This window comes from Brachybacterium halotolerans subsp. kimchii, assembly GCF_020792675.1.
Lineage (GTDB): Bacteria > Actinomycetota > Actinomycetes > Actinomycetales > Dermabacteraceae > Brachybacterium > Brachybacterium halotolerans.
Map to the genome: position 1 here is coordinate 1753538 of NZ_CP086254.1, position 113187 is coordinate 1866724.

General features: G+C 72.0%; 98 protein-coding genes and 1 riboswitch (1 of these 99 running past the window's edge). Of the genes, 45 read left to right on the forward strand and 53 right to left on the reverse strand.

The annotated features are described in order from the left end of the window. Positions 1-108 precede the first annotated feature (108 nt). From Bra3105_RS08075 to Bra3105_RS08085, 3 genes are all read right to left on the reverse strand, one after another. Complete coding sequence (locus tag Bra3105_RS08075; protein ID WP_228359369.1) at positions 109-1968, reverse strand: RICIN domain-containing protein; 1860 nt, start codon at positions 1966-1968, stop codon at positions 109-111. A gap of 400 nt (positions 1969-2368) precedes the next feature. Beyond that, the gene (locus Bra3105_RS08080) at positions 2369-5647 is read right to left on the reverse strand and encodes an AAA family ATPase (RefSeq protein ID WP_228359370.1); all 3279 of its coding nucleotides are present in this window, start codon (positions 5645-5647) and stop codon (positions 2369-2371) included. Then, positions 5644-6804, reverse strand: coding sequence for an exonuclease SbcCD subunit D (locus tag Bra3105_RS08085; protein ID WP_228359371.1), 1161 nt, complete (start codon positions 6802-6804; stop codon positions 5644-5646). Before Bra3105_RS08085 ends, Bra3105_RS08080 begins: the two co-directional genes overlap by 4 nt. 197 nt (positions 6805-7001) lie before the next feature. Here Bra3105_RS08085 and Bra3105_RS08090 point away from each other — a divergent pair, with 197 nt between their 5' ends. Both Bra3105_RS08090 and Bra3105_RS08095 read left to right on the forward strand, forming a co-directional pair. After that, positions 7002-8012 carry a serine hydrolase gene (locus Bra3105_RS08090; protein ID WP_228359372.1) on the forward strand — a complete coding sequence of 337 codons (1011 nt, stop codon included), beginning with the start codon at positions 7002-7004 and terminating at the stop codon, positions 8010-8012. 79 nt (positions 8013-8091) lie between these two features. Beyond that, entirely contained in the window at positions 8092-8883 is a 792-nt protein-coding gene (locus Bra3105_RS08095; protein WP_228359373.1) for a maleylpyruvate isomerase N-terminal domain-containing protein, read from the forward strand. A gap of 60 nt (positions 8884-8943) precedes the next feature. On the opposite strand, the gene Bra3105_RS08100 is transcribed toward Bra3105_RS08095, so the two are convergent. The 5 genes from Bra3105_RS08100 to Bra3105_RS08120 form a co-directional block, all read right to left on the reverse strand. Beyond that, positions 8944-10515: a sulfatase family protein gene (locus Bra3105_RS08100; RefSeq protein ID WP_228359374.1), complete on the reverse strand. Its 1572-nt coding sequence runs from the start codon at positions 10513-10515 to the stop codon at positions 8944-8946. Positions 10516-10735: 220 nt separating this feature from the next. After that, positions 10736-12304, reverse strand: a complete 1569-nt coding sequence (locus Bra3105_RS08105; protein ID WP_228359375.1) for a sugar porter family MFS transporter — start codon at positions 12302-12304, stop codon at positions 10736-10738. Positions 12305-12469: 165 nt separating this feature from the next. Further along, positions 12470-13663 (reverse strand): ROK family transcriptional regulator, encoded by a 1194-nt coding sequence (locus tag Bra3105_RS08110; RefSeq protein ID WP_228359376.1) that lies wholly within the window; start codon positions 13661-13663, stop codon positions 12470-12472. Positions 13664-13869: 206 nt separating this feature from the next. Continuing rightward, a complete protein-coding gene (locus Bra3105_RS08115) occupies positions 13870-15165 on the reverse strand; it encodes an MFS transporter (protein WP_228359377.1) in 1296 nt (431 codons plus the stop codon). 194 nt (positions 15166-15359) lie between these two features. Next, entirely contained in the window at positions 15360-16016 is a 657-nt protein-coding gene (locus Bra3105_RS08120) for a GntR family transcriptional regulator (RefSeq protein WP_228359378.1), read from the reverse strand. A 101-nt stretch (positions 16017-16117) separates the two neighbouring features. On the opposite strand from Bra3105_RS08120, the gene Bra3105_RS08125 reads away from it, so the two are divergent. Continuing rightward, positions 16118-17758 (forward strand): dihydrolipoyl dehydrogenase family protein, encoded by a 1641-nt coding sequence (locus Bra3105_RS08125; RefSeq protein WP_228359379.1) that lies wholly within the window; start codon positions 16118-16120, stop codon positions 17756-17758. Positions 17759-17816: 58 nt separating this feature from the next. Here Bra3105_RS08125 and Bra3105_RS08130 read toward each other — a convergent pair whose 3' ends face one another. Beyond that, on the reverse strand, positions 17817-18065 hold the full coding sequence (locus Bra3105_RS08130; protein ID WP_228359380.1) for a nucleotidyltransferase family protein: 249 nt from the start codon (positions 18063-18065) through the stop codon (positions 17817-17819). A gap of 384 nt (positions 18066-18449) precedes the next feature. Between Bra3105_RS08130 and Bra3105_RS08135 the strand changes: the two genes are divergently transcribed. After that, positions 18450-19169 (forward strand): phosphotransferase family protein, encoded by a 720-nt coding sequence (locus tag Bra3105_RS08135; protein WP_228359381.1) that lies wholly within the window; start codon positions 18450-18452, stop codon positions 19167-19169. An 18-nt stretch (positions 19170-19187) separates the two neighbouring features. Here Bra3105_RS08135 and Bra3105_RS08140 read toward each other — a convergent pair whose 3' ends face one another. Then, positions 19188-19697 carry a DinB family protein gene (locus Bra3105_RS08140; protein WP_228359382.1) on the reverse strand — a complete coding sequence of 170 codons (510 nt, stop codon included), beginning with the start codon at positions 19695-19697 and terminating at the stop codon, positions 19188-19190. A gap of 82 nt (positions 19698-19779) precedes the next feature. On the opposite strand from Bra3105_RS08140, the gene Bra3105_RS08145 reads away from it, so the two are divergent. Continuing rightward, positions 19780-20289 (forward strand): GNAT family N-acetyltransferase, encoded by a 510-nt coding sequence (locus tag Bra3105_RS08145; RefSeq protein WP_228359383.1) that lies wholly within the window; start codon positions 19780-19782, stop codon positions 20287-20289. A 32-nt stretch (positions 20290-20321) separates the two neighbouring features. Here Bra3105_RS08145 and Bra3105_RS08150 read toward each other — a convergent pair whose 3' ends face one another. Continuing rightward, entirely contained in the window at positions 20322-20912 is a 591-nt protein-coding gene (locus tag Bra3105_RS08150; protein WP_228359384.1) for a GNAT family N-acetyltransferase, read from the reverse strand. 15 nt (positions 20913-20927) lie between these two features. On the opposite strand from Bra3105_RS08150, the gene Bra3105_RS08155 reads away from it, so the two are divergent. Genes Bra3105_RS08155 through Bra3105_RS08165 form a run of 3 tightly spaced genes read left to right on the forward strand, consistent with a single transcriptional unit; the run spans position 20928 to position 23038 of the window. Beyond that, positions 20928-21350 carry a PadR family transcriptional regulator gene (locus Bra3105_RS08155; RefSeq protein WP_228359385.1) on the forward strand — a complete coding sequence of 141 codons (423 nt, stop codon included), beginning with the start codon at positions 20928-20930 and terminating at the stop codon, positions 21348-21350. A 22-nt stretch (positions 21351-21372) separates the two neighbouring features. Next, positions 21373-22530 carry a DUF1129 domain-containing protein gene (locus Bra3105_RS08160; protein WP_228359386.1) on the forward strand — a complete coding sequence of 386 codons (1158 nt, stop codon included), beginning with the start codon at positions 21373-21375 and terminating at the stop codon, positions 22528-22530. A 22-nt stretch (positions 22531-22552) separates the two neighbouring features. Then, a complete protein-coding gene (locus tag Bra3105_RS08165; RefSeq protein WP_228359387.1) occupies positions 22553-23038 on the forward strand; it encodes a P-loop nucleotide/nucleoside kinase family protein in 486 nt (161 codons plus the stop codon). Between the two features lie 103 nt (positions 23039-23141). Here Bra3105_RS08165 and Bra3105_RS08170 read toward each other — a convergent pair whose 3' ends face one another. Next, a complete protein-coding gene (locus Bra3105_RS08170) occupies positions 23142-24023 on the reverse strand; it encodes an aldo/keto reductase (RefSeq protein ID WP_228359388.1) in 882 nt (293 codons plus the stop codon). A 94-nt stretch (positions 24024-24117) separates the two neighbouring features. On the opposite strand from Bra3105_RS08170, the gene Bra3105_RS08175 reads away from it, so the two are divergent. After that, the gene (locus Bra3105_RS08175; RefSeq protein WP_228359389.1) at positions 24118-24429 is read left to right on the forward strand and encodes a putative quinol monooxygenase; all 312 of its coding nucleotides are present in this window, start codon (positions 24118-24120) and stop codon (positions 24427-24429) included. 39 nt (positions 24430-24468) lie between these two features. Here the strand turns inward: Bra3105_RS08175 and Bra3105_RS08180 are convergent, their stop codons facing one another. Beyond that, entirely contained in the window at positions 24469-25605 is a 1137-nt protein-coding gene (locus tag Bra3105_RS08180; RefSeq protein WP_228359390.1) for an FUSC family protein, read from the reverse strand. 190 nt (positions 25606-25795) lie between these two features. On the opposite strand from Bra3105_RS08180, the gene Bra3105_RS08185 reads away from it, so the two are divergent. Genes Bra3105_RS08185 through Bra3105_RS08195 form a run of 3 tightly spaced genes read left to right on the forward strand, consistent with a single transcriptional unit; the run spans position 25796 to position 28167 of the window. Further along, a complete protein-coding gene (locus tag Bra3105_RS08185) occupies positions 25796-26338 on the forward strand; it encodes a DUF1697 domain-containing protein (RefSeq protein WP_228359391.1) in 543 nt (180 codons plus the stop codon). Between the two features lie 10 nt (positions 26339-26348). Continuing rightward, positions 26349-27221, forward strand: a complete 873-nt coding sequence (locus tag Bra3105_RS08190) for a phosphotransferase (RefSeq protein WP_228359392.1) — start codon at positions 26349-26351, stop codon at positions 27219-27221. A 40-nt stretch (positions 27222-27261) separates the two neighbouring features. After that, positions 27262-28167, forward strand: coding sequence for a GNAT family N-acetyltransferase (locus Bra3105_RS08195; RefSeq protein WP_228359393.1), 906 nt, complete (start codon positions 27262-27264; stop codon positions 28165-28167). Here Bra3105_RS08195 and Bra3105_RS08200 read toward each other — a convergent pair. Continuing rightward, the gene (locus tag Bra3105_RS08200; protein WP_228359394.1) at positions 28158-28805 is read right to left on the reverse strand and encodes a TetR/AcrR family transcriptional regulator; all 648 of its coding nucleotides are present in this window, start codon (positions 28803-28805) and stop codon (positions 28158-28160) included. The two genes, Bra3105_RS08195 and Bra3105_RS08200, sit on opposite strands and share 10 nt — an antisense overlap. 140 nt (positions 28806-28945) lie before the next feature. On the opposite strand from Bra3105_RS08200, the gene Bra3105_RS08205 reads away from it, so the two are divergent. Both Bra3105_RS08205 and Bra3105_RS08210 read left to right on the forward strand, forming a co-directional pair. Further along, complete coding sequence (locus Bra3105_RS08205) at positions 28946-29692, forward strand: SRPBCC family protein (protein WP_228359395.1); 747 nt, start codon at positions 28946-28948, stop codon at positions 29690-29692. Continuing rightward, complete coding sequence (locus Bra3105_RS08210) at positions 29689-30084, forward strand: hypothetical protein (RefSeq protein WP_228359396.1); 396 nt, start codon at positions 29689-29691, stop codon at positions 30082-30084. The genes Bra3105_RS08205 and Bra3105_RS08210 overlap by 4 nt, the downstream gene beginning before the upstream one ends. 30 nt (positions 30085-30114) lie before the next feature. On the opposite strand, the gene Bra3105_RS08215 is transcribed toward Bra3105_RS08210, so the two are convergent. The 9 genes from Bra3105_RS08215 to Bra3105_RS08255 all read right to left on the reverse strand — a co-directional run bounded on the left by Bra3105_RS08215 (position 30115) and on the right by Bra3105_RS08255 (position 42261). Further along, positions 30115-32715: a family 78 glycoside hydrolase catalytic domain gene (locus Bra3105_RS08215; RefSeq protein WP_228359397.1), complete on the reverse strand. Its 2601-nt coding sequence runs from the start codon at positions 32713-32715 to the stop codon at positions 30115-30117. A gap of 106 nt (positions 32716-32821) precedes the next feature. Further along, positions 32822-33910 (reverse strand): glycine betaine ABC transporter substrate-binding protein, encoded by a 1089-nt coding sequence (locus Bra3105_RS08220; protein WP_228359398.1) that lies wholly within the window; start codon positions 33908-33910, stop codon positions 32822-32824. Between the two features lie 2 nt (positions 33911-33912). Next, positions 33913-34707 carry an ABC transporter permease gene (locus tag Bra3105_RS08225; protein ID WP_407650917.1) on the reverse strand — a complete coding sequence of 265 codons (795 nt, stop codon included), beginning with the start codon at positions 34705-34707 and terminating at the stop codon, positions 33913-33915. A gap of 46 nt (positions 34708-34753) precedes the next feature. Next, positions 34754-36046 (reverse strand): ABC transporter ATP-binding protein, encoded by a 1293-nt coding sequence (locus Bra3105_RS08230; protein ID WP_228359399.1) that lies wholly within the window; start codon positions 36044-36046, stop codon positions 34754-34756. Continuing rightward, on the reverse strand, positions 36043-36687 hold the full coding sequence (locus Bra3105_RS08235) for an ABC transporter permease (protein ID WP_228359400.1): 645 nt from the start codon (positions 36685-36687) through the stop codon (positions 36043-36045). The genes Bra3105_RS08230 and Bra3105_RS08235 overlap by 4 nt, the downstream gene beginning before the upstream one ends. A gap of 348 nt (positions 36688-37035) precedes the next feature. Next, positions 37036-38694, reverse strand: coding sequence for a nickel ABC transporter ATP-binding protein NikE (nikE, locus tag Bra3105_RS08240; RefSeq protein WP_228359401.1), 1659 nt, complete (start codon positions 38692-38694; stop codon positions 37036-37038). Then, on the reverse strand, positions 38691-39629 hold the full coding sequence (locus Bra3105_RS08245) for an ABC transporter permease (RefSeq protein ID WP_228359402.1): 939 nt from the start codon (positions 39627-39629) through the stop codon (positions 38691-38693). The genes nikE and Bra3105_RS08245 overlap by 4 nt, the downstream gene beginning before the upstream one ends. Then, a complete protein-coding gene (locus tag Bra3105_RS08250; protein ID WP_228359403.1) occupies positions 39626-40591 on the reverse strand; it encodes an ABC transporter permease in 966 nt (321 codons plus the stop codon). The genes Bra3105_RS08245 and Bra3105_RS08250 overlap by 4 nt, the downstream gene beginning before the upstream one ends. Positions 40592-40596: 5 nt before the next feature. Then, the gene (locus tag Bra3105_RS08255) at positions 40597-42261 is read right to left on the reverse strand and encodes an ABC transporter substrate-binding protein (protein WP_228359404.1); all 1665 of its coding nucleotides are present in this window, start codon (positions 42259-42261) and stop codon (positions 40597-40599) included. Positions 42262-42403: 142 nt separating this feature from the next. Here Bra3105_RS08255 and Bra3105_RS08260 point away from each other — a divergent pair, with 142 nt between their 5' ends. Next, a complete protein-coding gene (locus Bra3105_RS08260; protein WP_228359405.1) occupies positions 42404-44647 on the forward strand; it encodes a S9 family peptidase in 2244 nt (747 codons plus the stop codon). Positions 44648-44656: 9 nt separating this feature from the next. Here Bra3105_RS08260 and Bra3105_RS08265 read toward each other — a convergent pair whose 3' ends face one another. Further along, positions 44657-45865 carry a M20 metallopeptidase family protein gene (locus Bra3105_RS08265; protein WP_228359406.1) on the reverse strand — a complete coding sequence of 403 codons (1209 nt, stop codon included), beginning with the start codon at positions 45863-45865 and terminating at the stop codon, positions 44657-44659. Positions 45866-46172: 307 nt separating this feature from the next. On the opposite strand from Bra3105_RS08265, the gene Bra3105_RS08270 reads away from it, so the two are divergent. Continuing rightward, positions 46173-47564, forward strand: coding sequence for an NAD(P)/FAD-dependent oxidoreductase (locus Bra3105_RS08270; protein ID WP_228359407.1), 1392 nt, complete (start codon positions 46173-46175; stop codon positions 47562-47564). A 349-nt stretch (positions 47565-47913) separates the two neighbouring features. On the opposite strand, the gene Bra3105_RS08275 is transcribed toward Bra3105_RS08270, so the two are convergent. From Bra3105_RS08275 to Bra3105_RS08305, 7 genes are all read right to left on the reverse strand, one after another. After that, complete coding sequence (locus tag Bra3105_RS08275) at positions 47914-48756, reverse strand: endonuclease domain-containing protein (RefSeq protein ID WP_228359408.1); 843 nt, start codon at positions 48754-48756, stop codon at positions 47914-47916. 350 nt (positions 48757-49106) lie between these two features. Next, positions 49107-49658 carry a 6,7-dimethyl-8-ribityllumazine synthase gene (gene ribH / locus Bra3105_RS08280; RefSeq protein ID WP_200501512.1) on the reverse strand — a complete coding sequence of 184 codons (552 nt, stop codon included), beginning with the start codon at positions 49656-49658 and terminating at the stop codon, positions 49107-49109. Further along, positions 49655-51178, reverse strand: coding sequence for a 3,4-dihydroxy-2-butanone-4-phosphate synthase (ribB, locus tag Bra3105_RS08285; RefSeq protein ID WP_228359409.1), 1524 nt, complete (start codon positions 51176-51178; stop codon positions 49655-49657). Before ribB ends, ribH begins: the two co-directional genes overlap by 4 nt. A gap of 56 nt (positions 51179-51234) precedes the next feature. Beyond that, a complete protein-coding gene (locus Bra3105_RS08290; protein ID WP_228359410.1) occupies positions 51235-51924 on the reverse strand; it encodes a riboflavin synthase in 690 nt (229 codons plus the stop codon). 134 nt (positions 51925-52058) lie between these two features. After that, positions 52059-53291, reverse strand: coding sequence for a bifunctional diaminohydroxyphosphoribosylaminopyrimidine deaminase/5-amino-6-(5-phosphoribosylamino)uracil reductase RibD (locus Bra3105_RS08295; RefSeq protein WP_228359411.1), 1233 nt, complete (start codon positions 53289-53291; stop codon positions 52059-52061). 96 nt (positions 53292-53387) lie between these two features. Further along, positions 53388-53515: riboswitch (FMN riboswitch) on the reverse strand. A gap of 77 nt (positions 53516-53592) precedes the next feature. Further along, the gene (locus tag Bra3105_RS08300) at positions 53593-54972 is read right to left on the reverse strand and encodes a cytochrome P450 (protein WP_228359412.1); all 1380 of its coding nucleotides are present in this window, start codon (positions 54970-54972) and stop codon (positions 53593-53595) included. Continuing rightward, the gene (locus tag Bra3105_RS08305; protein WP_228359413.1) at positions 54969-56237 is read right to left on the reverse strand and encodes a polyprenyl synthetase family protein; all 1269 of its coding nucleotides are present in this window, start codon (positions 56235-56237) and stop codon (positions 54969-54971) included. Before Bra3105_RS08305 ends, Bra3105_RS08300 begins: the two co-directional genes overlap by 4 nt. A 149-nt stretch (positions 56238-56386) precedes the next feature. Here Bra3105_RS08305 and Bra3105_RS08310 point away from each other — a divergent pair, with 149 nt between their 5' ends. From Bra3105_RS08310 to Bra3105_RS08325, 4 genes are read left to right on the forward strand one after another with little or no spacing between them, the layout of a single operon-like run. Beyond that, complete coding sequence (locus Bra3105_RS08310; RefSeq protein WP_228359414.1) at positions 56387-57022, forward strand: MarR family winged helix-turn-helix transcriptional regulator; 636 nt, start codon at positions 56387-56389, stop codon at positions 57020-57022. Next, positions 57012-57383 (forward strand): lycopene cyclase domain-containing protein, encoded by a 372-nt coding sequence (locus Bra3105_RS08315; protein WP_228359415.1) that lies wholly within the window; start codon positions 57012-57014, stop codon positions 57381-57383. Before Bra3105_RS08310 ends, Bra3105_RS08315 begins: the two co-directional genes overlap by 11 nt. Then, positions 57376-57801 carry a lycopene cyclase domain-containing protein gene (locus Bra3105_RS08320; RefSeq protein ID WP_323188855.1) on the forward strand — a complete coding sequence of 142 codons (426 nt, stop codon included), beginning with the start codon at positions 57376-57378 and terminating at the stop codon, positions 57799-57801. Before Bra3105_RS08315 ends, Bra3105_RS08320 begins: the two co-directional genes overlap by 8 nt. After that, the gene (locus Bra3105_RS08325; protein WP_228359416.1) at positions 57798-59375 is read left to right on the forward strand and encodes an FAD-dependent oxidoreductase; all 1578 of its coding nucleotides are present in this window, start codon (positions 57798-57800) and stop codon (positions 59373-59375) included. Before Bra3105_RS08320 ends, Bra3105_RS08325 begins: the two co-directional genes overlap by 4 nt. A gap of 32 nt (positions 59376-59407) precedes the next feature. Here the strand turns inward: Bra3105_RS08325 and crtI are convergent, their stop codons facing one another. Together crtI and Bra3105_RS08340 are read right to left on the reverse strand one after the other, a co-directional pair. Beyond that, positions 59408-61966 carry a phytoene desaturase family protein gene (gene crtI / locus Bra3105_RS18550; RefSeq protein ID WP_323188856.1) on the reverse strand — a complete coding sequence of 853 codons (2559 nt, stop codon included), beginning with the start codon at positions 61964-61966 and terminating at the stop codon, positions 59408-59410. 34 nt (positions 61967-62000) lie between these two features. Next, entirely contained in the window at positions 62001-62489 is a 489-nt protein-coding gene (locus tag Bra3105_RS08340) for a MarR family winged helix-turn-helix transcriptional regulator (RefSeq protein ID WP_228359417.1), read from the reverse strand. 127 nt (positions 62490-62616) lie between these two features. Between Bra3105_RS08340 and Bra3105_RS08345 the strand changes: the two genes are divergently transcribed. Both Bra3105_RS08345 and Bra3105_RS08350 read left to right on the forward strand, forming a co-directional pair. Continuing rightward, on the forward strand, positions 62617-63897 hold the full coding sequence (locus tag Bra3105_RS08345) for a ferrochelatase (protein ID WP_407650904.1): 1281 nt from the start codon (positions 62617-62619) through the stop codon (positions 63895-63897). Beyond that, entirely contained in the window at positions 63894-65558 is a 1665-nt protein-coding gene (locus Bra3105_RS08350) for an SDR family oxidoreductase (RefSeq protein ID WP_228359418.1), read from the forward strand. The genes Bra3105_RS08345 and Bra3105_RS08350 overlap by 4 nt, the downstream gene beginning before the upstream one ends. Here the strand turns inward: Bra3105_RS08350 and Bra3105_RS08355 are convergent. The 3 genes from Bra3105_RS08355 to Bra3105_RS08365 are packed head-to-tail and all read right to left on the reverse strand — an operon-like array spanning position 65506 to position 67411. Then, positions 65506-65952 carry a DUF202 domain-containing protein gene (locus tag Bra3105_RS08355; protein WP_228359419.1) on the reverse strand — a complete coding sequence of 149 codons (447 nt, stop codon included), beginning with the start codon at positions 65950-65952 and terminating at the stop codon, positions 65506-65508. The genes Bra3105_RS08350 and Bra3105_RS08355 overlap by 53 nt on opposite strands. Beyond that, positions 65949-66311 carry a YidH family protein gene (locus Bra3105_RS08360; RefSeq protein ID WP_152352452.1) on the reverse strand — a complete coding sequence of 121 codons (363 nt, stop codon included), beginning with the start codon at positions 66309-66311 and terminating at the stop codon, positions 65949-65951. Before Bra3105_RS08360 ends, Bra3105_RS08355 begins: the two co-directional genes overlap by 4 nt. After that, the gene (locus tag Bra3105_RS08365) at positions 66308-67411 is read right to left on the reverse strand and encodes a formylglycine-generating enzyme family protein (RefSeq protein ID WP_456151307.1); all 1104 of its coding nucleotides are present in this window, start codon (positions 67409-67411) and stop codon (positions 66308-66310) included. The genes Bra3105_RS08360 and Bra3105_RS08365 overlap by 4 nt, the downstream gene beginning before the upstream one ends. A 354-nt stretch (positions 67412-67765) precedes the next feature. On the opposite strand from Bra3105_RS08365, the gene Bra3105_RS08370 reads away from it, so the two are divergent. The 3 genes from Bra3105_RS08370 (at position 67766) to Bra3105_RS08380 (ending at position 71847) form a co-directional block, all read left to right on the forward strand. After that, positions 67766-69196, forward strand: a complete 1431-nt coding sequence (locus Bra3105_RS08370; RefSeq protein WP_228359421.1) for an MFS transporter — start codon at positions 67766-67768, stop codon at positions 69194-69196. After that, positions 69196-70233 carry a LacI family DNA-binding transcriptional regulator gene (locus Bra3105_RS08375; protein ID WP_228359422.1) on the forward strand — a complete coding sequence of 346 codons (1038 nt, stop codon included), beginning with the start codon at positions 69196-69198 and terminating at the stop codon, positions 70231-70233. Before Bra3105_RS08370 ends, Bra3105_RS08375 begins: the two co-directional genes overlap by 1 nt. A 102-nt stretch (positions 70234-70335) precedes the next feature. Next, positions 70336-71847, forward strand: a complete 1512-nt coding sequence (locus Bra3105_RS08380; protein ID WP_228359423.1) for a sulfatase family protein — start codon at positions 70336-70338, stop codon at positions 71845-71847. A 108-nt stretch (positions 71848-71955) separates the two neighbouring features. On the opposite strand, the gene Bra3105_RS08385 is transcribed toward Bra3105_RS08380, so the two are convergent. After that, positions 71956-73698, reverse strand: coding sequence for a sulfatase (locus Bra3105_RS08385; RefSeq protein ID WP_228359424.1), 1743 nt, complete (start codon positions 73696-73698; stop codon positions 71956-71958). Further along, positions 73695-74318 (reverse strand): PadR family transcriptional regulator, encoded by a 624-nt coding sequence (locus Bra3105_RS08390; protein ID WP_228359425.1) that lies wholly within the window; start codon positions 74316-74318, stop codon positions 73695-73697. Before Bra3105_RS08390 ends, Bra3105_RS08385 begins: the two co-directional genes overlap by 4 nt. A 233-nt stretch (positions 74319-74551) precedes the next feature. Between Bra3105_RS08390 and Bra3105_RS08395 the strand changes: the two genes are divergently transcribed. After that, positions 74552-75907, forward strand: coding sequence for an MFS transporter (locus Bra3105_RS08395; RefSeq protein WP_228359426.1), 1356 nt, complete (start codon positions 74552-74554; stop codon positions 75905-75907). A gap of 11 nt (positions 75908-75918) precedes the next feature. Next, on the forward strand, positions 75919-77631 hold the full coding sequence (locus tag Bra3105_RS08400) for a sulfatase family protein (protein WP_228359427.1): 1713 nt from the start codon (positions 75919-75921) through the stop codon (positions 77629-77631). 69 nt (positions 77632-77700) lie between these two features. Here Bra3105_RS08400 and Bra3105_RS08405 read toward each other — a convergent pair whose 3' ends face one another. After that, the gene (locus tag Bra3105_RS08405) at positions 77701-78159 is read right to left on the reverse strand and encodes a MarR family winged helix-turn-helix transcriptional regulator (protein ID WP_228359428.1); all 459 of its coding nucleotides are present in this window, start codon (positions 78157-78159) and stop codon (positions 77701-77703) included. A gap of 53 nt (positions 78160-78212) precedes the next feature. Between Bra3105_RS08405 and Bra3105_RS08410 the strand changes: the two genes are divergently transcribed. Both Bra3105_RS08410 and Bra3105_RS08415 read left to right on the forward strand, forming a co-directional pair. Beyond that, positions 78213-78941, forward strand: coding sequence for a hypothetical protein (locus Bra3105_RS08410; RefSeq protein WP_228359429.1), 729 nt, complete (start codon positions 78213-78215; stop codon positions 78939-78941). Then, the gene (locus tag Bra3105_RS08415) at positions 78938-79327 is read left to right on the forward strand and encodes a nuclear transport factor 2 family protein (protein WP_152352461.1); all 390 of its coding nucleotides are present in this window, start codon (positions 78938-78940) and stop codon (positions 79325-79327) included. The genes Bra3105_RS08410 and Bra3105_RS08415 overlap by 4 nt, the downstream gene beginning before the upstream one ends. A 29-nt stretch (positions 79328-79356) precedes the next feature. Here Bra3105_RS08415 and Bra3105_RS08420 read toward each other — a convergent pair whose 3' ends face one another. The 3 genes from Bra3105_RS08420 to Bra3105_RS08430 are packed head-to-tail and all read right to left on the reverse strand — an operon-like array spanning position 79357 to position 84447. Then, positions 79357-81990, reverse strand: coding sequence for a transglutaminase TgpA family protein (locus tag Bra3105_RS08420; protein WP_228359430.1), 2634 nt, complete (start codon positions 81988-81990; stop codon positions 79357-79359). Beyond that, positions 81987-83327 (reverse strand): DUF58 domain-containing protein, encoded by a 1341-nt coding sequence (locus tag Bra3105_RS08425; protein WP_228359431.1) that lies wholly within the window; start codon positions 83325-83327, stop codon positions 81987-81989. The genes Bra3105_RS08420 and Bra3105_RS08425 overlap by 4 nt, the downstream gene beginning before the upstream one ends. A gap of 13 nt (positions 83328-83340) precedes the next feature. After that, positions 83341-84447, reverse strand: a complete 1107-nt coding sequence (locus Bra3105_RS08430) for an AAA family ATPase (RefSeq protein ID WP_228359432.1) — start codon at positions 84445-84447, stop codon at positions 83341-83343. A gap of 431 nt (positions 84448-84878) precedes the next feature. On the opposite strand from Bra3105_RS08430, the gene Bra3105_RS08435 reads away from it, so the two are divergent. After that, a complete protein-coding gene (locus tag Bra3105_RS08435; protein WP_228359433.1) occupies positions 84879-86297 on the forward strand; it encodes an MSCRAMM family adhesin SdrC in 1419 nt (472 codons plus the stop codon). A gap of 400 nt (positions 86298-86697) precedes the next feature. On the opposite strand, the gene Bra3105_RS08440 is transcribed toward Bra3105_RS08435, so the two are convergent. The 3 genes from Bra3105_RS08440 to Bra3105_RS08450 are packed head-to-tail and all read right to left on the reverse strand — an operon-like array spanning position 86698 to position 88317. Beyond that, positions 86698-87129 (reverse strand): hypothetical protein, encoded by a 432-nt coding sequence (locus tag Bra3105_RS08440; protein WP_228359434.1) that lies wholly within the window; start codon positions 87127-87129, stop codon positions 86698-86700. Continuing rightward, positions 87119-87697: an Asp23/Gls24 family envelope stress response protein gene (locus Bra3105_RS08445; RefSeq protein WP_228359435.1), complete on the reverse strand. Its 579-nt coding sequence runs from the start codon at positions 87695-87697 to the stop codon at positions 87119-87121. Before Bra3105_RS08445 ends, Bra3105_RS08440 begins: the two co-directional genes overlap by 11 nt. Continuing rightward, entirely contained in the window at positions 87694-88317 is a 624-nt protein-coding gene (locus Bra3105_RS08450) for an RNA polymerase sigma factor (protein WP_228359436.1), read from the reverse strand. Before Bra3105_RS08450 ends, Bra3105_RS08445 begins: the two co-directional genes overlap by 4 nt. A 336-nt stretch (positions 88318-88653) precedes the next feature. On the opposite strand from Bra3105_RS08450, the gene Bra3105_RS08455 reads away from it, so the two are divergent. Next, positions 88654-90009 carry a UDP-glucose dehydrogenase family protein gene (locus Bra3105_RS08455; RefSeq protein ID WP_228359437.1) on the forward strand — a complete coding sequence of 452 codons (1356 nt, stop codon included), beginning with the start codon at positions 88654-88656 and terminating at the stop codon, positions 90007-90009. Between the two features lie 23 nt (positions 90010-90032). On the opposite strand, the gene Bra3105_RS08460 is transcribed toward Bra3105_RS08455, so the two are convergent. Next, positions 90033-91358 carry an arginine deiminase gene (locus tag Bra3105_RS08460; protein WP_228359438.1) on the reverse strand — a complete coding sequence of 442 codons (1326 nt, stop codon included), beginning with the start codon at positions 91356-91358 and terminating at the stop codon, positions 90033-90035. Positions 91359-91639: 281 nt separating this feature from the next. Between Bra3105_RS08460 and Bra3105_RS08465 the strand changes: the two genes are divergently transcribed. Beyond that, positions 91640-92713, forward strand: a complete 1074-nt coding sequence (locus tag Bra3105_RS08465; protein WP_228359439.1) for an adenosine deaminase — start codon at positions 91640-91642, stop codon at positions 92711-92713. 55 nt (positions 92714-92768) lie between these two features. Here Bra3105_RS08465 and Bra3105_RS08470 read toward each other — a convergent pair whose 3' ends face one another. Then, positions 92769-93365: a TetR/AcrR family transcriptional regulator gene (locus Bra3105_RS08470; RefSeq protein WP_228359440.1), complete on the reverse strand. Its 597-nt coding sequence runs from the start codon at positions 93363-93365 to the stop codon at positions 92769-92771. Positions 93366-93422: 57 nt separating this feature from the next. Between Bra3105_RS08470 and Bra3105_RS08475 the strand changes: the two genes are divergently transcribed. Beyond that, a complete protein-coding gene (locus tag Bra3105_RS08475) occupies positions 93423-94475 on the forward strand; it encodes a hypothetical protein (protein ID WP_228359441.1) in 1053 nt (350 codons plus the stop codon). 221 nt (positions 94476-94696) lie between these two features. Next, positions 94697-95410: a pentapeptide repeat-containing protein gene (locus Bra3105_RS08480; protein ID WP_228359442.1), complete on the forward strand. Its 714-nt coding sequence runs from the start codon at positions 94697-94699 to the stop codon at positions 95408-95410. Positions 95411-95485: 75 nt separating this feature from the next. Here the strand turns inward: Bra3105_RS08480 and Bra3105_RS08485 are convergent, their stop codons facing one another. Then, positions 95486-96601, reverse strand: a complete 1116-nt coding sequence (locus Bra3105_RS08485) for an aspartate-semialdehyde dehydrogenase (RefSeq protein ID WP_228359443.1) — start codon at positions 96599-96601, stop codon at positions 95486-95488. Beyond that, the gene (locus Bra3105_RS08490; protein WP_228359444.1) at positions 96598-97962 is read right to left on the reverse strand and encodes an aspartate kinase; all 1365 of its coding nucleotides are present in this window, start codon (positions 97960-97962) and stop codon (positions 96598-96600) included. Before Bra3105_RS08490 ends, Bra3105_RS08485 begins: the two co-directional genes overlap by 4 nt. A 782-nt stretch (positions 97963-98744) precedes the next feature. Here Bra3105_RS08490 and Bra3105_RS08495 point away from each other — a divergent pair. The 5 genes from Bra3105_RS08495 (at position 98745) to Bra3105_RS08515 (ending at position 103971) form a co-directional block, all read left to right on the forward strand. Next, positions 98745-99680 (forward strand): acyltransferase domain-containing protein, encoded by a 936-nt coding sequence (locus Bra3105_RS08495; protein ID WP_267062416.1) that lies wholly within the window; start codon positions 98745-98747, stop codon positions 99678-99680. A gap of 278 nt (positions 99681-99958) precedes the next feature. Then, a complete protein-coding gene (locus Bra3105_RS08500) occupies positions 99959-100792 on the forward strand; it encodes a hypothetical protein (protein WP_228359445.1) in 834 nt (277 codons plus the stop codon). Positions 100793-100930: 138 nt separating this feature from the next. Next, the gene (locus Bra3105_RS08505; RefSeq protein ID WP_228359446.1) at positions 100931-101704 is read left to right on the forward strand and encodes a class I SAM-dependent methyltransferase; all 774 of its coding nucleotides are present in this window, start codon (positions 100931-100933) and stop codon (positions 101702-101704) included. 360 nt (positions 101705-102064) lie between these two features. Beyond that, positions 102065-102604, forward strand: coding sequence for an AAA family ATPase (locus Bra3105_RS08510; protein ID WP_228359447.1), 540 nt, complete (start codon positions 102065-102067; stop codon positions 102602-102604). 317 nt (positions 102605-102921) lie between these two features. Next, entirely contained in the window at positions 102922-103971 is a 1050-nt protein-coding gene (locus Bra3105_RS08515; RefSeq protein WP_228359448.1) for an erythromycin esterase family protein, read from the forward strand. A 32-nt stretch (positions 103972-104003) separates the two neighbouring features. Here Bra3105_RS08515 and Bra3105_RS08520 read toward each other — a convergent pair whose 3' ends face one another. Beyond that, positions 104004-104456, reverse strand: coding sequence for a GNAT family N-acetyltransferase (locus Bra3105_RS08520; protein ID WP_228359449.1), 453 nt, complete (start codon positions 104454-104456; stop codon positions 104004-104006). Between the two features lie 367 nt (positions 104457-104823). On the opposite strand from Bra3105_RS08520, the gene Bra3105_RS08525 reads away from it, so the two are divergent. Then, positions 104824-106088 (forward strand): IS3 family transposase gene (locus Bra3105_RS08525; RefSeq protein ID WP_407650884.1). Its coding sequence is split into 2 segments (ribosomal slippage): positions 104824-105166 and positions 105166-106088, totalling 1266 coding nucleotides; the frame shifts between segments, so codons are not numbered across the junction. A 69-nt stretch (positions 106089-106157) separates the two neighbouring features. On the opposite strand, the gene Bra3105_RS08530 is transcribed toward Bra3105_RS08525, so the two are convergent. The 3 genes from Bra3105_RS08530 to Bra3105_RS08540 form a co-directional block, all read right to left on the reverse strand. Next, positions 106158-106691: a transglutaminase-like domain-containing protein gene (locus tag Bra3105_RS08530; RefSeq protein WP_228359450.1), complete on the reverse strand. Its 534-nt coding sequence runs from the start codon at positions 106689-106691 to the stop codon at positions 106158-106160. Between the two features lie 299 nt (positions 106692-106990). Beyond that, positions 106991-107434 carry a hypothetical protein gene (locus Bra3105_RS08535; protein WP_228359451.1) on the reverse strand — a complete coding sequence of 148 codons (444 nt, stop codon included), beginning with the start codon at positions 107432-107434 and terminating at the stop codon, positions 106991-106993. Beyond that, a complete protein-coding gene (locus tag Bra3105_RS08540; protein ID WP_228359452.1) occupies positions 107431-108318 on the reverse strand; it encodes an SDR family NAD(P)-dependent oxidoreductase in 888 nt (295 codons plus the stop codon). Before Bra3105_RS08540 ends, Bra3105_RS08535 begins: the two co-directional genes overlap by 4 nt. 40 nt (positions 108319-108358) lie before the next feature. Here Bra3105_RS08540 and Bra3105_RS08545 point away from each other — a divergent pair, with 40 nt between their 5' ends. The 5 genes from Bra3105_RS08545 to Bra3105_RS08565 all read left to right on the forward strand — a co-directional run. Then, a complete protein-coding gene (locus Bra3105_RS08545; RefSeq protein WP_228359453.1) occupies positions 108359-108964 on the forward strand; it encodes a TetR/AcrR family transcriptional regulator in 606 nt (201 codons plus the stop codon). Between the two features lie 216 nt (positions 108965-109180). Continuing rightward, a complete protein-coding gene (locus tag Bra3105_RS08550; protein WP_228359454.1) occupies positions 109181-110092 on the forward strand; it encodes a CPBP family intramembrane glutamic endopeptidase in 912 nt (303 codons plus the stop codon). Further along, positions 110089-111375 (forward strand): sensor histidine kinase, encoded by a 1287-nt coding sequence (locus Bra3105_RS08555; protein WP_228359455.1) that lies wholly within the window; start codon positions 110089-110091, stop codon positions 111373-111375. Before Bra3105_RS08550 ends, Bra3105_RS08555 begins: the two co-directional genes overlap by 4 nt. After that, complete coding sequence (locus tag Bra3105_RS08560; RefSeq protein ID WP_228359456.1) at positions 111372-112034, forward strand: response regulator; 663 nt, start codon at positions 111372-111374, stop codon at positions 112032-112034. Before Bra3105_RS08555 ends, Bra3105_RS08560 begins: the two co-directional genes overlap by 4 nt. 321 nt (positions 112035-112355) lie before the next feature. Next, on the forward strand, positions 112356-113187 hold the 5' portion of the coding sequence (locus tag Bra3105_RS08565) for a low temperature requirement protein A (protein ID WP_228359457.1). The gene runs 344 nt beyond the window's last position; the window shows 832 of its 1176 coding nt (coding positions 1-832); the start codon lies at positions 112356-112358; its stop codon lies off the right edge, out of view.

Sequence of the window (113187 nt, forward strand, 5' to 3'; positions counted from 1 at the left end):
CTTCTCGCGGACCCAGGACGGGCGCGGCCCCGGCCCCTTTCGACGATCAGCCCCTCGCGTTCGACGATCAGTCCCTCGCATTCGCCGCTCAGCCCCTCACGGGGCCGCTCAGCCGTTCGCGACGGCGATCTTCAGGGACTGCCCTTCGTCGGCCGTCGAGGCGCTGCCGTGGAAGTCGGCGGCGTCCGTGGTCGCGGAGGTCACGCTGCCCTCGAGGTCGAGGACGAGGCCGGAGTAGCGGTTCACCAGGTGATAGGTGCCCGTGCGCTCACCGGTGGTCGGGTCGGTGTCGCGCACGACCCACCACTGCTGACCCACGGACGGGTCGGTGCGCTTGCCGTGCTGCTCCCCCGCCGCCTTCGTGGCCTTCACCTTCGTGCCCCAGGCGCGCTGCGTCGTCGTCGTGGAGTCCACTCCGAGCAGTGCGCCGCTGCGCGTGTTGGCGATCGTGTACGCGCCGTCGCCCGTCGGGGCGATCTTCCAGGACGCGCCGGCGTCGGTCCGCTGCGCCGTGCCGACGACCTTCGCCTTCCCCTTCTTCTGCTGGGCCAGCGCGGTGCGCTTCCCGGTGGAGAGGGTGTACGCCTTCTTCGTCGAGAAGAGGTTCTGGGCCTCGGTCGCGGCCTCGTCCTCACTGTCGATCGAGACGTCGAAGTACTCGCCGTCGGACTCGCCGGTGCAGGAGATCGAGCAGTAGGAGCGGAAGTCCTTGCCGATGATGTTGCCGCTCGTCAGGGACTTGGAGTCCACCATCCACCGGTACCAGGACGACCAGTCCTGGTCGTCGCCGGTGCCGATGAGGTGCCACTTCTGGCTCGTGAGGTCGTCCGTGGCGTAGTACTCCTGCGGGCCGGGGCGCGTCGCGCCCTCGGGCTGGCCGATGTAGAGCCCCAGGTGCGCGTCGTAGCTGATGTTCATGACGAACAGCGGCGAGGTGCCGGGCAGCTCGCCCGCCTTCACCTGGGCGTCGGTGTTGCCCTTGGTGGTGGGGTCGTAGTCGTCCTCGGGGGCCGTGTACCCGGTGGCGTCGCGGTCGGTGACCGGGGTCAGGTTGGACTCCTTGCCGCCCAGGCCCTTCTGGGAGAACGAGCCGTCGAAGAACTTGGTCCACGAGCCCGGCGCCATCTTCTTCGAGATCGGCGCGCGGGCCACATGGGAGAGGTTCACGTTCTCCCCGCCCTTGCCCTGCTTCCCGATCACGCGGGAGCCGTAGTAGACGTAGAAGTACCCGGAGGCCGTGTCGACGAACAGGCGCGGATCGCCGTCGCCGTAGTTGTAGGTGTCCTCGGGGAACTGCTTCTCGTCGCCGCGCTTCGTGGAGTACGGCGAGGTGATGATGTGGTCCTTGATGTCCCACGTCTTCCCGTGGTCCGTGGAGACGGCGTAGTCCAGGGAGTCGTAGTGCAGGCTGTCGCCGAAGGGGCGCCCGGTGAACTCGTTGTGCACGATGCCGATCCAGTCCCCGGAGTCGGGGTCGACCCATACGCCCACGAGGTCGCAGAAGTTCTTCTGGCTGTAGGAGCCGGTGGGGTCCTTGCTGGCCTCCTTGCCGGTGGGGCTCTGGTTGCAGCGCACCGTGGTGTCGTCGTTGCGGTGCTTCGGGTTGTCCGGATCCGCGGCGGTGTTGAGCTCCTTGTCCGCGGTCATGTCCTCGATGGTCGTGCCCTTGTAGAACAGCCACTCGCGCGGGTCGTCCTTCGCGTAGAGGGCGTGGGCCGACTGCGCGTGGAAGCTGCCGTCGGCGTCGATGAACATCGCGGCCGGGGTGTCGTCGGGGAAGGCGTAGTCGTGGCGCGCACCGACGCTGATATCGGCCGACGAGGATGCGGACTGCGAGGTGTCCGAGCCGTCGGCGGCGACGGGGGCTCCGGGCGCCATCGGTGCGGCCGAGGCGAGGGACGGGGTGGCGATCACGAGCCCGGCGACAGCGGCGGACAGGATCGATGCAGCACGAGACCTGCTGGTCATGGGGATGTCCTGGGGGTGGGGGATGAAGAGGTCGAGATCATGCCGAGGCCCCGAGAGGTGACCCCGGTCACGGCACGACCGTACAGCAAACCGATTGACATCCGACGTCCTGTGCGCCGTTTCGGCTGAAGGTGCTGCGATTCGCGCAGCGTTGGGTCCGCTCGCGCTGCCCGACGAGAAGTATGAAACCGCGCCGCCCGACGAGAAGTACGAAACGGTTGCCATGAGCGTCCATGGCAACCGCTTCGTACTTCTCGAGCGCAGGGACACGGCCGATCTCCCGCGTCGGCCGCCGCCTCCGCCTGCTGCGCTCCCCCGGTTGGCCGTCCCGTCGGCCGCCACCGCGGTCGGCCGCCGCCTCCGCCTGCTGCCCGCGTCGGCCCACGCCCCCGTCGGCCGCTCAGGCGGTGATGGTCGCGGTCGAGGAGCCCGACGGGCCGCGGCGCACGTGGATCTGCTCGGCGATCTGGGTCTTGAGGTCGCCGACGTGGCTGACGATGCCGATGGTGCGGCCGTGCTGGGAGAGGTGCCCGATCTCGGCGACGACGGTCTCGAGGGTCTGCGGGTCGAGCGAGCCGAAGCCCTCGTCGATGAACAGGGTCTCCATGCGCACGCCGCCGGCCTCGCCGGTGACGATGTCGGCCAGTCCCAGGGCGAGGGCGAGCGAGACGAAGAAGGTCTCGCCGCCGGAGAGGGTCTCGGGCACGCGCGCCTGGTCGGTGCGCCGGTCCATGACCAGCAGGTCCAGGCCGGTCTTACGGGCGCCGCGGGCGCCGTCGTCGCGCAGCAGCTCGAGGTCGGTGCCGGAGAAGCGGGCGAGCCGCGCGTTGGCGGCATCCACGACGTCCTCGAAGCGCCGCATGAGCACGAAGGTCGACAGCGGGATGCGGCGGCCGTCGGCGGAGCGGGCGGTGGCGAGGTCGGCGACGCGCACGACCACGCCGGCGCGCTCGCTGACGCCCGTGACCTCGTGCATCGCCCGCTCGAGCGCCTCGAGGGCGGAGGCCGAGCGCTCGGCGACGGCGCCAAGGCGGGCCGCGACGGCGGAGGCCTCGCGCAGGGCGCTCTGCGCCGCGACGAGCTGTTCGCCGGCGGTGGAGGCGGCGACGCGGGCGGCCTCGAGCGCCTCGTCGCTGGGGTCGGCATCGGAGACGCCGTCCTCGGCGAGGCCGTCGGCATGGCGCGACTCCTCGACGGCGCGCTGCTGGAGGGAGGCGGTGAGGGTGCGGCGCTCCGCCTCCGGGAGCACGGCCTCGCGCACGGCGGCGTCATCGGCGAGGGCTTCGTCGTCGGCCCCCTCCTGCGCTGTCGGAGCAGACGCTGCGGGTTCGGACGCCGCCGATCCGGACGCCGCTTCAGACCCCGTCGGTTCGGACGCTGCAGGTTCCGCCTGCTCGCGCAGCGCCGCCCGCGCGGTCTCGCGGGCGGTCTCGGTCTCCTGGCTGAGGCTCGCGGCGCGCGCGGCCTCCTCGGTCGAGGCGCGCAGGGCCTCGCGCAGGGCGGTCGCGGCGCGGGCGCGGGCCGCGTGGTGGCTGCGGCGCACGGCGATCGACTCCGCCTCGCCGCGGGCGTCGGCCACGCGGGCGCGATCCTTCTCGAGGGCGGCCGACGCCTCCTGCTGCGCGGTCCTCTCCCGTTCGAGCGCGAGGGCCTGCCGGGAGCGTTCGGCGGTGAGCTTCGCGGTCGCCTCGTCGTGGGCGGAGATCGCGGTCTCCGCCTCGGCGGCCTCGGTCTGCGCGGCCGTCGCCTGCGCGGCGGCCTCACGGGCGGCCGTGTGCGCGGCCTCGGCGGCGCGGGCGTCGAGGCCGCCGGCGCGCTCGCGCAGGGCCTCGAGCTCGCCCTCGATGACGGCCTTCTTCTGCGCGGCGTCGTGGTAGGCGCGCTCGGCCTGCTGGCGCTGCGCCTCCGCCTGCTCGACCTGCTCGGCGCCGACGGCGTCGTGCGTGGGGGTCGCGGGGTGCGGGTGGTCGGCGGATCCGCAGACGGGGCACGGGGCGTCGTCGCCGAGGTCGACGGCGAGCTCGGCGGCGATGCCCGCGAAGCGACGTCGACGCAGGTCGGACTCGGTCTCGGAGGCGAGGCGGGCGGCCTCGAGGGTGCTCGCCGCGAGGGTCTCGGCCTGGGTCAGCGCGGTCTGCTGCTGCGCGGCGGCGCGGGCGGCCTGGAGGCGTTCGGCGGCGGTCTTCTCGGCGAGGCGCGCATCGGCGAGGCCGGCGGCGCGGGTGCGAGCGTCGTCCCGGGTGGCGAGGAGCTCCTGCTTCGAGGCGGGGCGCGCCTCGATGGTCTCGTCGAGGGCGGCGAGGTCGCGGGCGGCCTGGTCGCTGCGCTCGGCGCGGGCGGCGAGCTGTGCGCCGCGGTTCTCGAGGCCCTCCTCGAGGGAGGCGAGGTCGGCGAGGGCTCCGGCGCGCGCGGTGTCCTCCTCGGCGGAGGCGGCGAGCGCGGCGGGCGCGTCCTCCCCCGCCAGGAGGTCGGCGATCTCGGGATGCTGGGCACGGGTGGTCTCGGCGAGGTCCGCGAGGTCCTTCTCGGCCCGGGAGGCAGTGCTCGCGGCCTGGTCGCGGCGGCGCAGCAGCTCGGCGACGGGGCGGGCGGCCTCGTCGCGGGCGAGGCGGGCGCGGGCCGAGCGGATCTGCGGGGCGGCGGCGTCGAGTCGCGCGCCGAGGGCGTCGAGCTCGCGGCGGCGGTCGATGCGCGTGCGCGCGAGGGCGGTCTGCTCCGCGTGGGCGCGGGCCGAGGCCTCGGAAGCGGCCTGGGCATCCTGGTCCTGCGCGGCGTCGGCCGCGGCCTGCCGGCTCGCCGCGAGGTGCTCGCGGGCGGCGGCGCCGAGCTCCTCCAGGCGCAGCGCCTCGGCATGGCCCTCGAGCGCGTCGAGCGGCTCGCCCTCGACGCCGACGGCCTCGACGAAGCGGGCGAGGGAGCGGCCCAGGGAGCCCTTCGCGGCGTCGACCTCGCGCTTGGCCTCCTTGCGCATCTCCTCGAGCTGCTTCTCGACGTCCTGATAGATCTCGGTGCCGAACACGCGCTGCAGCACCTGCTGACGCTCGCCGGTGCCGGCGCGCAGGAAGCGCGCGAACTCGTTCTGGGGCAGCAGGACGGTCTGCGTGAACTGCTCGCGGCTGAGGCCGACGGCGCGCTGGATCTCGCGGCCCACCTCGTCCAGGCGGGTCGCCAGGGGCTCCGCCGCGCCGGCCGGGGAGGATGCCGCGCCCGCCGTGCCCGCCGCGCTCCCAGTGCCCGCGGTGCGCGCGGCGAAGTCCGCCCCGTCGGCCGCTCCCCCGGCGATCTCCGCGATCACGCCGGGCAGCAGCTCGGGCGAGCCGAGTCGCCACAGCAGCGCCTTGGCCTGCTGCTTCGTGGTCCCCGTGCCGCGCTTCTTGGCGCGCTCGTAGTCGGGCTCGCGGTGGACGCGGAAGATGCCGGCGCTGGTCTCGAACACGAGGTCGACCGCGCTCGGGGAGTCGGAGGCGGCGAACTGGGAGCGGATCCGGTCGCTGCTCGCGCCGCTGCCGGCGACGCTCCCGTAGAGGGCGTAGACGATCGCGTCGAGGATCGTGGACTTGCCGGATCCCGTCGGCCCCTCGAGGAGGAACATGCCGCTCGCGCCGAGCGCGGCGAAGTCGATGTCGACGGCGCCCGCGAAGGGGCCGATTCCGCGCAGGTGCAGGTGGTGGAGCTTCACGAGGCCTCCTGGCCGCGGGAGCGCACGGTCGTGTACGCCTCGTCCATGACCTCGTGCTCGCGCGCGCTCGGCTCGCCGCCCGTGACGTACCCCAGGAACTCGTCCATGACCTCGAGGGGATCGGCCTCGCGCCGCACCTCGGGCGCGGCCTCGCCGGCCTCGCGGCCCTCGGGCTCGTAGGAGGTGAGCAGCAGGTGCGGGAAGGCGGCGCGCAGGCGCTCCTGCAGGTGGGCGGGACGGGCGGTGTCGGTGACGGTCGCCTTGACCCAGTCATCCCCGTGCGCGCCGGACTGCGCGAGCAGCGACTCGAGGTCGCCGCGCAGGGCGGTGAGGCGGCGGGGCACGGGCGTCCCGATGCGCTCGACCTCGACCTCGCCGGGCGCGCCGAGCTCGACGAGGAGCACGCACTTGCGGTGGTCCTTCTCGGAGAAGGAGAAGGCGAGCGGGGAGCCCGAGTAGCGCGCCGGGGAGCCGACGGACCGCGTGAGGTCCTGGCACCCGTGGAGGTGGCCGAGGGCCACGTAGTCGAATCCGGCGAGCACGGGCGCCGGGACGGAGTCGACGCCGCCCACGGCGAGGTCCCGTTCGGACTCGCTGGACTCGCCGCCGCTGACGAAGGTGTGGGCGAGCACCACGGTGCGGGCCCCGGGATGCTCGGCCGCGCGCCCGCGCACCCGGTCCAGCGCGGCGCGGGTGACGGCCTCGTGGCTGCGGCCCAGCGGCTCCTCCCCCTCCGGGACGAGCCGGTGGCGGGCCGTGTCCGGCTCGAGATAGGGCAGGCCGAAGAACAGCACCTCGCCGTGCTCGTCCTCGACGCTCACCGGATGGTCGAGCCCGGGGGTGTCGGTGAGCAGGTGGACGCCCGCGCGCATGAGCTCGCGGCCGAAGCCCAGACGGTCCGCGGAATCGTGGTTGCCGGGAGTGAGCACCACCGTCGCCGTCTCCGCGAGGCGCGAGAGGGTGCGCCCGAGCAGCCGGATCGCGGGGATCGGCGGCACGGCGCGGTCGTACACGTCGCCGGGGATCACGACCACGTCGACCTCGCGCTCGCGCACCAGGTCCACGAGCCAGTCGTGGAAGGCGACCTGGTGTTCGTGCAGGTCCTCGCCGTGCAGAGTGCGCCCCAGGTGCCAGTCCGAGGTGTGCAGGATCTTCATGGTGTCGAGCCTATGCGGGGGCGGGGACATCCGAGGCGCACGGACCGGCTGCGGCCGACGGGAGAACTGGGCGGCCTCGGCCGTCCGGGAACCGACGATGCCGCGGCTTCCCGGCGCGGGTCCGCCCCGCCGGCGCGGATCCTCCCTCCGGCACGGCTCGTCTTGAGGCGCTCGGGCGCGGGCGCGAGGATGGCTGCATGACGATCCCTCGACGCGTCCTGCTCTCCGCCGCCGCGATCACACCGGGCCTCCTCGCAACCTCCGCGGCCCGCGCCGATCCCGCTGCCGACGCCCATGCCGGCGCTAACGCCCACAATGACGCCCACGCCGACGCCGACGCCGACGAGCGCAGAGACGCACGGCGGGAATTCCGGGGCGCCCTCGCGGATCTCGAGACCGCCCATGACGCCCGGATCGGGGTGAGCGCCCGCGTCGTCGGCGACTCCCGCGCTCTCACCCATCGCGGCCGCGAGCGCTTCGCCCTCGCCTCCACCGGCAAGGTCCTCACCTCGGCGCTCGTCCTGCGCGAGGCCTCCGAGGAGCGGCTGCAGCAGATCATCCGCTTCACCGCCGAGGATCTCGAGGAGTACTCCCCCGTCACCGCCGAGCACGTGGACGAGGGCATGCGCCTCATCGACCTCGTCGACGCCGCGCTCACCCGCAGCGACAACACGGCTCAGAACCTGCTGTTCAGGGAGCTCGGCGGGCCGCTCGCGGTGCAGCGCCGGCTCCGGCACCTCGGCGATCCCGTCACCCGGATCGACCGCACCGAGCCCGAGCTGAACACCGCGATCCCTGGCGACGCCCGCGACACGACCACGCCCGTCCAGATGGCAGCCGACCTGGAGCTTGCGACGCTCGGCCACGGCCACGGCCACGGCCACGGCCACGGGCTTGGGCTTGGGCTTGGGCTTGGGCTTGGGCGCAGTGCCCTCGGACGCGACCGCTCGGCGCAGCTGCTCGCGATGATGCGGGCGAACACGACGGGGGACGCGGCGATCCGCGCGGGCGTCCCGTCGTCCTGGACCGTCGCCGACAAGACCGGCGCCGGCGGCTACGGCACCAGCAACGACATCGCCGTGATCACCCGCCCGCACGCGGCGCCCCTCGTGCTCGCCGTCTACACGACGGGCCGCACCGAGGACGCCGAGCTCCCGGCGGACCTGATCGCCCAGGTCACCCGGCACGTGGTGGACGCCCTGGACTGAGCGCCCACCGCGTCGGGCACGACGCCGCCCCGAAGGGCGTGGCACGATCCCTCACAGGGCGCGAGGAGCGAGGTGCGTGATGGGGCGGACAGCAGCACCGGGCAGGGACGCCCGGATCGAGGCCTTCCTCGAGGCGTGGAGCGGTCTGCGGCGCGCCGTCGACGCGCTCCCTGCCGAGGCCTTCGCCCACCCGTCGGGGTGCCGCGGCTGGCTGGTGCGCGACCTCGTCTGCCACCTCGTGATCGACGTGCAGGACGTGCTCATCACGCTCGCGACCCCGGCCGGGACGTGGGCCGGGCCCCGGGGTGCGACCCCGGCCGGGACGAGCGCCGCGACGTCAGCCGGGTCGAGCGGCGCGACGTCGGCCGACGCGGAGCTGCAGCGTCCCGCGGACTCTGCGGGCTACTGGAGCATCGTGGATGCGCCGACGGGCGAGGACCCGCTTGATGCGCTCATCCCCCGCCTCGCCGCGGCTTACGAGGATCCCGCCCTGCTCATCTTCCACCTCGACGACCTGGGGTCCGCCGCCGCGCGAGCAGTGCGGGACGCCGATCCGGACCGACTCGTCGAGACTCAGGGCATGGTGCTGAGCGCGGGGGACTTCGCGGACGCCTACGTGCTCGAGTGGACGCTGCACCACCTGGACCTCGTCGAGGGAACGCCGAGCAGGCCCGGCCCGTCGGCCGCCTCCCTCGCGCGCGCCCGCGGGCTGCTGATCCGGGTCATCACCGGATCGGGCGACGCGCCGCTGATCGATGTCCCCGACGCGGACCTGCTGCGGATCCTCACGGGCCGGCGCGACCCGTCGGCCGAGGAGCTCGCGGCCCTCCCTCCCCGGATCGCGCAGGGCCTCCCCTACCCCGTCGGCTGAGGGAGTCGAGCCGGCGGCGTGCCGAGCCGATGACGCCGGACGGCGACGCCTTCCCGCCCGTCAGCCCCGATAGGTCGACTCGTCGAGTCCCGACATCGTCGGGTCGTGGTCGAGGTGGCCCACGGCGTCCATCGAGCTCATCCAGTGGTAGAAGTTGTCGCCGCGCTCGCGCAGGCGATCGTAGAGCTCGGCGAGCATCGCCCGGCGCGGCTCCTCGAGCAGGGGGTCCTCGAAGCGGTTGGAGAGCTCGTCGGGGTCCGACTCCAGGTCGTAGAACTCGTTGCGCGACTCGGGGTTCACCACGAGCTTGAAGCGGGGCCCGCGCAGCATGCGCTGGGCGATCGGGAAGTGGTGGCCATGGAACTCGCACAGCACGTTCTCATCCCACTCCGGATGCTCTCCCCGCACGATCGGCAGCAGGGAGCGGGAGTCCACCACGGGATCCGTCGGCCGACCGGCGAGGTCCAGGAAGGTCGCGGGCAGGTCGATGAGGCTCACGAACTCCTCCCGCACCTGGGGCGGGCAGCCGGGGACGCGCAGGATGCCGCCCGTGCGGTAGATGTCGTCGTACATCGCCGGGCCCTTGTCGTGCAGGCGGTGGGAGCCGGTGAACTCGCCATGGTCCGAGCTGAACGCGACAGCGGTGGTGTCCGCGAGGCCGAGCTCGTCGAGCGCGGCGAGGATCCGCCCGAACTCGCGGTCGATCATGGTCACGTAGCCCCAGTAGACGGCGATGAGCTTGCGCGACTGCTCCTCGGTCATGGTGTCGAAGGCCCAGTGCCCGGAGTAGTTGCGCTGCACCGGCGGCTTGTCGGCGAAGTCCTCGGCGACCGAGCGGGGCAGCTCGACGTCCGCCGGGTCGTACATGTCGAAGTACTCGTCGGGGATCACGTAGGGCAGATGGGGCCCTGAGAAGCTCGAGACCACGAAGAACGGCGCCTCGCCGCTGCGCGCCCCCTGCGCGTAGCGGGTGAGCATCTCGATGGTGCGGTCGGCCAGGTAGTGCTCGAACGTCGCCTCGACGGGCTGGTGCAGGCGCGCGGCCATGAGGTTGCCGACCTCGCCGTTGGGGAAGGTGCCGCGGATGCGGTCGCTGATCTCGTACGGAGGATGCCCGTTCTCCTCGAGCCATGCCAGGTAGTCGGGGTGGTCCACGGCGTTGTGCCAGCCCGGGTAGTGCTCGGCCTCGAAGCCGAAGTCGGCGGCCGTGCGCTCCTCCCCCACGTGCCACTTGCCGACCAGCCCGCACTCGTAGCCGCTCGCGCGCAGGTCCTCGGGGACCGTCCACTGGTCCTCGGGCAGGTCCTCGATGTAGCCGACGTTGCGCTCGTGGTTCGCCAGCAGCTTGTGCCGGAAGGGGGCCGCGCCCGTGAACAGGGACGCGCGCGCCGGCGTGCAGATCGCCGTGGGCGTGAACCAGTTCTCGAAGCGCGTGCCCTCGGCCGCGAGAGCGTCCAGGTGCGGTGTGCGGCAGATCGGGCTCCCGTAGCAGCCCAGGGTGTCGACCCGGTGCTGGTCCGTCATGAGCATGAGGATGCTCCGACGGGTGGGGGCATCGGGGGCAGCGGTGCCGGTGGCGGAGGGATCAGGCGTGGGGGTGCCGGTGGCGGAGGTGGCGGAGCCGGAGGTCATGATCAGAATCCTTCCATCGAGGACGAGGAACGTGCGGTGGGACGAAGAACGAGGCCGCGAGCCGCCCCGCACCCCGGGCCCGGAGCCCGCTTCGGCCCGGGCCTGGGCCGTGAGAAGTACGAAATCGTTGTGATGGACGCTCTTGGCAACCGTTTCGTACTTCTCACGGCCCGACGGGGTGCGGGGGCACGGCGCCCGGGTGCGAGGGGCGTCAGGTCGGTCAGGTGCGGGCGGCGGCGGGGGCGTCGACGATGTCGTCCATCTGCTCGAGCTCGAGGTTCTTGGTCTCGGGCACGAGCTTGAGGACGAAGAGGATCGAGGCGAGCGCGATGATCGCGTAGACCGCGTACGTGGTCCCGATCGACCAGGCCGCGAGCACAGGGAAGGTGAGGGTGACCGCGAAGTTCGAGGCCCACTCGACGCCGCCCGCGACGGAGGTCGCTGCGCCGCGCATGCGGTTGGGGAACATCTCGCCGATGAGCACCCACATGATCGGGCCCCAGGTCCCCGCATAGGCGCCGACGTACAGGCACAGCGCGACCAGCGCCAGAATGCCGAGCACCGGCGAGGAGGCGAGATCGGGGGCGGTGCCGCCGCCGTCCTGCGCGACCTGCGGCGCGGTCAGCATGATGACGGCGGTGACCACGAGCGCGGCGAACATCGAGATCGACCCCCACAGCAGCAGCGGTCGCCTGCCCACCCGGTCCACGAGCAGCATGCCCAGGATGATCGCGACGACCTTCACGGCGGTGAGCACGAGGGTCTGCTTCAGGGCGTCCTGCTCGCCGAAGCCGATGGTCGCGAAGATCGTGGTGGCGTAGTAGAAGATCGCGTTGATGCCGACCAGCTGCTGCAGCGCCGCCAGACCGATGCCCACCCAGACGATGCGCTGCAGGCGGGACGTGCCGGGGACGAGCAGGGCGCGGAAGCCGCTGCCCCGTCGGCCGGAGCCGTGGCCGGACCCGTGGTCGGTGAGGGAGCGGGTGATCTCCTCGACGCGCTGGTCCACGCCCTCCTCGCCGACGGTGCGGGCGAGCACGGCGCGGGCCTGGTCGGTGCGGCCGTGGGCGATGAGGAAGCGGGGCGACTCGGGGATGAGCAGCGAGGCCACCAGGTAGATCACGCCGCCGAGGGCGACCGAGAGGAAGGCCCACTGCCAGACCTCCAGATGGAGGCCGAGCAGGCCCAGCTGGGACGTCGACAGCGGTGCGTCGCCCTGCGGGGCGGGCGCGGCGGCGAGCATCGCATCGCCCAGCAGCCCGCACACGAACAGGCCGATGATCAGCATGAACTGGCGCAGGGAGACGAGCATGCCGCGCATGGAGGCGGGCGAGGTCTCCGAGACGTAGGCGGGGGCGATGGTCATCGCGGCGCCCATCGCCATCCCGGAGAAGATCCGCCAGAACAGGAACATCGCCATCGAGTCGCCCACGAAGGCGGTGCCCACGGAGGAGACGATGAACAGGATCGCGGCCACGATCATGATCGCCCGTCGGCCGATGCGATCCGAGAGCCGTCCGGCGAGGAACGCGCCGAGCACCGCGGTGAGCACGCCGAAGGCGACGGCGAAGCCCAGCATCCCGGTGCTCGCGCCGGTGTGGAAGGCGAGCGCGTTCTTGATGACGTTCAGGGACATCGCGTCCCAGCCGAACATCAGGCCGGAGATCGAGGCGGCCAGCGCCGCACCGAGGGCGCGGCGCCGCGCGGCGGGCGGGACGACGGGCGTCGCCTCGGGGGCGGGGACGCCCGGACCGGGCCCGGCGGTCGTGGAGGGGTCGGGGTGTGTCATGCGATCAGGTCCTTTCCTGGTCGGCGGGGGCGGTACGGGCTGCGGCGGGATGCGGTCCGTTGGGCACAGCGGGGTGTGAAGCGGGGTGTGTAGCGGAGTGCGAGGCGGGGATTCGGGCGGGCGCGACGACGTGCGCTGCGCCGACGCGCCGGTCGCGGCGGAGGTTCAGGTGCGGGGGTGGAGGACGACGAGGGCGGCACCGGTGGCGCCTGCGAAGGCGTCGAGCCGTCCGCGCTCGAGGGGGATCAGGGGGAACCGCTCCCCCACGCTCTCGCCGACGAGCGGGCGGATCGTCTCGAGGAGGCGGTCGTCGGCGTCGAAGAGGTCGCCGGTGAGGATGACTTCGTCGGGGTCGACGATGGTGGTGGCCAGCACGAGCGCCCGAGCTGTCGCGCGGGCGACGCGATCCAGCACCCCGCGCAGCTGCGGGGCGTCCTCCGCGAGCGCGTCGCGCAGCGCGGACGGCGAGCGCAGCACCACGCCGTGGCTGCGCAGAGCGGCGAGCACCGCCGGCGTCGAGGCGACGGTCTCGAGGCATCCGGAGCGTCCGCAGCGGCAGGCCATGCCGGGGATCTCGACGGGCAGATGGCCGATCTCGCCGGCCATGCCGTCGGCCCCCAGGTCGAGCGCACCGTCGCGCACCACGGCGCCGCCGACGCCCTGGTAGCAGCGCACGTGCAGAGTGATGCGGTGGCCGTCGCCCGCGGCGAGGTGCTCGGCGAAGGCCGCGCAGCGGGTCGTGTTGTCGACGTGGACGGGCACGCCGTAGCGCGCCTCCAGGGCCTCGACGAGCCCGTGCCAGGGCGCGCGCTCGGGACGCGTGAGCGCGGCGGGGCCCGAGATCCCGAGGCCGACGCCGCGCAGCGCGGTCCGGCGGGTGGACCTCCCCGGCTCCACCGGCCCCGCGGGTTCCCCGGAGCCGTCCGCGCCGTCTGCGCCGCCCGCGGCGTCCGCGGCGTCGAGCTCCGCGAGCATGCGCAGCACGAGCTGCCGGCGACGGGCGGCGCCGAGGCCCTCGTCGTGGGTCTGCTCCCGGCTCGCGAGGACTTCGCCGAGGGTGTTCAGGTGGACGATGCGGACCGCGCCGTGGGCGAGGTCGATGCCGATCGCCCGCACGGCGGTCCGGTCGATCGCGACGCGCTCGGTGGGGCGTCCGCGGCCGGGCTGCTCGTCGTGGCCGACGACCTCGACGGCGCCCTCCTCGACCAGACGGGTGAGCACGGCGGAGACGGTCGAGCGGCTCAGGCCCGTCGACTCCGCGATGAGCGCGCGGGTGAGTGTCCCGCCGCCGCGGAAGGCGTTGATGACTTCGGCCTCGCGCGGATGGGCGGGAGTCGGCAGCGACCCCGTCGTGGACATGCCCCCACGCTAGGGGCGGCGAATTCCTCCATCTCGCCGGTGCAGAATCACCAGCGAGATGGGACGCAGGTCACATCGCATCGAGAGGTGAGTTGTTGTCGTCAAAGCATCCTTTTGACGACCACAACTCACCTCTCGACGTCGGGATACGACGACAACTCACCTTTCGATGGTCGAGCGATGCTCGATGCGGCGGGGCGCCGTGATCAGCGATCGGTGGCCGCGACCAGCCTGTCCTCACGCGCACCGGGACCGTCAGCCGGAAGATGGCCCCCGTCTGCCGCGAGATGGCCCCCGTCTGCCGCGAGATGGCGCTCGTCGGCCGGGAGATGGCGTCGGGAGGAGACGAGGATCCCGACCCAGCACACCGCACCCAGGGCCACGATGACGGCGAGCACGACCTGCACGTCGACGAGGTGGGCGACGGCGGCGATCACCGCGGGGGCGAGGAAGCCCGCGTAGGCGGCGGCGTAGAAGACGCCCGTGAGCCCGGCGAGATCGCGCGAACCGGCGATGCGCTGCACCTCGAGCAGGGAGGAGACCAGCGCGATGCCCATGCCCACGCCGATCACGACGTTCGCGCCCAGGCCGATCGCCACCGACTGCGTGCGGATCGCGAGGGCGACGGCGGCGATGCCCAGCAGCATGATCCCCACGGCCGCGACGAGGCCCCGGGCGGACTCGAGCGAGTGCGCCCTCTGGGCGAGCGGCTGGATCGCGCTGGAGACGCCGAGCGCGATCACCGTGGCGGCGGTCGCGCACACCAGGCCCCAGGTGCCGGTCGCGCCGGCCAGCTGCGTGGGCAGGTAGCCGTAGCCGATCGCGGCGGAGCCGAAGATCCATGGCGCCCCCAGCAGCACGACGCGCGTGAACCGGCGGTGCCCGGCGCTCGGCACGCCGAGCTGGCGCCACCAGGGCCCGGGGAGTCCGCCGGGGACGCGCCCCTCGGGCAGGCGCGCGACGATCACCAGGAAGGGGACGGTCAGCGCGAGGTGCACGAGGAAGGGCAGCACCTCGGGCAGCGGGCCCCACTGGGCGACGAGCCCGGCCAGCAGCGCTCCGGCCGCCGAGCCTGTGGTGAAGGCGAGCGACGCACGGCGCGCACCGGAGTCCTCGGCGGCGCCGGGGTCGAAGCGCCCCTGGGACAGCTCCTTGATCCAGGCGTTGCCCACGGCCATCGCGATGCCCACGGAGATGCCGGAGAACAGCCGGCCCAGCGCCAGGAAGAGCGCCCCGGTGGGCCCGAGGGCGAGCAGGATGCTCCCGATCAGCGCCGCGAGCACGCCGACGAGCATGAGCGGACGCCTGCCGTGCCGGTCGGAGAGGGATCCGGCGAGCAGCAGGGCGGGGGCGAGCCCGAGCACGTAGACGCCCAGGAAGATGTTCACCAGGAGCGAGGAGAAGTGCTCCCTGTCCTCGTACATGAGCAGGAGCGGGCTGAACTGGTTGCCCGCCCAGGAGCACACGAAGACCGCGCCCCAGGCGGCGATCCAGGGCTTCACCCCGCCGAGACCTGTGCGGCGCCCCGGAGCCGCCGGTTCCTCCGCTGCCGACGAGACAGCGGGGGCCGTCGTCGTCCCGGTCGCAGACTCGTCGAGCGGCTCCGACCTCGTCCGGACCTCCGTGTCGGTCACCGCTGTCGTCTCCGCTCTGTTCTTGGTCGCTGTCTCGGTCTTCGTCGTCGTCTCCGTGACGCTCACAGGGCACCTCGATGCGAGGCGACGTGCTCGTGCAGGGTGCGGGCATAGGCGGCGGGATCGCCCTCGGCGAGCGCGCGGGCGAGCTCCCGGTGATGCTCGAGCGAGGCGCTCAGCTGTTCGGGGCGCACGCGCATGAGCTGGTGGCGCAGGCGCTGCTGGCGGTCGCGCAGGGTCGCGGTGAACATGACGGCGACGGCGTTGCCCGAGCCGTCGATGACGGCGGAGTGGAAGCGCGAGTCGGCGTCGATGAAGGCCGGGATGTCCTCGGCCTCGATCGCCCGGGACTGCTCGTCCAGCAGGCCCTCGAGTGCGGACGCGAGGTCCCCCGCCGCGCCGTCGGCGATGACGCGGGCCGCTGCGGCGGACTCGATCGCCTCACGCATCTCGAGCACGTCGCGGGCCTCGTGCGGGGACATGGGTCGCACGACGGCGCCGCGTCGGTGCTCGAGGCTCAGCAGGCCCTCGGCGGCCAGTCGCAGGAACGCCTCGTGCATGGGGGTGCGGGAGAGGTCGAGCTCTCGGCGCAACGCGTTCTCGCTGACGCTCTCCCCGCCGGCCAGCTCGCCCCGGATGATGGCGCTCTTGACGTGCTCATAGGCGCGCTCTGCCGCAGCCTGTGCGGGCGATGCGCTCTCGTCGTGCTCGAAGTTCACGGGTCCAGCCTAAAGACTTGCATGCAAGCTTGCACGCAAGCCCGTGGTTTCGCGTGAGCGAGGGAACGCACGAGCAGCCCGACGCGCGTAGCGTGGCTCACATGACGAGCGATCCGCAGACCGCCGGAGCGTCGCGCTCCGCCTCCACTTCTCCTGTTCCCACTTCTTCGTCCGACGCAACTCCGACCTCCGCGTCCGCCCCCTCCCGCGACGTCCTCGAGGTCGACGTGATCGTCCTCGGCGGCGGGCCCGTCGGCGAGAACGTCGCCCAGTACGCGATCGAGGGCACGGGCCTCAGCGCGGCGATCGTCGAGGGCGAGCGCATGGGCGGGGAGTGCTCCTACTGGGCGTGCATGCCCTCGAAGGCGCTGCTGCGCCCGCTCGACGTGCGCGCCGCGGCTGAGCACCTGCCGGGCATCACCACCCCGGAGATCGACGTCGAGGCGCTGCTCGCGCGGCGCGACGACTGGGTCTCCCACTACGACGACACGGGCCAGGTGCAGTGGGCCGAGGGCGCGGGCCTCACCGTGGTGCGCGGCCACGGGGCGCTCAGCGGTGAGCGCGAGGTGACCGTGCGAGCGGCCGACGGGCAGGGCGCCGACGGGACTGCGGCCCACGGGGCAGCGGCCGACGGGACTGTGGCTGACGGGGCGCCGCGCGTCCTGCGCGCCCGTCGTGCGGTCGTGCTCGCGACCGGCAGCGAGCCGGTGATCCCCGCCCCCTATGCGGCGCTCGCGCCCTGGACCTCGCGCGATGCGACCGGGGTGCAGGAGGTGCCGGGACGGCTGCTGATCGTGGGCGGCGGCGTGGTCGCGTGCGAGGCGGCGACGTGGATGCGGGCGCTGGGCAGCGAGGTCACGATGCTGGTGCGCGGGGATCGGCTGCTGGCGTCGGCCGAGCCCGAGGCCTCGGAGCACGTGCGCACGGGTCTCGAGGCGATCGGGGTGCGTGTGCTCACCGGGACATCGGCCGAGGACGCCTCGCGCGACGGCGTCTCGGCGGGGGCCGACGGGGAGAGCGGCATCGGCCGCCTGCACGGCGGCGAGGTGCGGGTCCGCGTGGCGGGCACCGCGGGTGCCGGCGCGGACGGCGAGGTCCTCACGGCCGACGAGATCCTCGTGGCGACCGGCCGTCGGCCGCGGCTTCAGGACGTGGGGCTCGAGGCCGTCGGCCTCTCCCCCGCAGACGTCACGGGCGCGGCGCTGCCGGACTGGCTGTATGCCGTCGGCGATGCGAGCGGCGAGGCGCCGCTGACGCACTGGGGCAAGTACCGGGCGCGCGTGATCGGCGAGGAGATCCGGGATGCCTCGCTCGCGGACGTCGAGCCGACGCCTCCGCCGGAGGCCGTCGCCGAGGGGCGCGCGGTCCCGCAGGTCGTATTCACGGATCCGCAGGTGGCGAGCGTCGGGCTCACCGAGCGGGCGTCGCGGGAGGCGGGCTTCGACGTGGAGATCGCCCAGGTGCCCTTCGAGGGGGCCGCCGGCAGTGCCCTGCTGCGGGACGACGCCTCCGGGGTCGCGAAGATCGTCGTGGACGCGAGGACCCATCGCCTGCTCGGCGCGACCTTCGCGGGCCCGGACGCCGCAGAGATCGTGCATGCAGCGACCGTCGCGATCGTCGGCGAGGTCCCCGTCGACGTGCTGCGCCATGCGGTGCCGAGCTACCCGACCGCCTCCGAGCTGTGGCTGCGCCTGCTCGAGGAGCTGCCGCGCGAGTACCGGCACGCGGCGCCGCGGGGGTGATGCCTGGACGTCGGTTCTTCGCGGTCAGGGTGATGATCCACGCGCCCCTCCCGCCCCATCACAGCGGCACCGCTTCCGCCAGGACGCGTTCGCGGATCGCGTCGCGGAGATCGGTGTCGGGAACGGCCTCGACGGGGTAGCCGACGAGTTCGGTGAGGCGGATATCGAGGTCAGCGAGATCCATCAGATCGATCGGCCGCCTGGGTGTGAACAGCAGATCGATGTCCGACCCGTCCGCATCCGCCCCTCGCGCGACCGAACCGAACACGCGCACGTCGTCGCCCGCACGGCGCATCAGGTCGATCACGTCCCGACGGGCGCTCCTGAGCGCTCGGCCCCTCTCCGTCACGCCGTGGAAGCGTAGGAGCCTGGAGATCTCCGGTTGGCTCCGGCCGGTCTTCCGAGCGATCTCCGACTGGGTGACTCCATGGGCATGCGCGGCCCTGATCGCAGCGACGAGTTCCTGACGCGCCGTCCGTACAGCCGCATCCGATCGGGCGGCCACCGCTTCAAGCGACTCCATATCTCAAGTATAGCAAGTCCTATATTTTGAACACGGGGGCTACTCCCTTCGGGCGCCCGAGCTTCCCCGCCATCAACACGTCGGCCCCTTCGCAGCCGCGTGGCGCGTCGCCGTCGATCGCCGAGGAATGCCATGGCGGCGTCAGGGGCTGGCAGGGACCATGACTTCATGGAGGAATCCCTGGTCGGAGGAAACATGACGCCCGGGGTGGTCCGCGCCGGGGACACCGTGCCTCGACCCCGCGGGCCACGCTCTCTACAGGTGGGAGCGGCGCTGCCCTGGCTCGCATCGCACGGGTTCCAGGCAGCCCCCGGGTACCTGGGGACTGATGAACAGGGGCGGGACGTCTTCGAGTTCATCGAGGGCGCGACGACCGAGCATCCGCTCCAGCGCGACGAACGCGCATACGGAGAAGTAGCCCGGATACTGCATCATCTTCATGCGTTGACGCACGGAAGCGATCTTGTCCCCGTCGGCACGGCCCTCCTCCACGGCGATCCCGGACCGTCCAATGTGATCTGCCGGGATGGCCTGCCCGTCGCCCTCATCGACTGGGACACGATGCACGCGGGCGACCCGCTCGAGGACGTCGGCTATGCGGCATGGACGTGGTGCATCCAGTCGATCGGCGGAGTCCCCGTACAGGACCAGGCACGACGTCTGGCGCAATTCCGAGACGCCTATGACTCCTCACTGAATGGCGACGACATGCCCTCGGCCGTCTTCGAGGCTCAGCAGCGCGTGATCGACGCAGAACAGCAGATCGCCAAGGGTCCCGGCACCACGGAGGATCGACTCGCGCATTCGCTCCGGGCGGTCGAGTGGGCGAGCGCAGAGCGCTCTTTCGCAAAACAGCACCAAGCACCCTTCCTCTCCGCCCTGCGGTGATGCCGACGCACCGCCCCTTCAGTACCCCACGCGGCCGTCGATCGCCTCGCGCACGAGGTCGAGGTGCCCCAGGTGGCGGGCGTACTCCTCGATGAGGTGGGTGAGGATCCAGCGCAGGTTCACCTGCTCCCCACGCCGCAGTCCGCGCACCGGACCGTCGAGGTCCCTCCAGCTCGCCGCGCCCGTGCGCGTCACCTCGATCTCGCGGCGGTAGCGCTCGACGTCGGCGAGCGCGGTGGCGTGGTCGGTGTCGTCGAAGTCCCCGTCGGGGCTGGCCGCCGTGCAGTAGTAGTCGGGGAGCTGCTCGTCGAGCAGCACCTCGCGCAGCCAGTACGCCTCGACCTCGGTGAGGTGGCGGAGGATCCCGACCGGGCTCAGCGCCGAGGGCGGGAGGGGCCTCTCGCACAGCTGCGAGGCATCGAGTCCGTCGATCTTGAGCAGCAGGGTCTCGCGGTAGAAGTCGACCCAGTGATCCAGGGTCTCCCGCTCCCCCGCGACCATGGGCCCGAAGCGTCTCGTGTCGTCCATGGTGGGAAGTCTGGGGCTCAGATCCCTCGGTGGCCAGGGAGTTTCCTTGTCCCGTGCGTGCCGCCGGCCCTATGTTCGCAGCATGGACATCTCACTGCGCCCGCTCCGCCGGGAGGACGCGCACGCGATCGTCGCCGCCGAGGACGACGCGACCGTGCGGTTCCTCAGCGGAGGCCGCAGCACCGTCCAGGGCACGGAGGAGTACGTCGACCGCCTGCATCGCGAAGCGTCGGAGGGCAGGTCGAAGCGCGCCTTCGGCATCTGGGCCGACGGGACCTGCGTGGGCACCGTCGACTACGACCCGCAGGTCACCGACGGCCTCGAACCGGGTGACGTGAACATCGCCTACGGGGTCGCGCCGTGGATCCGCGGGAGGGGTGTCGCGGTGCGCGCCGTCGAGCTGGTCTGCGGGATCATCGCAGAGCGGGGCGTCGGCCGACGCGTCGCGATACGCGCGTCGGCCGAGAATCCCGCCTCCCGGCGCGTGGCGGAGAAGGCCGGATTCGTGTTCTCGCACGAGATGCGCAGCGCGACGGACGTCGACGAGACCGGACAACCGGAGATGTTCAGGGTGTTCGTCCTGAGGCTGTGAAGGCGGCCGGGACGAGTGCTGGGCGCCGCCCTTCAGAGGTCGAGGCGATATATGAGCGTCGGCAGTCCGGACGGGACGAAGTCCTCGCGCTCGAAAGCGAAGCCGAGCTTTCTCGCGAGTCCGATCGAGGCGGCGTTCTCAGGGTGGATGTTCGCAATGAGCCGCTTCGCGATCCCTTGATCTCGCGCCCGACGGATCCATGCCCGACTCCCCTCGCTCGCGAACCCGCGCCCCTGGGCGTCTGCGCGCAGCACGTATCCGAGTTCGACCTCGTTCCAGTGCTCCCAGAAGTGCAGTCCGATCCTTCCGATGAAGCGACCGGTCCCCCTCTCGCGCACGGCGCTCTGCCCATAACCCCGTTCTGCCCACTCGGCAGCGAACGACTCAACCTGCTGGGGGATGATCTGCGGAGTCAGCCTCTCCCCTCCCACGTATCGCGCGACCTCGGGGTCCGAGTAGAGCTCAGCCACGTCTTCCGTGTCCGAGGGGGTCAGCGGAGAAAGCTCGAGCCGTTCCGTGCTGAAGGTGTCATCGTCGCTCACCAGCTCAGTCTGCCCGATCAGAGCACCCTCCCGGTCCGCATTCGATCGAGGGGCGACGGTAAGCGCCACCACTAAGTACATGCAATACTTAGATCCATGTCCGACCATCGGTCCCATGACGCGACTCCACCGCGCTGGCCTGCCACCTGGGTGCGCGCGATCCTGCCACTCGCGATCCTGGTGAGCCTCGAGGAACGTCCGCTGCACGGGTATGCGATCGCGCAGAGCCTGGGCGAGCTCGGCTTCGGCGTGCCCAAGGGCGGCTCGCTCTACCCCGCACTCGCGCGGCTCGAGGAGGCCGGCGAGGTCGAGGCCCAGTGGGTGCCCGGACCCTCGGGCCCCGCCCGCCGCGAGTACACGCTCACCGCCTCGGGCCGCGATCACCTCGCCGTGCAGCGCACCCAGCTCTCGGCCTTGACGGCCGAGCTGACCCGCGCCACCGGGACCAGTTCCCCTGCCGCGGCCCCGATGGCCCAGCACTCGAGCACGATCGGAGGGCCCGACGATGCCTGCCGATGAGAACGCCGCTCCTTGTACGCACGTGACGGAGCGACCTACGGGCCCCGAGCTCGGGCGCGTGGCCGAAGCCTTCCATGCCGCCCGCGGGGTGGAGACCGACGCGGACTGGGCCGAGCTCGCCCTGGTCCGCCTGGTCTTCGGGGACGTGCGCATCGATGTCGTCGAGCAGGTCCTGACCGAGGCCGCGGGGACCGTGCGCGAGGCGCAGGAGAGCCCCGCCGAGCTGTTCGGCGCACCCTCCGAATGGGCTGACCAGCAGGCGGAGCAGCTGCGTGAGGCGGGGCTCGACGTCTTCGAGGATCCGTTGATCATGGGCTGGCGCGAGGGTGTGCTGACCACGCTCGGGCTCGCCTCGGGTCTCAGCGCCCTGTTCTTCCTCAGCCAGCTGCTGGACCTCCTCGTCGGCAGCGAGAGCGGGCCGACGGATGTCACCGCCGGCTTCGCGCTCATGCCGCTGCTGCTCTCGGCGATGCTCGTGGTGGTGATCGCGGTGTACAAGCGGGCGGTCGCCCGCTTCCGCTTTCCGATCGTGGTCGCGCTGTGCGCGGCGGTCGTCGTGCTGGGCGCCGGCGGCGTCGCGAGCATCATCGTGCCGCTGGCCCGGGAGGGGGCCGACGCGCGGCTCGCGTGGGGCTGGAGCATCCTGCTCGTGCCGCTCTACGCCGCTCTGTGCTGGGTCGTCGCGAAGCTGTGGCGCGCGCCCGCCCAAGGTCCCGGGGACAGGGAAGGCCGCGGGGACGCGAAAGGCCGCGAGGACGTGGAGGCGCTCACCCCGCAGCAGATCTTGGACTCCGCGCACCTGGACGACGAGGACTGGGTGCGGCGCGCCCGCGCCGCACTCCGACGTCGGGACGACTTCACCGATCCGCGCATCGACGCCGTGCTCACGGAGGCCCAAGCCCATGCGGCGGAGAGCGGGGCGCCCTTGGTCGAGGAGTTCGGCTCCCCCGAGGGGTATGCGCAGAAGCTCCCGAAGGATCCGCGCACGATCCCGCGGCGCATGACGCTCTTCTACGCCGTGCTCGCGCTGCTGTGGCTCGCCCTCGCGCTGGCCGACGCCGCCGGCGCAGGATGGCACGTCGGCTGGAGCGTCGCGGCGCCGGCGGTCCTCGCCGTAGCTTTCGGCGCTATGGCCGTCGGCCGCGCGAGGGCATGGCACAGGGTCGGCCGCAGCAGCTGATCGGCACCAGTACGCTCTCCCCGTGGCCCACCGCTCCCCCACCCTCACGCTCTTCCACGGCCCGCCGGGCGCGGGGAAGACGACGCTCGCGCGGCAGCTCGAGGCCGACGGCGTCGGCCTGCGGATCTCCACCGACGACTGGCAGGCGGCGCTCGGTGTGGACCTTACGGACTCGGAGTTCCACGAGCGTCTGCAGTCCCGCCTCTACGTCCACGCCCTCGCGCTGCTCGAGCGCGGGGTCGATGTCATCCTCGAGGACGGCCTCTGGATGCGCGCCGAGCGCACGCGCACGTTCGCCGACGCCCGCGCCCGCGGCGCGCGCATCCACTGGCACGTCTTCGACGTCGGGCCCGACGAGCTGGTGCGCCGGCTCGAGGCGCGCGCCGCAGCGGGCACGCCGGGAGCAGTGCCGATCCCGCGCGCGGAGCTCGAGCGGATCCTCACGCTCGTCGAGCCGCCGACGGGCGAGGAACTCGCCGCGGTCGACGCGGTGCGCGTGCATCACTGAGGGCGCTCGGCACGCACCGCACGCGGCGCGCGCTCACCACGGCCCGCCCGATCAGTGATCGGCAGGTACGCGCGGCCCGCGCCCGGCTGGCCGAGCCCCGGGCTCACGCCTCCGGGATCGGCCTGCCGAACTTCTCGAGGGTCATCGAGGCGGGCTCCGGGCCCCCGCGGGTGCCCGTATCCAGGGCGTCGATGCGGGCGAGCTCGTCGTCGGAGAGCTCCACGTCGAACACGTCGAAGTTCTCCGCGATGCGCGCCGGACGCACCGACTTGGGGATCACCTGGCGTCCCTCCTGGAGGTGCCAGGCCAGGATGATCTGCGCGGGCGTCTTCCCGTGCGCCTGCGCGATCTCGGCGATGACGGGGTCCTGAAGGGGGCTCGCATGCTCGGTGGCGTAGTCGAAGACGCCGCCGATCGGCGACCAGGCCTGCGCGAGGGTGCCGCGCTCGGCGCCCTTCGCGATCACGTCGCGCTGCTGGAAGTAGGGGTGCATCTCGATCTGGTTGACCGCTGGGGCCACCGTGGTGGCACCCGCCAGGTGCTCGAGGTCCTCGACCATGAAGTTGCTGACGCCGATCGCGCGCACCTTCGCGTCGGTCAGGAGCTCCTCGAGGGCCGTGTAGGCGCCGATCGTGCGCTCGAACTCCGTGGTCAGCGGCTGGTGCAGGATCAGCAGGTCGAGAGTGTCGAGGCCGAGCTTCCCGGTCGCCTTCTCGAAGGCGTGCAGAGTCTCGTCGTGCCCGTAGTCGGAGATCCAGATCTTCGTCTCCACGAACACCTCGTCGCGCGCGAGCCCCGAGTCGGCGAGCGCCTCGCCGACGCCGCGCTCGTTGCCGTAGGCGGCGGCCGTGTCGATGTGCCGGTATCCGGTCCGCAGCGCCTCGGCGACCGCGGTCCTCGTCTCGTCCGGCGGGGTCTGGTAGACGCCGAAGCCCAGGGCGGGCATGACGACGCCGTTGTTCAGAGAGATGTCCGGTGTGCTCATGGTTCGACGGTATGCCCGTGGCCCAGCACCTGCCAGGTACTCGCAGGGCGCCCGTGCCGACGCCTGCGTCAGGGCACGCGCCTACCCTTGCCCCATGACCTTCGTGAACGCAGGCACCCTCGGCACCGTCGCCGGAGCACGGGACGAGCTCGTCTCCCGGCTGATCCAGCGCAACGACCGTCTCCGCGAGCTCGGCTGCCTCGCCTACGAGGTCGGCACGAACGACGAGGAGCCCGACACCGTCTTCGTCGTGGAGATCTGGGAGAGCGCGCAGGCGCACCGCGAGTCGCTCTCGGACCCGGACGTCTCCGCCGCGATCACCGCGGCGCGCCCATTGCTCAGCGGTGCCTTCGGCGGGTTCCGCTTCGACGTCGCCGGTTCGCCGTTGCGCACCGAGGGCGCCTGAGAGGACTCCTGGGGCCGACGGGCCCGGTCCTCCCCCGCATCACTCCTGCGCGCCGGTCCGTGAGCGCCCGGCCTCGCGCGCCTCGCGTGCGGTCGCGACGTCATCGACCACGACCACGATGTGGCGCAGGCTCGTCAGCAGCGATCCGTAGAGCGGCCAGCTCGTGCTGCGCAGGCCCTCCCTGCCCGTGAGGGCGTCGGCCAGGGCATCGATCCGGTCCAGGATCGGGGCGACGTCCGCGTCCGGGTCTGCGACCGACTGTCCGGTGTCGCCGACCAGATCGGCCCATTCCTCCCGGAACTTCTGGTCCCACGGACGTTCCGCACCACTGGCCTCGCACAGGGTGCGGGCCATGTGCCGCAGGTGGGAGACGCCCTCGTCGATCCTGGCGAGGATCTGCTCGTATCCGCTCCTGTCCTCGGGCGGTACCGCCCCGTCCTCCTCCGGTGAGCGCTGAGAGCGCAGACGGTTTCGCGGATTGGCGCGTCTGCTCTCGTGCGCCGATCGCACCGTGGACCATGCGGATGCGAGGTCGCTGCTCATCGACTCGGTCTCCTCGAGCCATTCCTGAGCGCGATCGGTCTCCCACGACGTGCGGAACTCGTCGGCCATCGAGATGAGCACCTCGCCCATCCGGCGGTTCACGCTGTCCACGTATCGCGCCGCCTGCCGGTCGCGCAGCGGCGGGATCAGCAGCAGGTTCACCGCGATCCCCACCAGCGCGCCCAGCGCGACCTCGAGGATGCGATCGGTCAGCAGGCCCACGTCGCTCGCCGATCCGGCCCCGAGCACGAAGATCACGGTGGTCGCGATCGCGATGCCCTCCTCCCGGATCCATCGGATCCTGGCCAGGGCGAGCGCCACCAGGAGCGCGATCGCGAGGGTCCACACCGAGGTCCCGAGCGCCGCGCCGACCACGAAGGAGAGCGCCACCCCGAGCCATGAGGCCGCCGTGGACTGGGCGCCTCGGCGGAAGGACTCGAAGACCGTCGGATACACCGTGAGCAGCGCGACCCAGGGCGCGAGGAACGGCATCGTGGAATGCAGGACCTCCGCCGCCAGCCACCAGGCGAAACCCGCGGCGAGCACGGACTTCACGATCTGGAGGAGGTCGGTGACGGTCTCGGGGCGCAGCCCCCGGGGTCGAGGCATCTCGCGCGGTCGGAACGGACGCATCCCGAACACGCTACGCACCCCGAGACACACACGCGAGGACTCCTGCTCACGCAAGCCGCCCGCCCCTGACATCCACCGCCGTGCGGGCTCCGCGCAGGACCCCGCAGGGGCCCGCTCCGGCGCCGTCGCCCGCGCGAGCAGCCGCCGTGGGAAGCTTGCGTGCACCGGACGACGCACGAGGAGGTCGACGATGACCAGCTATGCCGTCCTGCTGCGCGCCGTGAACGTCGGCGGCACCGGGAAGCTGCCGATGGCGGAGCTGCGGGAGATGTGCACCGCGCTGGGCTTCGCCGACGTGCGCACCTATATCGCCAGCGGAAACGTCGTGCTGCGCTCGGAGGATGCGGCCGACGCGGTGCGCACCGCGGTCGAGGCGCGGCTCGAGGAGTTTGCCGGACGCCCGGTGGGGGTCGCGGTGCGCACCGCCGAGCAGATGCGCGCGGTCCTCGAGAGGAACCCGTTCCCGGATGCCCCCGGGAACCGTGCGATGGTGCTCTTCCTGGACGCGCCTCCCCCGGCCGACGCCCTCGAGGGGGCGCGCAACGCGGCCGACGAGCAGATGGTGCTCGGCGCGCAGGAGATCTACGTGCACTACCCCTGCGGCATGGGCGCCTCCCGCCTGCGGATCCCCGCCGCCGAGCACGGCACCGCCCGGAACATGAACACGGTCGCGAAGCTCGTGACGATGCTCGACGACCTCGACGACCTCGACGAACTCGACGAACGGGACTAGGCCTCTCCCCATGGATTCCTCCCGACTCTCCCACGCGATCACGGCCGCTCTTGTGATCGCCCGCGCCCAGGGACTCGACGCCCTCGAGGCACGAGTCCTCAGCAACTCGAACAAGGCGGTCCTCCTTCTGCTGCCGAGTGCGGTCGTGGCGCGCGTGGGCCCGGCGGACCAGCCGATCGCGGCGTACGAGCTGGATCTCGCTGTGCGTCTCGTCGACGCGGACGCTCCCGTGGTGGCCCCGGATCCGAGGGTCGAGCCGGTCGCCCGTCTGCGTGACGGCTTCGAGGTCTCCCTGTGGAGCTGGGTGGACCCCGACGCCGATCCCGATCGGGCGCCGGCGGCTCCCGCCGCCCTCGCCGAGGCCCTCGCGCACCTGCACGCGGCGATGCGCGGCATCGATCTTCCGGCGCCGCGCTTCACCGATCGCGTCCGCAGCGCGATCGATCTGCTCGACGACCCCGAGCGCTCCCCACGGCTCCGGGCTCCTGATCGGGCGCTGCTGCGCGGCACGCTCGTGGATCTGCGCGACGCCGTGGGATCGACGGTCCGCGAGCAGCTCCTGCACGGCGAGCCGCATCCGGGCAACATCCTCCACTCGCCGCGCGGTCCGCTGTTCATCGACCTCGAGACCTGCTGCCGCGGACCGGTCGAGTTCGACCTCGCGCACCTCCCGCCCGAGGCTGCGGAGCACTACCAGTCCGCGACGGGCACCGACCCTGGCGGCTTCGGGCTCCCCGACGCGACAGTCCTCGCCCAGTGTCGACGGCTCACGCTGGCCCTCGCCACGACCTGGCGCTTCGACGTCGCGGACGCCTTCCCCGACGGCGAGCGCGTGGGCGAGGAATGGCTCGCGCAGCTGCGGGCGACGGCCTCCCTCGAATAACCGGATGCTGCCTTCATCCTGCAGATGAGAACCTCGGACCATGCATGCCACCGACTCTCCCGAAGACCACGAGACGGCTCTGCGGCTGATCCTCGAGATGCAGAGCAGTGCGTCGACGGCGTGCGCGTATCTCGGCCGCCATGAGGCGGGCATCCGCGAGGATCTCGAGAACCTCGACCAGGACTGGAGGGAGACGCTGCGCGTGAGCCGGGGTGCCGATGGACGGGTCGACGGGGCCGTCCTCATCGAGTGGGACACGGAGCTGGATCGCTCGTGGGTCCACGGACCGTGGACGCGGCAGGGGCGATGGGAGCAGCAGGCGCCGGGACTGCTGGAATCCGTGATCGCCCAGGCCCCCGTCGCCCGTCACGAGATGTACGCCGCGGTGGAGAACGCGCAGATGGCGTGGCTCGCTGAGCGGTGCGGGTGGGCCGCCGGTGAGGCGAACTTCGAGTATGCGAAGGAGCTCGAGGACGGACCGTCGGCCCTGCGCATGGAGGACGACGCCGTCCGGCGGGCGAATCCCGCGGATGTCCCCCGCCTCGCCGAGCTCCACGAAGCGGAGTTTCCCGGCACCTATGCGTCCACGTCGGACCTCGTCGAGCACGGCGGCTCGTACTCGACGTTCGTGCACGCCGAAGGCGGAGGCATGCTGGGATACCTCAGCGGTCAGATGCAGGAGGGCGACACCCTGTACGTCGACTTCCTCGCGGTCGCCCCGGACGCCCGACGGCGCGGCATCGCCCGGGGCCTGCTGGACGCGGCGGCGCATCGCATGGGCGCGCGCACGACCACGCTGACCGTCGACGAGCATCGACCGGGCGCGCAGCGCGCCTACGAGGCACTCGGGTTCTCACGCACCGCGGCGACCCGTCCGTACCGACGAGGCGGCGCGGCTGATCGGGCCGCCTCTCCACGGGACGGTGCCGAGGCGCCTCAGATGTAGGCCATCCTCGCGACGAGGCGGGAGTCGATCCCGGGCGGCCAGGTGAAGGCGGTCGAGACGATCCTCTGGTGCGCGAGCCCGTGCATCGCGACCCACAGCGCGATCGCATCGGCGTCCGGATCCGTGCTCTGCGAGCTGCCGTCGGCGACGCAGGCTGCCAGGAGCTCCTGGAGCAGCTCGAGCGTCGCGATGCCCAGGGCGGCCACCTCATCGCGCGGGACGGCGTCATCGGCCATGTCCTGTGCCGCGTTCCAGACCCCGCCGTACATGACGAGGTACCGGTGGGGACGGGCTCGGGCGAAGTCGAGGTAGCCCTCGCAGAGCGCCAGGAGCCGGTCGCGGCTCTCCGGCCCCGCCGCCTCGACGACCCGGCGCAGCTCGGCGTCGATCTCGGCGAAGGCGCGGGTGAGTGCGGCGAGCAGGATCTGCTGGCGGTTCTCGAAGTGACCGTAGATCGACGGGGCGGAGATGCCGACCCGGCGGGCGACGGCCCGCAGCGTCACCGCGCCCGCATCCCCCGTCTCGTCCAGGAGCGCGAGCGCCGCATCGCTGATCTCGCCCTTGAGGCGCTCCCCTTCGCCGCGCGGATTGCGCCTGCGTGCGGGCGGCGCACCCCCATCAGTCGTCGACGTGCTCATGCCCTGACCTTACATGCGTTCACCGAAGATGTCGGAGGGTCTTGCGCAACTTGAGTAAACGCCCGTAAGGTTACGATCGTTCGGCCACATTCGCCTCGCCGGCTCCCCTCGAGCCGGCCACCGTGGACAGAGGAACCGCCATGACCATCACCCGACGCCCCCTACGCCTCAGCCTCGTCGCTGCTGCCGCCACGACCCTGTTCGCCGTCACCACCGCGTGCGGCTCCCCCTCACCCGACGCTCGTTCGGCCGCCGACGAGGCCGACAGCTCCGCCGCCGAGGCCTCGGACGCCTCGGACGGCTCCGACGCCTCTGATGCCGGCGGATCGACCGGAGCCCCCGCCGACGTCACCACGAGCACCGCCGGCGAGGCCACGTGCGGGGGCGAGGGCATCGACACCTCCGCCTCGGTGACGAGCGCGCACGACCTCCTCGTCGACGCCCCCGCCGACACCGTCTGGAAGACCCTCACCGACGTCGAGACGTGGTCCGACTGGCAGAGCGCCGTCACCAGCATCGAGCGTCTGGACTCCGGTCCGCTCGCGAAGGGCTCGCAGTTCCGCTGGACGACGCCGGTGCCGGAATCCGACATCTCCGCCGCGGACACCCTGCGCATCACCTCGACCGTGCGGCAGATCGACCCCGGTCACTGCGTGCTCTGGGAGGGTCCGGCCGTCGGCGACACTCTCACGATCGACAAGGGAACCCATCTCTGGACGGTCACGGAGACCGACGACGGGACGCTCGTGCACACCGAGGAGTCCTGGGACGCCGAGGTACTGGACTCCCTCGAGGGAGACGATGCCGAGGCCGCCGCGCAGATGCTCGGCGGAGGGCTCGTCAGCTGGCTCGACGACCTGCGCACCACGGCGGAGGCGGCACGATGAACCGCACCGGCCGCACCCTCCCCCGTACCGCCCTCATCTCCGCCGCCGCCAGCGCGGTGCTCGTCGCCGGAGGGTTCGCGATGATCGCGGTGCTCCCCGTCGTCCTCACCGCGCTGAGCGTCCTGCTCGATGCCCGGCTGGGTCCGCTCCGCCTCTGGACCGCCCTGCTCGTCATCGCCTACGGCTCCGGTCTCGCGCTGCACCTGGCCGGATCGGATCCGGCCCCGAGCCTCACGAAGGACCTGCATCCGCTGCACGCGGCCGTGATCGTCCTCGCCGCCCTCGCCGTGGTGGTCCGCGCGCTCCTGATGCGCCGAGCGGCGCGACGCACGGCTCAGGCCGAGGCGCCCGCGGACACGGACGCGGGCAGGGACGCGGGCACGGATGCGTGAGAGCGCGGCCTCGCACCCCTCACGCGCTGCTCACTCGTGCCAGCGCACCCGCACGTCCCCGGCGGTGACGCCGTCGAGGACGATCTCGTCCTCGCTCGTGCCGAGCGCCCACTCCCCCGGCGCCTCGATGTGCGGGTGGCCCCGGATGCCGAGCTCGGCGCGGTCCAGGATGAGCTCGGCGCGCGTGTTCGCGGGGACCTGCACGAGGAGCGCGCCCGCGTCGCGGTCGAGCTCGACGCCGACGGGCCCGCGGATGGTCGGCACGGTCCCTCGGATCCGGGCGAGCGGGCCGGGATGCGGGGCGATGCGCACCCGCGCCGCTCCCGGCTCGATCACCCGGACGCCGAGGACCCAGCGCGCGATGACGTTCACCGGCGCGGTCCCCCAGGCGTGGGAGAAGGTCATGTTGGGCTTGTGCGCGGGGTCCCAGGCCTCGGGCACGATGGTCGCGCCCAGGTCGTCGATTTGGTGCAGCCAGCTCTCGGTGGTCCGCGCCGTCATCAGCGCGATCGCCTCGCGGGAGCGCCCGGCGGTGAACAGCGCGTCGAGCAGGAACTGCGCCCCGTACACGCTCATGCGCATCCCGCCGGAGGAGAGGAACTCGCCGAGGACGGGGAGGTGCTCGTCGGGCGCGAGGCCGAGGGCGACGGGGATCGCGGTCGCGTGCTGGGAGCGGTGCTCGCTGCCCTCCCCGTCGACGTAGGCGGGGCCGTCCCCGAGCATCCGCTCGTTGAGCGCCCTGGTGACGGCCGCGGCCGACTCCGCGAAGCCGTGCGCGACGCGCTCGTCGCCGATCGCCTCGCCGATCCGGGAGAGGGCGCGGAACGCCGCGGCCTGGAAGGCGTTGAGCACCGTGTTGACTTCGGTGAACTCGAAGCCGTCGCGCGAGGTCGCGGGCCAGTCGACGAGGTCGGCGTCCCACTCGCTCGCGCTGCCCGGGTCCTTGCGGACCAGGTCGTCGTCGAGGAGGTGCTGGTATCCGCCCTGCTCGAGGAAGTGGAGGTCCTCGCGCAGGCGCCGGTCATCGCCCGTGGCCAGATAGTCCTCCCATGCCATGAGCGGCGGCATCAGGTGGTACTCGGCGGGCCAGGTGGGGCGGCGGGCGAGGAAGGCCAGCGAGCTGCGGGCGAGCGCGAAGGACGGCTCCACGGCGTACTGCGAGCGCTGGTTGACCAGCGCGTCCCCCTCGTAGGGGAGGCGCTCGCGGGACTGGGTGTCCACGTAGAGGTCCTGGCTGGTCGCCTCGATCGAGTACCGGCACATCTCCCACACGCGGTCCAGGTCGGGGTCCGAGGAGGTGAAGGCTCCGCCGCCCATGGCCGCCGATCGCAGCACCACCGGGCGCAGCGCGCGGGAGAGGTCGAGGCCCGATCCCGCATCGGCCTCGAGCTCGACGTGGCGGAAGGCGCGCAGCCCCCAGTGCTCGATGGTCTGCGGGCCGTCGCGCAGCGTCCACGTCTCCTCGAAGACGTTGCTCGTGCGCAGGCGGGAGCGCACCGCGCCGTCGGCCTCGAGCTCCTCGCCGAGCCGAACCCGGACCCGCGTGCCCGCGCGGCCGACCACCTCGAGGCGGATCCCGCCGACGACCTCACGGCCGAGGTCCGCCCGCCAGATCTCGCCGCCGCCCACCCGGTGCGCCCGCACGGTCTCGCCCAGGTGATGGCGGATGCTGACGGTCGCCGGCGTCGGCGGCGGCAGCTCGACCTCGCTGCGCAGCGCCAGGTCCCACCCGGAGTCGTCGAAGCCGGGGCTCTGCCAGCCGCGCGGCTCGTGCCGCATGTCCCAGTCCTCGCGCGGGGCCCGGAACCAGCCGCCGCCGATGTCCCCGAGCCCCGGCAGCATCATCGCCCCGCTGAACGCCCGCCAGCGGGTGGAGGTCGGCACCTCGAGGCGGGTGCCGTCGGCCAGCACGACCACCAGACGAGCGACGAACGCTCGCCCCTGCTCCGCCCAGCACAGGGCTGCGAGGGCGTTGCGCCCGGGCCGCAGCACGCCGGTGAGGTCATGCGTGTGGTACATCGCCTCCTCGAAGCCCGAGCGCACGCTGCCGTACCCCACGACCTGCGCGTTCGCCCACAGCTTGTACACGTGCTGGCGGCCGCCGCGCGGCCCCTGGGGCGTCGGCCCGCCCTCCGGGGACAGGCCCGCGGCCTCGACGAAGGCGGCGCGGACGGGCTGAGCGGGCAGATCGAACTCGGTGCGCAGCAGCACCCACGGGATGTCCTCCGCGGTCCACTCGTCCATCGCCACCGGACCCCAGATGCCGTCGCCGCCCCAGGCGTCCGCCGCGGTGACGAAGCACTGGGCGCTGGACCAGTCGCCGGGCGCATCGGTGTCCACGGCGACCCGCCACCAGTACGGGGTGGAGGCATCCAGATCGGGCCCCTCGTAGGGCACGGCCACCGAGCGCGGGGAGGTCACCCAGCCGGTGTCCCAGAGCGGGCTGCCGAAGCCGCGCGGCGAGCGGGCGACCTGGATGCGGTGCATCCTCTGCATGGAGTCGCCCAGCTGCGGGACCACCCAGGAGAAGCGCGCTCCGCGCACGGGGACGCCGACGGGCAGGTGCTGGAGGTCGACGCGCAGCTCCTCCGGGCGCGGTCTGGCGCGCGAGGACAGATGACGGGGCGACATGCCGGGAGGACCTCCGCGCGTGGAGTCGGACGCGACCGTCCGATCCTATCGAGCCGGGGCGCCCGTCGGCGGACAGCCGGTTCGCCGGGTCCGCGGCGGGAGCGCCCTACGGCCGGGACACCAGTCCCTGCTCGACCATGAAGTCGAAGGCGACGTCCGCCGGCAGCTCCCCGCCCTCGTCGACCCGCAGGTTCAGCGAGCGCAGGGCGTCATCGGTGAGCTCGGGCGTCACGGTCTCGTAGACGTCCTGGAGCTGCGGGTGCTTCGTCAGCGTCTCGGTGCGCAGGACCGGGGCCACGTTGTACGCCGGGAAGTAGTGGCGGTCGTCCTCGAGGATCTTCAGGTCCAGGCTCTGGATGCGCCCGTCGGTCGTGAAGACCTCGCCGAAGTTGCAGCTGCCCCTGTCCGTCGCGGTGTATACGGCGCCGGTGTCGTAGAGGCTGATGTTGCCCGCGGGGACCCCGTCGTCCTTCCCGCGCGGGATGTCGTAGGCCTTCAGCAGCGGCACGAGGCCGTCGGCCCGGGAGTTGAACTCCGACTCCACGCAGATGGTCCGGTCCTTCACGGGAAGGTCCTCGAGCTGGCTGAGCTTCGTGATGCCGCCCAGCTCCTCGACGGCCTCGCTGCGCACCGCGAGGGCGTAGGTGTTGTTCAGCGGCGCGGGCGGCAGCCAGGTGAGGCCGTTGTCCAGATCCGCGTCGTGCACGGCCTGCCACTGCTTCTTCTTGTCGGGGATGCCCTTGGTCTCGCCCAGGTAGGTCAGCCACGCGGTGCCCGTGTACTCCCAGGTCATGTCGGCCCCGCCGTTGGTCATCAGCTCGCGCACGGGGACGCTGCCGGGGACGTTGGTGAGGTCGTCGACCTCGAAGCCGGCGGCGCGGGCGGCGATCACGCCGATCTTGCCGAGGATCAGCTGCTCGGTGAAGTTCTTCCCGGTGACGGTGATGCGCGCGCCCTGGGCGAGGTCGTCGATGCGCTTGATCTTCCCGGGGGCGACGTCCGGCGTGTACGCGGTCGCGGGGCGCAGCCCGCAGCCGGCGAGCGGGAGCAGGCCGAGCGCCGCGAGGACCCCCAGCCGTCGGCGGCTGAGACGGCGGCCGCCGATCGAGGAGCCGACGGAGCGGCGCGAGGATCCGGCGACCGGACGGTCGGCGGGCCGGCTGCTCGGCCGGCCGGTGGGCGTGGTCTCGTGCATGCTCACAGTCCCTTCGGTCGGGCGACGTGCTCGACGACGCGGCCGGCCCAGTCCACGATCAGGGCGAGCACCGCGACCAGCAGCGCGCCGGAGATCAGGACCTTGAACAGGTACAGGTTGATGCCGGTGGTGATCAGCAGGCCCAGGCCGCCGCCGTTGACGAAGGCGGCGAGCGAGGCCGTGCCCACCAGCAGGACGAGCGCCGTGCGCACGCCGGAGAGCATGACCGGCACCGCGAGCGGCAGCTCGACGCGCAGCAGCACGGCGAAGGCGGTCATGCCCATCCCCCGCCCCGCCTCGACCAGGCGCTGGTCGACGCCGCGCACGCCGATCATCGTGTTCCGCAGCACCGGCAGGATCGCGTAGAGCACCAGGGCGATGATCGAGGCCTGGAACCCGTTGGGCACGAAGGCGGCGAGCACGACGATGAGGCCGACGGCCGGGGCGGCCTGCCCGAAGTTCGCCACGGCCAGCACGGGCTCCGCGATCCTCCGGAAGGGGCCGCGGGTCAGCAGGATCCCCACCGGCACGCCGATCACCAGCACGATCACGGTCGCCACCAGGGTGAGGGCGAGGTGCTGGCCGGTGAGCTCGAGGATCGTCGAGGGGTTCAGGGTGTTGCGCTCGGTGGCCGTGAGCGGCGCGAGCATCAGCCAGGCGCCGTAGACCACGAGGATCGCGAGCAGCACCAGGATCTGCACGATGAGCGGGCGCCACGGGCGCGGAGCGGGCGCGCGGTCCTCATCGGCCGCATCAGGCACGTCGGGCGCGGCTGTCGGGTCGGCCGCGACATCCATCGCGGCATCGTCCGTCGCCTGAGCGGTGGTGTCGGTCGTCGGGCGCTCAGTCATCGCGGGCCGATCCCTGCGGCGAGGTCACGGCGGCGCCCTCGTCGTCGATGACCACGTCGACCGCGCCGGTGTTGGTGCCCACCGGGGCCTCGCTCGAGCGCTCGGCGGCGCTCTGACGGGCCATGGTGATCGCGTCCATGATGGTCTCGACGTCCACGACCCCCTCGAAGACGCCGCCGCGGCCGGTGACCAGGGTGGCGCCGGCGCTCGAGACGAGCATCGTGTCCAGGGCGTCGTTGAGGGTCGCGCCCGAGCCGACGACGGGCAGCGCCGGGTCGAGCTCGGTGGGCAGGCGCGTCATGCGGGAGAGCTCGCGGCGCGAGGGCCAGGAGATGGGGCGTCCGCGCTCGTCGACCACGACCGCGTGGTTGTGGCCCGCCTGCTCGGCGCGGCGCAGGGCCTCCGCGGCGTTGCCGCCGGCGTGCGCGACGACCGCGTCGGCCGCCTCGACCTCCCGCACGCGGCGCAGGCCCAGCTGCTTGAGGGCGGCGCCCGAGCCGATGAAGTTCTCGACGAACTCGTCGGCCGGCTCGGCGAGGATCCGCTCGGGGGTGTCGTACTGGACGATCTGCGCGCCCTCGCGGAAGACCACGATCCAGTCGCCGAGCTTCACGGCCTCGTCGAAGTCGTGGGTGACGATGACCATCGTCTTGCGCACTTCCTGCTGGATGCGGATGAGCTCGTCCTGCAGGCGCTGGCGGGTGATCGGATCGACGGCGCCGAAGGGCTCGTCCATGAGCAGCACGGGCGGGTCCGCGGCGAGCGCCCGGGCGACGCCCACGCGCTGCTGCTGCCCGCCCGAGAGCTCCTTGGGGAACCGCGAGCGGTAGACGTCGGGGTCGAGGCCGACCAGCTCGAGCAGCTCCTCGACGCGCTCGGCGATGCGGGCCTTGTCCCAGCCCAGCATCTTGGGCACGAGCGCGACGTTCTGGGCGACGGTCATGTGCGGGAACAGGCCGCCGGCCTGGATGACGTAGCCGATGCGGCGGCGAAGCTCGTCGCCGTTGATCGTGGTGACGTCCTCGCCGCCCAGCACGATGCGCCCCTCGGTGGGCTCGATGAGGCGGTTGATCATCTTCAGCGTGGTCGTCTTGCCGCAGCCGGAGGGGCCGACGAGCATGACGACCTGGCCCTCGGGGATCTCGAGGGTGACGCCGTCGACGGCCGGGCGCTTCTGCCCGGGGTACCGCTTGGTGACGGCGTCCAGGAAGATCGAGCGGCCCGATGCCTCGCCGGAGGCGGAGTCCGCGGCGGTGGTCTGGGTGCGGGGGTCTGAGTCGGTCACCGGATGCCCTTCGAGGTCGTGAGCCTGCCGAGGCCCAGCAGCAGGAGGTCGAGAATGAGGGCCAGGAGGATGACGCCGACGGTGCCGGTCACCACCGACTCGATCGCCCCGGCACCGCCGAGGCGCGAGAGGCCCTGGAAGATGAAGCCGCCCAGCCCGGGGCCGAGCACGTAGGCGGCGACCGCCGCGACGCCCATGACCATCTGGGCGGAGACGCGCACTCCGCTGAGGATCACGGGCCAGGCCAGCGGCAGCTCGACGCGGAAGAAGATGCCCAGCCGGCTCATGCCCAGGCCCCGCGCCGATTCGACGAGCGCCGGATCCACCCCGGCGAGGCCCACGATGGCGTTGCGCAGGATGGGCAGCGCCGCGAAGAACACGACCACGATGACGGCGGGCTTCACCCCGAAGCCGAAGGGCGCGACCATCAGGCCGATGAGGGCGAAGGACGGGATGGTGAGCCCGACGGCGCTCACCGAGTTGGCGGCGGCGCGGCCGAGGCTCGAGCGGTGCACGAGCGCGGCGATCGCGACCGCGATGACCGTCGCGAGGACGACGGACTGGGCGACGAGGCTGAAGTGCTGGGCGGCGGCGAACAGGATCTCGCTCGAGCGGGAGCTGAGGAATTCGCCGAAGTCCACGGAATCGCCTGCGCTCTCGTCGGGGGTCGGAGTCGGGTCGGAGGTCAGGTCCCGAAGCGCACTGCGGCGGGCCGAGCCGCGCCGTCGCGCCGCTGGGCGCCTCGTCGACCGTAGGGTGCCGCGCACCACAACTCAACTCCGCACCGCCCGCGCACCCGCCGGGCGGCGCGTGGCACCCCGTCCGCGACCCTTCGACCTTCGGCTGCATTCGTGCCGGTCACGGGTTCTTTTCCCGAGAGGTCCGACGCGCCTTGGTCACAATCGCGTCACGGTGTCACCACGATGCGGCCGCGAGGCCGTCCCGGCACCCCGGCGACGGGTCCTGCTCTCCCCAGGGGTGCGGTCCGCTCAGACGAGTGGAGCCTCCTCGGCGGCGCCGGGGATCGCGGCGATCAGCTCACGGGTGTAGTCCGTCTGCGGGTCGGTGAGGACCTCCGCCGTCGCCCCGCGCTCGACGACCTCACCGCGGCGCATGACCAGCACGTCGCGGCAGACCTGACGGAGCACGCCGAGATCGTGGGTGATGAACACGAGGGCCAGCCGGTGCTCGTGCTGCAGGCGCGCGAGCAGCGCGAGGATCTGCGCCTGCACGGTGACGTCCAGGGCGGAGACCGCCTCGTCGCACACGAGCACCTGCGGCTCGACGCTGAGCGCGCGGGCGATCGCCACCCTCTGCAGCTGTCCGCCGGAGAGCTCGTCCGGGCGCCGGGCCGCGAGCATCGGGTCGAGCCCCACGTCGCGGAAGAGTCGGACGAGCAGCTGCTGTCGAGCGGCGCGGGGGCGCGGCGCCAGCGCCCGCACCGGCTCCAGCGCCGACCAGCCGACGGTGCGCGCCGGGTCGAAGGAGGAGTGCGGGTTCTGGAACACGGGCTGGACGACGCGGCGGATCGCCCGGTCACCGCGGGAGACCGCGCGACCGGCGACGCGCACGTCCCCCTCGTCCGGGCGCGTGAGGCCCAGCAGGATGCGCGCGAGCGTGGTCTTGCCCGAGCCGGACTCCCCCACGATCCCGATGCTGTCCCCCGGCCTCACCTCGAGATCGGCGGGAAGGAGGGCGGTGACGGGCTCGCGCCTCGATCCGAAGGTCTTGGCGATGCCGCGGGCGTGCACGAGCGGATCGTCCTCCGGCGAGGACCGCGGCGGCTCGATCGCCTCGAGCGTGCGGGAGCGGCCCGGGATCGCGTCGACGAGAGCACGGGTGTAGGGGTGCTGCGGATCGACCAGGAGGCTGCGGCTGGGGCCCTCGTCGACGACCTTCCCTGCCCGCAGCGCCAGGGTGCGGTCGGTGCGGTCGGCCGCGATCGCGAGATCGTGGGTGATGAGCAGCAGCGAGGTGCCGTGGGAGCTCGTCAGCTCCCCGATCCGATCGAGGATCCTGCGCTGCACGGTGACGTCGAGGGCGCTCGTCGGCTCGTCGGCCACGATGAGCGCGGGCTCGGTGACCATCGCGGCGGCGATCAGCACGCGCTGGCGCTGCCCGCCGGAGAGCTCGTGCGGCCAGCGCCCGGCGAGGGACCGCGGATCCTCGAGCCCCGCGTCACGCAGGGCCTGCAGCGCTCTGTCGCGGTGCTGTCGCGGGTCGCCGATGCGGTGGATGCGCAGAGGCTCAACGACCTGGTCGAGCACCCTCTTCAGAGGATCCAGCGAACCGCCGGGGTCCTGCGGCACGTACCCGATGTCGCGTCCCCGCAGACGGCGCGCGCCGCGCACCCCGAGCTCGAGCAGCTCGTGACCCGCCACCTCCACCGTCCCGTGCACGCGGGCGCGCTGATCGAGCAGCCCCAGCACGGATCTCGCGATCGTCGTCTTCCCCGAGCCCGACTCTCCCACCAGCGCGACGGACTCGCCCGGGCCGACCTGCAGGGAGACCCCGTCGACCGCTGTGGTCCCGCGCCCGCGGCGCACGTACTGCACGGCCAGGTCCTGGATCCGCAGGACCGCGGATGCGGCGCCGTGGGTCGTCTGCGGGACGTCGCGTGCCGAGGACGTCGTGGTGCTCTCGTTCATCGGTCCTTCCTCGTGCCGATGCCGCGGCTGACCCTGTTAACGCTGAGCACGGTCAGTGCCGCCACCAGCGACGGGAACAGGGTCCACCACCAGGCGCTCGCGATGTACGTGCGCCCCTCGTTGATCTGCGAACCCCACTCGGGCTGCGGCGGCACGGCGCCGAAGCCCAGGAAGCTCAGCGACGCGACCGCGAGGATCGCGCCGCCCAGGTCGATCCCGGCGACCACGGCGATCGCGCCCGAGGCGTTCGGGACGACGTGCGTGAGGATCGCGATCACCCGCCTGGTGCCGCTGGTGGCGGCCGCGTCCATGAAGGGCAGTCCGATGATCCGCAGCGTCTCGGCGCGTGCGATCCGCACCATGCCGGGGATGCCGGAGATGCCGACCGCGATGGCGACCTTGTCGACGCCGAAGCCGAGCGCCGAGATGATCGCGAGCGAGAGCAGCAGGCCCGGGATCGAGACCAGCACCTCGACGGCGCGCGAGATCACCGCGTCCAGGATCCCGCCGGCGTACCCCGCGACCATTCCCAGCAGCCCTCCGCACACAAGCGAGATCGCGATCGCGACGAGGCCCGCGAGCAGCGAGGAGCGCGCTCCGTGGACCACACGGCTGTAGACGTCGCGGCCGTTGAGGTCCGTGCCGAACCAGTAGTGCGAGCCCGGTGGGGCGAGCGACGGGCCGACGGCCTCGATCGGGTCCGTGGGGGCGAAGAGGTCGGGCACCAGGATCCATCCCACGAGCAGCAGCAGGAACAGACTCGCGAGGGTGACCCCCGGACGGGCGCCGAGGATGCGCAGGACACGGAGCGGTCCGCGGGACCCGCGGGCCGGACGGGAGCGGCCCCGCGGTGCGTCCTGATGGCTCTGGGGGCCCTGGGCGCGCTCGGGGCGCTGGGCATGCTCAGGGCGCTGGGCCCGCTGGGTGCTCGTCATCGTCGACCTCCTCGATGGGCCGGGGAGACCACGCGCGGATCGATGAACGGATAGCTCAGGTCGACCACGAGCGTGACCAGCACGTACAGGCCGCCGGTGAGGACGATCAGCGCCTGGATCAGCGGGAAGTCGCGCGCGGTGACGGCTTCGACGTAGAGATTGCCGATCCCGGGACGACCGAAGATCGTCTCGATGATCGCCGCGCCGGAGACCACACCGCCCACGAGCATCCCGATGATCGTGTACACCGGCAGGCTCGCATTGCGCAGCACGTGCCCGAGGACGACGCGGACGGGGCCGAGCCCGCGAGCGCGGGCGACCTCCACATACCCCTCCGCGGAGACCTCGCGGATGCTCCGCGAGAACACCTGGCTCAGGGTCCCCGCGCCGAGCAGCGCGATGGTCAGCGCAGGCAGCAGCACGGCGCGCGGGCCGTCGGCCCCGAAGGCGGGGAACCAGCCCAGACGGAAGGAGAAGATCTGCAGCAGCAGGATCGCCATCACGAACGAGGGCACTGCGATCCCGATGACGGTCACGGCCTGGAAGGCGGAGCGCAGAGCCGCCGTGGGCAGCAGCACTCCTCCCAGCGCGAAGACGATGCCGAGGATCACCAGGAACAGCAGGCTCACCAGCCCGAGCTCGAGGGTCGATCCCAGGCTGTCGCCGATCACGGCCGAGACCGCCTGCCGCTGCCGCGAATAGGCCGTGCCCCAGTCGAGGGTGACCACACGGTGCAGATAGCTCAGGTACTGCACGAGCAGCGGCCGGTCCAGCCCCATCTCGTCGCGGATGAGGCCCAGCTGGGCCTCGTCGGCCGCGCCGGCATCCCCCTGCCCGCTGCCCATGACGATCAGGCGGGCCGGGTCCCCCGGGGTCAGCTGGACGATGATGAAGGACAGGGTGATGGCGCCCCAGAGGACGACCACCGCCTGCCCGAGGCGGCGCAGGACGTATCGGAGCACGGCGGTCAGTCCGCGGGCGCGAGATCGGCGAAGGCGGGCTTGTTCTCGGCGTCCAGGGCGATCTTCCGGATCTTCTTCGAGGCCGCGCTCACCGAGATCGCGTCGACGAGGGGGACGGAGTACCCGCCCTCGAGCAGGAGGCGCTGGGCCTTCTCCGATGCCGCCGCCCGCTCGTCGGGATCCGTCGTGCTCTGCAGGGCCAGCAGCGCGTCGTCGATCTCGTCAACGGGGTGGCCGTAGAAGAACGACTGGTTCTCGTAGAAGGAGCTGTAGACCACGCGCAGCACGTCGGGATCCGCGCGGCCCTGCGTCCACGTCGAGAGGTCGTACTTCGCGTCGTAGAGGCCGGTCTCGCTCGCCTGCGCCTCGGTGACGGGCTTGAGCTCGAACTCGATGCCGACCTTCTTCCACTGCGCCTGCAGCAGCTGGAAGAGCTGTTCGTAGACCGTGTTCCCGCTGGTGTACTGGATGGAGACGCTCAGCCGATCGCCGTCGTCGTTGGTGCGGATGCCGTCCTTGCCGACGGTCTTCCAGCCGGCGTCCTCGAGGAGCTTCTCCGCCGCCTCGGGGTCGTGCTCGAGGAACTCCGAGAGGTCGGCCGCACCGGGGGTGGAGGCCGTGAGCAGCCCGGTCGCGGGCTTCACCTGGCCCTGGTAGATGCGCTCGGCGATCTCCGCGCGGTCCGTCGCGGGGTTCAGCGCCCGGCGCACGCCCTCGTCCTCGAAGATCTCCCGGTAGACGAAGGGGATCAGCGGGAAGGAGATGCCGCGCGTCGGATTCTTCGAGACCTGCAGCTGGCCGCCCTCGACCGCCGGGAGGGTCGACGTGTCCAGCAGGAACGCGAAATCGACCTGGCCGGAGGACACCGCGCCCGCGAGCGTCGTGGGATCGGGGATGAACGAGATCTTGATGCTCTCGTAGGCGGCGGCCTTCTGGTTGCTGTAGACCGACGAGCCCCAGGCGTAGTCGTCGCGGCGGGCGAGGGTGATGGACTCGCCGGGCGTGTAGTCCTCGAGGGTGAAGGCGCCGCTGCCGATGACCTTCCCGGCCGCGACCTCCTTCGGGTCGAGCTCGAGGGTCGCATCGGCGAGCATGCTGAGCGTCTGGGTGCTCGCGGCCTGCAGGAACTGGGCGTTCGGGCCGTCGAAGGAGACCTTCGCCGTGCGTTCGTCGACCACCTCCGTCTTCCGGTAGCCGCGCAGGTGGCTCGCACCGATGTAGGCGAGCGCCCCGAGGTCGACGACCCGGTCGAAGTTCTTCTTCACCGATGCGGCGGTGAACGCGGTGCCGTCGGAGAAGGTCACTCCGTCGCGCAGGTGGAAGGTGAACTGCGAGCTGTCCTTGTTCACGTCCCAGGACTCGGCGAGCCAGGGCACGATCTCCCCGGACTCCGGGTCCTGGTCGACGAGGGTGTCCGCGATCTGCCGGGCGACGGCGCGCGAGACCGTGTACGGCGGCTGGTGGGGGTCGTAGTTCTCGCTGTCCTCGGGGAAGCCCACCGTCAGCACGGACGTGTCCGCGGAGCCACCGGATCCGGAGGAGCCGCTGCAGGCGGCCAGCAGGGGCGAGGCGACGGCGGCGAGCGCGGCGGCGCCCGCGAAGGAACGGCGGGAGATGCGGGACGGGGACGACGAAGGAGACGGGGAAGGGGACGAGGAAGGCGAGGACACGAGACCACCTGGGGGTGTGGACGGGGCGTGGATGCGGCGGTCGGCGAGTGGTCGTCGAAGCACCACAGACTATTAGCGTTTATGGGTTCCCTAGCGTCAACTTATGTGAACGGGGCCGCATCGCGTTGGTACTGTCGAGGACGTGCACCCCTCGGACATCCGCCACCTGCTCTCCGTCTCCACCCCGGCCCTCGCTCCCGACGCGAGCTTCGCGATCGTCGCCGTCTCCCATCCGGACGAAGGCGCCGACCGGAGCGTCGGCCAGCTCTGGAGGTTCGAGCTCGACGGCGCCGGCCGCAGGCACGGGGCTCCGCGGCGGGAGAGCGGCGCAGCCCGGCGCCTCACCCGCGAGATCTCCGACTCCGCGCCCCGCCTCTCCCCCGACGGCTCCGTCCTCGCCTTCCTGCGGCCCGACGCGCGCGGCCGCGCGCAGATCCATCTCCTGGACCCCCGCGGGGGCGAGCCGATGCGGGTCACGGACGCCCCGCTGGGCGTCGGCCAGTTCGTCTTCTCGCCCGACGGCTCCCGCCTCGCGTTCCTCGCGCGGATCCCGGAGCCGGGCCGCTACGGCACCGTCGACGGCATCGGCCCCGATGCGGAGCCCGCGCGGCGCGTGGACAGCGTGCGCTGGCATGCCAACGGCGTGGGCTGGAGCATCGACCGACCCCGCCAGGTGCACGTCCTGGACCTGCCGTCCCTGGACGACGAGCCCGAGTACCCGCAGGCGCCGCGGGTCGGGACCGGCAGCGGGTGCGGGACCGGCAGCGAGGGCGGGATCGACGGGGTTCGCGGTCCCGCCGAGTCCGACGGGGCCGAGGACGCCGAAGGCGTCTCCCCTGCTCCCGGCACGGCCGTGCAGCTCACCGAGGGCCCGGACGATCACACGGCGCTCGCCTTCGACACCGACGGCACGCGCGTGCTCGCGGTGCGCGACCGCCTCGAGTCCGACGTGCGCGACCTGCGCTCGGTGCTCGTCGCGATCGATGCCGGGACCCCGTCGTCCGCATCGATCCTGCTGGAGGAGGCCGACGGCCTCTCGATCGACCAGCTCGTCGCGCTCCCCGGCGGCGCTCTCGCCCTGCTCGCCTCCGAGCCGATCGACGGCCGTGACGCGATCGCGCCGGACCGCGCCGTCTGGCTGCTGGACCCGCCGAGCGGCTCCGCGTCCGGCCGTCCGCGCCGGATCACGGATCCTGAGCAGCTCGAGCTGACGTCAGCCGGGCCACTCGAGACGGCGGGCGATCGGGTGCTCGTCCACGCGCTGACGCGCGGGCGGATCCACCTGCACCTGGTCTCCCGCGACGGCACCACGCAGGAGGTGCTCGGCGGCGACCTCGAGGCGCACGGCGCCGCGGCCGTCTCCCCGCTCGGACAGGCCGGCGAGGTCGTGGTCCTCGCCGCTGCCTCGACCCCCACCAGCGCGGGCGAGCTCGTGCAGGTGCAGGTCCCGGCGCCGGGCGAGGACGCGGACGCTCGTGGGCACGTCGGGGCAGGCGGCGCCGGCGAGGTCGGCGGGCCCGACGAGGACGCGGCGCGGGCCCTGCCGTCGGCCCCTCGCGTGCTCACCGACCTCGGAGCCGACCTGCGCGCCTGCGGGCTCGTCGCCCCGCGCGAGCTCGAGGTGACCGGCCGCGATGGTCACCCGGTCCACGGCTGGCTCGCGGTGCCCGAGGGCGAGGGCCCCTTCCCCGTGATCCTCATGATCCATGGCGGCCCCTTCGCCCACTACGGCGTCAGCGTCTTCGACGAGGTGCAGGTGCTCGCGGGCGCCGGGTACGCGGTCGCCTATTGCAATCCGCGCGGCTCCGCCGGGTACGGACGGGCGCACGGTCGCGCGATCAGGCACCGCATGGGCACCGACGACTTCGCCGACGTCATCGACTTCCTCGAGGGCGCGATCGCGGCCGACGCCGCGGAGCATCCGGGCCGGCTGGACGCCTCGCGCCCGGGGATCATGGGCGGCTCCTACGGCGGCTACCTCACCGCGTGGAGCATCGCCCACGACCACCGCTTCGCCGCGGCGATCGTCGAGCGCGGCTTCCTCGATCCGGCGAGCTTCCAGGGCACGAGCGACATCGGCTCGTACTTCGGCGACGAGTACGTGGGCACCGACCCGGCCGACATCGCGCGGCAGAGCCCATTCGCGCACGTGGGCGACGTGCGCACGCCCACCTTCGTCATCCACTCCGAGCAGGACCTGCGCTGCCCGCTCGAGCAGGGCACCCGCTACTTCGCGGCGCTGCGCCGCAACGGGGTGCCGTCCTCGATGCTGGTGTTCCCCGGCGAGGACCACGAGCTCACCCGCTCGGGACGTCCCCGGCATCGTCTGCAGCGCTTCGCCGCGATCCAGGACTGGTGGGAGCAGGCGTTCAGCGGCCGGGCGTGAGCGCGACGCTCAGCGTCCGCTCGTGAGCGCCTCCCAGGCGAGCGTCGCGAGCAGCAGCGCCTGGTCCGCGAGCACCGAGTCGTCGAACATCGCGTACGCGGAGTGGTTCGAGGCCGGCGGGTGCTCGGGGTCCCAGTCGGCGGCCACGCCCACGAAGCCGTAGGCGCCGGGCACCGCCTCCAGCACGCGCGAGAAGTCCTCGGATCCCGTGCGGGGCCGCTCGAGCTGCTCGACGCGCTCCTCGCCGAACAGGTCGCGCGCCACGCGCGAGAACTCCTCGGCGGCGGCGGCGTCGTTCACCGTCGCGGGCAGGACCTCCCGGAACTCGACCTCCGCCTCGAGTCCGTGGGCGGCGGCCACGTGGCGCACCAGCTCGGGCAGCTCGCGCGCGGCGCGTCGGACGGCCTCGGCGCTGAACGTGCGCACGCCGGCGCGCAGCCGCGCCTGCTCGGGGATCACGTTCGGGGCGGATCCGGCATGGAGCTCGCCGACGGTGACCACGACCGGGTCGAAGACGCTGAATCGGCGGGTGACCTCGGTCTGCAGGGCGAGCACGATCTCCGCGGCGGCGGGCACGGGGTCGCGGGCCTCCTGCGGACGCGAGCCGTGGCCCCCGGTGCCCAGCACCGTCACCTCGAGGATCGAGTAGGCGGCCATCAGGGTGCCGCCGCGCACCCCGATCCGTCCCGTCGGCGAATCGGCGTGGACGTGGATGCCGAAGGCGCTGGTGGGACGCTCGCCGGCGACGTCCAGGAGCCCCTCGGCGAGCATGCGGCCGGCCCCGTCGTACCCCTCCTCTCCCGGCTGGAACATGAGGATCACGGTGCCCGGCAGCTCGTCGATCCGCGCGGCGAGGAGGCGGGCGGCGCCGACGAGTCCGGCCACGTGCAGGTCGTGCCCGCACGCGTGCATCGCCCCGTTGGTCGAGGCGAAGGGCAGGCCCGTCGCCTCGGTGATGGGGAGCGCGTCCATGTCGCCGCGCAGCAGGGTCACCGGTCCCGGTCTGCCGCCGCGCAGCACGCCCACCACCGAGGTCAGGTCACGGCCCTGGATGATCTCGAACCGACCCTCGTTGAGCCCGAGGCCCTCGAGCTCGCGCAGGACCCTCTCCTGGGTCCACGGCAGCTGCAGCCCCACCTCGGGATGGGCGTGCAGGTCCCGGCGCAGCGCCTGGAGGTCGGCGAGGAAGCCGTCGGGGAGGGCGAAGGGTGCGGGCATCGGGTCTCCTCGGTCGTCGTCGGATCGGGTCCAGTCTGCCCGGATCGGTGCGCCTGCGCGTCGCGGGTGCCACACTGGTGGCGCGCAGGAGGTGATCGCCTTCTCTTTCCACGCCCGGGGTGGAGACCGCGACGGAGGAGTGGACTAGCATCGATCCGGCCCTCGATACCGTCGTGGAGGACAGCCTCCGGGGACGCGGTCGATGCTCACGCCCCCTGGGATGTCCGCCCGCCGTGATCCTCGCGCCCGCCAACCCCCAGGCGTGCCCGCCGCCGACACGTCTCCATCCCGTCCATCGAGGAGAAAGATGTTCGAGTTCCCCTTCGGCAGTCGCCGGACCGTTCCTGCCAAGGACGGCGCGAGCTGGCCTCACGTCATCATCATCGGCGGTGGCTTCGCCGGCGCCAACGCCGTGCTGGGCCTGCGCGACACCCGCGTGCGCGTCACCCTCATCGACCGCAACGTCTACAAGACGTTCCAGCCGCTGCTGTACCAGGTCGCGACCGCCGGCCTGAACCCGGGCGACGTCACCATGTTCCTGCGCGGCCTCTCGCTGAACGTGCCGAACATGCGCTATCGCCAGGGCGAGGTCGTGGGCGTCGACCCGGAGCAGAAGGTGGTGCGCCTCGAGAACGGCACGAACACCCCCGACGAGCTCTCCTACGACTACCTGGTCCTCGCCAACGGCGCGACCACCACGTACTTCGGCACCCCGGGCGCCGAGGAGCACGCGATGCCGATGTACACGCGCTCCCAGGCGATCGCCATCCGCGACCGCGTGTTCTCCGAGCTCGAGCGCACCAGCCGCATCGAGGACACCGACCGGGTGCACGTCTCGATCGTCGGCGGCGGGCCGACGGGCGTCGAGATCGCCGGCGCCCTCGCGGACTTCCGCATGCAGGAGCTGGACATCCTCTACCCGGAGATGGACCCGGGCACTCTCCAGATCACGCTGCTGCAGCGCGGCGGCGAGCTCATCAAGGAGTTCCGCGAGGAGTTCCGCGAGTACGCGGCCGAGGAGCTCGAGGCCCGCGGCGTCGAGCTGCGCCTGGGCCACGGCGTGAAGTCCGTGGGCTACGACTTCGTCGAGCTCGACGACGGCTCGATCCTCGAGTCCGACATCACCGTGTGGGCCGCAGGCGTCGCGATCGCGGAGACCGTCAAGGACTGGGGCCTGCCCCAGGACTCGCGCGGACGCCTCGACGTCGACGAGAACCTGCAGGTCAAGGGCTTCCCTGGCGTGTACGCGGCCGGCGACATCGCCGGCGGCGAGAACGCCCTCCCCCAGCTCGCGCAGCCCGCCATCCAGTCCGGCCGCGCCGTCGCCCGCATGATCGACGCCGACGTCCGCGCCCAGGGCAAGGGCAAGAAGCCCTTCCACTACGTGGACCTGGGCACGATGGCCACGATCGGCCGACGCGCCGCCATCACCGAGCTGCCCGACCTGCCGATCGCCGGCTCGATCGGCCTCTCCGGCACGGTGGGCTGGTTCGCCTGGCTGGGCGTGCACGTCACCAAGCTGCTGGGGCACCGGAACCAGCGCGCGGTCTCGATGAACCTGCTGAGCCTGTACGCCGGCACCCGCGCCACCCACCAGCCGAACCCCGTGGTCGGCGAGGTCGACTCGATCGCCGCCGCCACGACCTTCCGCGAAGAGGCACAGCACCGCCTGTTCGGCCCCGACAAGCAGCACAGCTGAGCCCGGTGCGGCCCGGCCGGCGCCTGGGTGGGGCAGGCCGACTGCCTGGGCACGGTCGGTCGACTGCCTGGTATGCGCGACCGGCTGATTGCCGCGCCCGGACAGTACCGGCGCGGCTGCCCCCGGGGACTCGAACGTCGTCGATCTGCGGATCGCGGGCACTCGGCGGGCGGTCTCCAGCGGAGGCGTGCACTACGCGTAGTCATAGGTCGGGTGACGTGCTCTATTCGTCGTGACCCGACCTCCTGCTACGCGAAGTGCACGGGGCACCCGGAGACCCGTGTCAAAGCCGCGGTGTCGTCCCGTCCGGCGGTCGCCCCTCGGCAGCTCGTCGCAGCGAGCCTTGTCCTCAGCGCAGTGACCGACGCTTGCGGTGCAGACGGTGGGCGACGATGGACCTCAGAAGCTCACGGGTCCGTTCCCACTCCTCGATGACGTCCTCCCAGGTCAACCGTAGAACCACATAACCCTGCGCGATCAGCAGCTGATCCCGGCGCCGGTCCTCCGCGTACGCCTCCGGGTCCGTGTGGTAGGCAGCGCTGTCGCATTCGATGATCAGACGCTCACCCACACGGATGTCGGTGCGGCCCACGGCGTCGACGTACCACTGCGGCTCCACCCGAACCCCCAGGCGCTGCAGGTACCTGCGCACCCGGGTCTCCGTGCCCGACTGGGCACGCGGGTCGATGACACCGATGCTCTCGCGCAGCTTCACCGGCAGCCCCGCGAGCACCCCGTCGATCTCGTCCGCGCTCAGCAACCCCTGGTTCGCCACGGACTCGAAGGCGATCGCCGCGTCCTCCGCGCCGCGGCAACGCGCGAGGTGGTCTAGTGCGATGCGGATCGGCATGATCGGCTCGAAGTCGGGCCAGCGGTGCTGGTACTTGTGGGGCACGACGTCACGATCAGGGGTGCGCGGCTTCTCCCCGCGCAGGGTCGCCACATGCAGCTTCTCGTCGCGCACCATCCAGACGCCGTGCAACTCCAGGGCGTCCCCGCACGTGAGGCGGGCCCCGATCTTCAACGCTCGGGCAACCTTCGCGGGGGTCTCCGGCGTTCCGTACCATCCGCGCCCGAGCTGGACGAGCGTCCCCTGCGCGATCTCTCGCGCGATCACTCGGCGGGAGATCCCGCTGTCCTCGCGCACGGACGACGGGATCACGTGCAATTCCTTCTTGTGCTCCGATTCCATGTCGCGGAGCCTCTGCCGTGCGCAGTGCCCCCACCAGCCCGCCGCGCCGATTGTGGATGACAGCGTCCACCCCGGGGTTGGGGAGGACTCGCGGTGCCCGTCCCGCTGCGTCTTCGGCGCGGCGCCGACGGGCGCATTGCCCTCGTTCCGCCGGGTCTCGAGCGAGGGCGTGCACTACGCGTAGTCATGGGTCGGGTGACGTGCTCTATTCGTCGTGACCCGACCTCCTGCTACGCGAAGTGCACGGGGTGCCCGGGGACTCGCGCCGAGACGGCGACGCGGGCCCGCGCGGCCGACCACGCGACGTGCGCGTCCACCCGCATCTGCGCGCTCAGTCGACGCCTGCGGGCTCAGTCGACCCCGGCGATGCGGAAGCCGACGCCTCCGGCGCGGGGCGCGGACCTGCCGATCGGCCGGCCCGAGCTCTCCGCCTCCTCCTGCAGACGACGGGTGACGTTGGCGGTCGCGACGGCGGCCTCGGCGGCCTCCGCCCCCTTGTCCTCGATGGAGCCCGCGAGGCCGGCGCGGTCGAGGGCCTGCTGCTCGGTGTCGCAGGTCAGCAGGCCGAATCCGATGGGGATGCCCGTGCGCAGGGTGACGTCGGTGAGCCCCTGGGTCGCGGCCTGGCACACGTACTCGAAGTGCGGGGTGCCGCCCCGGATCACGGTGCCGAGCGCGATGACCGCGTCGGCCGAGGCCGCGGCGTGGAGGGCGGCGACCGGCAGCTCGAACGAGCCCGGGACGCGGACCAGGTCCACCGAGCTGACCTTCGCCTCCTCCAAGGCGCGCGCGGCGCCGTCGATCAGTCCGTTCATGATCTGCTCGTGCCAGCTCGCGGCGACGATCACGACCCTCAGGTCGCTGCCGTCCGTGTTCAGCTGGGGCGCTCCTGCTCCGCTCATGACTGGGGTGTCCTTCCTGTGGTGGTGAGAGGTGTGCTGGCCTGTGTTGTGGCGGCCTGTGTTGTGGCGGCCTGTGTTGCTGTGGCCTGGGTCGTGGTGGTGTCGAGGGGGATGAGGTGCCCCATCGCCTCGGCCTTGGTGCGCAGGTAGCGGGCGTTGTGCGGGGTGCGGCCGACGAGCAGGCGAGTCGTGCGGGCCACGTCGATCCCGTGCCGCGCGAGCTCCTGCGCCTTCTGCGGATTGTTGGTCAGCAGGTCGACGTGCTCGAGACCCAGGTCGCGGAGGATCGCGGCGGCCGCTCCGTACTCCCGCAGGTCGCCCTCGAAACCGCGCTCCAGATTGGCGGTGAGGGTGTCGAATCCGTGGTCCTGCAGGTCGTACGCGGCGATCTTCTCGAGCAGGCCGATGCCGCGGCCCTCGTGCCCGCGCAGATAGATGACGGCGCCGCCGCGCTCGGCGACCTGGCGCAGCGACTCCTCGAGCTGCGGCCCGCACTCGCACCGCAGGGAGCCGAACGCCTCCCCCGTCAGGCACTCCGAATGCACGCGGACCAGCGCCGGGGCCACCGCGGAAGCCGGTGCCGCCGCGGGTGCCGGATGCGCCGCGGGTGCCGGATGCGCCGCGGGTGCCGGGTGCGCCGGGACCGCCGTAACCGCCTCGGCCGGGCGCTCGGGCGGGTCCGCCACCAGGGCGACGTGGTCGGCGCCCGTGCGCAGGTCGCGGAAGCCGTGTATACGGAACGCGCCGTGCCGCGTCGGCAGGTCGGCACTGCCCGTGTGCTCGACGCGAGCCGGCGCTGCGGCCCGAGGCTCGGGCCCGGCGCTGCGCGACTCGTCCGGCCCTGCGTCCTGCCCCGCACGCCCGCGGTCACGCGAGCGCCCCGCGAGTCCGTCGACGAGGTCCGTGATCGTGAGCAGCACGAGCCCCTCGTCGGCCGCGAGGACGCTCGCCTCCTCGAGCCGCATGACCTCGCCGTCGTCCCTGACCAGCTCCCCGATCGCGCCGACGGGCGGGAGGCCTGCGGCGCGGCACAGGTCGACCGCGGCCTCGGTGTGCCCGGGCCGCTCGCCGACGCCGCCGGGCACGGCGCGCAGCGGGATCACGTGGCCGGGGCGGATGAGGTCGGCGGGCACGGCTCGGGGGTCGGCGAGGGCACGCAGCGTCGTGGCGCGGTCGCTCGCGGAGATCCCGGTGGTGACACCGCGCGCGGCGTCGACGCTCACGGTGTACGCGGTGCGCAGGGAGTCCTCGGTGCGGGGCACCATGAGCGGCAGCTCGAGGTGATCCGCGATCTCGGCGGGCATCGGCGCGCACAGGTAGCCGGACGTCCGCCGCACCATCCAGCCCACCCAGCGCGGGGTCGCGAGCTGGGCGGAGATGATCGCGTCGACCTCGTTCTCGCGGTCCTCCGAGTCCGCGACGAGCACGGGCCGACCCGCGCGCAGCTCCGCGAGCGCCGCGTCGATCCGGGCCTCGCGCGTCCCGGGGATCAGGGCCCCGGTCGCCGTCGTGTCCGTCATCGGCGTCGTCCCGGCTGTCGTCGGCGTCGTCCCGGCTGTCGTCGGCGTCGTCCCGCTCATCGCCGCGCCGCCTCGGCCTCGGGCACGTCGGGGGCCTCTGCCACGCCGGGCACGTCGGGGACGGCCTGATCAGGCGCGTCGACCCCGATGGTGCCGGTCTGCTGCAGACGCGCAACGTATCGGGCGAGCACGTCGACCTCGATGTTCACCAGGCCCCCCTCGTCGAGGCCGCCCAGGGTGGTGGCCTCGAGCGTCGCGGGGATGAGGGAGACGCCGAAGCTGTCCTCGCCCGCGGACGTGACCGTGAGGGAGACGCCGGAGACGGTGATCGCGCCCTTCTCGGCGATCAGCGGCGCGAGCGCGGGATCGATGGCGAAGACGAGGTCGACCCAGCGTCCGCCGTCGCGGCGGCTGCGCAGGGTGGCGACGCCGTCGACGTGTCCCTGGACGATGTGGCCGCCGAGACGGGCGTCGGCCCGCAGCGCGCGTTCGAGGTTCACGCGCGCGCCGGGGGCGGCGTCGCGCAGGGCGGTGCGGCGCAGGGTCTCGGGGACCGCGTCGACCGCGAATCCGCCGTCGCCGGTGAGGTCGACGACGGTGAGGCACACGCCGTCGACCGCGATCGAGTCGCCGGGGCGGGCGTCGGACGCGGCGAGCGGGCCGCGCAGCTGCAGGCGGGCCTCGCCGCCGGGCAGCGGGGTGAGGGTCTCGAGGGTGCCGATCTCCTCGACGATGCCGGTGAACATGGGGTCTCCTTCCGGGAGCGGACGGTGGGCGGTCCGGTGGTGGTGGGTCCGGTGGTGGTGGGTCCGGTGGTGGTGGGTCCGGTGGTGATTGGGCGACGGGTGGTGCGTGGGTGAGCGGACGACGGGGGCTCGGATCAGGTCCCCGAGCCAGGTGCGGGAGCGGTTCGACGGGCGATGAGGAGCACGTCCTCGCCCAGGCGCTGCACGTCCTCGGTGTGCCAGCGCGGGGCGTCGGCGAGGGTCGGGATGCCGAGGTCGGAGATCGCCGATCGGCCGGTCGCCCCGAGGTGCAGGGGCGCGAGGTAGGCGTGGATCTCGTCGATCAGGCCGGCGCGGAGGAAGGCGGTGGCGAGCCCCGGCCCGCCCTCCAGCACGGCGTGGCCGACGCCGCGGGCGGCGAGCGCGGCGAGGACCTCCTGCGGCTCGTGCGTACGCAGGTGCAGGAATCGCCCGTCGGTGCCGCGCACTGCAGCGTCCTCGGGGACGTCGCGACGTCCGACGACGACGCGCAGCGGCTGGCTGGACGCGGAAGGTCGGGGCTGCGCGAAAGTTTCGGGACCAGCGGCAGCGTCCCGCCGGGCGGCCGCGTCCCGCCGGGCGGCAGGGTCCGGCCGGGCGGTGAGCGACGGGTCGTCGGCGAGCACGGTGCCCGTGCCGACGATGATCGCGTCGCGCCGGGCGCGCACCGTGTGGGCGTGGGCGCGGGAGGCCTCGCCGGTGATCCACCGGCTGGTGCCGTCGGCCGCGGCGACCTTGCCGTCCAGGCTCGTCGCCATCTTCAGCACGAGGTGCACGGTGGTCGGCTCGGGACTCGGTCCCTGCTCGGAGTCCGGTGCCTGCTCCGGGGCTGTCGCCCGGTCCGGCTCCGACGCCCCGTCGGCGGCCGCCCGGGCGGCCCGCGCGAGCCAGCCGCCCAGGAGCTCGCGCGACTGCTCCTCCCGCAGGCCGCCCACCACGTCGACGCCGGCCGCCGCGAGCTCGCGGGCGCCTCCGCCCGAGGCGGCGCCGGGGTCGGCCAGGGCGAAGACGACGCGGGCGATCCCGGCGTCGCGCAGCGCCCTCGTGCAGGGGCCGGTGCGGCCGGTGTGCGCACAGGGTTCGAGGGTGACCACGGCGGTCGCGCCCCGGGTCTCGCCGCCTCGGGAGCGCGCGTCGGCGATGGCCGCGACCTCGGCGTGGGGCGTGCCGGCGCCGCGGTGCCAGCCCTCACCGAGGCTCGTCCCGTCGGCCGCGAGGAGGACGCAGCCCACGCGGGGGTTCGTGTCCTCGGCGAGACCGCGGGCGGCGAGCGCGAGCGCGCGGTCCATCGCGGCGCGCTCGTCGGGCGCCGCGGATGCGGCGGATGGGGGCGTGTGGTGCCCGTGCACGGAAGCCTCCGGATCGGCGGTGGTCCGGGGCGATGGCACGGCGGCAGAAGCGTCACCGGGGCGGACGACGGCGAGCCGACGCCGCGCACAGCGACGCCACATCTCCTCCCATCCGGACTTTTACCGTCGGTCCTGGAGTTCCACCAGGTCAACCGACTCCCGAGGGAGCCGGGTCGCGGACTGTCACCGCCGGTTCAGAGTTTCACTGACCCCGGAGAATGTGGTTCATTCGCGAGCGACACTAGCACCGCGATCCGGGTGCTCGAGAAGTCGGTGTCGCGGTGTGAACACTGCGGCGCCCTCAGGCGCCGCGGTCGGGGAACTCGACCCTCATGCCGTGCAGGCGGTATCCGGCGACGACGTCGTCCCAGGCGATCTCAGGGGCGCGCGCGAGGCGCGGAGCGGCGGCGAGCAGATGCTCCAGCAGCACCGCCGACTCGGTGATCGCGAGGTGCTCGCCGGGGCAGCGATGGGGCCCGGCGCCGAAGCTGAGCCCGGCCGGCGAGACCCCGCGCGGCAGCGGGCGGTGGGGCCTGATCTCGAGCGGATCCTCCCCCATGACCTGCGCGTCCGCGTTGGCGTCACGGACGTGGACGTCGATCAGGTCACCGGGCCGGACCTCGGCCGCCGCGGGGCATCCGGACACGTCGAAGGGCTCCCGCGCGCGGCGGTAGAGGTGCCCGACCACGGGCTCGAGCCGGATGATCTCCCGCAGGATCGCGGCCTTCTCCTCGCGGTCGCCGGCGCGGAACTCCGTGCGCAGCGCCTCGTCGTCCAGGAGGCGCCAGCACGCCATCACGAGGAACTCGCGGGTGGTGATCATGCCGGCGCTCGCGTAGGTGACGCATTCGACGAGGATGTCGACGCCGCGCGCGCCCTGGTCGAGCAGGTGGCTGATCACGTCGTCGGCGGGGTGTCGGCGTCGCCGGAGGATCGCCGGGCGCACGTCGCGCAGGTGGAAGGCGGCGAGCGGTCCGAGCCCGCGGGCGGCGGCGAGTGCCCACTGCGGCAGGGAGCGGCCCCAGCGCGGGCGGGTGAGGTCGACGTCCGGCTGCCGCTGCAGGCGCACGAGCCGGCGCGACATCGCCTCCAGGGGCGAGGCGGTGAGGCCGACGATCTCGCGGCTCACCGCCACCGAGTAGAGCAGCGCGAGCTGACCGAGGTCGCAGCCGTCCTCGCGGACCGCCTCGCCGACGAGGCGGACGGCCTCGCGCTCCATGGTCTCCGCGCTGGAGCGTTCGATGCCCTGCGGGGAGAAGAAGCGGCCGACGGCGCGGCGCTGGGCGTCGTGGCCGGGTCCGTCGGACAGCAGGATCGGGTGGCGGCGCAGCCGGCCGCTCGGGATCGCCTCCGCGGTGAACCCTGCCTGCGTCGTGCCCTCGCGGCGCCGGAGCACCTCGCGCGCCGCCGGGTGCGATCGGATCCTCCAGACGCGCGGGACGCGGGCGTCACCCGTCCGGTCAGTGCCCGGATCCGCGCCGGGGACGCGCGGGCCCCGGAGCAGGGACCGCAGGCCGAGGGGACCCGCGCCGGGGATGTCGCTGTGCAGCGGGCAGCCGCGCTCCTCGGGCCGATCCGAGCGCCGGGAGCCGGTGGGATCGGCGCGGGCGCCGGTGAGGTCGGCGCGGGCGCCGCTGGGGTCCGCGCGGGCGTCGTCGGAGCCGGTGGGGTCGCGGCTCACCGCGACCTCCCGTCGAGCTCCTCGATCACGGCGCCGAGCACGCGGGCGGCGGGTGCGGGGACGGCGTCCTCGGCCTCCGTCAGGACGGCGCGCGCCTGCGCCACCTCCCGCGCCACGAGCGCCTGCACATGCGCTTCGGCGCCGCAGTCCGCGAGCAGTGAGCGCACGTGCCGGCCGTCGGGAGCGCACAGGTCTGCGCGTCCCAGGGCCGCCTCGATGCGCGGCCAGTCCGAGGTGCCGCGAGCGAAGTCCGTGATCGCCGTCTGCTTTCCCTCGCGCAGGTCGGAGCTGGGGTCCTTGCCGTGCTCGGCGGCGGACCCGAACACGGAGAGCGCGTCGTCCTGATGCTGGAAGGCGATCCCGAGATGCCGTCCGGCGCTCGTGAGCGCCTCGCGCGCGGGCTCGGGAGCGCCGGCCAGGACGCAGGCCGCGCGCAGTGGCAGCTCGAAGCTGTAGGTGGCCGTCTTGGTGCGGGTCATCTCCGCGATCACGTCCGTCTCGGGAGCGACGACGCCGTCGCTGAGCGAGACGTCGAGGAACTCGCCGACGGCGGACTCGGCGACAGCATCGCCCAGGGCGTCCAGCAGCGCGAGACGCTCGGAGCGGGGCAGGTCGACGCGCGCGAACACCTGGTGGGCGAGGGCGAGCATCTGGTCGCCGACCAGGACGGCGGTGCTGCGGGCCCAGTGGCTGCGTCGGTCGCCCGTTCCCGCCGCTCCCGAGTCCGAGTCCGTCCCCGCCGGGCCCGAGCCCGACCCCGAATCCGGATCCGAGCCGGAGCCCGACTCCCGGGCGATCAGGGCGCCGACGAGATTGGCGCGGCCGCGCCGGGTGAGGTCGTTGTCGATGACGTCGTCGTGGAGGAGGAAGGCGAAGTGGAGCACCTCGAGCGCCGCGGCGAGACGCACCGCCTCGGCGCGCTCGGCGACGGGCCGGCCCGTGCGCGAGGGGAGGTCCGCGCTCAGGGCGTCGAAGGTCTCCAGCAGCAGACGCGGCCGCAGCAGCTTCCCTCCCGGGAGCTGCGCGGCGGCGAGCTCCCAGAGCTGCAGGACCTCCGCCCCGTGACGGCGTGCGCGCCGGGACCCTTCGTCCATCAGCCGTGCCGTCGCCCGGCGGACGTCCTCGCTCACGTCCATCACGGGATCGCCGGAGCTGGCGGGGAGGTCTCCGGCCAGGCGGAGATCCCCCGGGACGCGGACGTCGTGCGCCGCGGCATCGACCTGGTCCTCGACGGCATCGATCTCCTCCATCGGCTCGCTGCTCATCTCCACCATCGTCCCCTTGTCTGCATGGTGCCTGCACCGCGCGCCTCACGGAACCGAGCGGCGCCGCCGAGTTCCTCAGCATGTCATCTTCCCCGGAAAGATTCCAGCCGTGGAAGCAGAATTCATCATGCGGCAGTAGGGTGGCCGCCATGACCGAGCCCGGCACGCGTGACACCGCCGCACCCGAGTCGCCCACGAGCACGCCCGACCATCGGACCTGGCGCGTCCACGACCTCGCCGCGAGCGATCCCGAGGGCGAGCTGGCCGACCGCTCGGGACTCGACGAGACCGCCGAGCGCGAGATCGACGACCTGATGGCGGCACTCGTCGCCCTGCGCCGGGCCGAGGAGGAGCTCTCCTCCGCATCGCGCGCCTTCATGGACCTCGGCGCGACGGACATGCGCGCCCTGCACTACCTCATCGCCGCGGCCCACACGGGTGAACTGGCGACACCGGGGGCCCTCGGCGAGCACCTGGGCATCTCCTCGGGCGCGACCACGAAGCTGCTGGACCGGCTCGCCCGGGGCGGGCACGTGACGCGCGGGCACCACCCCGCGGACCGTCGGGCGGTGACGATCGCCGTCTCCCCCGCGACCCGCCGCGCGGCGATGGACTCGATGGGCCGCCAGCAGGCGGGGCGAGTGCGCGCCGCTGCGCGTCTGAGCTCGGAGGAGCGCGGGACCGTCACCCGCTTCCTGCTCGACATGGCCGGCGAGCTGTCCCCTGCGGGTCTGGACTGGGCGGAGGGCTCGACGAGGAGCGCTGGAGCACCGCATGCACGGTGAGTACCTGATCCTGCTGGGGCTGTGCCTGCTGGTGACGCTGCCGCTCGAGTTCGTGATCGGGGCGCGCGTGCACCGCAGCCCGCGTCGGCTGCTCGCGGCCCTGCTCCCGACCGCCATCATCTTCCTGGCCTGGGACTACGTGGGGATCCACAGGCATCACTGGTGGTACGACCCCGCGAAGATCTCCGGGATCACCCTGCCCGGCGGCATGCCGCTCGAGGAGCTGCTGTTCTTCCTGGTGATCCCGATCTGCGCGCTGCTCACGCTCGAGGCCGTGGAGATCCTCCTCGGGCGGATCAGCCGTCGGATCAGCCGTCGGATCCGCCCCGCCGACGAGGAGAGGAGGAGCCGGAGTGCCTGAGTACACGATCCTCACGGTGATCGCGCTCCTCGCCGTCCCCGCGCTCGAGCTGCTGTGGCTGCGCACGGGCCTGTTCCGCCGCCCCGCCTACTGGATCTCGATGGCCATCGTGCTCGGCTTCCAGGTGCTCGTGGACGGCTGGCTGACGAAGCTCTCCGCCCCGATCGTCCTCTACGACGACGCGATGACCCTGGGCATCCGCTTCCCCTTCGACATCCCGATCGAGGACTTCGGCTTCGGCGCCGCGATGGTCACCCTTGCGATGCTGCTGTGGACGCGCGCGGGATCGTCGGAGGCGGTGCGATCCGCGGGAGCTGCGGAGGCGAACGGTGCGGCCGACGGAGCAGACGGGGCCGACGGGGCCGCCCCGGCAGACAGCGTCGGCCCGGCGGACGAGCACGGCAGGGCGCAGCGATGAGCGCGCGTCCCGGCCGCGACCGCCGCGCCGTCCTGCATCGCGGGCCGACGGGGCGCGCGAGCGCATCGGCGAGGGACGTCGTGGTGGTCGGCGGCGGGATCGCGGGCATCTCGGCCGCCACCGTGCTCGCTGAGCGGGGCGTGCGCGTGCACCTCCTCGAGGCGCGCGGCACCTGGGGCGGCAGGGCGCGCTCGTGGAACCTGGGCGACGGACGCTCCATGAGCCGCGGCTTCCACGCCTTTTTCCGCCAGTACTACACGCTGCGCCGTCTGCTCGCCCGCGCCGACCCGTCCCTGACGCGCCTGCGGGACATCGGCGACTATCCGCTGCAGCTCGCGGACGGGCCCCGCGACACCTTCCGCGGCATCCCCCGCACCCCGCCGTGGAGCGTCGCGACCTTCGCCCTGCGCAGCGACAGCTTCCCGCTGCGCGAGCTCGCGCGCGTCGACGTGCGACGCGCCCTGGACCTGCTGCGCGTCGACTTCCCCGGCACCTTCCGAGCGCTCGACGGGACGAGCGCGCAGGACGTGCTCGATGCGCTGCGCTTCCCCCACGACGCCCGGCATCTCGCGCTCGAGGTCTTCGCGCGGTCCTTCTTCGCCGACCCCCGCGAGTTCTCCGGCGGGGAGCTCGTGGGCATGTTCCATGCCTATTTCATGGGGTCCGCGGAGGGCCTGATCTTCGACGTCCCCTGCGACGCCTACTCCCCCATGCTCTGGGATCCGCTCGTCGAGCGCCTGCGCTCCCTGGGCGCGGACGCCCGCACGTCCGCCGTCGTGCACGGCATCGAGAGCCTGCCGCGCCGGGCGGCCGACGGCGCAGGGACGCCGCGCGATCTCCTGGTGAGGACCGCCGAGGGCGACCTGCGCACAGACGCCGTGGTGATGGCCGCCGATCCCCGCTCCGCGCGCGCCCTCCTGGGCTCCGCCGCCGCGGCCGTGCCGGAGTGGGAGGGCTGGCTCGATCGCGTCTCCGCGCAGCGCAACGCACCGCCCTTCGCCGTGCTGCGGCTGTGGCTCGATCGTCCCGCCGCGCCGGACTCCCCCGCGTTCCTGGGCACCAGCGGCTTCGGGCCGCTGGACAACGTCTCGTTGGTGGACCGCTTCGAGCGGACGGCGCACGACTGGGCGCGGCGCCACGGCGGGAGCGTGGTGGAGCTGCACGCCTACGCGCTCGACCCTGCCCCTTCCGCCCTCAGGTCCGCCGACGACACCGCTCGAAGCGGGAGGCTGCGCGACGAGCTGCTGCGGCAGATGCACCGCCTGCACCCCGAGCTCGCCGACGCGCACATCCTCCACGAGCAGTGGCTGGTCGAGGACGACTGCCCGCTCGTGGGCACCGAGCCGTGGGACGAGCGCCCGGGCGTGGACACCCCGGACGCCCGCATCGTCGTCGCCGGGGACTGGCTGCGCACGCGGGAGCCGGTCGCCCTCATGGAGCGCGCCGCGCTCACGGGGGTGCAGGCGGCGAACAGCCTGCTCGCCCGCTGGGGCGTGCGCGGCGAGGACTGGTGGACGGTGCCGATGACGGGCGTGCTCCGCCGCGCCCGGTCCCGGCGGCCCCGGCGACCGTGAGCGCCCCGCGGCCTCTCTGAGATCCCCGCGGTCTACAGGGGCTCCGGGAGCGGCCTGCTGGTGGTGTCCCCGCGCAGGCGCTTGAGCACGTTCTCCGCGCTGATCAGGCACATCGGCACCCCGACGCCCGGCACGGTGGTACCCCCGGCGTACAGGAGCCCCTCGACCCTCCGGCTGCGGTTGCTGCCGCGCAGGAACGCGGACTGCCGCAGCGTGTGGGCGGGCCCGAGGGCGTTGCCGCGCCAGGAGTGGAAGGCGTCGGTGAAGTCGCCGGGGCCGACGGTGCGGCGCAGCTCGATGCGCTCGGCGAGGTCCGGCACGTGCGCCCGGTCGGCGATCTGCGCGATGGCGCGGTCCACCGACTGCTCGACCTCCGCGTCGCCCGCGCCGTCCAGGCCGCCGCGGCCGATGCCCCGGCCGTCGGACGTCTCCGGGGCAACAGGGATGAGCACGAAGAGGTTCTCGCTGCCCTCGGGCGCGACCGTCGGGTCCGTGCGCGAGGGCGCGCAGACGTAGATGCTCGCCGGATCCGGCGCGCGGGTGGCGCCGCGCGCGTCCGCCGGGGTGATCTGCGCGAAGTTCCGATCCCAGTCGTCGGTGAAGAACAGGGAGTGGTGCAGCAGCTCGGGCACCCTCCCGCGCACGCCGAGCATCGCGAGCACCGCTCCGGGGCCGGAGGTACGCGTCTTCCACGCAGATTCCGGGTAGGTCTGCAGCTCCCGTGGCAGCAGCGCGGTCTCCGTGTGGTGGAGGTCGGCCGCGGAGACGACGACATCCGCGTCGAGCGTCTCGGTCGACGCCCCTGCCGCGCGGGCCTCGTCCGCGGCGGGAGCCTTCCCCGCCGCGCGGACCTCGACGCCCGTCACCCGTGCGCGGGGCGCACCGACGCCGCGCCCTGCCGGCGCAGTGCGGATCGCGGTGACCTCGTGGGCGGTGCGGATCTCGGCGCCCGCGTCCTCGGCGAGCTCGCGCAGCACCTCGACGAAGCGGGTGAACCCGCCGCGCGGGTAACGCACGCCGTCCTCGAGGTCCATGGCGCTCATCAGGTGGTAGAGGCTCGGCGCGGTCCGCGGGGTGGCGCCGAGGAAGACCGCCGGGTAGCCGAGCACCTGGCGCAGTCGGGTGTCGTGCACGGTGCGCGCGGCGAGGTCATGGAGGGATTCGCCCAGCAGTCGGGTGAGGGCCGGCGAGCGCGGGGCGAGCTCCCGGAGCGTGCGCGCGGGGACCCTCGAGAACGTGGTGTAGAGGAAGTGGGAGGCGGCCATGCGGTAGGCCGAGCCCGCCGAGTCGAGGTGGCGGCGCAGGGCGTCGCCCGCCCCCTCCTCCTCTGCCTCGAAGGCGGCGGCCGAGCGCTCTCGGTCGCCGAACAGGTCCAGCGGGTGCTCGTACTCCTCGCCGAAGACGCGGTAGGCGGGGTCCAGCTCGACCAGGTCCAGATGGTCCTCGAGGCGGGTGCCCAGCAGCGCGAAGAAGTGCTCGAAGCACTCGTGCATGAGCCACCAGGAGGGCCCGGTGTCGAAGGTGAACCCGCCCTCGCGCCAGGTGCCCGCACGTCCGCCGACCTCCTGCCCGCGCTCGAGCACCGTGACCGGGTGCCCCTCGGTCGCGAGCAGCGCGGCCGTGGCGAGCCCCGCGATGCCGCCGCCGATGATCACGACCTGCCGGGCGTCGGCGCGAGTGGCCGGGGCGGTGCTCGCCGGGCCCGCGGAGACCCGACGCCCGGGCAGGGCGGCGCGCGCGGCGATGAGCGCCTTCTGCGCGGTGGGAACGCGCACGCGCCGTGCGCGCAGGACCTCGGCGGGCGTGCGCCGCAGCCGCGTCGAGAGCGCGGCGAACAGATCGTGGGCGGACTGCACGGCCGCTCGGCTCGAGGCGGGCAGGTGGGCGATCGCGCCCTGGGCGCGCGCGAGGTCCCGGTCGATGTCGTCGAGCAGGGCGAGCTTCTGGCGCTCGGTGGGTCCGTGCAGGTCGATGCCGGGGAAGTAGGCGCGTCCGCGCCCGTCGGCGTCGTCGCGCAGGTCCCGCAGGAAGTTCACCTTCTGAAAGGCGGCGCCCAGGCTGCGCGCGCCCTCGACGAGGGACGGGCTGGGCTCCACGGGGCGGTCGGCCCCGTCGGTGGCGAAGACTCGCAGGCACATCAGCCCGACCACCTCGGCGGAGCCGTCGACGTAGCGTTCGAAGCTCGCGTCGGTATGGGAGGTCACGTCGAGATCGGCCCTCATGGAGGCGAAGAAGGGACGCGTGAGATCGGTGCCGATCCCGCAGGCGCGGGAGGTCGCGGCGAAGGCGTGGATGACCAGATCGGTGCTGAAGCCCGATTCCATGGCTGCTTCGGTGCGCTTCTCGTAGTCGTCCAGGGCCGCCGCGACCAGGTGCGCGCCGGCACCGCTGCCTGCCGCGGCGCCGTCGACGATCTCGTCGGCGATCCGCACGAGGGCGTAGATGCTGCGGACTCGGGTGCGCACGGGCTCGCGCAGCAGGCGCGTGGCCAGTCCGAAGCTCGAGGAGTAACGACCGATCACGCGCTCGGCGGCGGCCTCGGCGGTGCGGCGGAAGTCGTCGGCCGCCTGCTGCTGGAGGCTGTGCTTCATCAGCGCCTCCGCCCTTCATCGCCCGCGCGGGCGATCAGCTGTTGTCGACGTCGTGGTTCATGCGCCGCAGGAAGTCGATGACCACGGCCCGCTCCTGCGGGCTCAGGGACGACGCCACCTCGTGCATGCGCGCGTGGGTGTCCTCCAGTGTGCGCCGCACCTGCTGCTCCCCGCGAGGGGTGGGGGCGACGGCGGTCGAGCGGCGGTCGTCGGGATGAGGCGTCCGCTCGGCGAAGCCGTGGCGCACCAGCCGGTCGACGAGGGCGCTCGCCGAGGCCTCGCGCACCTCGAGCCTGGCTGCGAGATCCCTCTGCCGCAGCACGGTCCCGGCGCTGCGGGCGGCGAGCAGGTGGCGCATGGCCAGCAGGTCCTTCTCGCCCATCTGCATGTGTGCGCGGATCCGGGAGCGCATGCGGTGGCCGGACTCCTGGTAGACCCGCAGCTCCTCGAGCAGCTCGGTCGCCGTGGGCGAGGCCTCCTGGGAGGGCGGGTACCAGAAGCCGTCGGCCGATGCGGAGTCCACGACCGGCCACCTCCTGCCTCTCGCCGATGTCGCTGAGCACATTGTGCCCGACCGCGCGGGGTCGAATGGACACGCCCGACCTCTTTCCGTAGCCTGCCTAAGTATTCAACACTCTAACGGAGGTCTTGTGGACACGCACATCGAGAACCCCTTCCATGCCGACCTCCGGGAGGACACGGAGGACTCGCCCCGCGGGCGCCGCGCCCTGTCCCAGCCGTACGACGCCGTGCTGCTGGCGTCCTTCGGCGGCCCCGAGGGCCAGGACGACGTGATGCCGTTCCTGCGCAACGTCACCCGCGGCCGCGGCATCCCCGACGAGCGGCTCGCGGAGGTCGGCGAGCACTACCGGGCGCTCGGCGGGCGATCCCCCATCAACGCGCAGAACCGCCGCCTGCTCGCGGCGCTGCGGACCGAGCTCGACGAGCGGGGCATCGCGGTGCCCGTGCACTGGGGCAACCGCAACTGGACCCCGACGATGCGCGAGGCCGTCGAGCGGCTGCGCGAGGAGGGGCATCGGCGCGTGCTGGCGATCGCGACCAGCGCCTACTCGTCGTACTCCTCGTGCCGGCAGTACCGCGAGGACGTGGCCGGAGCGCTCGTCGAGACCGGCATGCTGGGCCGGATGCGGATCGACAAGGTGCGGCCGTACTTCGACCATCCAGGGTTCCTGGATCCCTTTGTCGAGCACCTGACGGAGGCCCTGGCGTCGCTGGAGCGCCGGGGCACACCCCGCGAGCGCGTGCAGGTGCTGTTCACGACGCACTCGATCCCGCTCGCCATGGCCACGGCATCCGGGCCCGCCGAGGAGGGGCACGGGACGCCGTGCGGCTGGTACGTCGCCCAGCACGAGGCCGCCTGCCGATACGTCATGGAGAGGGCCGAAGAGGGCGAGCCTGACTCCCCCATCCCCGCCTCCCCCGTCCCGTGGCGGCTCGTCTTCCAGTCGCGCTCCGGCTCGCCGCAGGTGCCGTGGCTCGAGCCTGACGTCAACGACGCCCTCCGGGAGATCGCCCGCTCGGGCGCAGCGGACGCCGTGGTGCTCGTGCCCATCGGCTTCGTCAGCGACCACGTCGAGGTGATCTGGGACCTCGACACGGAGGCCGCGCAGACCGCGGAGGAGGAAGGGCTCGCGTGCCTCCGCCTGCCGACGCCCGGCACCGATCCGCGCTTCGTCGCCGCCCTCGCGGACCTCGTCGAGGAGCGGATGCGCGAGGACGCGCCGCGCCGCTGCGCGACGGACTTCGGGGGCACGGCGGACGTGTGCGGGACCGCCTGCTGCCTCTCCGGGAGCGCCAGGTCCGGGCTGCGCCCGACCACCTCGGCTCTGGACTCCGCGGCCGACGCGCGGACAGCGCTCGGTCCCGAGGGCCTCTCCCGGGCGCTCGAGGGCACGGGCACCCAGTCATGAGCGACACCCGCCGCCGACTTCGGGCCCGACGCATCCTGGTCACCGGCGCGACCGGCTACGTGGGCAGCAGGCTCGTGCCCTGCCTGCTCGACGAGGGGCTGACGGTGCGTGTGGCAGGCCGCAGCGGCGAGCGCCTGCGCGCGCGACCGTGGTCGGACGAGGTCGAGATCGCGGTGACGGACCTGGACGACCGTGCCGCTGTGCGCCGCGCCCTCGCGGACGTCGACGCCGTCGTGTTCCTCGTGCACGCGATGGCCGGCGGCCGCGGCTTTCAGGAGCGCGAGGCACGGATGGCGCGGATCATGGCCGAGGAGGCGCAGCGCGCCGGCGTCGGCCGGATCGTCTATCTCTCCGGGCTGCACCCGCGCTCCCAGGAGCTCAGCGAGCACATGGCCTCGCGGGAGAGGGTCGCGCAGATCCTGCGCGACGGCGAGGTCCCCACGCTGGTGCTGGAGGCGGCGACCGTGATCGGCGCGGGCTCGGCGAGCTTCGAGATCATCCGCCACCTGGCCGAGCGCCTGCCGGTGATGCCCGCTCCGAGCTGGGTGCTCAACCGCATCGAACCGGTCGCGATCACCGACGTGCTGCACCATCTGACCCGCGCGGTCGCCGTCCCCGAACCCGTGGCGGGGACGTACGGCCTGGGCAGCGGCGAGCGCGATCTGCGCTTCGCCGACCTGCTCGAGAAGTACGCGCAGGAGGCCGGTCTGCCGCGTCGCCGCGTGTTCGCGCTGCCTCTGCCGGCTCCGCTGCTCTCGGGACTGTGGATCGGGCTGGTCACCCCGGTGCCGCTCGCGATCGCGGTGCCGCTCGCGCAGTCCATGCGCCACGAGGCGATCACGCACCGCCCCCTCGCCGAGGAGGTCCTGGGGTCACCGCCCGGCGGCCCTCTGCCCTACCGCAGGGCGGTGCGGGCGGCCCTGGAGGCGCAGAAGTCCGGCGACCTCGCCTCGAGCTGGGACGACGACACCGCGGCCGCGCGCGGACCCGAGGCACCTCTGCCGGAGGACCCCGACTGGGCGGGACACACCGTCTTCACCGACGTGCGCGAACGACGAGCCGAGGGCGTCGACCCGGCGCGGATCTGGCAGGTCATCGAGGGGATCGGCGGAGCGTCCGGCTGGTACTCCACTCCGCTGCTGTGGTCGCTGCGCGGGCTCGCAGACCGGCTCGTCGGCGGACCCGGGCTGCGCCGCGGCCGACGGGACCCCTGGCACCTGCGCGAGGGCGACGCGGTGGACTGGTGGCGGGTGGAGAGGGTCGAGCCCGGCCAGCTGCTCACCCTGCGCGCGGAGATGCGGATGACCGGACGGGCCTGGCTGCAGCTGGGCGTCGAGGGGATCGACGCGGCCGACGGGGCCGACGGAGCCGACGGGGCCGAAGGGGCCGGCGAGGTCGAAGGGATCGGCGGAGCGGTCTACCGGCAGCGGGCGGTCTACTTCCCCGACGGACTGCTGGGGCGGCTCTACTGGTGGGGCATCTCGCCGTTCCACGCCCTGGTGTTCCCCTCGATGGCGCGCAACATCATCGCGGCCGCGAGGCGGCAGGGATCGGAGCGGGGCGCGCAGGACGCGGAGGCATCGGGGCTCACGGGCGGCAGATCCGCGCTCAGGCGCCGAGCAGGCCGACGACGAGGTATCCGGCGCAGAGGACACCGATGACGAGCACGGCCGCGGTGCCCGCGAGCATCGGCAGACCGCCGCGGGCGAGGATCCCCTGGCCGCGCAGGCTGTGGTGGGCGCGCCGGTATCCGGTGGCGGCGAGCGCGTAGGCGAGGACGGCGAGGCCCGCGCCGATCACGCCGACGACCACCGCGAGGATCCCCATCGCGCCGACGGTGAAGCGCATGCCCACCAGGCTCGCGACCCCGAAGGCGAGGCAGGTCCGGCGCCAGGCGAGCAGCGTGCGCTCGGGCTGGAGGCCCTTGTCGAAGACGGCGTCGGGCTCGGCGGGCGGGCGCGCTGTCGGCCCGCCGGGTGCCGCCGACCCGCCGGGTGCCGCCGACCCGCCGGGCGCTGCCGGCCCGTCGGGCCCGTCGGCCGGATCGGGACTCACGCGTACAGACCGATCGTGACCAGCGCGGCCGCGACCACGACCCCCACCACGAGGATCCCGCCGACGGCGAGGCCCGGCAGCGGCGTGCCGGCGCGCAGCGACTTCTCGGTCGCCTTCCATCCCAGCCACGCCTGGACGGCGGCGAGGGTGCCGAGCACCAGGAACACGATCGAGGCGGCGGCCCGCCAGCCCACGGCCTCGGGCAGGGCGAGCGCCTCGAGGGCGAAGGCGCCGGCGTACATCGCGAGCGCCGTGCGCAGCCAGGCCAGGAAGGTGCGCTCGTTGGCGAGGCTGAAGCGGGGGTCGGGCTCGTCCCCGTCGCGGTAGACGGAGGCGGGGAAGCGGCGGGGGGCGGTCATGCGGTGGCCTTTCCGGGGGCGGTGCGGTCAGGGGCGGAGTCGACAGGTGTGGGGTCGTCAGGGGCGGCGAGGGCGACGGTGCGGAAGCCCGCGTTGCCCATCGAGGAGTCGGGGGTGTTCTGCGAGCGGGCGGAGTTGCGGTAGCGGTTGCAGTAGGAGATGTGGCAGAGGTAGCTGCCGCCGCGCAGGATCCGCGCCTGCCCCTCCTCGGGGCCGGTGGGGTCGTGCACGGCGCCGTCGGCGGCCGGCGTGATCCTGGGCCGACGGTACGTCGCGGGGTGGAAGAAGTCCTCGCACCACTCCCACACGTTGCCGACGCTCTGGAAGAGCCCGTAGCCGTTGGGGGCGAAGGCGCGCACGGGGGCGGTGGTGAGGAAGCCGTCCTCGCGCGTGTTCGTGCGCGGGAAGTCGCCCTGCCAGATGTTCGCGCGCCAGCCGCCGCGCTCGGCGTCGCCGCCGGTGTCCGGCTCCTCGTCGCCCCACGGATACTTGGCGCCCTCGAGGCCGCCACGGGAGGCGTACTCCCATTCGGCCTCGGTGGGCAGGCGCCGACCCGCCCACGCGCAGTACGCCTGGGCATCGTTCCAGCTCACGTGCACCACGGGATGGTCCTCGAGCCCGTCGATGCTCGAGCGCCTGCCGCCCGGGTGCCGCCAGTCGGCGCCCTGGACGCCCGCCCACCAAGGGGTCCCGGAGGCGGGCCCCATGATGTCCGCGTCGTCGGCCGCGATCGCGAGGTGGAACACCGCCGAATACCCGAAGGTCTCGGCCTCGGTGCGGTGCCCGGTCGCCTCGACGAAGCGGGCGAAGTCGGCGTTCGTCACCGTGGTCGCATCGACGTCGAGTGCGCTGATCGCGACGAGGTGGCGCGGCACCTCGCCGTCGGCCCGGTTCCTGTCCCCCGAGGAGTCGCCCATGGTGAAGGTGCCGGCGGGAAGATGGGACTGGGCGATGGTGTGGCGGGAGGCGGGGTCATGCGCCGGGCCGGCCGGCCCTGCGTGCGGACGGTGCGGGGTCGCGGACTCCGGCGCGCTCACGAGCTCGAGGCTTTCGCGCTCCGGCATGCCGCAACCGCATCCGCATCCCGTGTGCTCGCTCATCGAGCTCCTCTCTCCGTGGCTCGCGCCGTGTTCGTCCGTCCCCGATCTTCTCAGGTCCGGAGAGGACCGAGAGGCGCCGGCTCGCGCCTCGTGCGCGCCGCGCCGCCGCGACCCACTGCGGACCTCCGTGTGCGCCACATCACGTCACTCCGTGCTCCCGCCCACCCGTCTCCGCTGACCTGCCCATTTCCCCGTTCTCCGCCTTCGCGGGAAGGCGCTCGCGTTCCCCGCGCGATCACCGGCAACGGGCCTCAAACCTTTGAGGATTCCCCTCAAACGATTGAGTCCTTAGCGTCGGTGCCGAGTCGCCGACAGCTCGAGCGACCTGCCCTTGAACGTGCTCGAAGGAGAGCCATGTCCACCTCCGCAGAACTCGCGTCCCCGCCCCTCGAAGCACCCTCCCGACCCTTCGGGGCACGGGACCGGGTCGGCTACATGTTCGGCGACCTCGGGAACGACTTCACGTTCCTCCTCGCGTCGTCGTACCTGATGATCTACTTCACCAACGTCGCGGGGCTCGCCGCCGCCCACGTGGGGCTCCTGTTCCTGATCGCGCGGTTCATCGATGCCTTCACGGACATCGGCTGGGGCCGGTTCCTCGATCGCCACACTCCCGGGCGCGGCGGACGGTTCAGGCCGTGGATCGGGAGGATGGCGATCCCCGTCGCCATCGCGAGCTCCCTGATGTACGTCCCGTTCACGAGCGGATGGGACTACGGGCTGAAGCTCGCCTACGCCGGAGCGACCTATCTGCTGTGGGGGTCGGTCTTCTACACCACCACGAACATCGCCTACGGCTCCATGGCCTCGGTGCTCACGATCGTGCCTGCGGAGCGAGCATCCCTCTCCGTGTTCCGGGGCATCGGGGCCAACAGCGCCGGGCTCCTGGTCTCGCTGGTGCCCCCGCTGTTCATCTACGCCATGGTGGACGGCTCCTCGGAACTCCAGCCGGGGCGACTCTTCGGCGTCGCCGTCGTCTTCTCGCTGCTGGCCGCGCTCTGGTACATCCTGTGCTGGGCGAACACCACCGAGCGCGTCGCCGCGCCGACCCAGGGGGTCGACAAGCCCGGCCTTCTCGCGCTCTTCCGCTCCCTCACCACCAGCCGCCCCCTGCTCTCGCTGATCGCGGCCAACATCCTGATCATGCTGGCCTCGCTCCTGGTGGGCACCATGGCCGCGTACCTGTGGCTCTACCACTTCAATGACGGGACCCTCTCCGGTCCCGCGCAGCTCACGTCGTTCCTCCCGGGCCTGCTGCTCTCGTTCGTCGCCGCCCGGCTCGCCGCTCGGTTCGGCAAGAAGGAGGTCGTGACCGTCTCGCTCTTCGGCGCCGGCATCCTCTACGTCCTCCTGTCCCTGCTGCACATCTCCGATCCGTGGATCTTCATCGGCCTGATGTTCGTGGCGGGCTTCGGCCTGGGCTTCTACAACCTGCTGATCTGGGCGCTCATCGGCGACATCATCGACGCCGAGGAGGTGCGCAGCGGGCACCGGGACGACGGCACGGTGTACGCGGTGAACACCTGGGCGCGCAAGGTGGGACAGGCCGTCGCCGGCGGTCTGGGAGGGTTCGCCCTGTCCGCGATCGGATTCCGCTCCGCGTCCTCGGTCCAGTCGGCCGCCACGATCGACGGCATCTACATGGTCTCGACCCTCGTCCCCGGCCTCCTGTACATCGCGGCGGCGCTGATACTGCTGGTGCTCTACCCGCTCGGCCGCCGAAAGGTCCAGGAGAACGTCTCCGTGCTCGCCGATCGGCGCGCCGCGATCGACGAGGTGATCTGATGGCACGCCCGACCCTGAAGGATGTGGCCCACCGGGCAGGAGTCTCCGTCTCCACGGTCTCCTACGCCCTCAACGACGCATCCCGCGTGCAGCTGTCGGCGGAGACCCGCGGCCGCGTGCGGCGCATCGCCAAGGAGCTCGGATACACGCCGAACCTCTTCGCGCGCTCGCTGCAGGCGCGGTCCAGCAGGACCATCGGGGTCGTGGTCAGCAAGCCCCTGACCAACCCGCGCTACGCGGCGATCGTCCATGGCACGGGCACCGCGCTGATGGATCGGGGGCTGCGCATGACGGTCCTGCCCCGGCCGGACGCCGCCGGGTATCTGGACGACTGCCGCAGCGGTTTCCTCGAGGGCATCATCTTCGTGGGCCACGACGACGTCACCGTCCCCCAGGAGCTCGTCGACGCCGCAGGATCGGGCCTCGCACCGATGGTCGCCATCGACTGCGGGGCCGCGGACGCCGACACGCCCTTCTCGAGCGTCGACTTCGATTACGAGCTCGGTGCCGTATCGATGATCGAGCACCTGGCCGGGCGCGGGATCACCATCGTGCTCCATGTGCGGCCGGAGGTCTCGTCGAGGGCGGAGCGGCTGAGGCAGATCGCGCTCATGCGCGTCCTGGGATCGCACGACCGCATCTCCCTGCAGGTCGTCAGCACCGGGCTGAAGGATGCCGATCTCGCCGAGCTCGACGCCGCGGGCGGTCATGGGGACTACCTGCATCACCAGGCGGCGCGGCTGACGGCAGCGCTCGAGGACCTCGATGAGCAGGCCGCTCGCGTCGCCGTGCTCTGCTCGTGGGGCGCGGACGTCGAGGTGGCGCTCAGCGTCGTCCAGCGCATGGCCCCGGGCGCCACGGTGGCGGCCCTGGCCGGGGGCTGGCCGAGGGTCGAGGTCTGGCCCGGCCTCACCTACTCGCGCCTTCCCCTCGAGGAGGCGGGCGAGACCGCGGCTCGTCTGCTCGTGCAGGAGCTGACGCCCGACGCGGGCCACGAGCACGTGCTCCTCCCGCCGGAGGCGCTGTCCTCGTCCTGACCTCTTCTCGCCCAAGGGACCGGGGCGCCCCGCCTCGCACCGACCGTCCCGTCCCGTCCCCTCAGACCATTCCGCACGACACCCCGCAAGGAGCAGCACCCCATGACCCGCCCGAACATCGTCTTCATCATGAGCGACGACCACGCCGCGCACGCGATCTCCGCGTACGGCAGCCGCGTGAACTCGACCCCGAACCTGGATCGCATCGCCCAGGAGGGCATGCGCATGGACGCCGTGTTCTGCACGAACTCGATCTGCAGCCCCTCGCGGGCGTCGATCCTCACCGGCACCTACAGCCACGTCAACGGCGTCTCCTCCATCTGGACGGAGATGGACTACCGGGTGCCCACCTTCATCGACGCCCTCCACGACGACGGCTACGCGACGGCGATGTTCGGCAAGTGGCACCTGGGCGAGCACGGCGTCTCCCGCCCGCGCGGCTTCGACGCCTGGAAGGTGTTCCCCGGCCAGGGCGACTACGTGGACCCCGTGATGATCGACGAGGACGGCGAGTCGACCGTCCCCGGGTACGCGACCGACATCGTCACCGACCTCGCCATCGACTGGGTCGACGAGCGTGCGCAGGACGAGCCGTTCTGCATGATGGTCCACCACAAGGCGCCCCATCGTCCGTGGGTGCCCGACGAGAAGCACCGCCACCTCTACGCCGACGGGTCGATCCCCGAGCCCGAGACCTTCTTCGACGACCTGGAGTCCCGTTCCAAGGCGGTGCGCGGCGTGCACATGACGATCGCCGACGACATGGGTGCCGACGACCTCAAGACCGAGGTCCCTGAGCACCTGCGCGGCGAGGAGAACCGCGAGGAGCGCATGCGCTGGAAGTACCAGATCTACATGCGCGACTACCTGCAGTGCATCCAGTCGATCGACGACAACGTGGGCAGGCTCCTGGATCACCTCGAAGAGCAGGGCCTGGCCGAGAACACCCTCGTCGTCTACACATCCGACCAGGGATTCTTCCTCGGCGATCACGGGTGGTTCGACAAGCGCCTGATGTTCGACCAGTCGCTGCAGATGCCGATGCTGATCCGCTGGCCCGAGCAGATCCAGGCGGGCTCCCGCTGCGGCTCGATCATCACCAACGTCGACTTCGCCGCCACCTTCCTCGAGGTGTGCGGCCTGGATGCCGCCTCCGCCCTGCCCACGTCGCAGGGGCGCAGCGTCCTGCCGCTGCTGCGCGGCGAGCACGTCGAGGACTGGCCGGACGCCATGTACTACCGCTACTGGGAGCACGACGACCCGATCCACCACGCCCCCGCCCACTACGGGATCCGCACCGACCGCTTCAAGTACATCCACTACTACGGGGCCGGCCTCGGGGTGCCCGGAGCCTCGGATCGGATCTTCGAACCCGAGTGGGAGCTCTACGACCTGCAGTCGGACCCGACGGAGGTCCGCAACGTCGTCGATGACGCGGAGTACGCCGGGGTGCGGGCGCAGATGGAGGCGAAGCTCGCCGAGTACCAGCAGCGCTACGCCGACGAGCCCTACCGCGGCGAGGACACCCCGCACCCGGAATGGGGGCCCTATGACGAAGAGGTCTTCGCCCGCGTGGCGGAGTACGTCGCCGAGATCGACGCGACCAGCAGGTAAGCACCGCATCGCAGGCAGCGCGAGGGCCGGATCCGGGGATCGGATCCGGCCCTCGCGGCTCAACGGGCCGGCGGCGCCCCGTCCCACCAGCGACAGCGCGCCGCGCGCTCACTGTGCGACGAGCGCCTCCCCCACCCGCCGCAGCTGCGCGACGCTCACGAGCCCGGCGGCGGCCATGTCGTACAGGGTCATGCCCGCCGGCACATTGACGGCCTCGGTGTGGACGACGCCCGGGACCTCGCGAGCGAGCGCCTCGCGGGCGCGGGAGCGGGAGGCGAGCTCGAGCAGCGGGAGCTCGAGCAGATCGGCACCGGGCAGGTCGTCGCGCGAGGGCATGGCGATCGCCATCTCCGCCGCGCGCTCGGCGTGCGCTCGGGCCAGCAGGTGCTCCTGCGTCACCTCGCCCTCGACGGGCAGGCCCAGGCGCTCGTACTGGCTGCGCGGAGCGTCCGCGGCACGCATCGCCTCGACGAGACGGGCCGCCATCCGCAGCTCCAGCTCGTCGTCGATGATCGGCGCGAGCTGGTCGGGATCGGCCTCGAGGTCGAACAGCAGAGTGCCATGCTGCCAGGGGTTCATCCAGCCGCCGAGCGCATCCATGCGCATGGTGCGCAGGCCCTTGGTGAACGCGAAGGGGTCGGCCGGCTCCCATGCGGCGAGCTCATCGACCCCGAAGCGCGAGCGCATGTGCGTGGGCATCAGCGTGAACTCCTCGAGCGGGGCGTTGTCCCTGCCCGCGCTCGAGCGCATGTACACGTACCGGCCATCGGTGATGTTCACGTGGCCGCCGTGCACGCCGAACAGGGCGGTGCGCTCGCGGGCCGAAGGATGCGCGAGGTCCCGTCCCTGCATGTCGGGGGTGGGCTCGATGCCGAAGTAGCGCAGCATCGTGGGCGCGATGTCGATGGTCTGGGCGAGATCGCCGCGGCGCTCGTCGGCCGCACCGGCGCGCGGGTCCCAGAGGAACATCGGCAGGTGCACGAGCTCGTTGAACCAGGGCTGCACGGACTTCGCCCACCAGCCGTGCTCGCCGAGCAGGAAGCCGTGGTCGGTGTTGACGATGAGCATCGTGTCCTCCCACAGGCCGTGGGAGTCCATGGCGTCCAGCACCCGCCCCAGCGAGCGGTCGCACATCGAGACCAGCGCCGCGTACTCGCGGCGGGCGTGCTCGACCTGCGCCTCGGGCTCGGTGACCTTCTGATATCCGGGCCAGTCGAAGGCGGGGCCGTCGTACTGGTGGGGGTAGAGGTCCTTGTACGCCTGGTGGCTGAAGAAGGGCTCGTGCGGGTCGAACAGCTCGATCTGCAGCATCCAGTCGTCGGCCGCCGCATTGGTGTCGATGAAGTGGATGCCCGCGTCGACCGTGCGGGTCTGGGAGTGGTCGGCCTCGGTCGCCATGTAGGTGCGGTTCACGCCGTCCTGGGCGACCATGCGCTCGTGCAGCGGGGCGTCGGGCACGCTCTGCGCGACCACTCCCTTCCACGGATCCCCCTCCTGACCACGGAAGAACTCCCAGGTCGAGTAGCGGGTGTGGTACGTGGCGCCGCCGTCCTCCCAGTAATGGGGGTGATCGGAGGCGAGGTGCGTGTGGACGCCGTGATCCTTGAGGATCTGCGGCATCGAGTCGTCGAACGGCTCGAGCGGGCCCCAGGAGCGGTGCAGGAAGTTGTACCGGCCGGTGTGCATCTCCCGCCGGGCGGGCATGCAGGGCATCGAGCCGGCGTAGAAGTTCTCGAAGGTCACGGCGCGCTGGGCGAGACGGGCGAAGTTCGGGGCCTGCACGATCGTGTCGCGGTACTGCTCGAGCATGTGCCGGTTCAGGCTGTCGAACATCAGGATGATGGCCTTCATCGGGTGGGCTCCTCGAGGTTCTGCGGTGCGTCGGTCTTCACGGCCGGCGTGCTCGGCGGGGTCGACGGTGCGTCCTGGATCTGGTCGCGCAGCGCGGCGATCCGCGCGATGTGCGCATCCTTGGCCTCCGCTCCGGCGCGATGGGCCCACTCCCCGACCGCATCGGCCAGGCCCGCATCGAAGGGCAGCTCCGGGGTGCGCTCAAGGCGCCTGTCGCGGAAGCGGTAGCGGGCGACTTCCTGGGTGCGCGCCTCGAGCTCGGTGTCCAGAAGCGCGATCAGGTGCTCCCGGTCCATGAATCCGGCGAAGGCGAGCCGGGCCTGGAGGTCCGGCTCCTCGAAGCGCGTGGGCGGCTGGTAGGGGCCGGTGAGCCATTCGAGGAAGACGGTCGACCCCTCCTCGGTGAGGCGGTAGCGCTTCGCGTCCGTCGCACCGGGACGCGGCTCGACGTCGTGCACGACCCACCCGCGCTGCTCCATGCCTGCGAGCGAGCGGTAGACCTGGCTCATCTGCGTGTTGGCGCGCAGGAATCGGCCGTGGGTGTCCATGTACTTCTTGAGGTCGTAGCCGGTCGCGGGCTTCATGGCCAGCACACCGAGCAGCAGGTGCTCGAGCTTCAACGCGTCCTCCTTCGTAGCTGCAGCTGCGGCTTCCCCACCATTACACATGTGGAATGGATTGCGCAACGGAGCACCTCCGGACGATCCATTGACGGAACCGTTCCAGTTGTGTCATCGTCTGCGCAGCAGGGCATTCGCATTGTGTCATGCCCGACGCGGAAGCCCCCGTCGGCCCGGACCGCTCGTCGGCGAGCAGTCACGCCCCGCACCTGACGACGACGACAGGAGTCACCATGACCCATCCCGCACAGGGCACGGCTGCACCCGCACTCGAACCCACCGGACCCACCCCCTCCACGAAGGTGCCCCACCGCTGGCGGAACCTCATCACGATCACCGGCGCCGAGGTCGTGGACAACACCGAGGCCGGCCTGCTGAACACTCTCTTCCCCTCGATCGCCGCCGCGCTGCGCCTCGACAACGGCCACCTGGGCATCCTCAGCGCCCTGGGCAAGTTCGCGGCGATCCCGTTCGGTCCGATGTGGGTCTGGATCGCCACGCGGATCGGCCGCAAGCAGGCGCTCGTCCTCAACAACGTCATCGGCGGACTGCTCGGCATCGCCGCCGGCATGTCCCCGGGCTTCATCAGCCTGCTGCTGTTCAACACGCTCCTGGCCGGCACTGTGAGCTCGGGACAGCCGCTGACGAACGCGATCATCGCCGACTCGTTCGACGAGCGATCCCGGGCGCGGGCCACCGGCTATTACTACGGCGTGCTCACCGCCGTCTCGTCCTTCATCGGCCCCGTCCTCGCACTGTTCTCCGGACACCCGGACGGGTGGCGCTGGGGCATGTGGATCATCGGCGGGATCTGCCTGCTGTCCTCCCTACTGATCACCGCCTTCTACCGCGAGCCGGGCATCGGGGCGGCGGAGGCCCAGCTCGCGGATCTCGATGAGTCGCGCCGAGCGTCCAAGGTGACACTCCGCGGCGTCCTCGCGCTCTTCCGCATCCCCACCTTCTCGATCATGATGCTCTCGCGCCTGCTCTCGGGACACCTCCTGATCACCGTCTTCGGCATCCAGTTCCTCGTCACCGAGCGAGGGTTCTCGAATGCCACCGCCGCGACGGTCCTCGTGCCTTTCGGACTGGGATACGTGATCGCGACCTTCCTCAGCGGCTACGCCGTCGAGCTCCTCGACAGGGTCCTGCCCGACCACGGTCGCGTGGTCTTCATCCAGGCGGCTCAGTTCCTCTTCGCGATCGCAGCACTGCTCGGCACTCAGTTCGAATGGGGCTCGATCGGGGTGTATGCGATCTTCTGGGCGCTCTTCGGGGCGACGCAGGGCATGAACCCGCCGGTGAACCGCCCGATCGTCATGTCCGTGGTGCTGCCGGAGCTGCGCGGCCAGGCCTTCGCGATCTTCCTGTCGTTCTTCCAGACGATCGCCTGGGCGCTGTTCTCGCTCTCTGCCGGGTACCTCGCCGAGGCACTGGGCATCCAGGGCGTGTTCTTCTGGGTGCTGTTCGTGCTCATGGCCGTCAACGGGGTCATCCTCGGCGCCCTCTACTTCACCTACCCTCGGGACGCCCGGAGGGTCACCGACGAGCTCGAGGCGCGTCGTCGCAGCGCCGCGCCCTCCGCCTGAAAGGACCTCGGATGACACACGAGAAGACGCAGTCCCCGCCTCGCAGACCCAACATCCTGTGGATCACGACCCACGACATCAATCCCCACCTGGGCTGCTACGCCGGCGCCTACCCCGGCGCGGAGCACGCGGTGACCCCGCACCTCGACGATCTCGCGTCCGAGGGACTCCGCTTCGACAATGCGTTCGCCTCGGCGCCGATCTGCGCGCCCTCCCGCTCGGCGATCATCACGGGCTGCCATCCTGCGTCCATCGGGACGATCCACATGCGCTCGAAGGCCGTCCCGCCGGCCGGTGTCCGCATGTTCACCGAGCACTTCCGCGAGGCCGGCTACTACGTCACCAACAACTCCTTCACGGACTTCCAGATGGCGACGCCGTCGAGCGCCTTCGACGAGTGCAGCGACACCGCGCACTGGCGAGACCGTCCGGACCCTGACCAGCCGTTCTTCGCGACCTTCCATGGGCTCATCACCCACGAGTCGCAGATCCATCTGGACGACGAGTCCTTCGAGGAGCGCGTGCCGCACGTGCGCCCCGAGGACCGCCACGCCCCGGAGGACGTCGAACTGCCGCCCTACTATCCGGACACCCAGGTGTTCCGGGTCGCCTGGGCCCGCTACCTCGACCTCATCGGCGAGATGGACCATTGGGTGGGCACGATCCTCCAGCAGCTCGAGGACGACGGTCTCGCGCAGAGCACCATCGTCGTCTTCTGGAGCGACCACGGTCGCGGGATGCCCCGTGCCAAGCGCTGGGCGAACGACTCCGGCCTGCACGAACCTCTCATCATCCGCTGGCCTGGTCGCATCACCCCAGGCACGAGGACAGAGGCGCTCGTGCACCTCATGGATCTCGCCCCGAGCATGCTCGCCGCGGCCGGTCTCGAGATTCCCGACCACATGCAGGCTAGACCCTTCCTCGACAGCTCGGGCCGCCTCGACGAGCACACCAACGCGTATATCTTCGCCAGCAGGGACCGGATGGGCGATCTGCACGACATGTCCCGCACCGTCAGGGACTCCCGTTACCGCTACATCCGGCATTACCACCCGGACCGCTCGCCGATGCAGCACTGCACCTACCCCGACGGCTTGAGCACCTGGGCGGAGATGCGACGCCTGGCGACCGCGGAGGTCACCCAGCGGGCGATCGGAGATCTGCCGAGCTCCCTCACGCCGCTGCAGAGGACCCTCGTCGCCCCCAGCAAACCCGAGGAGGAGCTGTACGACCTGCTCGAGGACCCTCACGAGGAGCACGACCTCGCGGGAGACCGGGAGCACACAGAGACCCTGGCCCGGCTCTCGACCGCTCTCACGGACTGGCAGGAGCAGATCGGCGACCTGGGCTTCCTCACCGAGGACGAGCTGCAGGAGCGCTGGCGCCCCGGCGGAGACTGGCCGCGCACACCCGAACCCGAGGTCGTCGTCGCGCACGGCGCGGTCGAAGCCCGCTGCAGCGAATCCTCCGCCACCATCATCTGGACCGATGACCCGCCCGCGGCACACGAGCCCGAGGTCCCGCCGTCGGCCGCGGACAGCATGGGCTCACCGAGGAACGCGATCGGCTCCCCCGTCCCCGACGGACGCGCGTGGAGAATCCACTGCCCCGTGTCGCCGATCCCCGCCGACCGCCCAGCGTGGGTCCGCGCCGTGCGGCTCGGCTGGCAGCCCAGCGCAGACGTGGCCGTGGCCGTGGCCGTGGCCGTGGCCGTGGGGAGTTGAACTGAACAACGCGCCCCAACGAGGGGCGACCGATGAGGACCGGTTCCGGCACATCGGCCGGTGACCGCCTCAGGTCCCGCGATGCACCTCGACGGAGAGCTGCCGGGCCGTGGCGACCTTCTCCAGGAGCGACTGGAGCTGGTGGACCTCCTCGGGCTCCAGGGGCTCGATGTAGGCACGCTCGTGATCCCGCGCGATCGGACCCAGCCTCTCGAGCACCTCCCTGCCGTGCTCGGTGAGGCTGACCTCGTGGCTGCGGCGATCCCGGGGGCTGCGGCGGCGCTCGAGCAGCCCCTTGCCCTCCAGGCGGTCGAGCACCGCGACGATCCGGCTGGGCCCCACTCCCACCTGCTCGCTCACCGCTCGCTGGCTGACGCCGGGATTCCGCCCCACCAGGCGCAGCACCCCCGCGTCCCCGGGCGTGATCCCGAGCCCCCCGAGCGCCCGCTCGAAGCCGGCCGAGGCGTCGGACCCCAGCTGGGAGAGCAGGAACGCGATTCGGTGGCGAGGCGGAGGCGAGGGCGTCATGCCACGAGAATAGAGCACTGGACACATCATTCATAGCGTGTACTATCGCTGGCATGAACTTCAAAGACGTCCCTCGTACGACCCCCGCCGCCCATGCACGACACAGACCCATGGGCCCGCACCCGGGGATCGTCGGCGCCGTGTCCCTCGCGCTCGTGATCGCGAGCCTGCTCGTGGCCGCGCCGATGGGCGGCTCCCCATCGTTCGGAAGTCTCGCCGGTGCACCCCAGGACCAGCACGGCACCGCGATGCAGTGGTCGGCCATGCTGCTGCTCGGCTCGGCGGTCCCGCTGGGCATCCTCGCGGCGACGCTCTACTCGCACCTGCGCGGACAGGGGTTCCGCGTTCCCGGACCGGCGATCGCCTTGTTCGGCGGCATCGTCGCCTCGTCGATGCTCATGCTGTCCGCCCTGGTCACATGGACGCTGAGCCACGAGGCGATCGCCTCCGATCCCCGACTTGCACGGGCGTCGGAACTCCTCGCGCAGAGCTCCGGCGGTGTCGCGCACACCCTCGGCCTCGGTCTGCTCGTGGCCGGGATCGCGGTCCCGGGGCTCCTCGGGCGGATGCTTCCCGCGCCGCTCCCCTGGGCGGGCCTCGTCGTCGCCGCGATCTGCGAGGTCAGCGTCCTCTCGCTGGTGATCGCCCCACTGGGATTCCTAGCCCTCCTCGGCCGTTTCGCCGCGCTCGTCTGGCTCGTCGTCATCGGCTTCGCACTGTCCGGAGCCACCCGGACCCGCACCACCGCGCCCCGTATCACCACACCGAAGGAGCCGTCATGAACACCATCGATCAGACCATCACCCGTTGGGCCGACGCCGAACGCGGGTGCGACGCCCGCACCACGGAGACCCTGCTGACGGAGGACTTCCAGGGCATCGGCCCCGTCGGGTTCCAGCTCCCCCGTGACGCCTGGATCGACCGTCTCCGCAGCGGCGACCTCCGCTACGACGCGCTCTCGCTGAACGAGGTGACCATCCGCGAGCACGGCGACTGCGCCCTCGTGATCGCTCGCCTCGATGTCCGCGGAGAAGCACGGGGCCACCCCCTTCCCACGACGCGCACCACGTTCAGCATGGTGAGGGTCGACGGCGACTGGCGCATCGCGGGCATCCAGCACAGCTTCATCGCGGGAGCGCCCGGGTCGCCGGTCCCCGGGCCGCACTGAGGAGCGGGGACGCCGGCAGCGACGAGGCATCAATCCCGGAGATCGTCGCTTCCGGGGCGCCACTGGGCGCGGGAGAGCACCACGGCACGCACCGCATCCGCATCCTCGCGCAGGCCCTGCGCCTCCCGCCGGCCCCGAGGGCCCTCGCCCTCGGGATCGGCCTCGCCCTGCTCCGCGGCTCCCGCCTTCCCTGAGGTCGTGTCCCCCGCCGTCGGCGTGGGGGCGTACCGCGCCGTCGTGACCGCCGCAGCGATCCGCGCTGCCGCCTCGCGGGTCCCCTCGGGCACCTCCAGGCCCGCCGCCTCCGCGTCGTCCAGCAGGCGGGTCAGCGCCTCGCCGGGCGGCAGCGCCGCATCGAGCTCGAGCACCACCGGATCCTTGCCGTAGAGCCGGGTCCAGCCCAGCAGGTGAAGTGCCCACGCGCGGTAGTCGACGGCGCGCACCACGTCCGTCCAGGCGAGCTCGGCGGCCTGCGACGCGTCCAGCTGCGCCCAGCGCTGCTCGCGGGCGGCCAGCGCACGGCGCCGCACGCCCGAGCGGGCGAGCGCCCCTCCGCCGACGAGGGCTCCGGCGACGCCGACGCCGCCCAGGCCCCAGCCCCACCAGGGGACGGCGGCGGCGGGGCCCGCGCCGTCGTCGCTCGCGGAGCTGCTCTCGCTCGATGCGGTCGTGTCCTCCGTGGTGGTGTCGGCCTCGGTGGTCTCCTCGTCGGCGCTCGTGGTGTCCTCGGCCTGCGTCGCCTCGCTGCTGGGGGTGTCCTCGGCGCTCTCGTCGGGGTCGGGCGTGTCCGTGGCGAAGGTCGGGGTCGAGACGCCGTTGTCGGCCGCGGCGGGCGTGGGCTCGAAGCGCACCCAGCCGTGGTCGGGGCCGAACCAGGTCTCGGGCCAGGCGTGCGCGTGGTGGTTGGTGATGGTGCGCGCGTCCCCGTCGACATCGCCCGCGGTGAAGCCGATGCTCACGCGTGTGGGGAAGCTCAGGTCGTTCATGACCAGGGCGAACGTGGCGGCGAACTGCTCGCAGTAGCCCACGCGCTCGGCGAGGAAGGCGTCGATCGGGTTCTCGCCGGGCTTCGAGGTGACCGTGAGCGAGTACTCGAAGTTCTCGTGGAAGTAGGCGGCGAGCTCGGTGGCGACGTCGTAGGCGGCCTCGGAATCGGCCTGCTGCGAGATCTCGGTGGCGAGCGCGTGGATCGACGGGGTCGAGCTGACGTTCACGTACCCGTTGTCGTACGGGATGCGCATGTCCGCGTCGGAGACGTCGCGCAGCTCGTCGGGGCCGAAGGAGGTGTCGTCCACGGCGACCGAGTAGCGCATGCCGGAGAGGTCCCGGGCTCCCCCGTCGACCACGAGCTCGCCGTTGCTGGCGCCCGTGCGCGCGAGCTCGGTGGAGTCCCCGGCGTCGGTCCAGCGGATCGGGAACGGCGTGGGCAGGCGGTCGCCGATCAGCTCGGTGACGTGCAGGTCGTAGACGGGGTCGCCGTCGGGTCGCGACGACGCCAGGCGGCGGTCGGAGAACGACTCCGAGGTGGTCCGGGAGGTCGATCCGCGCTGCTTCCCGGCCTGGAAGCTCTGGCCGTCGAACTGGGTGAGCGCCTGCAGGCGCAGGTATCCGGGCTGCGCCACGTCCGTCGTCATGCGCAGCATCTCGCGCTCGCGGCCCTGCATGAGATTGCGGCGCACGGACACGGAGTCGTCGATCATCGCCCCGCCGAGCGCCCCGGCGCGTCCCTGCCAGGCGTTGATGCGGTCGAGGTCGATCGGGAACACGGGGTCCTGGGCGCGCGGCAGCACGGCCGAGACCGCCGGCGTCGCGACCGCCACCGCGCCCGCGCCGATCAGGCCGAGCGCGGCGCGTCGGCCCATGCGGTCCCCGGCGGCGCCGGGACCGGCGGGACGAGCCGCGCCGTGCTGCGCCTCCTCGCCCCCGTCGGCCCTCTGTCCACGCGGGCCGCGCGGGCCGCGCGGTCCGCGCGGGCCGAGGCGATCCGGCAGGCCGCTCACGGCGAGGACGGCGAGCGCGGCGAGGATCGGGCCGACGCTGCTCGCGAAGCCGCCGCCGTCGGGCCGCATGAGGGCGGGCACGAGCATGAAGCCCAGCAGGATCAGCGCGGTGACCATGTGCCAGCCGCCCTCGACGCAGAGGATGTCCAGCGCGAGGACCACGAGCCCGATGAGGGCGAGCACCACGATGCGCGAGGAGGGCGCCAGGACCAGAGGCGCCTGCGCCTGGAAGAGGATGCTCACGCCCTGGCGGATCACGTCCACCTGCCCGGTCACGAGGGCCGCCGGTCTGCCCACGGGCAGCGCACCGGTGGCCGCCTCGACCCCCACGCACAGCAGGATCAGGCCCACGACCTGCACGGGGAGGGCGCGCATCCGACGCGGGCTGAAGGCCCGCACGATCGCCCCGAGGCCGCCGACGACGACCGCCGAGCCCAGCGGCAGGGTGAACCAGTCGGCGCCGTCGAGCAGCTGTGAGAGCGGGATGGCGGCGAGCACCACCGCGACGGCGAGCACGAGGCTCATCCGCACGGGGCGCGACATGAACCTGTCGCGGAGGGCCTCGCCGGGCGTACGCGTGCGGGTGGCCGCCTGAGCCCCCGACCCGCGGCTCCCGGAGTCGGTCGAGGCGGCGGTCGCGCCGGCGGGGGCGGGGGCGCTCATGATCCGGCCTCGAGGACGTCGCCGAGGCGGGCGTCGGCCGGGGCGTCCAGGCGCAGCCAGGTGCCGTCGTGGGCGCTGCGCACGCGCTCGTCGCCGGCCGCGGCGGGGCGCACGGCGATCGCGGTGCGCTGCGGGGCGCGGGCGGCGAAGCGGTCCAGCTCGAGGGCGCCGAAGGGGTCGCCGTGGTCGGGGCCGAGTGCGATCGCGAGGTCCACGCGGCCCGAGGCGTGGTCGAGGGCGACGGGCTTCCCGCGCTCCTGCGGGGCGTCGCCGAAGCCCACGCCCGCGAGGTCGATGAGGGCGGCGCGCACGCCGATCGCGCCGGCCTCCGCATCGAGAGGCGAGGCCCCGCCGGCGCGTCCGACCATGCGGGTGATCTCGTCGCCGTCGGCGTCCACGACCCGCGTCTCCCATCCGTGGGAGGCGAGGCTGACCAGCAGGGATGCGGCGTGATCGAGGATCCTGTCCTGCACCGGGTCGCGGCGCTCGGCGCCCACCTCGTCGCCCTCGGCGTCGCGCGGCAGGCGCGTGTCCAGCACGATCACCGCGCCCTCGCTGCGGGGCGGCTCCTCCTCGCGGGTCATCAGCCGTCCGGCGCGGGCGCTCGCCCGCCAGTGGATGCGGCGCATGTCGTCGCCCGGGGCGTAGGGCCGCGGGATCACGCCGAGCTCTCCGCTCCCGATCGCCGCGCCGGTGCTCTCGAGGTCGCGCCGTCCGATGCCGATCCGGCTGGTGCCGGCGTCGTCCACGGGCTCGACGACGGGCAGGCCGACGATGCGGCCGGGCAGCTCGATGCGCGCGCTGAGCTGCAGGAGGCCGAAGGGGTCGCGCAGCCGGATCAGGCAGGGGCCGAGCTCGTGGATGCCGCGCCCGCCCACCTGCACGTGGTGGGGCATGCGCGGGGCGAGGCGGAGGTCGCCGGGGCCGCCGAGGCCCGCGGGCAGCTGCGCGGTCACGGTCCCGCTGCCCAGCGGCACGCGGGCGGCGAGCGCGGTGGGCAGCAGGCGAAGGTCGACGCGGGCGGGGGCGCCCGCGGTCACGGCGTCGTCGAGCACGCGCCGCGAGAGCCCGAGCCCGATCCGCAGCAGGAGCACCGCGGCCAGGGACAGCAGCAGGGCGAGCACGAGGGCGATGCCGATCAGGCGGCCGGCGGCGAGACCGGTGATCTCCCCGCCCGCCCACAGCAGCACGGCGACGACCAGCAGGCAGGCGCCGCGGGCCGTCGGCCGGATCCGGGTGCCCCGGGCGCGGGCGCTCGCGGCGCCCGCCGCGCCGACAGCGCTCGACGCCCCGGCCGCACCCGTCACGCCGACGGCTCCGGTCGTCGCGGCCGCCATCATGCGCTCCTCATCAGGCCACCGGGACCTGCGCGAGCACGTCCTCGAGCACGTCGTCGGCCGTGGCGCCGCGGGACAGGGCCCCGGGGCTGAGGTGCAGGCGGTGGCGCCACACGGGGCCGATCACGGCGCGCAGGTCGCCGGGCTCGACGAAGCCTCGGGCGCCCATCGCCGCATGCGCCTTCGCGGCGCGCAGCAGGTGCACGCCGGCGCGCGGCGAGGCGCCCAGCACGCTGCGCGGATGCTCCCGGGTCGCGGCCGCGAGGCGCACCGCGTACTCGACGAGTGCGGGCGCGGCATGCACCCGGCGGATCGCGCGCACGTACGCGGCGATCGTCGCGGGATCGGTGCGGGCGCGCACGGAGTCCACGAGCTCGCGGTCGCCGTCGGGCACGGGCCCGGCCTGGGCGGAGAGCATGCGCGCCTCGGCCGAGGCCACCGGGTACCCCATGGTCATCTGGGCGAGGAAGCGGTCGCGCTGCGCCTCGGGCAGGCGGTAGGTGCCCTCCATCTCGACGGGGTTCGCGGTCGCGACCACCATGAACGGCTCGGGCAGGGCGTAGGTCTGGCCGTCGACGCTGACCTGCCGCTCCTCCATCGCCTCGAGCAGCGCGGACTGGGTCTTCGGGGAAGCGCGGTTGATCTCGTCGGCGAGCAGCACCTGCGTGAACACGGCGCCCGGCCGGAACTCGAAGCGGCCCGCGGCCTGGTCGAAGATGCTCGCACCGGTGACGTCGCCGGGGAGCAGGTCAGGCGTGAACTGGATGCGGTGGCGGTCTGCGCCGAGCGCCGCGGCCAGGGACTTCGCGAGCATGGTCTTGCCGGTGCCGGGGACGTCCTCGACGAGCACGTGGCCGCCGGCGAGCAGCACCATCACGGCGAGCGACGCAGCGTCGGCCTTGCCCTCGACGACCGTCGAGATCTCGTCGACGACGTCGCGCGCGGTACCGGCGATCTCCTCGAGCGTGGCCGGGGAGAGCGGGGTGTCGGAGGCGCCCGCCGCGTCGGACGTGAGCGTGCTGCCGGTCCCGTCGGACGCGCCGGTCGCCCGACGGCGGCCCGTGGGGCCGGTGCCGTCGGGTGCGGGGGTGTCCGCGGTCCTCATCGGGCTCTGTGTCATCTGCTCTCCTCGTTCGCGGACGCCGGACGCTCCGCGCGACGTCGCGTCCCGACCGGGGCCGGGGCCCGCGGGGCGGGCACGAAGCGCACAGTCGACCACTGCGGACCGTCCCACGCACCCATCCGTGCGCCGATGCACAGGCATGCATGGACCCGGACCACATGTTTGCCAGACCTTGGCCCGGTCCGACGCGCACGGATGCTGTCCTGTTCATAGATTCTACGGAGCGGCCCGCGGGCCGACCAGGGTTCCCGGGCGGTGCACACGCACCGCGCAGTCGCGCCACAGGCGCGGCACAGCCGGAATCGGCGGCCACGAGCCGCCGCCGGCGGATCCGCCCGGCACGGACCGGGACGCAGCGGCCAGGAGCCGCACAGCCATCAGCAGTCGAGCAGCACAGGGCCAGGACCGCCCGCGAGGAGGACGACCACGTGCCCCAGGGACGACGCCGCATCGGCGCCGTGGGCGCCGCGGTGCTGCTCCCCTGCCTGCTCCTGCCCGCCCAGGCCCAGGCCGCGCAGCTCCCCGCGGTGTGCAGCGCGCTCACCGTGGTGGCGGACGCGGAGGACGTCTCCCCCGGCGACAGCGTCCAGGTGCAGGCCTGCGGCTTCTCCGACTCCACGACCTCTGTCGACGTGAACATCGTGGGCGACCGCACGACCACCACGGGCCCCGTCGCCGTCGAGCCCGACGGCACGGTCCGCACGCGCGTCGCGCTCCCCGACTCCGGCGACGTGCGCATCACCCTCGAGGGCCGCGACAGCAGCGAGTCCGGCTCGGTGCGCGTGCACGTCGGCGGGGACGACGCGTCGAGGACCGATGGCAGCGGGTCCGACGGGTCCGGGAACGGGGCCGACGGAGGCTCCGACGACGCGGGCAGCGGATCGGGGGCGTCGGACGCCGGCGGCAGCGGCAGTGGCAGCGGCAACGGCAACGGCGAGGACGATGGCTCGGACTCGGGCAGCGGCTCCGGCGACGACGGCTCCTCGGGCTCCGGGTCCTCCGGCGCGGACGACTCCGACGATGACTACGGCACGGGCTCGGGGTCCTCGAGCGGCGGGGGCTCCTCGGCCGGCGAGGACTCGGGTGACGCGGACTCGGGCGGCGCGGGCGACGCCGACGGGTCCGACGACTCCTCGTCCGGCGGCTCCAGCACGTCGGACGGCTCCGGTGACTCCGGCAGCACGAACGACTCCGATGACACCAGCGGCGACGGCTCCGGCGACGCCTCCGACGACTCGGCCTCGCAGGATGCGGGCTCGGGTCGGGGCTCGTCCTCCGGTGCGGGCGCCTCGAGCGACGAGAGCGGGGACGACGCAGGCTCCGCTGGCCCCGACAGCGCGGACGCGGCCGAGGACGGATCCGGCGCCGACCGGTCCGATGGCTCCTCGAGCGCCTCGGGCCGCGACGACTCGTCCGGCGCGGGAGCCGCAGGGTCCGACGCGGACGACGGCGAGCGCGCCGAGGGCTCCGGATCAGGAACTTCGAGCGGCACGGCGTCGGACGACTCCTCGCGCGGCACGGCCGATGATGCGCAGGCTGACCCGGACCACGGAGAGGACGCCGGGTCCGCGAGCGACACGGACGACGGCTCGACCGGGGATCAGAGCGCCGACGGCGACGGCCGCTCGGCCGACGGGCACCCCGTCTCCTCCTCCGGTGGAGGCGACGGGGACGCGCAGGACGCGGAGGCGCGCGCGGCGTCCGCACGCGAGGGCGCCGGGGTCGGCCCGGCCCTCGCCATCAGCGGTGCGGGGCTCGTGCTGCTGGGCGCCGTGGGCGCCGCCGTCGTGGTGCTGCGGCGCCGGAGCGCCGCGGCCAGCGGCCACGGCCGCCGCGCCCGCCGCTGACCCGGCCCGTCGGCCCATCTGCCCGTCGCCCGTCGCCCGTCGCCCGTCGCCCGTCGCCCGTCGCCCGTCGCCCGTCGCCCGAGCATGACTCAGGGCCCCCGGCACGCCCACCTGCGCGCCGAGAGCCCTGTTCTCCCTCGATCCCCTCGCGGGTCCTGGTCCCCTCGCTGCCCCGGTGTCCGGGGCTCCCCCGGTTCCGAGTGGCATCCCGTGTCCACGGGAATCCCCCGAGCGCCCGGTGCTCCCCCGAGCACCGGGCACTCCCCCCGGAAATGGCCGGGTCCGATCCGACGCGCACACCCGCGCGTCCGCATGGACCCGTGCCTGCCGCCGCCGCTCGCACCCCCTGCGAGCAGGCGACGGACTCCTGTGTGTCCGCTCTCCTCCGGCGGACTGCAGCTCAGGCGGACTGCACGCGCACCAGCACCTCGAGGTCACCGTGGCCGGCGTCCTCGAGCACCTCGGAGACCGTGGCCTGGAGGTCCTCGACGACCTGCCGCAGCGGCTCCTGGGTGCGCAGCCCCACCTCGACGACCACCCGGGCCTGCGCCTCCTCGAGGTGCAGGCCGTAGCGGGCGACGGCGTCGGGCCGGCGCCGCAGCCGGGCGTCGAGGGCCCGCAGCGTGCTCGTCACGCCGGGCTCGAGACCACCGACGCCCGGCACGGCGAGCACGGCCTGCACGAGGTCGTCGGTGAGGACGCCGGTGCTGCTCCTGCTCGCGCGCTCTCCGGCTCGGCCGGTCGCGCCGGCCGCGGCGGGGGCGTCGTCGCCGATGCGGGTGCTCTCACTGATGCGGGTGTTGTCACTGACGCGGGTGCTGTCACTGGTCATGGAGGTCCTCGATGTGCACGTCGATGCGGTCGGGGTCGATGCCGAGGTCGCGGCGCAGGGCGGTCGCGACGGCGCCGCGGACGTCCTCGGCCAGGCGCACGAGGTCGCGCGCGCCGGGGCTGCCCAGCTGGACGGAGATCCGCAGCGTCACCGCGCGCGGCATCCCCCTCTCGCCGGACCGGCCGCCGTGCGAAGCGGCGTCCTCCTCCTCGTACTCGACGCGGGCGCGCAGGCTGCGCGCGTCCGGCACCGTGTCCACGGCCCGTCGCAGCACCGTGTGCAGGGTCAGCTCGGAGACCGACATCGGTCCGCGCCGCGTGGGCGGGACCGCGACCTGCGCACCCCGGCGCACCTCGGCGCGCACGGACCGCTTGAGCGCGGCGAGCGCCCCGGAGGACACGGACACGCTGGGGTCGCCGGACTTCTCCAGCTCCGCCCATTCCTGGTGGGCCGAGCGGATCAGGCTGTCGTACGCGGCCGACTGCTCCGCGGTCTCGACGGGCAGCTCGTGCTCGACGGTCGCGCCCTGCTCGCTCTCCTCCGGCTCATGAGGCGTCTGCATGCTCACCTCCACTCCTCCATCCTCGCGATGATGTGCGCGCGGGCACGGGCCAGGCGGCCGCGCACGGTGGACTCCGGCAGGTCCAGGGCGGAGGCGATCTCCGCATAGCCCAGGCCGTCGATCTCGCGCAGCACCCAGCACTCCCGCTGGCTCTCCTCGAGCCCGTCCAGCAGCTGGCGCAGCGTGCGCATCTGGGCATCGACCACGACCGCGTCGAACGGGTCGCCGTGGCCACCCGCGTTCGTCGCGCCGCTGCCGGAGCCGACGGCGCCCACGCTCCCGCCCACGCCCGGCTGCTCGGGGAAGTCCTCGGGGGCGAGCGGGTCCGTGCCGCGCCGCGCGCTGCGCCGCACCACGTCCGTGGACCGCCGGGCGCAGATCTGCAGCAGCCAGGACCGGAACGCGTCCGGGTCCTGCAGCAGGTGCAGGCGCCGCCACGCGGTCAGCAGGGTCTCCTGGACCACGTCCTCGGCGTCGGCGCGGTTGCGCAGCGTCGCCGATGCCAGGCGCAGCAGCGCGGACTGATGCCGGTCGATGAGCACCTCGAAGGCGTCGACGTCGCCGTCCTGGGCGCGCAGCACGAGGGTGCGCTCATCCATGCGCCGCTCCTGGGAGGCCTCGCTCACCCGCCGCTCCTTCATCGTTCGTCCTGGTCCTGCAAGCCGTCGTGCCGGCCGTTCCGTCGGCCGGCCTGTCGACCGCTCCACCGGCCGTCCTGCCGGCCGGCCCGGGCCCGCCGCGACCCGCCCCGAAGGACTCATCGCGAGAGGCACCACGGGAAGGACGTCACCTCACGCCCGATCCTCACACCTCGAACCGGTGATGTGCACCACAGCTCGTGACGCGAGAGTTCACGTGCGCGCCGGACGACCGTCACCGGCGGCTTCCCACCCGCTCCATGAGGGCCGGGCACCCTGGTCGTGCGCATCATCCCCGTCCCGACGGCGAGAGGCCCCTGACCTGTGAACACTCCCGGATCTCTCCCGCCCCTCACGGTCTCCGTGATCGGCTGCGGATATCTCGGCGCCGTCCACGCGGCCGCCATGGCCGAGCTGGGGCATCGCGTGATCGGGCTCGACGTGGATGCGCAGCGGGTCGCCGCCCTGAGCGCGGCGCGTCCGCCGTTCCACGAGCCGGGATTCGCCGAACTGCTCGCGCGCACCGTGGCCTCCGGTCGTCTCTCCTTCACCACGGACTACGCCGATCTCGCCGGGGTCGACGTCCATTTTCTGGCGCTGGGCACGCCGCAGCGGGCCGACGGTCTGGGAGCGGACCTCGGCATGATCGACTCGGCGCTGGACTCCCTGGTCCCGCTGCTCGCGGCGCGCAACGGGACGCGCACCCTGATCGCCGGGAAGTCCACGGTGCCGGTGGGCACTGCCCGCGATCTCCACGCGCGCGTGGCCGGCATTCCCGGAACCACAGTGGTGTGGAACCCGGAGTTCCTGCGCGAGGGCTTCGCGGTCTCCGACACCCTGCGCCCCGACCGGCTCGTCTACGGGCTCGCCGATCCCACGGGTGCCGAGGCCGAGCACGAGGTCGCCCTGCTGGACCGCGTGTACGCGCCGATGCTCGCCACGAGCATCCCGCGGAAGGTGTACTCGCTGGAATCGGCCGAGCTCGTGAAGGTCTCGGCGAACTCGTTCCTGGCCACGAAGATCTCCTTCATCAACGCGATCTCCGAGCTGTGCGACATCACCGGCGCGGACGTCGCCGACGTCGCCGAGGCGATCGGCATGGACGACCGGATCGGCCGGAAGTTCCTGCGCGCGGGCGTGGGCTTCGGCGGCGGCTGCCTGCCCAAGGACCTGCGGGGCCTCATCTCCCGGGCCGGGGAGCTCGGGGCTGTGGACTCCTTCGCGTTCCTGCGCGACATCGACGCGATCAACACGGGGCGGCGGGAGTACATGCTGCGCCGCGCCCGCACCGCCCTCGGCGACAGCCTCGAGGGCCGACGGGTGGCGGTGCTCGGCGCCGCCTTCAAGCCCGACACGGACGACGTGCGCGACTCCCCCGCCCTGGACATCGCGGTGCGCCTGGTCGGCGAGGGGGCGGACGTGTCCATCACCGATCCGGCCGCGCTCGCGAACGTGCGGGCCCGCTTCCCCTCTCTGCACGCGATCGAGGACGTCGAGGAGGCCCTCGCGGGGGCCGAGCTCGTGCTGCTGCTCACCGAATGGCCGCTCTACCGGGACCTCGATCCCGCGCGGGTCGGCACGCTCGTCGCCGCGCGGCGCCTCATCGACGGCCGCAACGTGCTGGATCTCGGGGCGTGGCGACGGGCCGGCTGGGACGCGTCCGGGCTCGGCCGGCGCTGACCCTCACCGGTCGATGCCGAGCCTCACCACTCCACGGGGTCGCGCACGATCGGGCAGGTCATGCAGTGCCCGCCGCCGCGGCCCCGGCCCAGCTCCGCGCCGCGGATCGTCAGCACCTCGACGCCCGCGTCGCGCAGGGCGGCATTGGTCTGGGTGTTGCGGTCGTAGGTGATGACGACGCCGGGCTCGAGGGCGACGGCGTTGTTGCCGCTGTCCCACTGCTGGCGCTCGGAGGCGTAGAGATCGCCCGCGGTCGCGACCGTGCGCAGCTCCTTCAGGCCCATGGCCTCGGCGACCACGTCCACGAAGCGGCGATCCCCCTCGTCGCGCACCTCCATGCCCAGGGAGTTGTCGGCCGGGCGGATGGTGAAGGCGTGGATGCCGTCGACGATCGCCGGGTGCACGGTCGCGAGGTCGCGGTCGGCGAAGGTGAAGACGGTGTCCAGGTGCATGGCGGCCCGCAGCCGCGGCATCCCTGCGACGACGATCGTCTCCACGGCGCCGGCCACGAAGAGCGCGGAGGCGAGCTGGGTGATGGCCTGCCGGGAGCTGCGCTCGCTCATGCCGATCAGCAGCGTCCCGTTGCCCACGGGCATCACGTCGCCGCCCTCGAGGGTCGCCTGTCCCCAGTCCCGCTCGGCGTCGCCCCACCACACGCGCGAGCCGGAGAGCTCGGGATGGAAGCGGTAGAGGGCCTGCATGAGCAGGGTCTCGTCCCTGCGGGCCGGCCAGTACAGCGGGTTCAGGGTGAGGCCGTCGCCGATCCAGCAGGTGGTGTCGCGCGTGAACAGGGTGTTGGGCAGCGGCGGCAGCAGGTACTCGGGGGTGCCCACGGACTCGCGGGCCAGGTTCGCGTAGGCGGTGCGCAGGTCGGCGGGCAGCTCCGTCGTGGCCATGCCGCCGATGAGGACGCGCGCGAGCTCGGGGCCGTCGAGCGCGTCGAGGCTGCTGCGGGTCGCGTCCACGAGCCCCAGGCCCACGCGATTGGCGATCACCTTGCGGTCCAGCAGCCAGGTGCGGGCCTCGGGCATGTCCATGGCCTCGCCGAGCAGGTCGTGCAGCTCGAGCACCTCGACACCGCGCGAGGTCATGGTCTCCACGAAATCGGCGTGGTCGCGTTGGGCGGCCTCGACCCACATGACGTCGTCGAACAGCAGCTCGTCGCTCGTGGACGGGGTGAGCCGCTCATGGGCGAGCCCGGGCCGGCACACGAGCACCTTCCGCAGCCGGCCCACCTCGGAATGGACGCCCGAGCGGGCGGGCGCGGGATCGGCCGACGGGGCGCCGCCGCGGGAGGGATCGGCCGACGGGGCGCCGCCGGGCGCGGTCTCGACAGGACGTTCGGGCATGGTGCCTCCCACGGATCGATGGCGCCGCTCGGCCCCGAGCGGCACGGCGTCGGCGTCGCCGTCGGGCACGGCTTCGGACGTCGGGCGCTCCTGGAATGATCGCGCATCGGGGCCGGGATCGGGAGGAGTTCGCCGGAGGCGAGACCGCATCGACCGTCCGGCGTCCGGGGACCCCGACAGGGGCCCGGGGAATGGGCGGGGATACTGGACCCGCTGCCCACCGATCCCCTGCACGACCTCACCGGTCCGTCCGATCCCCCACCACACCCTCGGGAGAAGCGATGCCCGCCTCCGACGCCTCCGATCTCGACCTGCGCACCCTGCCGAAGGCGGTCCTGCACGACCACCTCGACGGCGGCGTGCGCCCGCAGACCGTCCTCGGCCTCTCCCGCGAGCTGGGCATCGAGTCGCCCGCGCCGACCGCCGAGGGCATCGCCGACTGGTTCGCCGAGGCCGCGGACTCGGGTTCCCTCCCCCGCTACCTCGAGACCTTCGCGCGCGTGCTCGAGCTGATGCAGACCCCGGAGTCCCTGCGCCGCGTGGCGCGTGAGTTCGTGGAGGACATGGCGGCCGACGGCGTCGTCTACGCCGAGACCCGCTGGGCCCCGGAGCAGCACCTCGAGGGCGGGCTGAGCATGGAGGAGGCCGTCGAGGCGGTCCAGGCAGGCCTGGACGAGGGTGCCGCGCTGGTCGAGGCGTCGGGCGGGCGGATCCTGGTCGGCCAGATCCTCTGCCAGATGCGCCAGAACGCCCCGCGGGAGGAGATCGTGGACCTCGCGGTCGCGCGCCGGGGCCACGGAGTCGTCGGCATCGACCTCGCCGGTCCCGAGGACGGCTTCCCCGCCTCCCGCTTCCGCCCGCAGCTCGAGCGGGCCCGCGCCGCCGGCGTCCACGTGACGATCCACGCCGGGGAGGCGGCGGGCGTCGACTCGATCGCCGACGCCCTGGACTGCGGCGCCGAGCGCCTGGGCCACGGCGTGCGTCTCATCGACGACATCGACTCGGGCGAGGCCGGACCGACGGCCCGCCGCGTCCGCGACGACGGCGTGGTGCTGGAGGTCTGCCCGAGCTCGAACCTGCAGACCGGCGCGTTCCCGACCATGGCCTCGCACCCGGTCGACGCGCTGCGTCGGGCCGGGATGAAGGTCGCCGTCAGCTCTGACAATCGCCTCATGAGCAGGACCTGGACCAGTCGGGAGCTCGGGCGGATCGTCGGCTCGTTCGACTGGGCGCTCGACGAGATCGAGCAGGCCGCGCTCGTAGGCCTCGATGCCGGCTTCGCCCCTGAGAAGCAGCGCCGCGCGCTGCGCGACGAGGTCGTGCTGCCCGCCTTCCGGGCGGCGCGGCGCGCATGAGGCCGACGCGGCGCCCGTGAGTCGGCGCGCCGTCCCGTCGACCTGCGGGGTCGGCTCAGCGCATCACGCCGTCCATCCGGAAGGCCTGCGTGACGTGGAGGTCGGCGAGGCGCAGCGCGGTCGCGGCGTCGATGCCTCCGGGCTCCGTGAGCAGCTGCAGGCTCAGCCCGTCGAGCAGCGCCACGGTCGCGATTCCGAAGAGCTCTGCATCGGCCCCCGGAAGCGCCTGGCCACGCTCCTGCGCGACGCGGACGGCATCGGCGCCGAGTGCGCGGAGCCTGCCCATGATCGCCTGCTGCCTCTCCGCCAGCGCCTGGTCGACCAGTGCCCGCGCGGCGAAAGCGAGGTAGACCCGGGTCTCCCGGATGCGCGTCTCATCCAGCGGCAGGAACTCGCGCAGCGCAGCGCGCACCACCTCGCCGACATGACCCTCACGAGGGATCGCGTCCGCGCGGGCGAGCGCGCTGTCGATGACGTGCTCGAAGGCGAGGCGCAGCATCTCCTCCTTGCTGCGCGCGTAGTACTGGACGGACCCGATAGACACTCCTGCTCCGGCAGCGACCTCACGGATGGTGACGCGCTCGAGCCCGCGCCCGGCGATGATGTCGAGCAGGGAATCCAGGACCCGCTCTCGCACGCTGTTCTCGGCCATCGCCCCAGGATACACAGGCCCTATACATCCGTATAGTACGGTTGTATTATGTGTGTCATGGCCCCACCGACCGGGGTGACGCCGACGGAGACGCCGCTCCTCCCACCGCAGAGTTTCCGTCCTCTCCACCTGCTCCGCCGCCGCAGCGTCCAGATCACCACAGCGGCCTGGCTGGGGGCCAACCTCGCGCTGCTCGCCCTCGCCGGCGGGCATCTCCCCTTCCGCGCGTCCTCGCTCGCGATGCCGCCGGCCGTCGACAAGGTGCTGCTCACCGACGCGATGTTCGTGGAGGTGTTCGTGCAGATGACGATCGTGCACCTGCTGACCCGGAGCCGACGGGTCCCGGACATCTCGGCTCGCGCACCCGCGCGCACCCGAGCGCGCCGCGAGGTGACGCTCATGCTGGCGTACGGGCTGGCGGCGATGCTGGGCGGCTTCACGCTGAGCCGACTGATGGGATGGCACGCCTTCGGATTCCATCTGGACGGCATGGTGATCAGCACCGGGCAGCCCGTCGTGCCCGCCGAGGCCGTCTGCTGGGCGCTCTACAACGTCATCGCCTACGCGCTGGTCCCCTACCTCGTCTTCCGGCGCCGGTACACCACCACGCAGCTGAGCCTGCGATCATCCGATCGCCGAGCTGACATCGTCCTCGTCCTGGTGGTGCTCCTGGTCGAATCCGCGGTGCAGGTGCTGTCCTCCGACGCGGCGATCCTGGCGCTCGGGGCCCGACAGCTCCTGCTCGGCGTCCCGCTCACCTTCGCGCTGTCCTTCGCCGGGACGGTGCTGCCCACGATGGTCTTCATCTACTGCATCCTCGCCCCGCGCTACCTGCGGCTGACCGGTTCGATCCCCGCGACGGTCGTCCTGGGCGGCGTGACCTATGCGCTCATGCACTTCTTCGACGGCTGGACGACGTTCGCCTCGCCCGTGGACGCGGCCATGTCCCTGCTGTACCTGCTGCTGTTCTACACGGGGCCGGGCATGTTCAAGACCTTCATCACCCTGCGCACCGCGAACGCCTGGACCCACGTCTGGGCCTACCACGCGATCGCTCCGCACGTCCTCATCGATACCCCGATGTTCGTGAGGATCTTCGGGCTGCGCTGACGGCCCCGCTCGCGACAGCGGCCTGCGGGGCGTCCCGGCCCTCCGCCGGGCGTCCTGGCCCTCCGCTGGGCGCTCCGGATGTCCAATGGAGGGTGGAGGATGGCACTCGTGCTCGCATCCCCAGGAAGGGGCCGCTTGGCCGTCCGGCGCCGCGCGATCGGGAGCCGCTGATCCGACGCACGACGGCTCCGCGCTCTCGCACACACCCGAAGGAGACCTCGATGGCTTCCCGCAGCACCCGTCCCGCTCGGCCCTCCGCACGGCCTCGCTCGGCCCGTGCGTCCGACGCCGTCGCCGCACCCCGCATCGATCCGCTCGCGCTGCGGGATCTCGAGGACTCCCCCACCGACGCCCTCGACTCCTACGCGTCCCTGGAGGGGCTGCGGTTCGAGGGGGCCGACGTCTCGGGCCTCGACCTGCACGGCCTCGCGCTCGACGAGTGCGAGCTGGTCGACGTCATGGCCCACGAGACCGACCTGCAGGACGCCCGTCTCACCGAGGTGCGCATCGGGCGCCTGAACGCGCCTGCGCTGAAGGCGGGCCGGGCCACCCTCCACGGCGCGGAGGTCACGGCCTCACGGATCGGCGCGCTCGAGCTGTTCGACGCCGACCTCGACTCGGTCGTCCTCACGGGCTGCAAGCTGGACTGGCTGAACCTGCGCGGCGGGCACCTGGTCAACGTGGTGCTCCGCGACTGCACGCTCACGGAGCTCGACCTCGGCGAGGCCGACGCGACGCGCGTCCGCTTCGAGAACTGCCGCGCCGAGACGGTGACCTTCACCGGCGCGCGCCTCGCGGACGTGGACCTGCGCGGCCTGGAGACGGGCACGCTCGCGGGCATAGGCGGCATGCGCGGCGCCGTCGTCTCCGTCGCGCAGGCGACCGCCTGGGCGGAGGACTTCGCCTCCCACCTGGGGATCCGCGTCAGCGGGTGACGGCGGCAGGGACCGCCCAGCCCGTCGGACCCGCGGGGCCGACGGCGGGGCCGACGGCGGAGCCGGTCAGGTCCGTCAGGCCCGGCCGGAGCGCTCCGCGGCGACGAGCTCGGCGATCTGGATGGCGTTGAGCGCCGCGCCCTTGCGCAGGTTGTCCGAGACGGCGAAGAGCACGAGTCCCTTGCCGCCGGGCACCGACTGGTCCTGGCGGATGCGGCCCACGAAGGTGCCGTCCTTGCCGGCCGCCTCGAGCGGGGTGGGGACGTCCTCGAGGGTCACGCCGGGCGCGTCCGCGAGGGCCTCGCGGGCCTGCTCGGGGGTGATCGCCTCGTCGAACTCCGCGTGGATCGCGACGCTGTGGCCGGTGAACACGGGCACGCGCACGCAGGTCCCGGCGACGGGCAGGTCGGGGAGGTTCAGGATGCGGCGCGACTCGTTGCGCAGCTTCTGCTCCTCGTCGGTCTCGCCCGAGCCGTCCTCGACGAGGTTCCCGGCGTAGGCGAGCGCGTTGAAGGCGATCGGCTTCACGTAGGTCTCGGGCGCGGGCAGCGCGACCGCCGAGCCGTCCAGGGCGAGCTCCTCGAGGTGATCGGCGGCGGCGCGGACCTGCGCGGCGAGCTCCTTCACGCCCGCGACGCCGGAGCCCGAGACCGCCTGGTAGGTGGCGACCTTGAGGCGCGCGAGGCCGGCCACGGAGTGCAGGGCCTTCAGCGCCGGCATCGCAGCCATCGTGGTGCAGTTCGGGTTCGCGATGATGCCGCGGGGCCGATCGGCGATCGCCTCGGGGTTCACCTCGGAGACGACCAGCGGCACCTCGGGGTCCTTGCGCCACGCGGAGGAGTTGTCGACCACGACCGCGCCGGCCGCGGCGAACCGCGGCGCGAGGGCCTTCGAGGTCGAGCCTCCCGCGGAGAAGATCGCGATGTGCACGGGCGAGGTCTCGAGGTCCGCGGTCTCCGCATCCTCGACGACCAGGTCGAGCCCGGCGTAGCGCACGGTGCTGCCGGCGCTGCGCGCGGAGGCGAAGGCCCGCACGGCGGAGTGCGGCAGGGCGCGCTCGGCGAGGAGGGCGAGCATCACGCGGCCCACCTGGCCGGTGGCGCCGACGACGCCGATCACGGGCCCGTCGGCCGCATAGCCGGGCGTGCCGGAGAAGTCGACGGCGGTGCGAGTGGTGTCGGTGCTGGTCATCGTCCGGTCCCTCCGTAGACCACGGCCTCCGTCTGCTCGGCGTCCAGGCCGAAGGCGGTGTGGATCACGCGCACGGCGTCGTCGAGCCGCGAGATGTCGGTGACCACGGAGATGCGGATCTCCGAGGTCGAGATCATGTCGATGTTGATGCCGGCCTCGCCGAGCGAGCGGAACAGCGTAGCCGAGACCCCCGGGGAGGACTTCATGCCGGCGCCCACCACGGAGACCTTGCCGATCTGGTTGTTGTAGCGGACCTCCGAGAAGCCGATCGTCTCCCGCGCCCGCTCGATCGCGGCGAGGGCCACGTCGGAGTCGGCCTCCGGGAGCGTCAGGGAGATCGCGACCGTGTCGTCGGTCGTCGAGGAGTTCTGCACGATCATGTCGATGTTCGCGCCGGAGGAGGCGACGACGTCGAACAGCAGCGCGGCCTTGCCGGGCTGGTCGGGCACCTCGACGACGGTGATCTTGCCCTCGCTGCGGTCATGGGCGACGCCGGAGATGATCGGCGCCTCGAGGCCGGGATCGGTGGTGTCCACGGACAGCTCCTTGCTGGGGTCGGCCGCATCCAGGTGCGGCACATCGGCGATGCGGACGGTGACGCCGGGGTCCACGGGGACCATGCGCTCGGCGTCGTCGGAGACGATCGTGCCCAGGCGTCCGGAGAACGAGCTGCGCACGTGGAGGGGGACGCCGTAGCGGCGGGCGTACTCGACGCTGCGCCCCATGAGGATCTTCGCGCCGTTGGCGGCGAGGTCCAGCATCTCCTCGCAGGAGATCACGGGGACGCGGCGGGCGCTGGGGACGATGCGGGGGTCGGCGGTGAAGACGCCGTCGACGTCGGAGTAGATCTCGCAGATGTCCGCGTCCAGGGCTGCGGCGAGCGCGACGGCGGTGGTGTCGGAGCCGCCGCGGCCCAGGGTCGTGATGTCCTTCGTGCCCTGCGAGACGCCCTGGAAGCCCGCGACGATCGCGACGTTCCCGGCGTCCAGCGCGCTGCGGATGCGGCCCGGCGTGACCTTCTGGATGAGGGCCTTGCCGTGCACCTCGTCGGTGATCACGCCCGCCTGCGAGCCGGTGTAGGCGCGGGCGGCGACGCCGCTGTTATTCAGCGCCATCGAGAGGACGGCCATCGAGATCCGCTCGCCGGCGGTCAGCAGCATGTCGAGTTCGCGCGGCGGCGGGTTCGGCGTGACCTGCTCGGCGAGGTCGATGAGCTCATCGGTGGTGTCGCCCATCGCGGAGACCACGACGACCACCTCGTGGCCGGCCTTCGCGTACTGGGCGATGCGGGAGGCCACCCGGATCACCGAGGCGGCGTCGGCGACGGAGGAACCGCCGAACTTCTGCACGACGAGGCTCATCGGGTGCGGGCTCCTTCATCTCGGTGACGGGTTCATCTCGGTGACGGGGTCGGTCGGCGTCGGGATCGTCGGCCAGTGGTGGCCGACGGGCCGTCCGATCCCGCGCAGCAGTTGGGGCGCACGTGTTCCACCAGGTCAGCGCGGGTGCGCGGGTGCGCGCTGCCGTCGGTCCGGGAGCGCGCGACCGACGGTGGGCACGGAACGCGAGCCCGCGGCGCGCGGACCCGTCGACGATTCTACGATCCGACGGCCGGCGAGGCACGGGCTCGCCCGGGGAGCGGACGCGTGAGGGCGAGCGGTGGAGTGGCGAGGCGGTCTGGAGTGGGCCGGGCGACGTGTGGAATGCGGAGTGGTCTCACGGGAGATGACGCAGGGTCGCACTGACTCCTCAGCGATTCGAGAGTCGTCCCTCGGAGCGCGGAACGTCCCGACGGCACCCGTGATCTCAACGAATGTGTGTCAGTGAGGTGCCTGGCAAACGAAGCAGAGCAGATGTGTCGCCCAATCGCCACCGACGACCCTGATGGGAACCGCGGGTCCGTACCGATCGGGGGTCATGTTGAGGTATACCCCAAAGTGACACGCCCCGTTCGGCCGCACTGGCGTCGCCCGATCTGTCGACTGATCCCGCGCCGGATGCTATGTGGCATACGTCACTGAAGTCGTGCGGCCGGGCGCTCAGCCGAAGTTGGGTTCAGGCCATGACAACACGAGATTTCCAACCCTCCGAGGTAGCGACATTTCTGCGCATGGGTCCGGCCGCAGCTTCACGCCTCTCTGCCATGCCTCAGCCAACCCCGCTGGTACTTCCTAACGACGAGGAAGCCGTAAAATTAATGGAACTGTGCTCCGTGGGCGAACTAGACCAGAAGACGATGCTTGATGCTCGCCCGGAGTCGGATCTACATCCGCACTGCTGGTGGCTGCTGGGCGCGACGGTCGCAGAGCTCCGGGAAAGGATGGACAAACCACTCCCTCCGGAGGGATACACATCGTGGCCCACAATCGGCAGCGACATCGGACCCGTGGGCATGTTCCTCTACGCCTGGTCACTACTGTGCGTCGTGCCCGATCTGCTCGCCACACACGCCCGCCGGGGGATCCCTGAGCCTGTAACACGCGCGAGCGTAGGAGGCCTGGGCGACCTGATGACGGGCCACTATAAGGTGACCGGGCAGCGCGGCGTGGGGGTGTTCCCCCTGTGGGGACCTCCCCAGTCCTTCTGCGGCGTAGACATCCAACTGGGGCGCCTCAGCTTCACTCGAGCACAGATGGCTTTCGGCGATGGACCGGTCGGCTGGGCACTGCAGATCCACGTTCCGCCGATCGGGCCCCTGCGGGCAACAGAGGCCAATGACTCGCTCGACCGAGCCACCTCGTTCTTCGCCACGCATTTCCCGGAAGAGCCGGTGGCAGCTTTGGTATGCGTGTCGTGGATGATGGACCCACAGTTGCGCGAGTACCTACCTGAGGCCAGCAACACCCTCGAGTTCCAACGTCGGTTCAACGTCGTTCCACTTCCCCCGCGCGCTGACGTCTGGGAGGACGACCGAGAGATGATGCGCCTCGCACTTCAACTCCCTACCCCTGATGCCGGCCCTCTCTCGGAAGAGGTCCTGGACCTCGTTCCCCAGCGCACTACTCTGCACAGAGCCTTCGTTCAGCACATTCGGGCCGGCCGCCACTGGCACAAGCCCACCGGGATCCTCTGGGCCTAGCCTCTCGCTCCAGTCCTAGAGGCACTGCGCGCCCACCCGAAATCGGCGCGCCTCAGTGGCACAGATCCGTCACGCTGAGGCACACCCTGTGCAACAGTTACGCGACCGTAGTCTTCCCTGTTCCACAGGGTCCAAAACGGCAGTTCTGCGACAGATCTGCCTCGTGGGGTATACCCCAGAACGACAGTGGCACTGTGTCATAAACGTCCGTTTATGGAGCGGTTCGCGGGATCGCTGAATCGGTCGCCCTGCGGCCGCGCTGGACCTAGGATTCGATCATGAACAAGAACGTTGTGCCCACTGGAGACGCTTATCGGCCTCGACTGCCCGGTGAGCAGGTCGCCGCGCTGCTGCGTTCGGTTACCACTCCGTCCTACTTGGCGTCCTTCGATCGCATCCAGGACCAGGTTCGGTCGGTGGCGCAAAAGTCTGCCGTGCCAAGCTCTAGGACTCTGATGGCTCAGCTCGCGCCCGTGGTTGAGGCAACGAAGCTCAGCAGCCCGTTCATCGAGAGCGTCCAGCGCGCGCTGGAGGTGCAGCAGCTGGACACGAAGAAGATGCTGGAGCCGATCGTGGGTCAGATCGAAGCTCAGCAGCGACAGTGGGCTGAGCAGCTGAAATTCTCCGCCGTAAGCCTCGTGCAGCTGCAGGCACAGACTGCCAGCAATGTTATTTCCCCGTCACTCAGGTCGGCACTTGAGAAGATTTACAGGACCTCGAGTGTACAGCTCAACTTTACAGACCTCGACGGGTTCGACCGCCTCGCCGAAGACATCAGATCTGGCGAGGTCGAGTCGGATGTTGTGGAGGCGGCTGAGGAAAGTCTGGGGTCAGATGATGATCTACGGTCTGCGATTGAGGAGGGCGCGGACGCTCTCGCGGAGTCGCGTCCATGGATGACGCGTAAGCTTGCACGCCAAACCATATTCGTGCTGGTCTGGCTCATGTGGACCGCGGCTATGATTGTTATTTCAGCTCAGCTCCCGGAAGTGGCGAGCACGATTTTGGACCAATTCGGTATCCCGGTGGCTGCAGATGTCGCTGAACGGGCCGGGAAGAGAATTGACAAGCAGTCCGCGTCTGAAAAGGGGTCGAGCGACCCGGAAGAGTGACCTCACCGGCGCACGGGTATGCCGTGTTCGTCCGTTTCTGGCACGCGGCTGTTCGACGTCCTCCCGGTTTCGTCAGGTCCGTACTCCGAGCAGATATTCCATCCGTCCAGCGCCTCGAGCGCTGCTACGGTCGGCGGCATGCCTGAGCAAAGAGACGCAGCGGTCGTCAGACAGAACAGCACGTACTGGGAGCTTCTTGCCCCGCACCGACGCGGCGAGCCTGTCGACTTCTTCCGAAAAGGCGGAAGCGCGCTGACCGAGGCTGAGCTCGCAGCCATCGGTGACGTGCGGGAGCGACGGGTGCTACAACTCGCCGGGTCGGTCGGTGATGAGGGCCTGACGTTTGCTCAACTCGGAGCTCACATGACTGTCGTGGACATCGCGCCCTCGCACCTTGCAACCGGGCGCGCGAAGGCATCGGCGCTGGGGTTGTCGGTGGACTTCATCGAGCAAGACATGATGAGCCTGGACCCCGATATCACAGGATTCGACATCGTCTATATCTCAAGCGGCGGTATCTGCTGGGCTCCGAACATCTCGGACTGGGCGGCCCTGGTCGCCGACCGGCTAAACGATGGTGGACTGTTGGTCGTCCATGAACATCACCCGTTGTGGGAAGTTCTGACAGTGCGCGGGCTGGGAGAGCTGTCCGTCACCGGCGACTACTTCAACGCAGGCCGGGACGGATACGACGACCAGTCGAAAGCGCCGCGGGTGACCCGTGTGCTAGGTGTGCCCGATGCGCCGCATCGCAGCTATGTCTGGAGCGTCGGCAGCCTGACGAGCGCACTCGTGACTGCCGGGTTCACGATCCGCTCCTTGCAGGAGTTCCCCGAACCTGACATGTATTCAGGCCTGGGCGAGCACGCCTCCTCCATCCCCGCCACCTACCTGCTGACGGCGACCCTCTAGAGACCGCCACCGTTTACGGCGCAGTCTCTCGCGGTGTTGGATCTCTCTGCTAGCACTGCCCACGCGTGCGCTGACCCAGCGTGACAATGTATCCGCCGCGGCCGGACCGGCAAATGCGTGAGGACTCCACCCACCTCAACGCGACAGATCCGCCCTGTTGAGGTACGCCCTGCGCGACAGTTACGCGACCGTAGTCCTCCCTGTTCCACAGGGTCCAAAACGCCAGTTCTGAGACAGGTCTGCTTCGTGGGGTATACCCCAACGCGACGCGGCGGATCTGCGGCAAGACACCATTGTGATGCGCCTACCTCGGGCCGGTTTCCGTCCCTCTGGTGGCCGATGCTGGGTAGGCTCGAGCGCATGGTTGACAGCAAGTTCGGGATCTTCCTCAACGGTTCGTACGGAGTGGGGAAGTCTGCAACGCTCGACCATCTTGCGGATCGCTTCGCTGAAAGCGATCTCCCTTTCAGTCTGTTCGACGTTGACTGGTTCCACCGCTCCTGGCCCCCAGCCCCGTCAGACCCCCGCAACGTAGTAACAGAGGCAGACAACATCCGTGCCGTGTGGGGCAACTACAGGCGAACGGGTCCCCACACGCCGATCGTTGCAGGAGTAATCCGCATCCCGGACGACCTCGAACGTTACGAGGGGGCCTTCGAACTGCCCCTCCGAGTGGTCCATCTAACGGCGTCAACGGAGACCGCAGAGCAACGGCTGCGGGGGCGGTACACCGCAAGCCAACGTCGCGCGTTGAACTGGCATCTCAATGATCACCAACGGTTGGCACGAGACTGTGATCAGTTCTCGCCCTACGACTTGGTGATCGACACCGATGACAGGACCCCGGCTGACGTGGCCGCGAGTGTCTTCGATCGGTTCGCCCCAGACCTGCACCTCTGAACCGGTCGTTCATGGATCACTGTTGCACTCCGACACGAACCTCCTTCGTCGCTTCGACGCCATCACCGGCACCTCCCCACCGCCTGCCGAGCAGACTTTTTAGGGAGAACCAGTGCACGACCCGGGCCCACCCCACCTGCACAGATATGCCACATTCAGCACCACCCTGCGTGACAGCTACGCACCCGTAGGTCTCCCCGTCCCACAGGGTCCAAAACAGCAGTTCTGGGACAGATCTGCCTCGTGGGGTCTACCCCAGAGCGACAGGCCCGAGGTGGCAGACTGTTGGTCATGGAGTCCGCGGAGGAACAGGGCCAGTGAATGCGCGCCCAGTCGACAGGATCCTCTCGCTGGTCCAGGCGAATGGTGTGCTCGGCCTGGGAGAGCCCACTCACGGCAGCGCCAACGCCTTCGCGTGGAAGTTCGATGTCATCTGCGACCTCGCGTCGAAGGGACTCCTTGGGGCGGTCGCATTCGAGGACTCGTACATCGTGGGAACCCGCGTCAACCAAGCGCTCAACGAGGGAGGCGATCTCGCTGAGCCTTGGCGTGATGCTCTCAGCCTCTGGCGCACCCACACGATCAGCGCGGGGATCGCACGCCTGCAGTCCATCAACGCGGTGCTGCCCCCGCGGGAACGAGTCCGCTTTCTCGGTATCGATTCCAAGCCCGCTTGCCATTCCGCGCTCGCTCTGATCGACGCTGGCGCGGAGTCGCCCTCCTTGCGCCGGCTCGCCCGACGCGAAGAACTTGATGAACCAGGCGTCGACGAGGCGCGTCGAGTCTGCGAGCACTTCTCTCGTCATCGGGAACGTCACACAGCAGCAGCCGCACGCCAGTTGATGCGCTACATCGACGCCTACCTCACCGAGCCTGACCTGGCCGGTCTCCACCGACGCGACACCCACATGGCAGAGACCCTGCTGGAGAACCTGCCCGATCGCGGCATCACGATCGTCTGGGCACACAACGAGCACGTCGCCCGCAACCCCGACAACTTCGGCGGACCGTCGATGGGGCAGGTACTTGCCACGCGAATCGGCGCAAGGTACTCATCGATCGGGATTCTCTGCGGAGAAGGCACCTGTCGAGCTATCGACCCTTCCACGGACAGCAAGGAGTACCGCAGCGTCACCCTGCCCACCGCCGGCCCTCATACAACCGAGACGGCCCTTCGATCCCAGCGAACACCCTTCGTCACCACCACTGAGTTTGTGCACCCTGGGCCGCGTCGATTCCTCGGGTGGAGGATCGACAGCAGCCTCACGGAAACCGCTGCACGCCGGGAGTTTGAACTGCACCGCCCCACTACGGACTTCGACGCGATCGCCTACCTACCTTCCAGCACGGCAGACACCTCGCTGTAACGCGGCAAGAGGGACTGATGCACAAGTGGGTGTCACATGATCTGCGGCGCCGGAGGTACGTACCGCATGACGTTGGTGTCCCGGTACTCGAACCCGACCGATTCATACAACCGCTGCGCGGAGTCGCGGGATGGGCGCGAGGTGAGATCTAGTGTGCGAAGGTGCAGGCTGTCCGCCTCGGCGATGATCGCTTCGAGCAGGTTCCGCGCGACACCTCGGCCTCGCGCATCTTCGCTGACCACGACGTCTTCGACGATGCCGCGCCAACCAGTCACGAGAGGGAACGTTGCCAGCGTCGCCATACCGACAACCGCCTCATCGGTCCGAGCGACGAAAAGGAGTACGTCGTCGTTGCCTAGCAGGGCCATGAGGCGAGCCCGGTCGAACTGCGCCGATGTTGAAAGCTCCGACAGGAGTGCCGCGATTCTTTCGACATCCACGTCGGAAAGACTCTCCGCGGAAGAGATGGTCACGTCGCCGCTCATGTTGCGCAGACTATGCCACCCCGAGTAACTGCGGCTGCGGCGACGTAGGACCGCTACACGTCCCCAGCGTCCCTCATCAGACACGTGAGTGTCACACGAATCCAGACACCTCAACGCGACAGATCCGTCGCGTTGAGGCACACCCTGTGCGACAGCTACGCGACCGCAGCCTTCTCTGTTTCACAGGGTCCAAAACGCCGGTTCTAAGACAGATCTGTTTCGTGGGGTATACCTCAGAGTGACGACGAGTTCCTTTGGGCTCGCGGGAGCGGCGCGGACGTGCCCGTCCCGTGCACCAGTCGGGGCCTGACCCTTGTTCGTGGACACGCTGATTCCAGCATTTGCTGGGGAAGCGAGATCATGAACTATGGCTAGGAAGCACTACTCCGAGGAGTTCCGCCAGCAGGCGGTTGACCTGTATGAGTCGACCCCGGGAGCGACGGTCCGCGGTATCGCGGAGGATCTCGGGATCGTCCGGGGCACGCTGCGGCAGTGGCTGGAGACCCACGGGTCCGGGAAGAAGACCGCGGCTGACGGCACGCTGACCGACAGTCCGTTGCGATCCGCGCCGATCGCTGCAACGCCGGATCCCGATGAGCCGCTCGAGCAGCGCGTGGCCCGGTTGGAAGCGGAGAACGCCCAGCTCAGAGCGGAGACGACAAAGCTCACCACGGAGCGGGAGATCCTCCAGAAGGCGGCTAAGTATTTCGCCGGGGAGACGCGCTGGTGAGTCGCTTCCAGTTCGTCGCCGAGAACTCCACCACCTACCCGGTGAAGCGACTGTGCGAGCTCGTCGAGATCGAGCGCTCCTCCTACTACGCCTGGCAGACAGGTGCCGCGGGAAGAGCCGCGAGAGCGGAGTCCGATGCTGGTCTGCTGGAGCGGATCCGCGTCATCCACGCCAAGGACGATGCTCAAGGCGTCCCGCGGATCACGGTCGAGCTCAACGACGCGGTCTCGCCCGAGGACCGGGTCAACCACAAGCGAGTCGCCCGCGTGATGCGCGAGGCCGGACTCAGTGGCTTCGTCAAGAAGCGCAAGCACCGCACGACGGTGCCGGAGCCAGCCGACCAGGTCGTCCCCGACCTGCTGGGTCGGGACTTCACCGCCGAGGCGCCGAACCAGCGCTACGTCGGAGACATCACCTACCTGCCGCTGTCCGAGGCTGGCGGGGGCGGGAACCTCTATCTCGCCACCGTGATCGACTGCTACAGCCGCCGCCTGGTGGGCTGGGCTCTGGCCGATCACATGCGCACCGACCTTGTCGCCGACGCGCTCAAGGCCGCCGCCGCGACCCGCGGATCATTGGCCGGGGCGATCTTCCACAGCGACCACGGGTCGGTCTATACCTCCAAGGCATACGCCGAGCTCTGCCAGCGGCTCGGCGTGGTCCAGTCGATGGGGGCTGTCGGCTCCAGCGCCGACAACGCGATGGCCGAATCGTTCAACGCGACCGCGAAGCGCGAGGTCCTCCGCGACGCCGCGTGCTTCACCGACGAGCTCACCGCCCACCGCAAGATGTTCCGGTGGCTGACCCGCTACAACACCAAGCGCCGCCATTCCTGGTGCCGCTACCTGTCCCCCAACGCCTACGAGAGCGCCTACACCGCTAAGCTAGCGCTCGCAGCGTAAACGACCCCCGCGTCCACGAACCGGGGTAGGCCCCGTCCCCCAAACCACCTCCAGCCACCCACGACGCCGCTACGACCGGGCCTGCTTGAAGAGCGCGTTGAGTTCGCGCTGATACTGGGTGACGAGACGAGGAGAAGTGGCTTCGACTTCTCCAGCGATCCGCGACAACACGTCGTCCAGCTCAGCGGACCTTCCGCGTCGGTCCAGAACGACAACCGGACCGACTGCCGGATAGGCGGGTTCGGTCGCCGACTCCCCGTCCCATCGCCCCACGGTGAGGCCGAGGTCTGCCAGAGCAGGATCGTGCGTCGCATCGACCAACAGCCAGCGGTCCACCACGCGCACCTGAACGGCCGTGTGGACATCGGAGCTGAAGGCAAGATCGTGTTGCGTGGGGACCAGGGCGGGCAGCTCGTACTCGCAAGAGACAATCCGGCACATGGCCCCCAGACGCTGCAACTCCTCGGAGAGTAGGTGCGCCTTTGCCACGCAGTTGCCCCGTCCCAGGGCGCGAAGACCCGCTGCATCGCGCGCGCTCACCGTGTCATAGGGAAGGTCGCGCACCCATCGGTAGACCTCCACCCCTCTAGCTCCGGAATCCATAGTCAGATCGTGCCGTCCGGCGCCCTTCGTGGAAACCCCCGCACGCGACCGTCTCTGGTGCAGCACTCCTTCCCTTGATGATGTGCACGTGCGTCGTTCAGCAGCCAGGGTCGTTCTGCCTCAGGGCAGCTCTTCCCGGACAGAATGCGGAGTGCACGGGGTGGTCGGCCTCCACGCGGGCTTCGGGCCGTGACACCGCCGCGCATCCTCCGCCGAGAGCCGGTCTCGTCACGGATGTCGGGGCGATCGAGCGCGGAGCCATTGGGCCGCGGATGCATGGGTCGACGGAGCCCCCACGGTCACTCTCCGTGAACGAGCGCCCCGTACTCACCGACGATGTCCGCCAGTGCATCATCCGGCACGGGACCGGGGCGCCTGACCGCGACGGCCGCGCGGCGCGCGAGGTCGATCGCCTGCCCCGACGCGCCATGATCAGCGGACGGGCTGAACGCCACGGACGTGAGTGCCTGCGCCGCGAGGGGATAGCCGACCAGCGGTGCGAGTTCGACGATGACGTCGATCATCACCTGGCCGGGCACTCCGAGGCGGCGGGCCATCTCGACGTGCGTGCGCAGCGGGAAGTCGAGCAGGCCCAGGGAGAGGTCGCAGCCGAGGAAGACCGCGGCCGTCTCGTCGACTCTGCGGTGCGGGTTGTTCCAGGCGGCTCTTCCGAGAGCTTCCGCGTGGTGGGCGAAACGCGGGCTGATCGAGGTGAGTGCAGCGAGTCCGGGCACGTCGTTCATCGTGTCTCCTGAGGGCTTGTGGGCTGCTCGAAGATGGCGAGCCTGATGCGGTCGAACACGGGGTCGGGAAGGTGCCCGAGCGCGGCAAGAGTCCTGGCGTGCTTGCCCGTCAGGTACCGGGTGGCCGGTCTGCGCGTCGTCAGCGCCGTCACGACGGTGCGGGCGACGACGTCCGGGGACGAGCCCGACCGTTCGTTCTCGACAGCCCGTGACGCCGCCCGTGCGAATCGTCGTGCCAGGTCAGGGGCGGCCTCTTCCAGCGCGGCGGACGTGGTCCGAGATGATGCGTCGACCTTGTCGACGGCCGGCGAAAAGATGGATCCCGGCTCGATGAGGACGACGCGGATGCCGTCTGCCACCAGCTCGAGCCGGAAGGCTTCGGCGATCGAGGCGATCGCCCACTTGGACGCCGTGAGGGGTCCCCCGAACGGCATGGTGATGCGGTCCCCCACGGAGCCGACGAAGAGCACCCGGGATCCCGATCGCATCAGCGGGAGACAGGCCTGGGTGATCTGTACGGCACCGAAGACGTTGACGTCGAACACCGCGCGCATCTGCTCGGGAGCGACGGTGCTCATCGGCGCGAGCTGGCCGATACCGGCGTTGTTGATGACCGCATCCAGCGGCGCTCCACCGAGGTGGTCCCTGGAGGCCGCGACGCCTCCCACGATCGTGCCGGGGTCGGTGACGTCCATCCGAATCGGGATGATCCGCCCGGCACCCGCAGGCTCAGGGGCTGCGGAGAGGTCCCGAACCCCCGCGAGAACCGTCCACCCCGCGCCGCACAGCGCGCTCGCGGTGGCAGCTCCGATGCCGCTCGAGGCCCCCGTGATGAGCACCGACGGGGCATGACGCCGGGTCTTGGTCCGATGAAGATCGTTCATGCAGAGATCGTCGACCGCCCCGGACTACCCTTCAACGGTGATGAATAGTCGCCGAGGGCGTCCGACGAAGGGCACACCGCCGGCGCGCGACCGCATCCTCCGCGCCGCCGAGGAGCTCTTCCTCGCGTCCGGGTACGAGGCGACGACGGTGCGCCGCATCGCCCAGGAGGCCCACTGCGACCCCGCGCTCGTCGCCTACCACTTCGGCTCGAAGCACGGCCTGTTCGAGCAGGTCACTACGGGAGGACTCGGACCCGCCGGACTGCTGTCGACGGCGCTGGCCGGACCACCGGAGCAACTCGGGTTCCGCATCGTCGCCCGGGTCGTGCACGCATGGGACGATCCGTCGAGCGGGCCGCACCTGCGCGGACTGATGCGCATGGCGCTCATGGAGGAGGACGCCACGTCCGTGGTCCATGAGTACTTGGGTCGCGAACTCCTCGGGCCGCTCGTGGAATATTTCGACGGGCGGGACGGTCGGAGCCGGGCCACTGCGGTGCTCGCCGTCGTCGCCGGCCTCATCGCCGGTCGCTATCTCCTGCGCCTCGAGCCGTTGGCGTCCGCGCCCCAGCAGGCGGTGATCGGGTCATACGGCCGCATCGCACAGGTGGCCGCCCACCCGGAACTCCTCGGCGGGAGGACATGACCCGCCGCTGACCACCAGGGCGGCCGATGGGCACCCCGTCGATTCCAGAGGAGGAAGCCGCCCATCCGGACACCCGCCCCCGGGGCCCCGGGGCCGCCGGCGCCGGCCTGCATCCAAAGATGCAAGACCCCGGATTCGCCCGAACGGGTCTCGAAGCGCGCCCTCGCACCGTGGATCGTGAAGGAGTCAGCGCCCCTCTACGACCGGAGGCCCTCCATGGTGCACCTCATCCGTTCTCGTCCCGTCCTCAGCTATTTCCTCCTGGCCTGCGGTCTCAGCTGGCTGGGGTGGCTGAACTACATCCTCTCCACCAGCGGCCTCGGCATCATCGACGTGGACTACCCGGTGGTGCTCGGCTCCACACAGCTGCTCGGCGTCATCCCGGGTGCGTTCCTCGGCCCCATCGGCTCCGCGCTCATCGTCACCGCCGTGGTGGACGGCCGCGCCGGCCTGCGCGCCTGGGCGGGGCGCCTGTTCCGGTGGCGAGCGAACTGGCGCTGGTACGCGATCGCCCTGCTCGCCGTTCCCGCAGGGCTGACCGCTGTCGGCACCGCGGCCTCTCTCGCCGTCGGCGGGAGTGTCGTCGCTCCCCCGGTCGCGCTCCTCGCTCTGTACGCACCGATGCTGGTGCTGCAGCTGCTGACCACGGGCCTCGCGGAGGAGCCCGGCTGGCGGGACTTCGCCCTCAGCCGCCTCCAGCACCATCGCAGCCCGCTCGCGTCCGCCGCGATCCTGGGGCCCGTGTGGGCCGTGTGGCACTACCCGCTGTTCCTCACCGACTGGGCCGACGGGCCCGGCCGCAGCGTGACCGGCCTGCTCGCCTTCACCGTCTTCTGCCTCGGCTTCAACATCGTCATGTCCTGGGTGTTCAACCGGACCGGTGAATCGCTGCCGCTGTCGATGCTCATGCATGTCAGCGCGAACACCTTCGCCTCCGTGCTGTGGTCGGCCATGTTCCCGTCGATCTCGGCGCAGTACGTGTACCCGCTGCTGGCCGTGGCGGCCGTCGTCGCGGCGGCAGGGATCATCCTCGCCACGCGAGGACGCCTCGGCATGCGTCCCCCGGAGCCGACGCTTCCCGCTTCGACGTCCCTCGCCCGCCGCCAGGGGCTACCGTCGAGCTCATGACGGCGAGCACGAGTCCGGCGCCGCCATGGCGAGGCCCCGCCCCACGGAGGGACGACGCCGTGGCGGCGCTGTGCTGCCTCGTGATCGCCGCCGGAACACTGCTCGCGATCCCGCTGCTCGAACGGGCGGGAGGCGAGCCGATGGGTGCGCCTCCCGCAGGCTCGGCCGCATGGTGGGCGGTCCTGCTCACGCTGCTCGCCCAAGCGGCGGCGCTCGCCCTGCTCCGGCCCCTCCCGCGCCTCGCAGCGGTGGTGGTGAGCGCGCTCCCGCTGCTGCTCGCCGCCCTCGCCCCGGGCACCGCCTTCGGCACCACGACCGTCGCGGTGCTGTGGGCGGCCTACGTCGCCGGGGTGCGGCTCCGCCGCGAGCATCTCGCCCCGGTGGCGGGGGCGATGCTCGCGCTCACCGTGCTGGCCACGACCGTCAACACGCTCGGATCGGAAGATGCGGGCGCCGTCCAGGCCCTCCTCGCCGGGATCGGGCAGGGGGTGATCGTCATCGGCGTGCCGCTCCTCCTCGCCCTGATCGTGGTCAGCCGCCGGCAGGCGCGCACCGCCCACGAGCGGGAGCTCACGGCACTGCGCCGGGAGCAGGACGCCCAGGTCGCCGTGGCGATCGCCGCCGAACGCACCGCCGTCGCCCGCGACCTCCACGACATCGCCGCCCACCACATGTCGGGCATCGCGATGCTGGCCTCCGCACTCGAGCGCCAGGTGGACCCTGCACCGGAGGCGGCGAAGGAATCCGCCCGCGACATCCGCATGCAGAGCACCGCCGTGCTGCGCGACCTGCGGCGTCTCGTCGGCCTGCTGCGCGACGAGCACGCGGCGCCGCTCTCCGACCGGTCCCTCGCCTCTCTCCCGCAGCTCGTGGACGAGCGGCGCGCCGCCGGGGCGGAGATCCGACTGACAGTGGAGCCGCAGGGCGCGGACCCCGGCGCCGATGTCGGCGCGCTCGCGCAGCTGGTGGGCTATCGCATGGTCCAGGAGTCCCTCGCGAACGCGGCCGTCCACGCCCCCGCGGCGGACTGCGAAGTGCGCGTCGACGCGCGTTCCGCGCAGCGGGTGCGGATCGTCGTGGTCAACGGGCGACCGGCGCGCCCCGGTCCGCAGCCCGGCCGCACCGGAGGGTTCGGTCTGATCGGCATGCGGGAGCGGGCGGAACTGGTGGGTGCCGGCCTCGAGTACGGCCCCACCGGCGCAGGAGGCTGGTCCGTGACGCTGGACCTGCCCCGCGACGGCGACGCCCCGGGACAGCCGCAGCAGAGGGAGGAGCCGACATGATCCGCGTGGTGCTGGCGGACGACCACGCCCTCTTGCGCAAGGGCCTCGCCTCGCTGCTGGAGGCCGAGCCGGACATGGAGGTGGTGGGCATCGCGGAGGACGGTCTGCGGGCGCTCGAGCTCATCCGCGAGCTGCGGCCCGACGTCGCGTGCCTCGATGTCCGCATGCCCGGGATGAACGGCATCGAGGTCGCCGAGGCGGTCCGCGAGCTCGAGGTGGAGGTGCTGATGCTGACGACGTTCGACCTCGACGAATACGTCTTCGGCGCCCTCGAGGCGGGAGTCGCGGGCTTCCTCCTCAAGGACGCGGACCCGGATCTGATCGCGCACGCCCTGCGGCAGGTGGCGGCGGGACGCGGCACGATCGACCAGTCGCTCACGCGCCGCATCCTCCGCGAGGTCGCCGCGCGACGACGCCTGCAGCCGGTGGTCGTGCGCCCGCGCAGCGGCGCCGAAGAGGTCCTCACCGCACGGGAGCTCGAGATTCTGCGCGCGCTGGCGGAGGGCATGAGCAATGCGGACATCGCCGCGCACCTGCACGTCGAGGCCTCGACCGTGAAGTCCCACCTCGCGCGGATGCTGCCGAAGCTCGGCGTGGCCTCGCGCCTGCAGGCCGTGGTGTGGGCGTATCAGAACCGTGTGGTCGATCTGCGGGAGTGAGCGGCGGCGAGCGCCGGTGAGCGCATGGATCGGATCGATGAGCGCTGTGCCCACCCGGCGCAGTGCCCCCACCCGCAGCGCGCGCATGCGGCATGCGGCATGCGCATCGATGTGCACCCCGCGTACGCTCTTCGAGGCTCGGGCATGGGCGCAGGCACAGGCCTCAACGCCGGTGGCCGTCCCGCTGTCAGGTCGACCTCGTCGGCCCCGGCATTCGTGCGGCGACCGAGCCGCAGTATGTCCCGCCCGAGCCCGGCCCTCTGTCGAGCCGTCCATGCACGACGCACGCCCGCCCTCATCCCCATCCCCACCGAGGTGCCCATGACCACGACCATCGCCTCCCGCTGGCGGCTGCTGCCGATGCGCCCCCGCGACCCGCACGAGGAGGGACGGGCCGGCTCGTCCCTCGAGCTGTTCTTCGACCTGGTCTTCGTGATCGCCGTGAGCATCGCGGGCACCGAGCTCCACCACGCCCTCGCCGCGTCGCACGTGGCCAGCGGCGTGGGGCACTACGCGATGGTGCTGTTCGCGATCTGGTGGGCGTGGATGAACTTCACCTGGTTCGCCACCTCGTTCGACACCGACGACTGGCTCTACCGGGTGCTCACCATCGCCCAGATGGGCGGCGTGATGGTGGTCGCCGCGGGCGTCGGACCCGTCTTCGAGCACGATTCCTTCGGCGTGATGATCGCCGGGTACGTGGTCATGCGCCTGGCGATGGTCGTGCAGTGGCTGCGGGCGGCCATGACGCCGTCCTCGACGGACGAGGCGCGCCGAGCGGCCCTCCACTACGCCATCGGCATCGCCGTCGTCCAGGCGCTCTGGGGCCTCATGCTCCTGCTGCCGCACGGCCTGCTGATCCCCGCGGCGATCTTCCTGATCCTCGCCGAGATCAGCGTTCCCGTCATCGCCGAGCAGCGCGGACGCACTCCCTGGCATCCCGAGCACATCACCGAGCGCTACGGCGGTTTCACCCTGATCCTGCTGGGAGAGAGCCTGCTCGCGTCCTCCCACGCGATCATCGAGGCCCGCGACGCGGAGGTCCCGCTCGCGGACCTGGTCCCGCTGGGCGTGCTGTGCCTGATCGTGACGGCAGCGCTGTGGTGGGTCTACTTCTGGCCGCCCCACCACGAGGCGATCGGCTCGCTGCGCA

Coding starts and splice junctions, on each gene's coding strand:
- Bra3105_RS08550 (WP_228359454.1), top strand. CDS start 109,181: ATGGTGCACCTCATCCGTTCTCGTCCCGTCCTCAGCTATTTCCTCCTG.
- Bra3105_RS08520 (WP_228359449.1), bottom strand. CDS start 104,456: ATGAGCGGCGACGTGACCATCTCTTCCGCGGAGAGTCTTTCCGACGTG.
- Bra3105_RS08540 (WP_228359452.1), bottom strand. CDS start 108,318: ATGAACGATCTTCATCGGACCAAGACCCGGCGTCATGCCCCGTCGGTG.
- Bra3105_RS08425 (WP_228359431.1), bottom strand. CDS start 83,327: ATGGCGGCCGCGACGACCGGAGCCGTCGGCGTGACGGGTGCGGCCGGG.
- Bra3105_RS08145 (WP_228359383.1), top strand. CDS start 19,780: ATGGACATCTCACTGCGCCCGCTCCGCCGGGAGGACGCGCACGCGATC.
- Bra3105_RS08095 (WP_228359373.1), top strand. CDS start 8,092: ATGGGGCGGACAGCAGCACCGGGCAGGGACGCCCGGATCGAGGCCTTC.
- Bra3105_RS08395 (WP_228359426.1), top strand. CDS start 74,552: ATGACCCATCCCGCACAGGGCACGGCTGCACCCGCACTCGAACCCACC.
- Bra3105_RS08100 (WP_228359374.1), bottom strand. CDS start 10,515: ATGACCTCCGGCTCCGCCACCTCCGCCACCGGCACCCCCACGCCTGAT.
- Bra3105_RS08195 (WP_228359393.1), top strand. CDS start 27,262: ATGCATGCCACCGACTCTCCCGAAGACCACGAGACGGCTCTGCGGCTG.
- Bra3105_RS08150 (WP_228359384.1), bottom strand. CDS start 20,912: ATGTACTTAGTGGTGGCGCTTACCGTCGCCCCTCGATCGAATGCGGAC.
- Bra3105_RS08110 (WP_228359376.1), bottom strand. CDS start 13,663: ATGTCCACGACGGGGTCGCTGCCGACTCCCGCCCATCCGCGCGAGGCC.
- Bra3105_RS08535 (WP_228359451.1), bottom strand. CDS start 107,434: ATGAACGACGTGCCCGGACTCGCTGCACTCACCTCGATCAGCCCGCGT.
- Bra3105_RS08560 (WP_228359456.1), top strand. CDS start 111,372: ATGATCCGCGTGGTGCTGGCGGACGACCACGCCCTCTTGCGCAAGGGC.
- Bra3105_RS08185 (WP_228359391.1), top strand. CDS start 25,796: ATGACCAGCTATGCCGTCCTGCTGCGCGCCGTGAACGTCGGCGGCACC.
- Bra3105_RS08325 (WP_228359416.1), top strand. CDS start 57,798: ATGAGCGCGCGTCCCGGCCGCGACCGCCGCGCCGTCCTGCATCGCGGG.
- Bra3105_RS08135 (WP_228359381.1), top strand. CDS start 18,450: ATGGAGGAATCCCTGGTCGGAGGAAACATGACGCCCGGGGTGGTCCGC.
- Bra3105_RS08530 (WP_228359450.1), bottom strand. CDS start 106,691: ATGGATTCCGGAGCTAGAGGGGTGGAGGTCTACCGATGGGTGCGCGAC.
- Bra3105_RS08205 (WP_228359395.1), top strand. CDS start 28,946: ATGACCATCACCCGACGCCCCCTACGCCTCAGCCTCGTCGCTGCTGCC.
- Bra3105_RS08430 (WP_228359432.1), bottom strand. CDS start 84,447: ATGACACAGAGCCCGATGAGGACCGCGGACACCCCCGCACCCGACGGC.
- Bra3105_RS08125 (WP_228359379.1), top strand. CDS start 16,118: ATGACGAGCGATCCGCAGACCGCCGGAGCGTCGCGCTCCGCCTCCACT.
- Bra3105_RS08485 (WP_228359443.1), bottom strand. CDS start 96,601: ATGACCAGCACCGACACCACTCGCACCGCCGTCGACTTCTCCGGCACG.
- Bra3105_RS08415 (WP_152352461.1), top strand. CDS start 78,938: ATGAACACCATCGATCAGACCATCACCCGTTGGGCCGACGCCGAACGC.
- Bra3105_RS08545 (WP_228359453.1), top strand. CDS start 108,359: ATGAATAGTCGCCGAGGGCGTCCGACGAAGGGCACACCGCCGGCGCGC.
- Bra3105_RS08090 (WP_228359372.1), top strand. CDS start 7,002: ATGACGATCCCTCGACGCGTCCTGCTCTCCGCCGCCGCGATCACACCG.
- Bra3105_RS08495 (WP_267062416.1), top strand. CDS start 98,745: ATGCCTCAGCCAACCCCGCTGGTACTTCCTAACGACGAGGAAGCCGTA.
- Bra3105_RS08400 (WP_228359427.1), top strand. CDS start 75,919: ATGACACACGAGAAGACGCAGTCCCCGCCTCGCAGACCCAACATCCTG.
- Bra3105_RS08375 (WP_228359422.1), top strand. CDS start 69,196: ATGGCACGCCCGACCCTGAAGGATGTGGCCCACCGGGCAGGAGTCTCC.
- Bra3105_RS08350 (WP_228359418.1), top strand. CDS start 63,894: ATGAGCGACACCCGCCGCCGACTTCGGGCCCGACGCATCCTGGTCACC.
- Bra3105_RS08370 (WP_228359421.1), top strand. CDS start 67,766: ATGTCCACCTCCGCAGAACTCGCGTCCCCGCCCCTCGAAGCACCCTCC.
- Bra3105_RS08405 (WP_228359428.1), bottom strand. CDS start 78,159: ATGACGCCCTCGCCTCCGCCTCGCCACCGAATCGCGTTCCTGCTCTCC.
- Bra3105_RS08480 (WP_228359442.1), top strand. CDS start 94,697: ATGGCTTCCCGCAGCACCCGTCCCGCTCGGCCCTCCGCACGGCCTCGC.
- Bra3105_RS08360 (WP_152352452.1), bottom strand. CDS start 66,311: ATGACCGCCCCCCGCCGCTTCCCCGCCTCCGTCTACCGCGACGGGGAC.
- Bra3105_RS08490 (WP_228359444.1), bottom strand. CDS start 97,962: ATGAGCCTCGTCGTGCAGAAGTTCGGCGGTTCCTCCGTCGCCGACGCC.
- Bra3105_RS08465 (WP_228359439.1), top strand. CDS start 91,640: ATGCCCGCCTCCGACGCCTCCGATCTCGACCTGCGCACCCTGCCGAAG.
- Bra3105_RS08510 (WP_228359447.1), top strand. CDS start 102,065: ATGGTTGACAGCAAGTTCGGGATCTTCCTCAACGGTTCGTACGGAGTG.
- ribH (WP_200501512.1), bottom strand. CDS start 49,658: ATGAGCGGAGCAGGAGCGCCCCAGCTGAACACGGACGGCAGCGACCTG.
- Bra3105_RS08500 (WP_228359445.1), top strand. CDS start 99,959: ATGAACAAGAACGTTGTGCCCACTGGAGACGCTTATCGGCCTCGACTG.
- Bra3105_RS08105 (WP_228359375.1), bottom strand. CDS start 12,304: ATGACACACCCCGACCCCTCCACGACCGCCGGGCCCGGTCCGGGCGTC.
- ribB (WP_228359409.1), bottom strand. CDS start 51,178: ATGACGGACACGACGGCGACCGGGGCCCTGATCCCCGGGACGCGCGAG.
- Bra3105_RS08190 (WP_228359392.1), top strand. CDS start 26,349: ATGGATTCCTCCCGACTCTCCCACGCGATCACGGCCGCTCTTGTGATC.
- Bra3105_RS08175 (WP_228359389.1), top strand. CDS start 24,118: ATGACCTTCGTGAACGCAGGCACCCTCGGCACCGTCGCCGGAGCACGG.
- Bra3105_RS08220 (WP_228359398.1), bottom strand. CDS start 33,910: ATGCACGAGACCACGCCCACCGGCCGGCCGAGCAGCCGGCCCGCCGAC.
- Bra3105_RS08075 (WP_228359369.1), bottom strand. CDS start 1,968: ATGACCAGCAGGTCTCGTGCTGCATCGATCCTGTCCGCCGCTGTCGCC.
- Bra3105_RS08170 (WP_228359388.1), bottom strand. CDS start 24,023: ATGAGCACACCGGACATCTCTCTGAACAACGGCGTCGTCATGCCCGCC.
- Bra3105_RS08245 (WP_228359402.1), bottom strand. CDS start 39,629: ATGACGAGCACCCAGCGGGCCCAGCGCCCTGAGCATGCCCAGCGCCCC.
- Bra3105_RS08470 (WP_228359440.1), bottom strand. CDS start 93,365: ATGGCCGAGAACAGCGTGCGAGAGCGGGTCCTGGATTCCCTGCTCGAC.
- Bra3105_RS08305 (WP_228359413.1), bottom strand. CDS start 56,237: ATGAGCAGCGAGCCGATGGAGGAGATCGATGCCGTCGAGGACCAGGTC.
- Bra3105_RS08385 (WP_228359424.1), bottom strand. CDS start 73,698: ATGAAGGCCATCATCCTGATGTTCGACAGCCTGAACCGGCACATGCTC.
- Bra3105_RS08315 (WP_228359415.1), top strand. CDS start 57,012: ATGCACGGTGAGTACCTGATCCTGCTGGGGCTGTGCCTGCTGGTGACG.
- Bra3105_RS08215 (WP_228359397.1), bottom strand. CDS start 32,715: ATGTCGCCCCGTCATCTGTCCTCGCGCGCCAGACCGCGCCCGGAGGAG.
- Bra3105_RS08365 (WP_456151307.1), bottom strand. CDS start 67,411: ATGAGCGAGCACACGGGATGCGGATGCGGTTGCGGCATGCCGGAGCGC.
- Bra3105_RS08085 (WP_228359371.1), bottom strand. CDS start 6,804: ATGAAGATCCTGCACACCTCGGACTGGCACCTGGGGCGCACTCTGCAC.
- nikE (WP_228359401.1), bottom strand. CDS start 38,694: ATGAACGAGAGCACCACGACGTCCTCGGCACGCGACGTCCCGCAGACG.
- Bra3105_RS08460 (WP_228359438.1), bottom strand. CDS start 91,358: ATGCCCGAACGTCCTGTCGAGACCGCGCCCGGCGGCGCCCCGTCGGCC.
- Bra3105_RS08440 (WP_228359434.1), bottom strand. CDS start 87,129: ATGACCAGTGACAGCACCCGCGTCAGTGACAACACCCGCATCAGTGAG.
- Bra3105_RS08555 (WP_228359455.1), top strand. CDS start 110,089: ATGACGGCGAGCACGAGTCCGGCGCCGCCATGGCGAGGCCCCGCCCCA.
- Bra3105_RS08270 (WP_228359407.1), top strand. CDS start 46,173: ATGTTCGAGTTCCCCTTCGGCAGTCGCCGGACCGTTCCTGCCAAGGAC.
- Bra3105_RS08155 (WP_228359385.1), top strand. CDS start 20,928: ATGTCCGACCATCGGTCCCATGACGCGACTCCACCGCGCTGGCCTGCC.
- Bra3105_RS08420 (WP_228359430.1), bottom strand. CDS start 81,990: ATGAGCGCCCCCGCCCCCGCCGGCGCGACCGCCGCCTCGACCGACTCC.
- Bra3105_RS08275 (WP_228359408.1), bottom strand. CDS start 48,756: ATGGAATCGGAGCACAAGAAGGAATTGCACGTGATCCCGTCGTCCGTG.
- Bra3105_RS08505 (WP_228359446.1), top strand. CDS start 100,931: ATGCCTGAGCAAAGAGACGCAGCGGTCGTCAGACAGAACAGCACGTAC.
- Bra3105_RS08225 (WP_407650917.1), bottom strand. CDS start 34,707: ATGGATGTCGCGGCCGACCCGACAGCCGCGCCCGACGTGCCTGATGCG.
- Bra3105_RS08475 (WP_228359441.1), top strand. CDS start 93,423: ATGGCCCCACCGACCGGGGTGACGCCGACGGAGACGCCGCTCCTCCCA.
- Bra3105_RS08290 (WP_228359410.1), bottom strand. CDS start 51,924: ATGTTCACCGGCATCGTCGAGGAGATCGGCACCCTCGAGACCCTCACC.
- Bra3105_RS08210 (WP_228359396.1), top strand. CDS start 29,689: ATGAACCGCACCGGCCGCACCCTCCCCCGTACCGCCCTCATCTCCGCC.
- Bra3105_RS08200 (WP_228359394.1), bottom strand. CDS start 28,805: ATGAGCACGTCGACGACTGATGGGGGTGCGCCGCCCGCACGCAGGCGC.
- Bra3105_RS08265 (WP_228359406.1), bottom strand. CDS start 45,865: ATGCCCGCACCCTTCGCCCTCCCCGACGGCTTCCTCGCCGACCTCCAG.
- crtI (WP_323188856.1), bottom strand. CDS start 61,966: ATGAAGCACAGCCTCCAGCAGCAGGCGGCCGACGACTTCCGCCGCACC.
- Bra3105_RS08180 (WP_228359390.1), bottom strand. CDS start 25,605: ATGCGTCCGTTCCGACCGCGCGAGATGCCTCGACCCCGGGGGCTGCGC.
- Bra3105_RS08380 (WP_228359423.1), top strand. CDS start 70,336: ATGACCCGCCCGAACATCGTCTTCATCATGAGCGACGACCACGCCGCG.
- Bra3105_RS08410 (WP_228359429.1), top strand. CDS start 78,213: ATGAACTTCAAAGACGTCCCTCGTACGACCCCCGCCGCCCATGCACGA.
- Bra3105_RS08140 (WP_228359382.1), bottom strand. CDS start 19,697: ATGGACGACACGAGACGCTTCGGGCCCATGGTCGCGGGGGAGCGGGAG.
- Bra3105_RS08310 (WP_228359414.1), top strand. CDS start 56,387: ATGACCGAGCCCGGCACGCGTGACACCGCCGCACCCGAGTCGCCCACG.